This is a genomic window from Actinoplanes sp. NPDC048796 (assembly GCF_040650035.1).
In the GTDB taxonomy this organism is placed as follows: Bacteria; Actinomycetota; Actinomycetes; order Mycobacteriales; family Micromonosporaceae; genus Actinoplanes.
Map to the genome: position 1 here is coordinate 419451 of NZ_JBEZGO010000003.1, position 115343 is coordinate 534793.

Here is a 115343-nt window from a genome sequence, read left to right on the forward strand (position 1 = left end):
TCGGCGTACCAGGGGCTGCCGAAGACGAGCACGAGTATGAGCGCGGCAAGGGTGCCCGCACCAGGCACAGACTTGTATCGGTTACCGAGAGCCATGCGCGGCTAATTCCCAGCGCGGCTCCCGTTTCAAACGATGCTGATGAATGCGCTGGTCAGTGGTCCTTTTGGAGATAATCGATGAAGGCGGCGCGCAGCAAGGGCTCCTGCTCTCCGTACGCGATGTGGCCCTCGAACTCGCGCCAGAGCGCGACCGCCTCGTCGATGATCGGGCCGATCGAGTTGGGCGCGCCGTCCAGCTCGGCCGCCTCGTCGGCGTCCGGCAGGTTCCGGAAGACCGTCCAGAAGAACTTGATGTCGTGCCGCTCCCGGGCCAGGGCGAAGGCGCGCTCGCGCAGCTCCTCGGTGGGCAGGGCGTCCAGCTCGGCGAAGCTTCCAGAGGTCATGCAGGCAAGCATAAAGCGATCAACGACTGGTCCCCCACGGACCCGCGTCCCAGCGGTCGGTGCGGCCGGTCGAGGTCGTCGTCGTCGACCAGGTCTCCGGCAGGTCGGGCGACCAGTTGGCGCCGGTGGCGGCGGGCGCCGCGTTCCAGTCCGGCTCCCCGGCGGCCGGCAGGGGCTTGCCGTACGTCTCCACGAGCCGGGTGACGATCAGCCCGCCGCCGAAGACGGCGGCCGCGATCGCGAACAGCGCGATGTCGAATTTCTCGCGGGTCTGGTAGTCGAGGAACAGCGTCAGCGCGCTGACCGCGAACAGGGTCCCGAAAATCCCACCCCGGCGGCCGTACGCGCTGGTACCGGCGAGCATGGCCAGCCCGAGCGCGATGCCGGTCCACTCCAAGCCCGTGCCGGGCACGATCGGGGTGCTGGACTGGGCGGCGAACAGCACGCCGGTCACCACCGCGAAGGCCGAGGAGAGCACGAGCGTCCCGATCACCGGCACGGCGACGACCGCGCCCCGGCGGGTGGCCGGGTCACCGGCCGGTCGCAGCCGGCCCAGCCAGCGGCGCACCGGGCCGACCGTGCCGAGGGCGCCGCCGAGCACGGCCAGCAGCGCGAACCCGCCGAACAGGAAGAAGGCCTGGTCGGTCGGGTCGTAGTCGCCCTGCACCACGACCGGCGCGATCCGCAGCTGGTCGTAGACGATCACGCCGAAGCCGGCGGCGAGGGTGGCCGCCCAGCCGGGCACGTGCAGAACGAGGATCAGCAGGCCGATCACCGCGGCGCCCGCGGCGGCGATGATCAGCGCCGGCACGACCGACTTGACCAGGCCCTGGTCGCCCTGCTCGGCGTACTGAAGGGCGCCCGCCAGGGCGATCGGGCCGAGCGCCAGGTTGGGCACGCCGGCCCGCAGGGTCAGTCCGGCGCCGAGGGTGAGCAGGCCGATGGCCGCGCCGGTGACGAGAAGGTTGTCGAGGCCGGGGCGTTGCAGGGCGTCCGAGTCGGCCCGCCAGAGCATGTAGCCGATCGCCACGGCGGCGACCAGCAGCACGACCTCCCAGCCGAGGTGGATGCCGAGCCGGTCCCGCCCGTCCTCGTCGGCGTCGACCCGGCGCATGACGTCGGTCGTCGTGCTGTCGCCCGGATCGTCCAGTTGCTCGGCGCGGCGGCGCTGCTCGGCCGCGGCCAGCGTGTTCGCGCGGTACGCGGCGGGGTCGGTCGGCTGCTCCTCGGCCGGCCGGCGGTAGGTCGCCTCGTCGTACGCCATAGCCGTGCCTCCCTCCTGTGCGTCCCCGCGCGTCGGCACGCCGAGATCCGCCGGGTCGCAAGCCCCCGCGCCCAGAGCATACGGATAGAGGTCGGTCTCAGTTCAAGGCCGAAAACACCGGCTTTTCCTGCGATATCAGCGCAGGTCGGAATCTTCCTCGTCCTTGGAGTCGGGACGCTCCGGGACGCGGCACGCCCGCTCCAGCCAGAGAGCCGCGCCGATCAGTGCGAGGGCACCGACGACGCCGCCGACGGCCTTGGGAAGGTCGTCGTGCGCGGCCTGGGTCGGCTCCATCGCGAGCCAGGCCAGCAGGCCCGCCGAGAACCCGGCCGAGATCGCACCGACCAGCGAGGACGCCTTGGCAAGAGCGACATATCGCGCGACCGCCAGCGGGTCGACCGGCATGGTGCCCGGCTTACGCTGGATGCGGGCGCTCGTGTTCTGCGCGAGCAGGCCCTCGGCCACCGCGAGCACGGCCAGCACGATCACCGGCGACCAGGGCAGCTCGGGCAGGGAGGAATAGGAGAAGCTGAGCAGCAGCCAGCCCACGGCGGCCGAGGCCAGCCCGGCCACGATCAGCACCGAGATGCTGGTCGGGCGCATCGACGGGTCCGACTTGGGCGCCTGCGGGTTGCTGCTCACGCGTCCGACTCTAGTGGGAGGTCGGGCCTCGGGGTCAGCCCGGCGAGGTCGCCCGCGAGGGTGGGGTCGTTCAGCAGATCGGTGAGCCGGCCGTGCCCGGGCAGCCGCCCGTACGGTTCGATGTCGATCCACGGGCGCAGCACGAACGCCCGCAGGTGGGCCCGCGGGTGCGGCAGCGTCAGCTCGGGGTCGTCGCTGGTCACCGGCTGATCGTCGGCGTCCCAGACGGCGATGACGTCGACGTCGAGGGTGCGCGGCCCGAATCGGCGCTCCGGGTCACGGACCCGCCCGGCGGCGGCCTCGGCGGCCCGGGCGCGCTGGAGCCAGTCGTGCGGCGCGGCCTTCGGGTCGACGGCCAGGACCACCGCGTTGAGGTACGGGGGCTGGTCGGCGTCGCCCCACGGCGGCGTCTCGTAGACACCGGACATCGTCACGACGCTGGCGCCGAGGATGCGTACGGCCTGTTGAAGATGTCTTTGCCGGTCGCCGAGGTTGCTGCCCAGCGACAGGACGGCACGCGTCACGACCGGCTCCGGCGCAGGGTGACCGCGACGTCCGCGAACTCGAGGGGAATCGGCGCCTGGGGCTTGTGGACGGTGACCTCGGCCGTGGCGACCCGCCGATCCTCGAGGCAGGCGGTGACCAGCCGGTCGGCCAGCGTCTCGATCAGGTTGACCGGCTCGCCGCCGACGATCGCGGCCAGGCGCTCGGCCAGCTCGCCGTAGTGCACCGTGTCGGTCACGTCGTCGCTGGCCGCGGCCGGGCGCAGATCGAGGTCGAGCCGTACGTCGATCACGAAGTCCTGGCCCTGCTCGCGCTCGAAGTCGAACACGCCGTGCCGGCCTCGCACGCGCAGCCCACTGAGCGAGATCCGCCCCTGCTCCTCGTTCATGATCTCTAGCTTGCCGTACGCAGGCGGGGAGCACCGGTGGCGCGCCAGACCGCGAGCGCGTCGGCCGTGGATCGCACGTCGTGCACGCGGACTCCCCAGGCTCCGGCCGCGACCGCCAGCAGAGAGGTGGCGAGCGTGGCCGCCTCGCGCTCCTCGACCGGTCGCGGCGTGCCGTCCGGGCCGGCCAGCAGGCGGCCGAGATAGGTCTTGCGGCTGGCCGCGAACAGCACCGGGAAGCCGAGGCCGACGAGGACGTCGAGGTGGGCGCTGAGGGCCCAGTTGTGCTCGGCCGTCTTGGCGAAGCCGAGACCGGGGTCGAGAATGATCTGTCCGGGCGCGACTCCCGCGGCGAGCGCTTCGTCCACGCGCTGGAGCAGTTCGTCGCGTACCTCGGCCACCACGTCGGAATAGACGGCCAATTCATTCATGTGCCGCGAGTGTCCACGCCAGTGCATCAAGATCAACGGACAGCCGGCCTCGGCCGCCACCCGGGTCATCCCCGGGTCGGCGAGCCCGCCCGACACATCGTTGATCACCGTGGCGCCGGCCTCGAGCGCGGCCGCCGCCACCGCCGCCCGCGTGGTGTCGACGCTGATCAGCACCCCCGCCGCGGCCAACTGCTCGATCACCGGGACCACCCGCGCGATCTCGGTCGACGCGTCCACCCGCTCCGCGCCCGGGCGTGTCGACTCGCCGCCGATGTCCACGATGTCCGCGCCGGCTTTCCGGAGATCCAACCCGTGCGCAACTGCGAACTCCTCGTCCGTGTATTTCCCACCGTCCGAGAACGAGTCCGGCGTGACGTTGAGGACCCCCATCACGACCGGGTGATCCACATGCATCAGGCGGTGGCCCGCGACCTGCGATTCCGTCGGCTGAGTCGTCACAGGACGAGGGTACGGCGAGCACTCTTGTCGCACGTGCGTACGATGGACCGTGACTCATTTTCACGCACGCCATCACCTTGCGTAACGTTTCAGACGCTTGTAGCCAAGAAGTGCGAGCCGTACTCTTCGGATCTGGGCATCATTGAACCAACCGGAGAGAGCAGACGAGCATGGCACTGCCCGAACGGCTCACTCGACGCGCAGGGTGGGGAAGTAGCACGATATGGGCGTTGCCGTGAGGCTTCACAACTGCAGCGTGTCCGGAACCCCCTAGCCGGGCACGGGGAGGTTTACCGATGATCGCCACTGAGCTCGCCACGCAGGCCGCGGCCTTGCTCCATCAGGCCACACTCGCCGCGCCCGAACCCAAGGGCATCGACACCAATGGCGTCGTCAAGTTCTTCGCCAGCAACATCGCGCCGATCCTGCTCGCGGTGCTCGGCGTGATCTTCATTGGACGCGCCAGCCGGGGTGAGATCTCCAAGGTGCTGACGAGCTCGGCCATCGCCATCGTCGGCCTGGCCTTCATCGCCGGCGCGGCCACCCTGTTCTTCGTCGGCGACTTCCTCATCGATCTGATCTTCAGCTGAGATGCGGCTTCGCACCGACGACGACATCTACCGGGCGCGCCTGCTCTACCTCGGCCCCCCGGGATACACCCTGCCCGTCCACCTGCCCTACGCCCAGTACGGCATGTTCGTGGCGCTGGTGCCCCTGTTCATGCTCTTGCACTATCTGATGACGTTCAAGTTCGACGCCTTCCCCGCCTGGGAGATCGCGCTGGCGATGGTCACCACGTCGTACGTGTTCCGGCACGTCGACCCCGACCGTCCGGCTCGAGTCGTCATCCGCACCGCGCTCACCGACTGGCGCCGCACCCGCGAGCCGGCCGACGAGCGGCGCGATCCGCGTCTTGTCGCCACTCGCATCCGGGTTCGGGAGGAGTTGGTATGACCAGTTCCATCGCCCTCTTCCACGGAGCAGGCGCATGACCGGACCGATTCCGCCCGGGCATCCCCGCGCGGCGGCCCAGCGGCCGGGCATGCAGAGTAACGGTGTGCGTTCGGACCACTACGCTTCGCCAGATTCCCCGGACGAGGGGGCGGAAGACCTCGTCGCCGCGCCGGGGCACGGCGGGGTGGGCGTCTTCCAGCCACCTCAGCCCGTACGGCCACGGGGCTCCGCCGTCGACACCACGCTCGACATCGATTCGCCGTTCCTCGACCTGTTCGGCGGGGTGGGCGCGCCGGCTCCCGCCCAGAGCACTCCGGCGAGTGAATCCCGCACGATTCCCGACGACGGGGCCGAGTTCGACTTCGGCTTCGACTTCGACGACCGGCCGGCCAACGGCTTCGGCCCACCCCCGGTCGCCGACCCCGAGCCGCCGCAGGCCGCCGCGCCCCCCGCGCCGCCGATTCCGTCGCGCCCGATCTCCTCGCCGCCGGTCTCATCTCCGCCGATCTCCTCGCCGCCGGTCTCATCTCCGCCCTTCTCCTCGCGGCCGGTTTCATCCCCGCCCGCCTCGTCGCGGCCGGTTTCATCCCCGCCCGAATCCTCGCGGCCGGTCTCGTCCCCGCCCGTCTCGTCGCGGCCGGTCTCGTCCCCGCCCGTCTCGTCGCGGCCGGTCTCGTCCCCGCCCGTCTCGTCGCGGCCGGTCTCGTCCCCGCCCGAAACCTCGCGGCCGGTTTCATCGCCGCCCGAATCGTCGCGGCCGGTCTCGTTCCCGCCGATCTCGCGGCCTCCCGCTTCGCGGCCGGTCTCCGCGCAGCCGGTCTCGCCGCCTTCCGCTTCGCGGCCGGTCTCCGCGCAGCCGGTCCCGCCGCCTTCCGCTTCGCGGCCGGTCTCCGCGCAGCCGGTCCCGCCGCCTTCCGCTTCGCGGCCGGTCTCCGCGCAGCCCAGCTCCGCCCAGCCTGTCTCCGCCCAGCCCGTCTCGTCGCGGCCGGACTCCGCAGACCCGGCCTTCCCGCCGTCGGCCTACTCGCCGCCTGACTCCACGCCGCTTGGCTCCACGCCGCCTGACTTCTCGCCGCCTGACTTCTCGCCATCGGCCTACTCGGGCCGGGACTCCTCGCCGCCGGCCTACTCACCGGTGCCGGTCGAGCCTGGTGTCGTGCCGGTGGACGGTCCGCCCGTACCCGCCCCGTCGTCCGATTTCGATCAGGGCGCGGCCGGTGCCTGGGGTGTGCCGGAGCCGGTGTCGCCGTACAGCCGTGCGCCCATCGGGCCGCAGGCCGACTTCTTCGAGTCGACCGGGGACCTGAGCGACGACGACTGGCCCGACTTCGACAACTGGCCGGCGTCGCCGCAGGTCGGCGCGGCCACTCCGCCCGCCACCGACCCGGTGCCGGCGCCACCGGTGTCGACGCCGCCGCTCTGGCAGACCGTGGGCAGCTCCGGTCTTCCGCCGGTGCGGGATCGCCGGAGCTCGGCGAGCCCGGATGCGCCGTACGCCCAAGAGCTGGCCGACCCGTACACCCAGGAAGCGCAAGCACCGCTCCCCGTGCCCGCGCAGGAGAAAGCCCCCGCCAAGCGCAAGGAGAAGTCCCCGGCCAAGCGCAAGAAGGAGCCGAAGAACCTGCCGGTCCGGCAGGACAAGAAGGCACGGCCGGCGCCGCTGCGGCCGCACAAGCTGAAGTTCAACGACCGCGATCCGGCCATGGAGCTGGAGATCAGTGAGATCGCCGGGCACCTGACCTTCACCCAGAGCACGGTCACCGCCTGGTACTCGCTGCCCGAGGTGCGCTGGGCCTTCCGTCCCGATGCCGAGCGGGAAGCCCTGCTCAGCGCCATCTCCGAGCAGTACGCGGGCCTGGCCGGCTTCCGGCTGCACCTGCGCCGCACCAACCGGCCCTTCCCGGCCGACGAGTGGGCCCGCACGGTCGACTCGTTCACCGCGAAACCGCTGCCCGACGTGCGCGGCGGCACCAGCTGGTCCGACCATCTCGTCGCCGCCCAACGGCACCTGCTCTCGGTCAACCACGCCGAAGGGCAGACCTACCTGGGCGTCACCTTCGCGCGGCGCTCGCTGGGCGACACGTTCTCCGAGCGCATCCTGCGCATCTTCGGGCGCGGCACGTCGGACAGCGAAAGGCGCAAGCTCGGCCGTACGGTCGAGCAGTTCGACGAAGTTCTCAACGCGTTCGGCATGCGCGGGCGCCGGGTCACCCCGCAGGAGCTGGAATGGCTGCTGTTCCGCTCGGTCGCGCTGTGCATGTCGCCGCCCGGGCCGCTCTCGCCCGTCACCAACGGGCAGTGGGACACCGGTGATCTGCTGGCACTGACCGAGCAGGTGGAGCGCTACCGTACGCCGTACGGCTCCACGGTGAAGCTGGTCAACCGCATGACCGGCGAGGAAAGGCACGTGGCGGTGCTGTCCGTCGGCCGCATGGAGCCGCTGGAGATCCCCGAGAAGCACGAGCCGTGGCTGCACTTCCACGAGCGGCTGCCGTGGCCCATGGAGATCTCCTCGCGCATCGACATCCTCGGCTCCGGCAGCTCGTTCAAGAACCTCGAGCACCGGCTCCGCATGATCCGGTCGCAGCAGCTCGACTACGCCGAGCACGGCATCGACGCCCCGCCCGAACTGGAGCGCCTGGCCAAGCGCGCCCTGGTCATCGGCGACGAGATGACCACCGGCCTGCCGGTCGAGTCGGCCCGCGCGCACGGCTGGCACCGCATCGCGGTCGGCGGCGCCACCCGTGAGGAATGCCTGGAACGGGCCCGGCGGCTCATCCAGCTCTACTCGCGCGAGATGCGGATCTCGCTGCAGCACCCGAAGAACCAGGACCAGCTGGCCCGCGAGTTCATCCCGGGCGAGCCGATCGCCAACACCGGCTACGTCCGCCGGATGCCGGTGAAGCTGCTGGCGGCGGCCCTGCCGCAGGCGGCGTCCACGGTCGGCGACCGGCGAGGCGACCTGATCGGGCGTACGGCGGGCACCTGCCGGCGGCCGGTCTTCCTCGACCTGCACTTCCCGATGGAGGTGCGGGAACGTTCCGGCCTCGGCGTGTTCGTGGCCGAGCCCGGCGGTGGAAAGTCGACGCTGATGGGTGCGCTCGGCTATCTGAACGCCCGCCGCGGCGTCCAGGTGACCCTGCTCGACCCGTCCGGCCCGCTGGCCCGGCTGTGCCAGATGCCGGAGTTGCGGCCGTACTCGCGGGTGCTCAACCTGACCGGTTCTGAACAGGGCACGCTGGCGCCGTACGCGCTGATTCCGACACCGGTGCGCTCGGAGTTCGCGACCGGGCCGGGCGGCGACCGCGAGTTCGAGATCGCGGTCTCCAACGCCCGGGCCGAACGCCGCATGCTGGTCCAGGACATCTGCTCGATGCTGGTGCCGCCGCAGGTGGCCAAGGAGGCGTCGACGGCGACGCTGCTGCGGCACGCGGTACGGCAGGTGCCGGCCGAGGAGACGTCCACCCTCGACGACGTGGTCCGCACCCTGCAGAACCTGGACAACGACGAGGGCAAGGAACTGGCCAACCTGCTGCTCGACACGGCGGAGATGCCGCTGGCGCTGCTGTTCTTCGGCTCGCCGCCACAACACCTGTTGGGCGCGGACGCGGCGCTGACGGTCATCACGATGGCCGGCCTGCGCCTGCCCGACCTGAAGATCGAACGCGAGTACTGGTCGGCCGAGGAGTCGCTGGCCCTGCCGATGCTGCACACGGCGCACCGCTTGGCGGTCCGCCGCTGCTACGGCGGGTCGATGTCGTCCCGCAAGATGGTGGGCCTGGACGAGGCGCACTTCATGGAGGGTTGGCGGTCGGGCCGTTCGTTCCTCGTACGCCTGGCCCGTGACTCCCGGAAGTGGAACCTGGCGGCGCTGGTGGCCTCGCAGAACCCGCGCGACATCCTGGGCCTGGACGTGCAGAACCTGGTGTCGACGGTCTTCGTGGGCCGCATCGCGGAGGACCAGGAGATCGCCTCGGAGGCGCTGCGCCTGCTCCGGGTGCCGGTGCACGACGGCTACGAGGCGACGCTAGCCTCCTTGTCGCAAGTGGACACTTCGTCGTCGACGCGACTGGGTTTCCGCGAGTTCGTGATGCGTGACGTGGACGGGCGCGTGCAGAAGGTCCGGGTCGACGTGTCGTACGTCGAGGGCTTGCTCGAACACCTGGACACGACACCGACGGCCGCAAAGGCACCACCGACGGCCATTCCGATGTCGCCGTCCGACCTGGAGGCTTGAGATGGTGCGGCGGGGATTGGCGCTGCTGCTGACGATGTTCGTCATCGTCACAGCGTCGATCGTCTGGGCGGTGGCCCCACCGGCAGCCTCAGCCGCTCCGGCCGGCTTGCCAGCAAAGGCCCCAGGCGGCGCCTGCAGCGTCGAGGAATGGCAAAGAGACATCCCCGGCTGCGTCGACCGGCTCACCGGCGAGATCTCAGAATCGGCTGAGTGCCAGAAGCCACCGACGCCGAGCACCCCCGACTCGGGACTCGCCGGATGGTTCGCCGAGCGTCCGGCATCGTCGACCAAGCCCGGACCTCAGGGCATCTACAGCAGGTACGGCTATGCGGGTTACAGCTACACAACATACGACCTGGACAGTGGCTGTGCGTCGACACTCATCGATCCGGACTACAAGTTCGAGACGACAGTGGCCAACGGCGAGTTCATGATCGCCACTGCAATCATCGGAGCATCGAACGCTCTGCGCGAAAGGGCTTGGAACCCGGCGTCGATGTGGGGCTGGGCTGACCCGCTGGTCGACCAGGCCACCAAGGCCGTATACGAGAAGGTCTTCAGCGTCTTCGGAGTCATAACTCTTGCCGTCGTCGGTATCTACCTGATCTGGCGCTCACGCCAGGCTGAGATGGGCGCCGCGACGACCACCGCAGGCTGGGCGATACTCGTAATGGTCGCTGTAACAGCGATCGCCGCCTGGCCCGTCAAGTCCGCCAATATAGCGGACCAAAGCCTCATTTCTACTCTGAGCGTCGTCCATGACGCGGTCGGACCACGCGCCCAAGACACTCCAGCTAATCAGTGTGACGATCCGACGCCCGGTGCATGCGATGACAACCGCCCGCCCGCCGTCCGGGCCAGCGACACGGTCACCGACACGATGCTCTATCGCAACTGGTTGAGGGGCCTGCTCGGCTCCGCTGACAGCGAGACTGCGAAGAAGTACGGCATGGCGCTTTACGACGCGCGATCGCTGTCCTGGAGCGATGCTCAGCGTCTCCGCTCCAACCCGGCTGACCGGGAGCCCACGATTGCGGCGAAGAACGAGCAGTGGAAACGGGTTGCCGAGCAAATCAAAAGGGAAGACCCCGAAGCGTACGGTTATCTGCAGGGCGTCAACGGCATCGACCGCATCGGCGCCGGCTTCATCGCGATGCTGGCAGCAATCATGTTCGCGATGTTCGACCTCACGGCTTCGGTTCTGGTACTACTGGGCTTCCTTGTATTCCGTTGGGCGGTGATTGCCGCACCCATTCTCGGCACTGTCGGCCTTCTCCGACCCGCGAGCGCGGGCATCAAGCGGCTCGGTAACGCCGTCGTGGCAGCAGTGTTCAACATCCTCATCTTCGGCACGGGTGCCGCGATCTACCTTTTCGCCGTCGACATGATCATGAGCACGGTAAGTCTTCCCGGTTGGTTGCAAGTCATGCTGGTTTGGCTGTGTGGCGTCGCAGGCTGGCTGCTTCTCCGTCCTTACCGCCGCGTCACGCAACTCGGCGGTAAGGACGGGGCCCGCACGATAGCCACGGGCTCTTGGACCCGAAACTTCTTCCGTGACATGCGGGAAGCGGCGAAGACCGAAGCTGCGGATGGAGACAAAGGTCAGGTCATCACCAAGGGCGGCCGCACCGTGTACGTCGATCAAGGCAATCTACGGCCGGAGGCTCGCCTCGAGGACCCCGCTCATTCGGCGGCCAGCCGGGGTGATCTTGCTCCAGTGACCGCCGGCTCCGGAACGCGGAGTGGCGGTCCAACGCGCCCGGACGGTACCGAATCGGTCCGAGACGTCGCTGAGGCACCCCAGCCCGAGAGGAACGAAACCGGCAGGAGAGAAAAGGCCACTACCGCCTCCCGGGCCCAGTCGGCCGCCAGTTGGACGGAGCCGGACGAGCCTGAGCGTCCCGCGTCCTTCACGATCTACCGGCCGGAGACCGGCACTAGCACGCCCGAGCCGGTGCCGCCGGTCAGCCCACGGGTGCGCTCCGAGGCGAAGTGATTACATGCCCCGCTCATTTGAACTCGGCCTGAATCGGATCTTCCGGTCGCGATGGGGCGTCGCCATTGTCATCGCGGTTATTGTGCTTGCGGTTGTGGCACTCGGCCGCTTGTTCGCCGGCGAGGGCTCGTCGCAGCCGCCGTTGGACGCAGGCTCGCCCGCACCCGCGATTAGTGTCGATCCGGCCGAGGACGACAGCGTCATCGACACCGCGCCACCACCGCGCCCGTCCACCAGTCCGGGTCGGGCTCAGCCCGAGGCCGTCGCTTATGCCTTCGCGTCGGCCTGGGCCGACCATCAGAACATCACACCGAAGGCTTGGCACGATCAGTTGCTGCCGAACGCCACCAAAAAGCTCGCCAGCGAGCTCTCCGGCGTAGACCCGGTCAGTGTGCCGGCCGATCGGGTAGTGGGGCGGCCGAGCCTTGTGCCAGTGAGTGCCGCTGTGGTGAAAGCGATCGTCACCATGGACTCGGGCAAGCTCAGCCTTCGGCTGATCTCCCAGGACGGCCACTGGCTCGTAGACGGCATTGACTGGGACTCGGCGTGAGCATTCCGCGGCGACGGAAAATCGTTCTTCTCATCGCCTTGGGGGCAACGCTTGTTCTGCTGTGCTGTGGCGGCAGTATCACGGCGCTGCTGTTCGGCGGGGTCACCGACGAGGGCAGCAAGCTCAACCTCGCCATGGGCTGCGGAAAGGGTGGACCGGTCGACCCTGATTCCAAGCTTCCGCGCATACGGCCGTACGGCACCACTCAGATGCGCAACGCGGCCATTATCATCAACGTGGGGGCTGACCTGAAGATGCCTCCGCGGGCCTGGGTCATCGCCATCGCGACCGCCATGCAGGAATCGAATCTCACTAATCTCGGCAACCTCGGCGCACGGAACGACCACGACTCGCTGGGTCTTTTCCAGCAGCGGCCCAGCACCGGCTGGGGATCGCCGAAACAGGTCATGGACCCGGCCTACGCGGCGACAAAGTTCTACCAAAAGCTCAAGACCGTTCCCGACTGGGAGCAGATAGCGCTTACTGAGGCCGCACAGAAGGTGCAAATCAGCGCATACCCCGACGCTTACGCCAAGCACGAACCACTCGCGACCCAGATCGTGAACCAACTAGCTGACGGCGCAGCGAACGCGGTGGGTGGCTCGATCGCCATGGTTTGCGCCGCCTCTGGTCAGATTGCCGCGTCCGGCTGGACCATCCCGCTCAGCGCGGTCGTCGGATCTGGCTTCCGCACCGCGTCGCGCCCCAATCACCAGGGCGTGGACCTAATCATCGGGCGGTACACGCCGATTGCCGCTGTGGCGACCGGCGTCGTCTCGAAGGTGAAATGCGACGAAGACCATAGTGGACGTCAGACCTGCAACAAAGACGGCTACCCCGGTAAGGGCGGGTGTGGCTGGATGGTGGAGATCCAGCACGCGGGGAACGTCATGACAAGGTACTGCCACATGGTGCAACGGCCATTCGTGAAGGAGGGGCAAGAGGTGACGGCGGGCGAAATCATCGGTCGTGTCGGCACCAGCGGCAACTCCTCAGGCCCTCACCTGCACTTCGAAGTACACCTGAACAACGACCGGTCGAGCGCGGGCGCTATCGACCCCGTAACGTTCATGAGAACGCAGGGAGCGCCGCTGGGAGGTGCGGGATGATCGGCGGACCGATGCCCGACCCTTTTGCCATGCCCGACGGCTCGCTGGAAACGCCGCGCCCCATCGTGCCCACACCCGCGGCTATGAGCGGATCGCTTCGGGGCCGTCGCGTCCTGATCGGGCTACCCGGCCATGGGTGGCGCGGGGACCTGCGGTCGGACGAGAAGGTCGTGCAGGGCAGCCGGACGTACATCCCGGTCATGCAGGAGGGCGAGTGGTATCGCGCCGAGTCCGAGCAGACCGAGGTCTTCGCGCCCTTGGTTCCGGTCGAACGCGTGTGGGTCGAGGATTACGGTATTAGCGGGCTGGCGTCGACTGCCGGGGATGTGACGTCGAGGTTGGTCTCCCTCGACGAGCCGTCCCGACGGGAACCGATCAAGGCCTTAGATTCGGCTCGCCTCACTGGTCTGAGGGTGGTACGGATGCTCGACTCGGGCGAGGAACAGCGCGACCTCAGAGCCGTCACCGAAATGCACACCAATAATGACGGCGACGTCTGCGTCCGAGTGGCTCACGAAGTGGAGTGGTACCGCTGGGCTTGGAGCGGTCGAGCCCCACGGACCGCAGAGGTTCCCGTTCACCTTTTGTGGCTCGAGTAGATTCACCCAACCTTGGAGGCGGCGCATACCCGCCATCCATCCTCGTCAAGCAAGCTGAACGACCACGATTCGGTTCGACTGCTTACCTGCCTACCATTGGCGGAACCTTGAATAAGAAGATCAACCTCCACTTTCTTGCTGCGGCCTTCGCCCGATACGGTTAAGGACTCCCAAGTGGCGGTGACCGAGGTACCGAACTTCCGCTCGCGTTCGACCATCTCTGCCCGAAGGGCCGCAAGGACCTCAAGACGGGCGCCACTCTTGCATGTGTAGAGAGCCGCTTCGTCGTCACTACGGTCATTCAGATAGCCACGGATAAAACTCGATGTCACTTGGTCGGGGGAGGCGCGGTCGATTTCTGTTTCTTTGTCGTAGAGAAGGACGGCCACGCCTATGCCGCCCAGGCAGAGCAGGGTGACGACACCAACGGCTATTGCTAGCCACAAGCGTCGGCGGGGGTTGCGAGGGCTCTTGGGCTTCTCGGCGGGCTCGGGTATGACTCCCCCTGCTGGCGGCTCGGGTGGCGGCGTGGCTCCGGCTGAGGGCTCCTGCGACTGCACACATACGACAGTAGTGCCTCGTCACCCGTAACCGCCCTCTTGGCTACCCAGGGGCACAAGCTTCGCGACTCGGGCAGAGACGGTGTACCGGGAACGCGATGGCTGGGTTGCTCTGGGATAAGTTTTATCCGCACACACAGGAGGTGAGAGCGGTGTCTGATCCGGCTTCGCGGGTCCATCAGGCTGCCGCTTTGCACCGGCAGGCGGCTGCTGTGGCTGATGCCGCCACGGCTGTCCTCGATGGGGACGGGGGGATGACGCCCGATCCGCTCGAGCAGCATCGGCTTGTCGAGGAGCTTCGGGTTGCCGCGGCTGCCCTCGCGCCGGGGTGGCTGGGGGCGCCGCTCGAGGCTCAGTCGCTCAACACGCCGCTCGGTGGCGTCTATCCTCCTCAGTTTGTTCGGCTCGGTGCCGCTCAGCCGCTTGACGACGCTCAGTTTCCCGCCCTTGTTCCTCTTCTCGGCACCGGGCATCTCACTGTCGACGCCACCGCCACCGACTCCCGGGTTTTCGGTCTTCTGCGGTCTCTGCTCGTTCGCCTTCTCGCTGCCGCCCCGGCCGGGTCTCTTCTGGTGCGGGCCGTCGACGGGGTCGGGGCCGGCGAGGTTTTCGCGCCTTTTGCCGGGCTCCGGGATGCGGGGCTGATGTCTCCTCCGGCCACCGACCGGCAGGGGCTGCGGGATGTGCTCGCCGAGGCCGAGAAATGGCTGCGACCGGGCCGTGGGGTCGCCCCGCGCCGGAGCCGCCGGGACCGGATGATGCTTGTTGTCATCGCCAGTCTGCCTGAGCTGACCGAGGGTGAGGAGCTGCGCCGGATCGCCGCGCTCGCTCAGCAGGGGCCCGATTCAGGGCTTCATCTCATTGTGGCCGGGTGGCCGCCGCCTCCGCTGACCGCCGAGACCACTCAGGCGCCTCTACCCCGTACGACAATGGTCTCCGTCCGTAATCCCTATGCCGTCATCGGTGATCCGCCCGGCGCCACCTACGGGTCGATTCCCAGCGTCTCCTGGCTGAACGCCCCCGTGTTCCTCGACGAGGACCCGCCGCCTCATCTTGTGGAGGCCGTCTGCCGGGAGCTGGCCGCCCATTCGGCCGCCGCCTCGCATGTCACCCTCGCCGATCTGCTGCCCGAGCCGGGTGAGCGGCTGTGGGCCGGTGATGCCGCCGAGGGGCTGAGCACCGTGGTCGGCCACGACGGGGAGACGCCGCTGGTCCTACGGTTCAACGATCTCACTCCGCACTGGATGGTCGGCGGCCGTTCCGGCGCCGGCAAGACCGCCTTCCTGGTGAACGTTCTCTACGGGCTCGGCGCCCGGTACAGCCCGGCCGAGCTTTCGCTCTTCCTGCTCGACTTCAAGGAGGGCGTGACCTTCGCCGAGTTCGTGCCGACCCGCCGCGACCGCACCTGGCTGCCGCACGCCCGGGCCGTCGGTGTCGAGGCGGACCGGGAGTACGGGCTGGCCGTGCTTCGGGAGCTCGACGCCGAGCTGACCCGGCGCTCGGCGGCTTTCGAACGGGCCGGCGTGTCCAAGTTCTCGGAGCTGGAGGCGGAGAAGCTGCCGCGCGTCCTCTGCGTCATCGACGAGTTCCCGGTGCTTCTCGCGAGCGCCGACCCGGTGGCGACCGAGGCCGCCGCCCTGCTCGACGCGCTGACTCGCCGGGGCCGTTCGTGCGGTATCCATCTGATCCTGGCCAGCCAGAACGTTCAGGTGCACGGCCCGCGGGACTTCTTCGGCCAGTTCCCGGTGCGCATCGCCCTGCCCGGCGGCGGCGACGTTCTCGAGCCGGCCAACGATTCCGCGGCCGGCCTGCCGCTGGGTACCGCCGTGGTCAACACGGCCGGTGGCCTCGGCGGTCCTCGCGGCGCGACCCGCGGTCATGAGCGGGTGGTCCGCTTCCCCGACCCGCACGCCGACGAGGAACTGCTCAGCGACCTGCGGCACCGGCTGTGGGGTGCCCGTGATCCCGAGGCGCAGCCGCCGCGCGTCTTCGCCGGCTACGCGGCGCAGCATCTCGCCGACGATCCCACCTACCGGGCCGCCCTGGCCGGGCGTGCGGTGCGGCCCACCGCGCTGGTCGGCCGGGCGCTCGACGTCAATCTCTCCACCGCCGCGTTCCCGCTGGACGCCTCGCCGGGACGCCATCTGGCCATTTTCGGTACGCAGGCGGCCGGCTCGGAGGTGCTCGACGCGGCCGCCCGTAGTGTGGCGGCCTGCCACCCACCCCGTACCACCCGGTTTGTCATCGCCTCGCTGGTCGCCGAGGGTGACCGGCTCGCCGAGGCCCTCGCCGCCGAGATCGGGCATCGGCAGGAGGTCGTGATGGTGGACGCGGCCGGTCTGGCCGCCGAGCTCGACCCGAACCGGCCGGGCTACCGGGTGGTCTTCGGCATGGACGCGACGCCGCTCAACGGTTTGCCGGGCCTGCGGGACCTGCTGCGGGACGGGCCCGGCCAGGGTGCGCATCTGCTCTCCTGGTGGCGTGATCCGCGCCGGCTGGGCGACGAGGCGCAGGACGTCGCCGGCCTGCTCTTCCTGAACGTACCCGCGGCCGAGGTGGCGGCGATGGTGGGTCGGCCGCTGGAGTGGCAGCCGCGCCCCAACCGCGCTCTGCTGCACGACCGGCACGCCGACCGCACGGTGACTCTCGTGCCCTTCCTCGAGCCGGACCGGGAGGAGTCGTGACCGACCAGCAGACCAACGCGATCCCGGCCCAGGCGACCCCTCCGGCGCCGGGCCCGTGGGCCGACTACCTGGCCGCCGCGCAACGGCTCGACGCGGTTCGCCGTGCGGCCAGCTCGAGCTCGGGCGAGCATCAGGCCGCGGCCACGGCCGCGAGTCAGGAGCTTTCGGCCGTACGATCCCAGCTCGCTCACCAGGAAGCGCGTCTGGGCGCGGAGTTCGGCGTACCCGTGACCGAACTCAGACCGACCCGGGCCGACCTGGACGTGGCCGCTCAGGCCGTGGCCGGCGGTCCCGGCGCGGCCCTGGCCGCGCTGCAACAGGCCCGCCGGACCGCGGAGACCGCTGAGGCCCTGCTGACGGGTCCGGCGCCGGGCCGGCCGTGGCGGCCGTGGACGCGCAACCTGCTGGTGTACGGGCCGTTCGCGGTGGTGGTGCTGATCGTGCAGATCGCGCTGTACCTGGTGGCCTCGCCGGGTTCGGTGCCGACCTACGCCCTGTTGTGCGGCCTGAGCATGCCGTTGGTGGCGTTCGGGCTGGGCTGGGCGACGATCGGCTTCGTGTGGGGCGGCGGCCAGGAGAGCGTCGACCGCACCCCGATCGTCGGCGCGATCGCCTGCCTGACCCCGGTCCTGCTGACGTGCATGGGCGTCGGGCTGGCGTCGTTCTTCAACTGAACCAACCCGGCACGTCGACCGGGAAGGTCGGGCCGGACACGACCGTCCGCAGCGACGATTCGATCAGCTCGACCCGCTCGGCGCCCAGCTCGGTGACCCAGCGGGCCCGCAGCAGGTCGAAGATCTCGGCCGACTGGGTCAGCGAGTCGAGGCCGCGCGGGGTGAGCCGGATCAGCTTGCGCCGGGCGTCGGCCGGGTCGTCGAACCGTTCGACGTAGCCGAGCGCCGCCAGCCGGTCGACGGTCTTGCCGGCGGCCTGTTTGGAGACGCCCAGGCGGCGCCCGATGTCGCTGGCCGAGGCGCCGCGTGACCCGATCGCCTGCATGGCGAAGCCGTAGGCGGGGCGCACGTCGGGGTGGCCACGCCGGGCCAGTTCGGCGTGCAGCTCGTCGATCAGCGTGCGGAAGCCGGCGAACAGCAGCAGCGGCAGCTCGTAGCCCTCAGCCATTGGCAAACTCGACAACCTGGTTTACGGTTTGGACAACCACGTTGTCGATCCTACGGGAGTCCACGATGTTCGCTCAGCACACCCTCGAATCCGCTCCCCCCGCGTCCCGGCCCTTGATGGAATCCCTTCCAGGTCCCCTGCCGGCCGTGGTGGGACGGCTCGCCGAGTCACCGGAGATGCTCGGCGGATTCCTGCACGCCAGCCACCTCTTCGAGGCGAGCACGCTCGACCCGCTCGCCCGGGAGGTGGTGGTCATGACCATCGCAGCCCGCAACGACTGCGGGATCTGCCTCGCCATGCACACCGGCCGGCTGCGGAAGCTGAACGCCGCCTCGGAGCTCATCACGGCGCTACGGGAGCAGCGTGCCTTGGCCGACCCGCGGCTGGAGGCGCTGCGGGTCTTCACGCTGGAGGTGCTCGCTACGGCCGGGGACACTCCGGTCGACGGCTTCCTCGCGGCCGGTTACACCCGGCGCAACGCGCTCGAGGTGGTGCTGGGCATCGGGACGTACACGATGTCGACCCTGGCCAACCGGATGGTCGGCGCGCGTTGATCAGCGCGCGTTGATCAGGGCCATGGCCTCGGCCCGGATCTTGGCGTCGGTCTGGAAGGCGCCGCGGACGGCCGAGGTGACAGTGCGGGCGCCGACCTTGCGGATGCCGCGCATCTCCATGCACAGGTGCTCGCACTCGAGGACGACTATCGCGCCGCGGGATTCGAGCTTCTCCATCAGCAGATCGGCTATCTGCGACGTGAGGCGCTCCTGCACCTGCGGGCGCCGGGCGTAGACCTCGACCAGGCGGGCCAGCTTGGAGAGACCGGTGATCCGGCCGTGCGTGCCGGGGACGTAGCCGATGTGGGCCACGCCCTTGAAGGGGAGCAGGTGGTGCTCGCACATGCTCATCACTTCGATGTCGCGTACCAGCACCAGCTCTTCGTGGTCGGCCTCGAAGGTGGTCTTCAGAACCTGGGCCGGGTCGACGCGCAGGCCGGCGAAGAGCTCGGCGTAGGCGCGGGCGACCCGGGCCGGGGTGCGCTCCAGCCCGTCCCGGTCCGGGTCCTCACCGATCGCGATGAGGATTTCCCGGACCGCCTTCTCGATCCGCCCGAGGTCGACGGACTGCTCGACCGGAGCACCGGTGAGCTTTCCGTCGACCAGGCGGGCGGCGAGATAGTCGAGGGCGTCGTCGTCGCTGATCAGTTGCTGCTTTCCGGAGCGCTGCCGTTCGGGTTGGAACCGATGGCAGCCTGGCCGTCAGCCACGGCCTGGGCCTTGAGCTTCTCGCGCTCGGCGGGGGTGAGCACCGGCGGCGCCTCGGACGGCATGCGCTTGCCGAAGCCGTTGAACGGCGACATCGGCGGGCGCTTGACGACCCGGGCACAGATGCGGTCCATGTCCTCGCGGGTGATGGTCTCTTTCTCCATCAGCTCGAGGACCATGCTGTCGAGCACGTCGCGGTACTCGACCAGGATCTCCCACGCCTCGTCGTGCGCCAGCTCGATGAGCGCGCGCACCTCGGCGTCGATGTCGGCCGCGACCGAGTCGGAGTAGTCCCGCTCGTGGCCCATGTTGCGGCCCATGAACGGCTCGTCGCCGCTCGTGCCGTACTTGACCGCGCCCAGCTTGGAGCTCATGCCGTACTGCGTGACCATGGCCCGGGCCAGGCCAGACGCCTTCTCGATGTCGTTGCCGGCGCCGGTGGTGGGCTCGTGGAAGACGAGCTCCTCGGCGGCCCGGCCACCCAGCGCGTAGGCCAGGGTGTCGATCATCTCGGCGCGGGTCTGCGTGTACTTGTCCTCGGTCGGCAGCACCAGCGTGTGACCCAGCGAGCGGCCACGCGGAAGGATCGTCACCTTGTGCACGGGGGCGGAGTGCGGGAGCGCGTACGCCACCAGCGCGTGACCACCCTCGTGGTAGGCGGTGATCTTCTTCTCGTTGTCGCTCATCGCCCGGGTGCGCCGCTCGGGACCGGCGATGACCCGGTCGATCGACTCCTCGAGGAACTCGTTGGAGATCGCCCGCTTCTCGTTACGGGCGGTCAGCAGCGCGGCCTCGTTGATGACGTTGGCCAGGTCGGCGCCGGAGAAGCCGGGCGTACGACGGGCGACCGAGTCGAGGTCGACGTCGGGCGTGAACGGCTTGCCCTTGGCGTGCACGCGGAGGATCTGCTTGCGGCCCTCCATGTCCGGGTTGTCGACGGCGATCTGCCTGTCGAAACGGCCGGGACGCAGCAGCGCCGGGTCGAGGATGTCGGGCCGGTTGGTGGCCGCGATCAGGATGACCCCGCCCTTGGTGTCGAAGCCGTCCATCTCGACGAGCAGCTGGTTGAGCGTCTGCTCGCGCTCGTCGTGACCGCCGCCCATGCCGGCGCCGCGGTGACGGCCGACCGCGTCGATCTCGTCGACGAATACGATCGCCGGCGCGTTCGACTTGGCCTGCTCGAACAGGTCGCGGACACGGCTGGCGCCGACACCGACGAACATCTCGACGAAGTCCGAACCGGAGATCGAGTAGAACGGCACACCGGCCTCGCCGGCAACCGCGCGGGCCAGCAGCGTCTTACCCGTTCCGGGCGGGCCGAACAGCAGCACGCCCTTCGGGATCTTGGCGCCGAGGGCCTGGTACTTCGCCGGGTTCTGGAGGAAGTCCTTGATCTCGTGGAGCTCCTGGACCGCTTCCTCGGCGCCGGCGACGTCGGCGAAGGTGGTCTTCGGCGTGTCCTTGGTGATCATCTTCGCCTTGGACTTGCCGAAGTTGAGCACCCGCGAGCCGCCACCCTGCATCTGCGACATGAACAGCAGCAGCAGGATCACCAGGATGGCGATCGGCAGCAGGTTGATCAGCAGACTGAAGAGGATGTTGTCGCCCGAGACCGTGGCGTCGACCGTGCCGGTGATCCGGCCCGCGGTCTTGGCCTCGTTGACCTCGTTCCAGATCGTCTGGGTGACCTCGTACGGGTACTGGGTCTCGATTTTGTCAGTGGTCTTGCCATCGAATCGTTCCGGCGAGGCGAGGTCGATCTGGAGCGTCTGCTCCTTGTCCTTCTGGACGACCTTCTTGATGCCGGGCTGATTGAGGCGCTCGAGCGCCACCGAGGTATCTACGCGCTGGTAGCTCGGACCACTGGTGAAGAACGAGCTCAGCGCAATCACGCCGATGATCACCAGAATGATCCAGACCACCGGGCGGCGGAAGAAACGCGTACGTTCCATACTGTTGTCGGGCGCCAAGCGCCCGGACCCTCCTGATCGGCGTCCTGGTCACCTCAACGGTGCCGCCCACGGCGGCTGCCGGAGCGATACCCCGCCTGATGACGGTGAATCATCCCGGCCCTCCAGCGCTTGTGACACCGCGCCTTCGGTCACTCGACGGTACACCGTGGGTGCCGGTTGCGAACCCGTGAGCCCGCTGGCCGGACACCTCCCGGCCCCCGCCCGTTCAGCGAGGTTTCGGAGCAAAACCGCCCATAAGGACGGATTTCTGAGAAGAGGCTGAGAAACGGTTCAGCTACGGGCGTAGACCTCGGGCCGCAGCACACCGACGTACGGCAACTCGCGGTAGCGCTCGGCGAAGTCCAGACCGTAACCGACGACGAACTCGTTCGGGATGTCGAACCCCACGTACTTCACCGGGACCTGGACCTTGACCGCATCCGGCTTACGGAACAGGGCGACCACCTCGACGCTCGCGGCCGAGCGCGACTGGAGGTATTTCATCAGCCACGACAGCGTGAGACCGGAGTCGACGATGTCCTCGACCACGACCACGTGCCGGCCGGTGATGTCCCGGTCCAGGTCCTTGAGGATGCGCACGACCCCGGAGGTCGTGGTGCCCTGCCCGTAGGAGGAGACCGCCATGAACTCCATCTCGGTGGAGGGCCCGTGGTGGCCGAGCGCCCGCGCGAAGTCGGCCATGAACATGACCGCCCCCTTGAGCACGCAGACGAGCAGGATGCCGCCCTCCGCGTCCGCGTGGTCCGCGGAGACCTGCTTCGCCAACTCGTCGATCTTTTCCCGGATCTGCTCCTCAGAGATGATCACGTGGTCGATGTCGGCGTCGTACCAGGAGCCATCAGCCATGGCACCAGCGTGCCGCATGAAGGTTGCCGCCCGCCGCACGGGGCGGCGATCAAGTCGGACGGAACCCAAGGAAAACACCCAGTTCGGGTCGCTAGGACCGGCGAATCGGACATGCCGAGTGACCACTCTCACAGAGCGTCAGGGCACTCGAACGAGTGCTCCGCGGTCGCGAGCCACCCGAATGCCGCCGGGAAGGTGCACCGGACCCTGCCCGCGCCAGGCGGTGACGAGCGCGTCGAGCGCCTCCACATGCCGATGCGACAGCGCCCCGCCGGGCGCACCGAGCCGCAGCGCCCAGGAGTGCAGCACGCGTTTCCGGATCGCCGGCATCAGCGCCGCCAGCGCATCAACGGCCATATCGTCGGAAAAATCCGCAGCAATGGCGTCGAGCGCTTCGTTGTCCTGCCCGATTTGACCGGCGGATCGCGCGAGGTTGGCCACCACGGCCGGCCCCAGGGCCTCGACCAGCGCCGGAAGGGCGGCCCCACGCACCCGTGACCGCGCGTACGCCGGGTCCGAATTGTGCGGGTCCTCCCAAGGGGCCAGACCCAAAGCCGCGCACGCTTTCCGGGTATCGCTCCGCGCCACGTCCAGCAACGGCCGCAGGAAGATCCCCTTCACGGCCGGCATCCCCGACAACCCGCGCGGCCCGGCCCCCCGGGCCAGCGCCAGAAGAACAGTCTCAGCCTGGTCGTCCCGCGTGTGCCCCAGCAGCACCGCCACCGCGTCGTGCCGCCGAGCCGCCTCGGTCAGCGCCTCGTATCGCGCCGTCCGCGCCGCCGCCTCGGGCCCACCCGTCCGCCCCGCGACCGACACGGTAGCGATCTCGGCGGGAACAAATCCGGATTTTTCGGCCCACAACCGGACATCAGCGGCACGGGCGGCCGACCCGTCCTGCAGACCGTGATCAACAGTCACCAAGCCCACCTGGCGCCCGACGAAACGGGCCGCGGAAGCCAGAGCCAGCGAATCCGCCCCACCCGAGCAGGCCACGAGGACCAGCCCGTCGGCCGGCAGGGCCCGCCGCACGGCGAGCCGCACCGCCGCCACCGAGGGCGGAATCCGCGCCACCTACCCCCCGATCGCCGGCTGCGGGCCGTGCACACGGGTCACCCACGCGTCCGGGTCGCCCAGCTCGTCGAGCCGGGGCAGGGTCAGCGGCGAGTCGAAGATCTTGTTGAAGCCGTCCATGCCGACCCGCTCGACCACACCGTGCACGAACTTGCGGCCCTCCGCGTACTGCCGCATCTTGACCTCGATGCCGAGCAGCCGGCGGATTGCCTTCTCCAGCGGGTTGCCGCTCTCGCGGCGGCGGTTGAACTTGGCCCGGATCGACTCGACGCTCGGGATGACGTCCGGCCCGACGCCGTCCATCACGAACTCGGCGTGCCCCTCGAGCAGGGTCATCAGGGCGGTCAGCCGGTCGAGCACCGCTTTCTGCCCCGGGGTCTGCACGATGTCGAGCACCGAGGAACGCGACTCGGGGTCGCGCAGCGCGTCGGACAGGGTGGCCACGCCGCGGCGCATGCGCTCGAGGATGTGCTCGGTGCTCTGCGACGCGTCGACGAAGGCCTGCACCTCACCCAGGAAGTACCCCCGCATCCACGGCACGGCCGTGAACTGGGTGCGGTGGGTGACCTCGTGCAGGCAGACCCAGAGCCGGAAGTCGCGCGGGTCGGCGCCCAGCTTGCGCTCCACCTCGACGATGTTCGGCGCGTTCAGCAGCAGCTGGCCCGGGTTGCCGGAGAACACCTCGTACTGCCCCAGGACCCGCCCGGAGAGGTAGGCCAGGATCGTGCCGGCCTGCACGCCGGTCACCCGCGAGCCGATCGCGTCGGCCAGCCCGCCCGGCTGCTTGTCGCCGGAGAGGCGGGTGACCAGCGGAATGATCACCTGTTTGAGGCCCTCGATGTTCGTCGCCGCCCAGTCCTTGCGGTCGACGACCCGTACCGGAGGAACCTCGACCTGCGACGTCAGCCCCGTGTACGCCGCGACGTGCCCGGCCGCCTCGTCGGTGAGCGCCCGCAGCTCGGAGACCACCGCCATCGCGTCGTCGTAGGAGACCGCGGGCCCGGATTTCGACAGCGCGCCAGCGGTCGCGGCGGCCAGATCCCAATCAACGAACTGCGCCATGCACCCCACCGTACCCGCGCATTTCCAGCCTTCACCTCAGGTGAATCCCCGAGATCAGCACCCACAAGTAACTAGGCGAGCCGGCACCCGGTCCAACGCCGCCCGCGCGGTCACCGCGTTCCCCGAGCCACTGGCCATGATCGCGAAGGCCAGCAGCCGCCCCTCCCGGGTGGTGACCACTCCGGCCATCGTGTTGACCCCGCTCAGGGTGCCGGTCTTGGCCCGTACGACCCCTTGCCCGATCTGATTGGTCTTGGGCGCCACGAAGCGCTTCGTCAGCGTCCCCGACCACCCCGCGACCGGCAGCCCCCCGAAGAGGCTGCTCAGTGCCGGTTGCTGCCCGCTCGCGGCGAGCGAGAGCAACTGGGTCAGCATCGTCGGGCTGATCCCGTTGTTCCGGGAGAGCCCGCTCGCGTCGTACAGATCGGCCTCCTCCCCCGGAAGCCCCAGGTCGGTCAGCTTCTTCACGATGGCGTCGGTGGCGCCGTCGAAGGTCGCCGGCCGCCCCGCCGCGAGCGCCACCTGCCGCCCGAGCACGTCGGCCATGGTGTTGTCGCTCTGCTCCAGCATCCAGTCGGTGAGCTGCACCATCGGCGGCGACAGAACGGCTCCCAGCTGACGCCCCGCCTCGGGCGCCTTGCCCCTTTTCACGGTCGCCGCCGACACCCCGAGCTGCTTGGCGAACGCCTTCCCGGCCGCGACCGCCGGATCCGGATACCGCGGATCCCCACCGAACTCGTTGTGCACCGGCTTGATCCGCCCCGCGTTGGTCATCAGCGACTGGATCCGCGACACCTGCCCACCGGGAGAAATGTCGGAAGGATCCCACCCGACCGCTGTTTCCGGCCCACTGAACAGCGAGGTATCGATGGTCACCTTGGTCGGCTTGTCCGCGCCCAGCGCCTTCTTCACCTGCGCCGCGAGTTGGTCAAGGCGAGCCGCCCCCGGGAACTGCCCCTTCGCCCCCACCGACAGCGACGGATCCCCACCACCGACCAGCACGACCTCACCCGGCGCACTGCCCGCCACGGCCCGGGTGCTCAACCGGTAGGCCGGCCCCCGCGCGGCCAGCACAGCCGCCGCCGTCAACAGCTTGGTGGTGGAGGCCGGCGTGGTCATCGTGTCGGCGTTGCGCGCGTAGAGCACGTCCCCGGACGCCACATCCAGCACCCGAACATGCACCTTGTTCCCCAGCGCCGCCGACCCCACCAGCGGATCGAGCGCCTTCTTGACACCGGCCGCCGTCAGCGCGGTCCCCCCACCAGCGGCCGCCGCCAGCACCGGCGTAGGCGCCGCTTCAGCCGTAGGCGCCGCCGTCGTGGGCGCCGCACTCGGCTCGGCCCCCAGCCACCCCTTGACGGGCCCAGGCCGAACAATCCCGACAACGGCCGCGAGACCCACCAAAACTACAGTCAAAGACGCCAAAACCCATTTTGTACGCGTCCTCCGACCAGCCCCCGGCTTTTCCCGGCGAGGTTCGTCGTCGGTCACGGCCGTAGCGCCCGCTACGGGCCGAAGCGCGGGGTCACGCACAACAGCGCTGGAGGCCGGCACCGCCCGCCCGGCCGCCCCAGCGCCAAGCCCGCCACCTCCCGCGACCTGCGAAGCGAGATCAACAGTCTCCCCACCAGGCGCCGCGTTCGCGCTGACAACCTGCGTGTCGGCACTGCGGGGAGCCCCCTCGGCCCCGGCTTCCGGCGCACGATTCCCAGCGCTCTCCGGATAAGCCCCAGACGGCTGCCCGCCGGCCTGCGGCCCGCCGTAGACGCCGCCACCCGCAGACTGCCCCGCATCCGCCGCCGCCGACCCGCCATTGACACCAGCGCCCACCTGATGCCCAGCGTCCACTGCCGTCGACCCGCCATAGACACCACCGCTGACCTGCTGCCCAGCGTCCACTGCCGTCGACCCGCCATAGACGCCACCGCCCGCAGGCTGCCCGGCATCCGCCGATGTCGGCCCGCCGTAAACGCCGCCAGCCGGCTTGGGCCGGTCCTGGCCGACGTTCCGGCCCACCGGAGCCGCCCCGCCCCGGGAGTCGACTTCCGAAGACCGACCCGCGACCGCCGACCCGGATCCACCACGCCCGGCCGCGCCGCCCGCTTCCGAAGACCGTTGTGCGGAACTCTGACCTGACCCGCCGTAAACCCCGCCGGCCGGCGCCTCAGCAGTCGAAGCAGGCGCGGAGCTTTGACCCGACCCGCCGTAGACACCACCGGCCGCCGATTCAGATGCGGAGCTCTGGGCTGATCCGCCGTAAACACCGCCACCCGCCGGAGCAGGCGCGGAGCTCTGGGCCGACGCCCCATAAACACCACCACCCGCCGGAGCGCTCTGACCTCGCCCGCCGTAAACACCACCGGCCATCGGCTCAGCGCTCGGAGCAGGCCCGGATTCCGCTCCGGACCGGGAGGCTCCGCCGCGCTCACCGGACCCCAGCGGTGGTCCCGACGCAGCCGACGGCGCTCCGCCATCCACCCGCCCGGGCGTGCCGTAGACGCCACCAGCCGGCTGGGCATCGGAAGACGGAGCCCCACCAGCAGCGGCCGAAGAGGAAGCGTCCGGCGAGATCAGATCGCCGAGCGCCTGCGCCGCACTCCCATAGACCCCCGCACCCGCCGACGACCCACCGCCGCCCTCAGATGGTGCAGAGGAAGTCCGCGCCGCCCCGCCATAAACGCCACCGGGCCGCTGAGCTCCCTGCCCAACTGCACCGGCAGCGCCCGCCGACCCACCGACCGGCCCGCTCGCGGTAGCCCCAGAGCCACCCACAGCGGCCACGCTCGCAGTCGCCCCAGAACCACCTACGGCAGCTCCACTCGCAGTTGCCCCAGAGCCACCCGCGGCAGCGCCGCTCGCACTTGCCCCAGAGCCGCCGCCGGCAGCACCCATCGCCGTTGCCCCGGAACCACCCGCGGCAGCACCCATCGCCGTTGCCCCGGAACCACCCGCGGCAGCACCCATCGCCGTTGCCCCGGGGCCGCCCACGGCCGAGCTTCCCGTAGCACCTGCCGGCCTACTCGCACCGCCCGCTGACCCGCTCGCAGCCGCCGCTTGCCCAGGCTGCCCGGACATCGAGGACCGGCCTTCGACACCGTGACCGGCGACCGAAGACAGGTTGGGTACGCCCTGGTCCGGGCCGACCGGCTGCCCGAACGTCCCCTGCTCGGACGGGACAGACCGCCCGGCAGTAATAGCCGGTCCCGATTGCGCCGCGTTATGGAGGTTCTGAGTGGATTGTCCCGGTTGAACGTGAGTAGGACCGCCGCCCTTACCGGCAGCTTGCGCCGGCCTCCCGTAGACGGCTCCTCCGGCAGAAGTTTCCCCCGGCTGGCCCCCAGCGGCCGACCCACGCTCGCTCGCGCCCGGCACCTGCTCGAACCACCCGCGATCCGCCGAAGCCGGCGTCTGCGCGGAGCCAACCCCGGCCGCGCGGGACTGACCCGGCCCGCCGGCAAAGGACTGGCCGGCGCCGCCCGCGGAGGACTGACCCGGCCCACTCGCACCGCGCTCAGCGTCCGCGTGGGACTGATCCGGCGCGCCCGCATCGCGCGGGGTGGTCGCGTGGGACTGATCCGGCGCGCCCGCATCGCGCGGGGTGGCCGGGTGGGACTGATCCGGCGCGCCCGCATCGCGCGGGGTGGTCGCGTGGGGCTGGTCCGGTGTGGCGGTAGGCGCCGCCGGGTGTGGGCCGCCCTCGGCTATCGGGCCTGAAGGGGTGGCGGGCTGGGGCTGGGCCTGGTCATGCGGCTGCACCTGTCGATCTTCCGACTCGGCGCGGGGGCTGTGGGGTTCTTGTCGTATATCCGGCGCGGGCTCCGTCCGTACCGGTGAATCGGGAAGTGAAGACCGGGACAATTGAGGATCGAGTACGACATTGAGGTTGCCGTTATCGGCATTGTCCTTCGGAGTGGGCAAAGTAACGTTGCCGCCCTCCGCGGACGGGTTACCGTTTTTGGGGTCGTCATGCGACCCGGACACGCCGTCATCCCGGGGACCGTCGTGTGAATCTTGCCTCCCCACGAGCCCCTCCTAGTACGCGGCGTCGGACTTAGGGGAGACTAGCGACATCCGGCACACCGTTGCGCGCGGATCCTGTCCGCCCGCCGGACCGGTCTTCTCTTCAGCGGGCGAACAAGGGAGCAGATAAATGGATTTCGACGTATTGGTTGAGATCCCCAAGGGCCAGCGCAACAAGTACGAGGTCGACCACAAGACGGGTCGCATCCGGCTGGACCGGACGCTCTTCACCGCGACGCAGTACCCGGCCGACTACGGCTTCATCGAAGGCACCCTGGGCCAGGACGGTGACCCCCTGGACGCGCTCGTGCTGGTGCAGGAGCCGACCTTCCCCGGCTGCCTGATCCGGGCCCGGGCGATCGGCATGTACCGCATGACCGACGAGAAGGGCCGCGACGACAAGGTCCTCTGCGTGCCGTTCGAGGACCCGCGTCAGGAGCACCTGCGCGACATTCACCACCTGGGCGAGTTCGACCGGATGGAGATCCAGCACTTCTTCACGGTCTACAAGGACCTGGAGCCCGGCAAGTCGGTCGAGGGTGCCACCTGGACCGGCCGTGTCGAGGCCGAGGAGGAGATCCGGGCCTCGTTCAAGCGCGCCGAGGCGGCCGAGGCCGAGGGCCTCGAGCACTGAGAAGACCGACAAAAGCGGCCGCACGTGACAAGCGTGCGGCCGCTTTGTCTTACAGGCTGATGTTTCCGACCGCGTCGTACAGGCCCACCACCGCGCACGCCACCGGGATCACCGACACGACCACCAGCGTGTCCAGCAGGTCCGCGGCTCGGCCCAGGTAGGGCGACGGCGGCTTCCGGGAGTACGTCGCCCCGGCCACCACCGTGATCAGCGCCAACGCCAGCGCGGCCGCGATCACCCCGAGCAGCACCGCCGAGCTCGACCCGCGCAGCAGGTCGACGCCGAGCGCGGCCACGCCGGCCAGGCCGCCCACGACCAGCGGCACCCGCTGGCGCAGGGTCACGAACAGTCGTGAGCGCAGCAGCAGGGCCGCCGCCGACACCGTGATCAGGATGCGGGCCGAGAGGGTGCCCGCCACCGCCAGCACACCGAACGCCGCCACCGCCAGCACCGCGTGCCCGAGCAGCATGCCCGCCAGCAGCTCTTCCGTGCGGGTCACGGCCGCGAAGACGGTCGCCCGGTCGGGGCGGTCGCGGGACGCGTCGAGGGAGATGGCGCCGGTGAAGCCCTCGGACGCGTCGGTGCCGGTCGGCAGCGTGACCGGTGGTGTGGGCATCTGGCCGAAGCGGATCGCCAGCAGGGGCAGGGCGCCGATGCCGCAGACCAGCGCCGAGATCAGCACGGCGGCCGCGCCGGGGGCGTCGGTGACCATGGCGACCAGGGCGGTCAGCGCGCCGAACAGCCCGATCACCCCGCCGGCCGTGAACAGCCGCAGCGACGCCGCCACGCCGACCCCGCCGAGCGCCGCGATCAGCAGGAGCGCCACCGAGCCGGCGAGCAGTTCGGAGCCGCCGAGCCACGGCAGCGGCCCGACCACGCCGACCCGGTCGTCGGTGGCCACGAGTGCCGCGCCGCCCGCGAACGCGTACGGCATCGCGTAGGCGCCCAGGGCGGCGCCGGCCCGCGCGTCGCCGTACGCCCGGGAGGCGGTCACCCCGGCGAGCGCGAGCACCACCGCGAGCCCGAGCCCGGCGAAGGCCGCGCCCGGCCGGCCGGGACCGGCCGCCAGGACCGCGACCAGGCCGATCGCCAGCAGCACCCCGGCCGCGACCAGCGTGGCGGTGCGGGTGGAGGCGGGCGTCCAGGCGCTGCCGCGGCGGCGGGCGCCCTCGGCGATGGCCTCGACCACGTCGTCGTACTCGAGCTCGGGCCACTCGTCGTGGGCCGGCACGAGGTGAAGCACCTCGCCGTCGCGTACGCCCTGGGGGAAAAGACCTTGAGTGGTGGCCAGCGCGACCCCGTCGGTGCGCCGCAGCACCCATCCGCCGTGTTTCTCGCCGTCGTCGGCCAGTCCCTCGCCGGCGTGGCGAAGCACCTCGGGCAACAGCTCGGCCAGCGCCACGTGCTCGGGCAGGGCCACGTCGATGCGGCGCTGGGGCGCGCTGATGGTCACGCGGGCCAACCCGATGCTCATGACCGTGGACTCCTCGTGGGAAAAGACTCGCTGGAAAAAGACGCGTATGAAAAGACGTGAATGCGCCGGCTAGCCGACTTTACCTACGATGGGCCAAACGGGGGCGTACACCAATGTGGACGAAAAGGACATAAGACGGCATGAGTACGGTGGTGATCAAGCGGTCGGCACGGCGCCCGGCGCCGGAGATCCCGACCGGGGAGATCGCTGTCGAACCGCCGCCCGAAATTCCGCAGCAGACCGGCGGCCGCTGGCAGCAGGCCATGATGGCGCTGCCCATGCTGGGCGGCTCGGTCGCCATGGCGATGATGATGGGCCAGGGCCGTGGCGGCGCGTACTCCTATGTGATCGGTGGCCTGTTCGGCATCTCCTCGATCGCCATGCTCACCACCAGCTTCGGCGCCGGCGGCTCGCCCAAGAAGGCCGAGATGATGGCCGCCCGCCGCGAGTACCTGCGCCATCTGTCCGGCCTGCGCCGCCGCGTCCGCGAGACCGCCGACATGCAGCGCAAGGGCCTGCTCTACCGGCACCCCGACCCCGGCAAGCTCTGGTCGACCGCCGCCAGCCACCGAGTCTGGGAGCGGCGCAGCAGCGATCCCGACTTCGGTGTCGTACGGCTCGCCGTCGGCCCCCAGACGCTGGCCACGCCCCTGATTCCGCCGGTCACCCGCCCGCTCGACGAGCTCGAGCCGATGACCGCGGGCGCGCTGCGGCGCTTCCTCGACGCGTACTCGGTGGTCCCCGACCTGCCGGTGGCGGCCTCGCTGCGCGGCTTCGCCCGCGTCTTCATCCGCGGCGAAAAACAAGACCGCGGCGTGCACGACCTGACCCGGGCCGTGGTCTGCCAGCTCGCCACCTTCCACGCGCCCGACGACCTGATCGTCGCGGTCTGCGCCGGCCCCGAGCGGCGGGCCGAGTGGGAATGGATCAAGTGGCTGCCGCACAACCTGCACCCGGCGCGGACCGACGCGCTCGGCCACGTGCGGCTGGTCGCCAGCTCCGGGCCCGACCTGGAGAAACTGCTCGAGGACGTGATCGGCAACCGCCCGCGGTTCAACCCGATGGGCGCGAGCGTCAGCACCCCGCACGTGGTGATCGTGCTCGACGGGGCCGACCTGCGCGGCGCGACGCAGCTCGACGACGGCATCGACGGCGTGACCGTGCTCGACCTCGACGAGCAGCCGCCGCGCCTGCTCGACCGCTCTCTGCTGGTGCTCGAGGTCGCGCGCGCGGGCGGCCGGCGGGTGCTGAACACCTATTCGATGGAGCACGAGGCCGAGGTCGGCACCCCCGACCGGCTCAGCGTCGAGCAGGCCGAGGCGGTCGCCCGCCGGCTGTCGCCGCTGCGGCTGGCCGCCATGTCGAAGTCGTCGGACACGCCGCTGGCGGCCGAGATGGGCCTGACCGACCTGCTCGGCCTGGGCGATCCCGAGACGTTCAGCGTGGCCCAGGCCTGGATGCCGCGCCCGAACCGGGACAAGCTGCGGGTGCCGATCGGCGTGGGCGCCGACGGCAGCCCGATCGAGCTCGACCTCAAGGAGTCCGCTCAGGACGGCATGGGCCCGCACGGCCTGCTCATCGGCGCCACCGGATCCGGCAAAAGCGAATTGCTGCGTACGCTCGTGCTCGCGCTCGCCACCACGCACTCCTCCGAGACGCTGAACTTCGTCCTGATCGACTTCAAGGGCGGCGCGACCTTCGCCTCGCTCGACCGGCTGCCGCACACGGCCGCCGTGATCACCAACCTGGCCGACGAGTTGCCGCTGGTCGACCGCATGGTGGACGCGATCGACGGCGAGATGATCAGGCGGCAGGAGGTGCTGCGCAAGGCCGGCAACTACGCGAGCCTGCGCGACTACGAAAAGGCGCGCGCCGGCGGGGCCGCGCTTCCGCCGCTGCCGTCGCTGCTGGTCATCTGCGACGAGTTCTCCGAGCTGCTCTCGGCCAAGCCCGACTTCATCGACCTGTTCGTCCAGATCGGACGGTTGGGCCGCTCGCTCGGCGTACATCTGCTGCTGGCCAGCCAGCGGCTCGAGGAAGGCCGGCTGCGCGGGCTCGACACCCACCTGTCCTACCGGGTCGGCCTGCGGACCTTCTCGGCGCTGGAGTCGCGCGCGGTGCTCGGCGTCCCGGACGCGTACGAGCTGCCGCGCTCGCCCGGTCACGGCTATCTGAAGTTCGGCACCGAGCCTCTCCTGCGCTTCAAGGCGGCGTACGTCTCGGGACCGGTGCGCAGAGCCGGCGCCCGCGCCACCGCCGGTGGCGCCGGGGCCGACCCGCAGGTGCTGGCCTACACGACCCGCTACATTCCGGCCCCGGAACCGGTGAAGCCGGTCGAGCCGCAGCCCGAGCTGACCCCGGCCGGGGAGAGCGTGCTCGACGTGATGGTCGACCGGCTGGGCGGCCAGGGCCCGCCGGCCCACCAGGTGTGGCTGCCCCCGCTCAACCAGTCGGCGGCGCTCGACGAGCTGCTCGGCCCGGTCGTCGCCGATCCGGTCCGCGGCCTCGCGTTCGCCAACCCCGAGCTGCACGGCGCCCTGCAGGTGCCGATCGCGCTGGTCGACAAGCCGCGCGAGCAGGTACGCGACGTGATGTGGCTCCAGCTGTCGGGCGCGGCCGGTCACGTGGCGGTGGTGGGCTCGACGCTGAGCGGCAAGTCGACGGCGCTGCGCTCGATGATCTGCGGGCTGGCCCTGACCCACACCCCGGCCGAGGTGCAGGTCTACTGCCTCGACTTCGGCGGCGGCTCGCTCGGCACGCTGCGCGATCTCCCGCATGTCGGCGGCGTGGCGGGCCGTCTCGACACGGTCGGGGTCCGGCGTACGGTCGGTGAGGTGTCCACTCTGCTGGCCGAGCGCGAGGCGCGCTTCGCCGATCTGGGCATCGACTCGATGGCCTCCTACCGGCGCCGCCGGGCCAATCCGGCCAACCCGAGCGCCGACGACGACCCCTTCGGCGACGTGTTCCTGGTCGTGGACGGCTGGGCCACCGTACGCAAGGAATTCGAAGAGCTCGACCCGGTCATCACCGACATCGCCACCCGCGGCCTCTCCTACGGCATCCACGTGGTCGCGGCGAGCTCGCGGTGGATGGACTTCCGGCCCGGCATCCGTGACCTGTTCGGCTCGCGGCTCGAACTGCGCCTCGGCGACCCCAGCGACTCGGCGATCAACCGGCGGGCCGCGATGACCGTGCCGGAGAAGCCCGGACGCGGCATCAAGGAGCACCCGACCGACAAGAACAAGGCGCTGCACCTTCTCACTGTGCGGCCCGAGCTGACGATGGCCGACACGAGCGACCTGGTGAAGGAGATCGCCACCAACTGGCACGGCACGAGCGCCCCGAAGGTGCGCCTGCTGCCCGCCCTCGTTCCCTACGAGGACCTGCACGCCGAGAACGGCACCGGCCTGCGCATGCCGATCGGGCTGGCCGAGGCCGACCTGCGGGCCGTCGAGATCGACTTCGCCTCGGATCCGCACTTCCTGCTCTTCGGTGACGCCGAGTGCGGCAAGTCGACCTTCCTGCGCACCCTGGCCACGACGATCACCCAGCGCTTCGCGCCCGAACAGGCCCGGATCATCCTGGTCGACTACCGGCGCAGCCTGATGGACCTGCCCGAGTCGGAACACCGCATCGGGTACGGCATCCAGGCTCCCAAGACGCTGGAGCTGATGCAGTCGGTGGCCGGGTACATGGAGCGCCGGCTGCCCGGACCGGATGTGACCGCCCAGCAGCTGCGCGACCGTTCCTGGTGGACCGGGCCCGAGCTGTTCGTGCTGGTCGACGACTACGACCTGGTGGTGGCCGGCCCGACCAACCCGCTCACGCCGCTGCTCGACTACCTGCCGCAGGCGCGCGACATCGGCCTGCATCTGATCCTCACCCGGCGGGCCGGCGGGGCCAGCCGTTCGCTGTACGAGCCGGTGGTCCAGCGGCTGCGCGAACTGTCGGCGCCGGGCCTGGTGATGTCCGGCCCGTCCGACGAGGGCCCGCTGATCGGCCCGATCCGGCCGACGCTGATGCCGCCGGGACGGGGACGCCTGCTCACACGCCGTGAGGGGATACGCCTGATTCAGTTGGCACATCTGCCCCCGTACTGAGTTGACCAAGCTTTTGACAGACTGCCGGTGCGACTGACATCGACCGATAGCGACAAACGGGCGCGGTTTCGGAGTAATCTGCATCGACCGTCCGGACCGAGAATGGCGATGCGACCCGTGAGCGTTGCGAGCAGGAAGTCATGGCGTGCACCCACGCGTGCCCGCCGGCTGCTGGCCGCCGCCGTCGCGGGGATCTTCGCGGCGGGCCTCCCGGCCGCGCCGGCGCTCGCCCAGCCCTTGAAGGCCGAGCCGGCTCCTCTCCTCTCCGATTCGGTCCGCGACGACGAGTGGCATCTCGAGACCCTGGACGTTCCCGACGCGTGGACCTACGCCGACGGCGCCGGCGTCACGGTGGCGGTGATCGACTCCGGGGTCGACGCGACCCACCCCGACCTTCAGGGCCAGGTGCTGCCCGGCCACGACTTCGTCGACCCGAAAGGTGACGGCGACACCGACCTGGTCGGACACGGCACCACGGTCTCGGCCATCATCGCCGGCCGCGACGACGACCAGAACGGCGTCGTCGGCATAGCGCCCAAGGCCAAGATTCTTCCGGTACGGGTCCTGGACGCCGACAACCGCTACGACGACGCCCTGATCGTCGCGCGGGGTGTGCGCTGGGCGGTCGACCACGGCGCCCGGGTCATCAACCTGTCGCTGGGCGGCAACGGCAGCAGCGCCGCCCTCGCCGCGGCCCTCGACTACGCGTTCGCCAAGGACGTCGTCGTGATCGCCTGCACCGGCAACACAAGTGCCTCCTCCGGCACCGACGTGTGGTACCCGGCCCGCGAGCCCGGCGTGCTCGCCGTGGCCGGCACGGAACGCGACGGCACGTCGCTGTGGTCGGGCTCGATCACCGGCAAGGAAACGGTGGTCACCGCCCCCGCCACCCAGCTGGTGGGCGCCCGTTCCGGCGGCACGTACTGGAAGGTGCAGGGCACCAGCTTCGCCGCTCCGATGGTCTCGGCCACGGCGGCCCTGATCCGCTCCCGCTGGCCCACCATGCCGGCCGGCGAGGTCATCAACCGCATCATCCGCACGGCGAAAGACCTGGGCACCCCCGGCCGCGACGCCACCTTCGGCTATGGCATGGTCAACCCGGTGGCCGCCCTGACCGCCTCGGTCCCGGCCATCCTCGACAACCCCCTGGACACCAACCCGTCACCCGGCGTGGCCCGTTTCGGCAGCGCCCCGGTCCCCGGCCAGGCCCAGTCGGCCCCCGACGCGTTGACCCCGCTGACCCCACGCGAAGAGACCCTGGAGTCCGGCGGCGGCGCCGCACCCATCATCGCCACCCCGGTCTCCTCCCACCGCAACTGGTGGGCCGCCGCCGCCCTCTTCCTGCTCTCCGCCGTCGCCGCCCTGCTCACCATCCGCCGCTTCGCCGGCACAACCTGACCCCACCCGCCCTCTCCCCGACACGCCGCCCACCGCCTCGCACACCCGGCACGCCGCCCACCGCCTCGCACACCCGGCACGCCGCCCACCGCCTCGCACACCCGGCACGGAACAAATGCCGCCCCGACCGCATGCTCCCGGTGGCCGACGGAATCCGCGGCCCGGGCGGCGCCCAGGCCGCGGCCACCACCGTGCAAGCCGTCCACGCCCTCGACCCGGCCACCACCGTGCAAGCCGTCCACACCCTCGACCCGGCCACCGCGTCCGGCCCCGACCTGCTGACGCTCACCGCCGGACAAATGCCGCCACGTCGCAGATCGCCGACAAATGGCGCCGCATCCCAGACCGCCCGGCCGCATCCCAGACCGCCCGGCCGCATCCCAGACCGCCCGGCCGCATCCCAGACCGCCCGGCCGCATCCCAGACCGCCCGGCCGCATCCCAGACCGCCCGGCCGCATCCCAATCCGCCCGGCCGCATCCCAATCCGCCCGGGCGCGTCGCACACCGCCGCTCAAGCCGCCACATTGCAGACCGCCCGCCGATGCGACGCCTCGGGGACCGGCACAAATCAGGCGATTCCATGGCCTACCCAGCTTCCGGCCCGCGCTCGATGCAGGGATCTGGGCATGATCGACGCGGAAACCAGTTGTTCGCACAGATCAAAGCCCGGCGCCCACCGGCAAATCCCGCCGCAGGACCAGGCCCGCCGCGCACGGAGCGGACGCCGCCGCGGACGGAGCGGACGCCGCCGCGGACGTATGGGCGGGCGTCGCCTAGTGGTCGAGAAGGTTCCGGGCTTATCTACGGGTCAGGCGCAGTCGCCGGTTTTCACGCCTCGGGTCTTGGCAACGCCGGCCGTGGCGACCGGGGCCGCCTCGGCCGCGGTCAGGGCGAAGCCCGTGTTCTTGTCGTCGGCCGCGGCCGCGAAGATGACGCCGACCACCTGGCCGCTCGGGTTGATCAGGGGGCCGCCCGAGTTGCCGCTTCGGACCAGCGAGCGGATGGTGTAGATCTCGCGGGTCACGTCGCGGGACTCGTAGATGTCGGGGCCCGTGATGTCGCCGACGTCGCGGACGCGGGCCGACTGGGCGTCGTACGGGCCGTCCTGCGGGTAGCCCAGCACGATCGCGCTCGCGCCCGTCGCCGCCTGCTTCCTGACGAACGGCATCACCGGCGCGCTCAGGCCCGGCACGTAGAGCACGGCCAGGTCGCGCTCCGGGTCGTACACGACCACCGTCGCGTCCTCGCGCCGCCCGTTCACCTCGACCGTCACGTCGCGGGTGCCGGCCACCACGTGGGCGTTCGTCATCACGCGCTCGTTGGAGTAGACGAAGCCGGAGCCTTCGATGCGCCGGGAGCAGCTTGGCGCCGTACCCAGGACCTTGATGACCGATCTTTTGCTCTTCTGCACCACTGCCGAGTTCTTCAGCGCCGGGTCGGGTGCCGCCACCTGACGGGCCTCGGTGCGGGCCAGGCCGCCGAACACGTCGGGGAAGCCGTTGGTGTTGAGGGTTTCGCTCAGCGCCGACGACAGGTCCTGCACCTGTTCGGGCATCAGGTCGTTGACGCCGCGCAGGATCGCGCTGCTGCGGACCTCCCGGTTCAGGCCCTCGAACGGGGTGGTGCTCAGCGGCACCGCGATCAGCCACGCCACCACCAGCACCGACAGCAGCGAGATGACCGCGCCGCCGGCGTCGTCGACCATCTGCAGCGGCTTGTTCGTGATGGCCTGGCGCAGCCTTATGCCGACCCAGCCGGCCAGGGTGAGGCCGAGCACCGCCAGCGCGAAGATGACCACCAGGGAGACGACCAGGCGGGCCCAGTCGTCGGTGAAGCGTTGCGCGATCAGCGGGCCCAGTTGGAGGCCGATCAGCATGCCGCTGAAGAAGCCGCCGAGGGAGAGCGCGCCGATGACGAAGCCCTGGCGGTAGCCACTGATCGCGAAGACCAGCATGAGCACGATCAGGAGGACATCGACCACTGGCACTCACTCAGAGTAGAGGCGCCGGGCCAGCCCGGGTTCACGGTAGAACCTCGTCCGGTCCGCCGGCCCGGGTGGCCGGCACCGGGGCGGCCGCGTCGGGCAGTTCGAGGAGAGCTCCCGGCTCCCACGGTTTCGTCCAGCCACCCATGTCGAGCAACGTCGAGATCACCCCTGCCGTGAAGCCCCAGACCAGCATCCCCCTGACCTGGAAGGCCGGGCCGACCCAGCCGCTGGGATGCCGCACCCGAATACGGTTCGCGGGGTCGACCAGTTCACCGATCGGCAGCCGGGCCACGTGGGCGACTTCGGCCGGTTCCCGCGGGCAGACCTGGTGGGGGTGCCGCCACCAGGCCAGGACGGGGGTGACCACGAAGCCGCTTACGGGGATGTAGAGCTCGGGCAGTTCGCCCAGCACCTCGGCCGTGGACGGGTCGAGCCCGACCTCCTCGTTGGCCTCGCGCAGCGCGGTGGCCGCGGCGTCGGCGTCCTCGGGGTCGGTGCCGCCGCCGGGGAAGGCGACCTGCCCGGCGTGGTTGCGCATGGTGGCCGCCCGCTGGAGCACCAGCAGGTCGGGCCCGTCGGGGCCGTCACCGAACAGGACCAGGACCGCGCTGGGCCGGCCGACGCCGGCGGGGGCGCGCAGCGGCGTGAAGTCTTCGCTGCGGACGTGGGAGACGCGGGACAGCAGCGGATCGAACCAGGACGGGAGGTCGGCGGGGCGGTCGAAGAGGGTCACAGGGCCACCTTCACGCCGAAGAGCTTGTCGACCTGCTGGGCCAGGGTCGCCGCGTCCAGGGGAAGAATGTGCGTGGTCGACTTGCCGTCGGCGTCGAGGAAGACGGTGACCGGCAGGTTGATGCGCTCCAGCTTGTGCACCAGTTTCTGGTCGGCGTCGAACAGGGTCGGCATCGTGACGCCTTTCGCGGAGGCGAAGTCGGCCCCGTCGGTGCGGCTGTCACCGGTGTCGACGCCGATCACGGTCACTGTGCCGGTGTCGGACAGTTTCTGCATGACCGGCAGCTCGGCCCGGCACGGCCCGCACCAGGAGGCCCACATGTTGATCACCGCCGGGCCCTTGAGAGCCCTCAGCGAGACCGAGGTGTCGCCGGTGAAGCAGGGCAGGCTCAGGTCGGGCAGATCGTTCGGCGCGGCGCCGGCGGAGGACAGCGACGAGCAGTCGGCGAACGGCGAGGCCACCTCGTCGTCGCCGCAGGCGGCGACGGCGGCCAGCAGCAGCACGATCAGGGGCGCCGCCAGCAGGCGCCGGAGTCTCACGGGGCCTCCGGCGCGGTGACCGCGGCGGCCGGCACCAGGCCGGGGTCGACGCCGGCGGCGACCGCCAGCTCGCGGGCCCGTGGACCCTTGAGGAGCTTGGCCGCGGGCGCGGCCTCGGTCGGGCCGGTGCCGTAGGACGGGCACATGGCGGCCAGGGTGCAGGCGCCGCAGGCCGGTTTGCGGGAGTGGCAGACGCGGCGGCCGTGGAAGATCACCCGGTGCGACAGCATCGTCCAGTCGCGTTTCTCGATCAGGTCGGCCACCTGGAACTCGATCTTGACCGGGTCTTCCTCGCGCACCCAGCCGAAGCGGTTGGTGAGCCGCCGGAAGTGGGTGTCGACGGTGATGCCGGGGACCCCGAAGGCGTTACCCAGGATCACGTTGGCCGTCTTCCGGCCGATGCCGGGCAGCGACACCAGGTCGTCGAGCTTGTCGGGCAGCACACCGTCGTACCGCTCGACGAGCGCGTTGCCCAGCTTGATCAGCGAGTCGGTCTTGGCCCGGAAGAAGCCGGTCGGGCGCAGCGTCTCCTCGAGCCGCGCCCGGTCGGCCGACGCGTAGTCGGCCGGCGTCCGGTACTGCTTGAACAGCCCGGGCGTCACCTGGTTGACCCGGACGTCGGTGGTCTGGGCGGACAGGACGGTCGCGACCGCGAGCTCGAGCGGGTTGGTGAAGTCGAGCTCGCAGTGCGCGTCGGGGTGCGTCTCGGCGAGGACCCGGGCCATCTTGCGCGCCCGCCTCTTGCGCCCGATGGGCGTCTCCCCCGCGAACCGTTTCCCCGACCGCACCACCAGATCCACCACGGCTAAAGAGTACGTCGCCCGTCACTCGGCGGGCTTGATCGCACCGTCCGTACCGATGCGCGCACCCGTCGAGGGGAAGTCGTCCTCGCTGAGCTTGGCCATGATCTTGCGGCTCTGCTCGTTCTTGGTGTCCCTCGTGGGCAGGCCGATGTCGTTCATGTAGGTGGAGAAGAGCTTTCCGCCCGCGTACGACCCGTCCTTGCCCAGCGTGACCTGCAGGATCCCGCCGTACTTGAGCACGCCCGTACGGCTCAGCGTCTTCCCGCCGCCGGCGAAGTTGCCCAGGCTGTAGGCGATCAGCTTGCCCTTGTAGAACTCCATGCCCCGGGCCACGTGCGGCCCGTGCCCGACGACAAGGTCGGCCCCGGCGTCGATCACCGCGTGGCTGAACTTGATCGGGTCACCCCGGCTCTCGCCGAAGAAGATCTCGGTGCCCGGCTTCACGTGCTGCTTCTCGGCCCCCTCGGCACCGAGGTGCGCCTGCACGACGACCAGGTCGGCCTCGTCCTTGGCCTTCTTGACCAGGGCCGCGGCCCCCTCGACGTCGTTCAGGTTGTTCAGGCCCGTGTACGGCGCGAAGCCGACGACGGCGACCTTGACCCCCTTGACGTCGACCACGGTGATCTCCTCGGAGTTGCCGGTCGCCTTGATGCCGGCCTCGTCGAGGGTGGCCCTCGTGTTGGCCGCGCCCTTGGCGCCGAAGTCCTTGGCGTGGTTGTTCGCCGTGTTGACGAGGTCGAAGCCGGCGTCCTTGAGGTGCTTGACGTACGAGGGCGGCGAACGGAACGCGAAGCAGTTGCCCGACCCGGGCCCGCACTTGGACGTTCCGGTGTCCTCGGTCAACGGCTGCTCGAGGTTGCCCATGACGAGATCGGAGGCGAGGCTCGCCTTCACCGAGTCGAAGAAGCCGTCACCGTTGTTCGGCGGCATCTTGCTCGGCGCGTTGCTCATCATGATGTCGCCGGTCGCCGACAGCGTGATGGTGTCGGACGACACTCCCGGGTCGGCCGGGGCCGCTTCGGTGGCTTTGGAGCCGGACGTCTTGGCGGGTGCGGCGGCGCCGGGCTGTTGCCATTTCGTGTCCGCCGAACCGTCGTCACGGTTCGCGAAAGCGACGCCGGCGGCGCCTATACCGGCCAATGCCGCCAGGACAATCGTGATTGTCAGGACAGGGCGGCCGAAAAGACCCTGCCTTCGATGCGGGGGGTGGGAATTCATCGACCGCGACGATACCTTCGGGTGGCTACGCGGACGACCCGTCGAATGGCTCGTCGTCGCCCACCTGAAGCGACGAAATGCACAGCCCGTCACGGTCGGAACGGTTACCCTGCGGTATCCAGATCGAGGGGTGCCCGCCCGATTCTCGCCCGCGTGCGCCTAGACTGATCGAGCGCAGGCGTTGCGCGTGTTCGGAGGTGCGCAGATGGATGAGGTACTGGCGCGCAGCGGAATCTTCCAGGGTGTTGACCCGGAGGCGGCCGAGGCGCTCGCCAAGGAGATGGACACGGTCGAAGTCCGTAAGGGCGACGTCCTGTTCAACGAGGGCGAGGCCGGTGACAGCCTGTACATCGTGCTGTCCGGCAAGATCAAGCTAGGGCGCCGCGCCGCGGACGGCCGGCAGAACCTGGTTTCGATCATGGGCCCCTCCGACATGGTCGGCGAGCTGTCCCTGTTCGACCCCGGCCCCCGGACGGCGACCGCGACCGCGGTGACCGACGCCCGGCTGGCCCGGCTCAAGAAGACGTCGTTGCGCCCGTGGCTCAACAACCGCCCGGAGATCGCCGAGCAGCTCCTGCGGGTGCTGGCCCGTCGTCTGCGGCGCACGAACGACGCGCTGGCCGACCTGATCTTCACGGACGTGCCCGGCCGCGTGGCGAAAAACCTGCTCCAGATGGCCGGTCGTTTCGGCACCCGCGACGGCGGTGTGCTGCGGGTCACCCACGACCTCACCCAGGAGGAGCTGGCCCAGCTCGTCGGCGCGTCCCGCGAGACGGTGAACAAGGCTCTGGCCGACTTCGCCTCCCGCGCCTGGCTGCGGCTCGACGGCAAGAGCGTCATCATTCTCGACCCCGAGCGTCTCGCTCGCCGGGCTCGGGTCTAAGCACGGCGTAACGCGGAGGGGCTGCCCGGTCGGGCAGCCCCTCAAACGCGTGTATAAACCCCTGAAAAGGCTATAAAGCCGCGCCATTCGCATCCGTGTCGCACCCGCTCGACCACTCGTTGTGGAGGTGGTCGAGAGGCACCGGCGGATACGAGAGGCGCGGCTTTGAACATGGCAGGGGTTCCATCGTGACCGTGCTGGACACTGCCCTCGATCCGCGCACCCCCGGCTACCTCGAGGGCTGCGGCACCGCCATGGACCGGCTGGCCCGGCTCGAGGCCGCGCTGGAGGAGGCCCGGGCCGGCGGCGGCGAGCGGGCGGTCACCCGGCACCACGCCCGCGGCAAGCTGCTGCCCCGCGAGCGCATCGAGATGCTGCTCGACCAGGACGGCCCGTTCCTCGAGCTCTCCCCCGTGGCCGGCTGGGGCACGGAGTTCCCGGTCGGCGCCGGCGTGGTCACCGGCATCGGTGCCGTCGAGGGTGTCGAGTGCATGATCATCGCCACTGATCCCACCGTGGACGGTGGGCCCGTCAACCCGTACGCCGTGGAGAAGATCCGCCGGGCCGCCCGGATCGCCTCGTGCAATCGCCTGCCTCTGGTAAACCTGGTCGAGTCGGCCGCCGAGACCGCGCCCGGCGGGCCGCAGCCGCGCGGCGGGATCGCCCGCGATCTGAGCCGGCTGGCGGCCGACCGGGTCCCGGCGATCTGTGTGGTCTTCGGACCGGCCGAGGGGATCGCCGCCTACCTGCCCGCCCTCTCCGACTACACGATCACCGTCAAGCCGCAGCCGGCCCGGGCCACCAAGGACGTCGCCGACCAGCTGGCCGAGGACGAGCGGGACGGGCTGCGCCTGGCCCGTCAGTGCGTACGCCGCCTCAACTGGCGCAAGCGCGGCCCACGACCGCGCACCTTCCCGCCGATCGAGCCCAAGTACGACGCTGAGGACCTGCTCGCGCTGACCGCCCTCTACGAACCCCGCGAACTGCTCGCCCGCATTCTCGACGGCAGCGACTTCGACGAGTTCAAGCCGGCTGTCGGCACCGCCCTGCTGGCCGGCTGGGGCGAGCTGCACGGCTACCCGGTCGGCGTGCTGGCCGCCTCGGGCGCGCCGCACACCCCGGCCGAGACCCAGAAGGCCGTGCACTTCATCCAGCTGGCCAACGCCACCGACACGTCGCTGCTGCTGATCCAGCGCGACGAGACCGCCGAGTCGTTCGGCCCGGGCGAGATCGACGCGCTCGCGCACTCCACCGTGCCGCTGTTCGCCCTCAACAGCGGCCGTACCGGTGATCCCCGCTTCGCCTTCAGCTGGCCGGCCGACGGCCCGGTGGCCAACGGCGACGACGACGGCACCATCGACCCCCGCGACACGCGTACCGTCCTCGGACTCTGCCTCTCCGCCGCGCACAGCGCGACCGTCGAGGGCGCCGGGCACATCGGCGTGTTCCGACCCGGAAAGGTAGACCAGTGATCCGACGTCTTCTGGTGGCCGACCGTGGCGAGATCGCCCGCCGGGTGTTCGCCACCTGCCGCCTCGTCGGCATCGAGACGGTCGCCGTCTACTCCGACGCCGACTCCGACGCGCCGCACGTCGGGGAGGCGGATTACGCCGTACGCCTCGACGGCGGCACCCCCCGGTCGTCGTACCTGCGCGGCGACCTGATCATCACGGCGGCCCAGCGCTCGGGGGCGAACGCCATCCACCCCGGTAACGGCGAGCTCGCCGAGGACCCCGACTTCGCCTCGGCGGTGACCGACGCCGGCATGATCTGGGTCGGCGCGCCGGCCAAGACGCTGGGCCTGCTGCGCAGCAAGACCGAGACGAAGGCGCTGGTCGCCGAGGCCCGGGTGCCGGTGCTGCCCAGCTACACCGACCCCGCGCAGGTGCCCGGCTTCCCTGTGCTGATCAAGCCGGACACCGGCAACGGCGGCACCGGGCTGCGCGTGGTCCGGGACGCGACGACGCTGGCCGAGGCGATCGCCTCGACCCGCCGCGAGGTGGGCAGCGAGGTCTACTGCGAGCCGTACGTCGAGGACGTGCGCCACATCGAGGTGCCGATCCTGGCCGACGAGCACGGCGCGGTCGTGCCGTTCGGCGAGCGCGAGTGCTCGATCCAGCGCCGCTACCAGAAGATCGTCGAGGAGACGCCGTCCCCGGCCGTCGACCCCGGGCTGCGCGAGGAGCTGTGCCGGGCGGCGATCGTCTCCGTGCGGGCGCTCGGCTACGTCGGCGCCGGAGCGGTCGAGTTCCTGCTCGACGCGCGCGGCGACTTCTGGTTCATGGAGCTCACCCCGACGTTGCAGGCCGACCACGCGGTCACCGAGTGCGTCTCCGGATACGACCTCGTCCGCCTTCAGCTGCTGGTCTCCGAGGGCGGCAGCCTGCCGATGCCGGGACCGCCGCCGATCCGCGGGCACGCCATCGAGGTGCGGGTGTGCGCCGAGGACCCGGCGTACGCCTGGCTGCCGGCCACCGGCACCCTGCACCGCTTCGCCGTGCCCGACGTGGCGAGCCGGTTCCGCCCGCTGCCGGCGCCGGGACTGCGGCTGGACGCCGGGGTCGAGGACGGCTCGGTGATCGCCGCCCACCAGGACTCCACACTGGCCAAGCTGGTCGCCTGGGCGCCGACCCGGCAGGAGGCGGCCCGGATGCTGGCCTCCGCGCTCACCAGGTCGCAGATCCACGGCGTGGCCACCAACCGCGACCTTCTGGTACGGGCTCTGCGGCACCACGCCTTCCGCACCGGCGACGTGGACACCGGCTTCCTCGACCGGCGGCCGGAGGTGTTCGCCCCGCTCCTGTCGGCGGTCGACGCCGTACGCCTGTCGTGCCTGGCCGCGGCCCTGGCCGGAGCCGCCGCCCGCCGCGCCGAGGCCGCCGTGCTCGCGGCCGTGCCCTCGGGCTGGCGCAACGTGCCCTCGGGCTCGCAGACGGCCGTGTACGACGGCCCGGCCGGCCCGGTGGAGGTCGGCTACCGGATGAACCGGCACGGCGAGCTGGCCGGCTGGTGGGTACGGGCGGTGGACCCGGAGGAGCTGGACCTGGCCGGCCTCGGCCAGGCGCCGGTGGTCGCCGACTACCCCGAGACCGCGGTGGTACGGGCGGGGGACGAACAGGTGGTCCTCGACGTCAACGGCATCCGGCTGACCTTCAACGTGCACCGGGTGGGCGAGGTGTCGTACGTGGACAGCCCGGAGGGCTCGGTCGCACTGCGTGAGCTGTCGCGCTTCCCGCTGCCGGCGCCGGAGACGGTCGAGGGCTCGCTGATCGCCCCGCTGCCCGGCGCGGTCCGCCGGGTGCTGGTGGTGCCGGGTCAGCGGGTGCGCGCCGGGGAGCTGCTGCTCACCCTGGAGGCGATGAAGCTGGAGCACCCGGTGCACGCCCCCAGCGCCGGCGTGGTGGCCTCGCTGCCGGTGCACCCGGGGACCGAGGTGGACACCGGCGAGCTGCTAGCGGTCCTCGATCCCGAGTAGACCGAACAGCCACTTCCGTTTGGTCTGCTTCACCGTGCGTACGGTCGGCGTCTCGTCGCCGTGCGAGTACCGCGGCGGCGGGATGTGCTGTGCCGGGCCGCCGTCGAGCTGGACGGCGGTGAGCAGGTCGCGCAGTTGCCGGGCGGTCGGCCGCGAGTTGGGGTCGTTGGCCATGCCGTACCGCAGCACCTGGGTCAGTTGCGGCGGCACGCCGGGCAGGTCGGGGATGGGCTGGTTGAACAGGTCCATCAGGGTGATCAGGCTGGGGCTGCGGTCGCCGTCCCAGCGTGGGGGCCGGCCGCGCATCACCGCGTACAGGGTGGCGCACAGCGCGTAGACGTCGACCGCGTCGGACGGGTCGTCGTGCCGGAACATCTCCGGCGGCGCGTAGGCCGGGGTGAGCACTTCGAGGGTGACCGACGAGTCGCGCATCTCGCCCAGCACGGCCAGGCCGAAGTCGGCGAGCACGGCCGAGTTGAACTCCGAGTAGAGGATGTTCGCCGGTTTCACGTCCCGGTGCAGCACCCCGTTGGCGTGCGAGTGGATCAGCGCGTCGGAGATCTTGATGCCGAGGTCGCGGGCCTCCGCGGCGTCGAGCGGGGCACGGCGCATCCGGTCGAGGTACGACCCGTCGCACAGCTCCATGATCAGGTACGGGTGCTGGTCGACGGTGACGCCGACGTCGAACAGGTCGACCACGTGCGGGTGGGACGACATCTTGCCCGCGGCGCGCGCCTCGCGCAGGAAACGGGCCTGGTCACGGTCGCTCTCGAGGCGGCGATTTTCCACCTTGATGGCGACCTCACGGCCGACCGAGTCCTGCATCGCCCGGTAGACGGTCGCGTATCCGCCACGGGCCATGACCGACAGTCCGGACATGCCGGGCACGTACGGGACCGGCAGTGCTCCGCGCGGGGTCTCGGTCATGTGTCTGAAAATATCCCAGAGGACCCGGAGATCATCCGGGCACGTCGGACGCGTACGCGACAGTTTCCGGCGGAGGCGGCTCGGAGCCCGCCGACGTGAGCGCGTCCCGCAGATCCTCGGCCGCGCAGCGCTCACTCGTCTGCTCGGTCGAGGACGCCAGCCGGACCGCCTCCTCGGCCGCCTCCCGCGCCTCGTCGTAGCGCTGGGCCGCGGCCAGCACCCGGGCGTGCACCATCGCGGCCAGCACGCCGCTGCGCACGTCCTCGGCCGGCACCTCACGGGCCCGTTCGATCCAGGTCATCGCCGTCTCGACCCGGCCGTCGGCCAGCAGGGCGCCCGCGTACGAGGCCAGGGCGTGCCGCCGCGAGAAGAGCAGCGACGGCGTGCCCGTGTCGGTGGCGATCGGCGCCAGCAGCCCGATCGCGGTCGCCGCGTCACCGGCCCGCAGCCGCGCCTCGGCCAGCAGCACCCGCGGGCCGACCTGGGCCGGGGCGAGCGGGTTGTGCGGCTCCACGGCGGTCATCACCCGGCGCGCGTCGGCCTCGGCCTGCGCCAGGTCGCCCCGGTGGATGGCCACGAAGCCACGCAGCGTGCCGGCCATGCCGAGCAGGAGCGGGTGGCCGGTCTTGTCGGCGTAGCCCAGAGCGTCGGTCAGCAGGTCGAAGGCGTGGTCGAACTCGCCGAGCCCACGGGCGATGGCCCCACGGACGACGAGGGCCAGACCCCGGCCCCAGTCGTCGGCCACCGCGTTGAAGTCCCGGTACGCCCGGCGGGCCTCACCGTCGGCCTCGGCCAGCTCGCCGAGCTCGGCCGCCGCGTACGCCTCCACGGCCCGCAGCGTGCCCACCGCCCAGCCCTCGCCGACCCGGTCGCCGAACGGCAGGAAGACCCGGGCCAGCCGGCGCGACTCCTGCAGGCGGCCGGCCAGCAACCGGGCGAAGGCCGTGGTGCCGCGCAGCCAGGAGCGGCCCACCGGGTCGCCCAGCTCGGCGAAGAGCCGCGCCGCCCGGCCGAGCACGGCGTCCGTACCGGCGAAGTCGCCCCGGGTCGTGGTCACCCAGGCCAGGTTCTGCAGCGCCCAGGCCTGCCCGTGCCGGTCGCCGGCGGCCAGTGTCACCTGGTAGGCCGCGGCGAACCGGCTGCTGGCCTGGCTGAGCCGGCCGCCCAGGAAGTCGGCCATGCCGAGGCGGCGCATCGCGTTCGCCCGCTCGGGCAGCAGCTCGGCCTCGGTAGCGACCTCGAGCGCTTCCTGCCAGACCGCCACCGCCTTGTTCGTGTCGCCCAGCGCTTCGTGCGCGCGGCCGACCACGAGCAGCGCCTCGGCCTTGCTGACCGGCTCGCCGTCGGCGCTCACGGCGATCTTCTCGCCGTACTCGAGTGCTTCCTCGGCTCGGCCCAGCCGCAGCAGCGCCCGGGCGTAGACGAGCTGGTCGGGCAGGGGCAGCACACCGTCGGGAGCGAGGTGGGCGGCGCGTTCCGCGTACTCGATCGAGGCGCCGGGCTCGATGTTGGCCAGCGCCCGCCGGGCCATCCGGCCCAGTGCGGCCACACCCAGCGGCGCCACGTCCCGCACGGCGGCGTCGGGTCGCAGGCGCACGGCGTCGGCCAGGTCGACCGCGCACTCGGCGTGGGTGGCCACGAACGCGTCCCGCTCGTTCTCGCTCAGGCTCAGCCGGCTCGCGCTGTCGTAGCCGAGCCGGTCGATCGCCTCGGGCGCGGCCCAGTTGGCCAGGTAGGAGTGCCGGTCGGCCAGGTCGGCCTTGCCGATGCCGGAATACGCGGCCTCGCGCATCAGCGGCGTCGTGAAGGCGTAGCCGCCACGGACCCGGTGCAGCATGCGGCGCTGAAGCAGCTCGTCGACCGAGCGTTCCAGCTCGACCGCGGCCACCGCGCCGGGCCGGGCGTCGCTGGCCGCGCGGCGCTCGCGCAGCGCCTCGACCACGCCCGAGGGCACCGTGTCGCCGACCACGGCGGCGTCGCGCAGCACCGACCGCGGCTCCGGCGGCAGCGCGTCGATGCGGGCGGCCAGGACGGCGGCCAGGTCACGCGAGAGCAGCTGGCGGCCGAGGGAGCCGTCGGCCAGCATCCACTTGCCGGCCGCGTTGGCGCCGACGGCCGGGGTGAGCGCGCCCCGCTCCATCAGCAGCGTGACCATCTCGGCCAGGTAGAACGGGTTGCCCTGGGCGGTGGCGAGCAGCCGGTCGGTGTCCGGCTGCGGCAGCTTGCCGCCGTTCAGATAGGAGGTGAGCAGCCGGGACGCGTCCGCGCCGCGCAGCGGCGGCAGCGTGTGCACCTCGGCGTCGGCCATCCGGGTCAGCGCGCCGGCCGTGCGCACCAGCTCGGGCCGGCCGAGCAGCAGCACCACCACCGGGCCGTCGAGCAGCGAGAGGGTCCGGCCGAGAGCGTCCACGGTCGACGCCGTCGCGTCGTGCAGGTCGTCGACGATGACCACGAGCGGGGTCTCGGCGGCGAGGGCGGACAGCAGCTCGGCCACCGCGACCGAGATGGCGTCGGCGTCCAGCCGCTTGGTCGGCTGCCAGTCGGCGCTGGCCGCGGGGCCGACCGGGTTGGCCGGCGCCTCGCCGTAGCCGAGCAGGGCCAGCAGCCGGTCGATGTCGAGCTGGACCGGGCCCAGCCGGCTGGCCAGCTTGCGCAGGCGCTCCTCGACCACCGTGCGGCCGACCGTGGACACCACGTCCTTGGGCAAGCCGACCGATTTGCGCACCAGGTCGGCCAGGGGCGCGAAGCGGCGGCGCTCGCCGAACGCGCGGCAGCGCACCCGCAGCACCCGGGCCCCGGCGTGCGCGGCGTACCGCCCGTTGCCGACGTCGTAGCCGGCGGCCAGTCGCTTGACCTCGCCCGCGAACCGGGACTTGCCGATGCCGGCCTCGGCCGTCATGACCATGACCCGCGGCGTACCGGCGTCGATCGCCTCGGCCAGCCGGCCGGCCACCCGGCCCAGCTCGGTCTCGCGGCCGACGAACGGCGCCTCGTCGCCCAGGCCCGATCGGGTGCCGGGCGCGTCGTGCAGGCCGAGCAGTTCGAACGCCGGCACCGGCTCGCGCTTGCCCTTGAGCCGCAGCGGGCGCAACTGCCGCCAGGAGGCGATGTGCCGGGTACCGCCGCTGGTGCGCGAGCCGGCGTAGACGGCGCCGACGGCGGCCGCGTCGGCCAGCCGGGCCGCCGTGTTCACGGTGTCGCCGATGACTGTGTACTCGATGCCGGCCTGCATGCCGGCGACCACCTCGCCGGTGTTGAGGCCGACCCGCAGGCCGAGGGGGGCGCCACCACCGCGCTCGTCGTCCAGCACCCGCCGGACGGCACGCTGCATGCTCAGCGCGGCGCGCACGGCCCGCTCGGCGTCGTCCTCGTGCGCCACCGGGGCGCCGAAGACCGCCATGATGCCGTCGCCGGTGAGCTTGTCGACGTGCCCGCCGAACGTCTTCACCGCGCCGGCCAGGGCGGCCAGCACGCGGTCGGTCACCGCGCCCACCCGTTCCGGGTCGAGGTCCTCCGACCAGGAGGTGAAGTCGGACAGGTCGCCGAAGAGCACGGTCACGATGCGCCGCTCGGCCGCCGGCAGGGTCGCCGCGGCCGGCAGAGCGGCGCCGCAGTTGTGGCAGAAACGGGCGCCCGGGATGGCGACGGTTCCACACACAGGACAGGTCACAGCCGATCCAACCCGCCTGCGAGTGTTCCTGATTCCCGGTTTTTGTGATTCAGGTAATCCAGCTGGGCCGCGGCCGACCAGATCGCCGCGAACCGGACGGCCGGATCGATGTCGGGGTAAACGATGTCGACGACCTGTTCGGCCGTCTCGGCGCCGGCCCGCATCGCCGCCGTGACCTGGGCCAACCGCTCCTCGCGATGGGACAGGTATTCCCGGGCCACCACCGACACGTCGTCCCGGGCCGGTCCGTGGCCGGGCAACATCAGAATTTTTTCGTACGCGCTGAGGCGCCGGAGACTCGACAGGTACTTGCCGAGGTCGCCGTCGGGGTGCGCGACCACCGTCGTGCCCCGGCCCAGGATGGTGTCGCCGGTGAACAGGGCCTCGCCGTTCACCAGGAAGCTGACCGAGTCGGCGGTGTGGCCCGGCGTGGCCAGCACCTCGACCGTCAGGCCGTCGACGGGAAGGTGCCCGCTCGCCATCGGCTCGGCCGGGATCGCGTGCGCCGGATCGGCCGCCAGCACCGGGGTGCCGCCCAGAAGCTCGGACAGACGGGCCGCACCCTCGACATGGTCGTGGTGACCGTGAGTAATCAAGATGGCGTGGAACGGGCCGTGGCCGGCGATCCGGCGCAGGTGGGACTCGTCCAGCGGACCCGGGTCGATCACGACGCCGCGGGTCTCGCCGGGCGCGCGCAGCACCCACGTGTTCGTGCCGTCCAGGGTCATCGGCCCCGGGTTAGGCGCGCGGAGCAGCGTCACCCAGTCCGGTAGCCCCTCAGGCGCAGCACCCCCCATGCGCGAAATCCTACGTCGCGCATGGGGTGAACGGAGAGGACCGGATGTGCGATCTCAGTGCCTGCTCAGGTTACGGATAGCAACCAAAAAGGTTGAAAGATCAGGTTCTGTTAACCGGTACTGCTACTCGGCCAACTCGACGATGACCTCGACCTCGACCGGCGCGTTCAGCGGCAGCTCGGCCACGCCGACCGCGCTGCGGGCGTGCCGGCCCTGCTCGCCGAAGACGTCACCGAACAGATTCGAGGCTCCGTTGATGACACCGGGCTGACCAGTGAATCCGGGCGCCGACGCCACGAAGCCGGTCAGCTTCACGACCTTGCCGACCCGGCCCAGGCCGACCAGCGACTCGATCGCGGCCATCGCGTTGAGGGCGCACAGCCGGGCCAGCTCGGTGCCCTGCTCCGCCGTGACCTCGGCGCCGACCTTGCCCTCGTACGGCAGCTTGCCCTCGACCAGCGGAAGCTGCCCGGAGACGTACACGTAGTTGCCCGTTTGCACCGCCGGGACGTAGGACGCCAGCGGCGGCACGACGGTCGGCAGGGTCAAACCCAGTTCGGCGAGCTTGGCGTACGCGTCCACGCCGCCCTCGCCGGCGATCGGCAGCGTCACGATTTCGCCCGCTTCATGTAGGCCACCAGCTGGTCCGGGTTCGGGCCCGGAACGACCTGAACCAATTCCCAACCGTCCTCGCCCCAGTTGTCGAGGATCTGCTTGGTCGCGTGGACCAGCAGGGGCACGGTCACGTACTCCCACTTCTGCATCGCTGCTACTCCCCTGATCGTCGGTACCGCGCCCAGCTTAGGGCCCACGATCGGGCCGATTTGACTAGGCTGAGCAAGCCGGACATCGCACATCACGGAGGGCGACATGACGCACCCGCAGGGCGGTCAACCGGGGCACCCGGAGCCCGAGCCGGTGCCCACGCCCGAGCCGCCCCAGCCGATCCCGCCGGACGAGCCGATCCCGGCGCCCGAGCCGCCACATGTCTCCTTCATCGACGCGGCCCCCGAGCCCGCCGAGCGGGAGTGGCCGCCGCCCGGCGCCTTCGCCGACGAGACCGCCGGCCACGACCAGACCCCCCACGACCAGACCCAGGTCATTCCGGCCGGCGCCGGCTGGCAGGCCCCGCCGCCGACCTCGCCGTGGCACGCCCAGCACGAGGCGCCCGGCGAGTGGCAGACCACCCCGCCGGAACACCTGGCCTACCACCACTCCGTGCTGCCCGCCGCCCCGCCCGAGCCCATCTGGGCCGGCCCGCCGCAGCAGCCGAGATCCCGCAAGGGCGCCCTGTGGGTCTCGGTGGCGCTGGCCGGCACGCTGCTGCTCTGCGGCGGCGGCGCCGTCTCGGCGTACTTCCTGCTCCGTAACGCCGACAATCCCGGCTCGCCCGACGCGGCGACCGCCGTCGACCGCTTCCTGACCGCCGTCTACACCCAGCAGGACGCGGCGGCCGCCGACGACCTGGTCTGCCGCGAGGCCCGCGACAAGCGGAAGATCGCCGATCGGGTCGACGAGATCAAGGCGTACGCCGAGGGCTACCGCGACCCGGTGTTCCGCTGGGCCGAGCCGACGGTGGCCGGCGACGACGAGGATCGCGCCACGGTTGCGGTGCAGGTCACCATGTCGACCGCCGACGAGAAGACCGCGGCCCAGGACCTGCGGTTCACCGTGATCCGCAAGACCGGCTGGCTGGTCTGCGACGTCACCGGCTGACCGGCTCCCCGCTACCTTTGATTTCATGGGCGAGCGAGTAAGCAGGTGGCCGGCGCGGCTGCACGTGGTGACCGGCAAGGGCGGCACGGGCAAGACCAGCGTGGCCGCCGCCCTCGCCCTGGGCCTGGCCGCGGGCGGCAAGCGCACGCTGCTGGTCGAGGTGGAGAGCCGGCAGGGCATCGCCCAGCTCTTCGAGACCGAGCCGCTGCCCTACAAGGAGCTGCGGATCGCCCAGGTGGCGGGCGGCGGCGAGGTGCGCGCGCTGGCCGTCGACCCCGAGGAGGCCCTGCTCGAATACCTCGACATGTTCTACCACCTGGGCGCGGCCGGCCGGGCGCTGCGCAAGGTGGGCGCCATCGACTTCGCCACCACCATCGCGCCCGGCCTGCGTGACGTGCTGCTCACCGGCAAGGTCAAAGAGGCCACCACCCGTTCCCAGGACGGCAAGCGGGCGTACGACGCCGTGGTCCTCGACGCCCCGCCGACCGGCCGCATCGGCCGCTTCCTCAACGTCACGGCCGAGACCGCCAAGCTGGCCAAGGTCGGCCCGATCAAGACCCAGAGCGACAGCGTCGCCGCGCTGCTGCGCTCGCCGATCTCCTCGGTGCACGTGGTCACACTGCTCGAGGAGATGCCGGTGCAGGAGACGCTGGACGCGATCGCCGAGCTCAACGCGCTGCGCATCCCGGTCGGCCGGATCATCCTGAACGCCACCCGGCCCGCCCTCGTGACCGCCGGCCGGGTGACCAAAGCCGAGCTCAAGCGGGGTCTGGCCGAGGCCGGGCTGCCGACCGACGCCGGCACGGTGACCGGCCTGGCCACCGAGGTGAAGGACTACCTCACCCGGCAGGAGCTGGAGGAGACGCTGCGGGCGGAGCTCACCGAGACCGGATTGCCCCTGGTCGAGCTGCCCCTGCTGCCGCGCGGCGTCGACCAGGCGGGGCTCGACGAGCTGGCCGCGGCCCTGATGCGCGCGTGATGCGGACCGGGACACAGTCGCCGTCCGTGGGATCAAGTACGGACTACTCTGGAGTAGTGGGTGAGGTGCTGGACGTCGACGGTCTGCTCGCCGATCCGGCCATCCGGATCGTGGTCTGCTGCGGCGCCGGCGGGGTGGGCAAGACGACCACCGCGGCCGCGATCGGCCTGCGGGCGGCCGAGGTGCACGGCCGTCGCACGGTCGTGCTCACCATCGACCCGGCCCGGCGGCTGGCCCAGTCGATGGGCCTGAGCGAGCTCGACAACACGCCCCGCCAGGTCAAGGGCATCGACGGCGAGAATGGCGGCGAGCTGCACGCCATGATGCTCGACATGAAGCGCACCTTCGACGAGGTGGTGCAGCAGCACACCACGCCGCAGCGCGCCGCGGAGATCTTCGCCAACCCGTTCTACCAGGCCATGAGTTCGACCTTCGCCGGTACGCAGGAGTACATGGCGATGGAGAAGCTGGGTCAGCTGCGGTCGACCGACGAGTGGGACCTCATCGTCGTCGACACCCCGCCGTCCCGTTCGGCGCTCGACTTCCTGGACGCGCCGGCCCGGCTCTCCCGGTTCCTCGACGGCCGCATGCTGCGCATGTTGCTGGCGCCGGCGCGCTCCGGCGGCCGGAGCATGTTCAGCCTGGTCACCGCGTCTTTCGGGCTTTTCTCCCGTACGGTGCAGAAGGTCCTGGGCGCCCAGTTGCTCACCGACCTGTCGGGCTTCGTGGCCGCGCTCGACTCGATGTTCGGCGGCTTCCGGCAGCGGGCCGACGAGACGTACCGCATCCTGCAGGACCCGCAGACGGCGTTCCTGCTGGTCGCGGCGCCGGAGCGGGACGCCGTACGCGAGGCCGCGTACTTCGCCGAGCGCCTGGTGGCCGAGCGGATGCCGCTGGCCGGTCTGGTGCTCAACCGGATGCACCGCTCCGAGGTGGCCGATCTGCCGGCCGACCGGAGCGAGGAGGCCGCCGCGGAGCTGGACGCCGCCGGCGAGAACCAGCTGACCGCCGGCGCCCTGCGGATCCACGCCAACCTCGTACGGCAGACCGAGCGTGAGCAACGCGTGGCCGCCACCTTCACCGACGCTTTTCCCGCCGTGCCCTCGGTCTCCGTCACGGCGCAGCCCGCCGACGTCCATGACGTCGACGGGCTGCGGACGATCGGCGCGCTTCTCGCCTAGTGGCTCAGCGGGTCGGGACCAGCACCTTGTCGGCGCCCTTGTCCTTCATCGCGGCCTCGAACATCTTGCGCCAGCTCGCCACGTGCGGGTGGCGGCGCAGCAGCGCCCGCCTCTCCCGTTCGGTCATTCCTCCCCAGACGCCGAACTCGATCCGGTTGTCCAGGGCATCGGCGAGGCATTCGTAGCGAACCGGGCAGCTGCGGCAGATCCTCTTCGCCACGTTCTGCTCGGCGCCCTGCACGAAAAGCGCGTCAGGGTCGCCACTCTGACACGCGGCCATGCTGGGCCAGTCGCTGATCATCCCCATCTGTAAACGTCCCCCCTAGCGTTACCCCCTGACGTCCGCGGGGCGTGTGTCCCCCTGAGCCACGCGGACGTCGTGCGATTAGCTCGCCGGACCATCATGCTCTGTAGTTGGGCGATTACGCAACGTTGTCCCTCAAATACGTACAGCCCGGCTCTTCCGGGCAAAGGCCGCGAAGCCTACTTCGCAAATCCCCACGAAAAATCACCTGTTCGGGCAGACTGATTCTGGGCGAACCGTGACTCTCTTGACGTGTGGTCACGTGCGGTCCTCGCGTACCCTGCTCGGGTGACCTCCTGGATGCGCAGACGCGATCACAACATCTTCGCCAATGCGACCTCGCTGCTGATCTGCGGTTTACTCGCCGGCGTCGTCGTCGCGGCCGCGGCGTTCCCCGCCGCCGCCATGTCCGGACTGGCCGCCAAGGCCGGTGGCGAGACGTTCGCGCAACTGCCCAGTGAGCTCAAAGACTTCAGCTCCCCCCAGATCACCCGCATCTACGCCCGCGACGGCCGGACGCAGATCTCGCAGTTCTACGACGAGTTCCGCAGCGACGTCCCGATCAAGGACATCTCGAAGTTCATGCGGGACGCGATCGTGGCCGCCGAGGACCGGGAGTTCTACAACCACAACGGCGTCGACCTCAAGGGCGTCGCCCGCGCGTTCGTCAACAACAGCGGCAAGTCCGACTCCAAGCAGGGCGCGTCGACCATCACGATGCAGTACGTGCGCCTCTCGCTGGCCTACTCGGCGACCAACCCGCAGGAGGTCGTGGACGCCACCAAGGACACGCCGAAGCGCAAGGTCAACGAGATGAAGTACGCGCTTCAGGTGGAGAAGGAGCTGTCGAAGGACCAGATCCTCGAGCGCTACCTGAACATCGCGCCCTTCGGCAACCAGGCGTACGGCGTCTACGCGGCCAGCCAGGTCTACTTCAACAAGAAGCCCAAGGACCTGACGGTCGGCCAGGCGGCCATGCTGGCCGGCATGGTCAAGGCGCCGACCAGCTTCAACCCCACCACCTCGGAGGGGTACCCGCAGATCCGCGACCGCCGGAACAACTACATCATCCCCGGCATGGTCGAGGCCGGATCGATCACCCAGGCCCAGGCCGACAAGGCCGTCAAGGAAGCCATCCCGCGCAAGGTCAAGTCGATCAGCAACGGCTGCGTCTCGGTCGCCAACAACAACTGGGGCTTCTTCTGCGACTACTTCTACCGCTGGTGGATGAGCCAGGAGTCGTTCGGAGCGACGACGTACGACCGTGAGCGCCGGCTCAAGAGCGGCGGCTACCGCATCGTCACGACGATGGACGTCAAGGGCACGGCTGACGCCCGCAAGCGCATCGCCGACCACATCTCGCAGAACAACAAGAACGCGCTGCTGATCGCCGGCGTCGAGCCCGGCAACGGCAAGGTCCGCGTCCTGTCGGCCAACCGCCGGTACAAGCTCGACGATCCGTCGCACCCGCAGAACCCGCTGTCCTCGGACAAGCGGAAGGCCAAGGCGGGCGTACGGGCGACCTACCCGAACACGACCAACCCGCTGCTCTCCGGCGGCGGCGACATCAGCGGCTACCAGGCCGGCTCGGTGTTCAAGATGTTCACCATGGTCGCGGCGCTGGAGAAGGGCTACCCGCTGGCGTACCCGATCAAGGCGGAGAAGCGCTACAAGTCGGGCTACATCATCGACTCGAGCAACGACTCGGCCTGCCCCGGCACCCACTTCTGGTGCCCCAGCAACTCCGGTGGCGGCGGCGAGGGCGTCTACAACATGTGGACCGCCTTCGGTAAGTCGATCAACACGTACTTCGTGCCGCTGGAGGAGCGGGTCGGCGCCGAGAACGTGGTCGCCGTGGCCAAGCGGTTCGGCGTGCAGTTCCGCGTCAAGCAGGACGCCGACTTCGCCAACAACCCGGTATCGGCCAACCAGTGGGGCGCGTTCACCCTCGGCGTGTCGGCGTCGACGCCGCTCGACATGGCCAACGCCTTCGCCGTCCTGCCCGGCGACGGCATGCACTGCGAACCCACGCCGATCGAGCAGATCACCACGCAGTCCGGCGAGAAGCTCGACATCGGCAAGCCGCGCTGCATCCGAGCGACCAGCCCCGACGTCGCCCGGGCCACGCTCGACGCGACCCGCTGCCCGGTCGGCGACTCGGCCCAGCTGGGCAACTGCAACGGCGCCACGGCCCGTGCGGTCAAGACGACGGTGAAGCACCCGGTCTTCGGCAAGACCGGAACGACCGACAACGACAAGACGGCCGCCCTGATCACCGGCACCACGAAGCTGGTCGTGGCCGGCTACCTGGTCAACCCGGACTGGCCCCAGCACACCGACCGGATGAGCCACGACGTGGTCAACCCGGCCGTGTACGAGACGCTGGCCGACTACATGAAGGGCAAGCCGAAGGAGCAGTTCAAGGTCCCCGGCAGCAAGAAGATCGCCGAGGGTGACCAGCGCTCCATCCCGCGCGTCGCCTGCCAGTCGATCGGCAGCGCCAAGGACGAGATCGAGTCGGCCGGCTTCGACGCGGTGGTCGGCAACGACGTCGAGTCCGACTGCCCGGAGGGCACCGCGGCCGGCACCGACCCGGGCGGCCGCACCATCAAGGGCGGCGTCGTCGTCATCGAGGTGAGCAAGGGCAAGGCGGCACAGACCCCGCCGAACGGCGCCCCGCCGGCCGGCAACGCCCCCAAGCCGCCAGGCCGCCGCTGACCTTCAACCACACGGGCGGGACCTCCTTCGGGACGTCCCGCCCGTATTTTTTGCCCATGCCCCGCATCCTGATCACCGGAATGTCCGGCACCGGCAAATCAACGGCCCTGACCCTGCTGGCCGCCCGCGGCCATCACACAGTCGACACGGACACCGACGAGTGGAGCGAATGGGCCGGCGACGACTGGATCTGGCGTCCCGGCCCCATCACGGAACTGCTGACCAGCACACCGGACGTCTTCGTGGCCGGTTGCAAGTCGAACCAGGGCCGCTTCTACCCGCTCTTCGACCACATCGTCCTGCTGAGCGCCCCGGCCGCCGTCCTGCTGGCCCGCGTCGAGGCGAGAACCACCAACCCGTACGGCAAAAGCGCCGCCGACCGGGCGGAAATCCTCGCCAACCTGGCCACGGTCGAGCCCCTCCTCCGAGCCACCGCCACCACCGAGATCGACGCCACCCGACCGGCCGCCGAGGTCGCCCACCGCCTCGAAGCCCTGACCACTACTCGGTGAGCAGATCCTCGTCGAAGTACACGTCCTCGTAGCCAGGAGCGAGAACAACCGCCCAGCCCGGCGGCAGGGCCAGGTAGGGGATCAGCTCGGCAGATGGCGCACGGCGTTGAGCGGCAGAACCTCCGGCCCTCTCGACAGAGCCAGCCCGACCATCGACCCGCCGCCAGGCGCCACCCCGCGCACACCGAACCGCCGGCACACACGCCGCTGCTCCCACGAGATCCGCACGGCGCATCCTCGCACAAGGATTGACGAGCCACATCCGACCGCAGCCTCGGTCGTCGGCGGCTCAGGCAAGGGGCTCGGCCTCGAACAGCACCGTCGGTTGGTCAATTCCAACGTGGCTACACCTCGAACACCGGTAGGACGGCGACAGTGCTGGTCAGCCCGTAGAGCTCGCAGCGCAGCGGCCCAGCGCGCCGCCCGATGCCGTGCTGCGTGCCTTCGCTGCCTTGGACGTCCGATGACCTTCCCACGGGCGCAGGTCGCGGCTGCGGTGTGTGTTGGTGTGCGAAGGAGAGCCGTGGCCGGGCATCCCGCACAACACTGGTCTACCTCAGAACGAGGACAGAAAACACATCAGGCCCGGCTACCGTTTCCGGTAACCGGGCCTGACCTGCACTGCTCTTGGTCGGGGTGGCCGGATTTGAACCGACGGCCTCTTCGTCCCGAACGAAGCGCGCTACCAAGCTGCGCCACACCCCGAGCTGCCAGGAAATACTATCCGACGCCCGGCCGGACGCGAAATCGGTATCCCCTGAAGCGTAAAACCGCAGGTCAGCGCGGTATCAAAGTGAGCAGCGAGGCCTCTGGGCGGCAGGCGAAGCGGATCGGGGCGGTCGGGTGGGTGCCCAGGCCGGCCGAGACGTGGAGCCAGGAGTCGGAGCCGGGCCAGCGGTGCAGGCCCTTCGCCATCGACGTGGGCAGGTCGCAGTTGGTGGTGAGGGCGCCGTAGAACGGGACGCACACCTGCCCGCCGTGGGTGTGGCCGGCCAGCAGCAGCTCGAAGCCGTCGGCGGCCATCGCGTCGAGGACGCGCGAGGCGGGCGTGTGGGTGACGCCCAGGTGGAGGTCGGCGCCGGTGGAGACCGGGCCGGCCACGGACGGGTAGTCGTCGCGGTCGACGTGCGGGTCGTCGACGCCGGCCAGTTCGATCGAGCGGCCGCCGGCCTTCAGCGTGGTGCGGGCATTGTTCAGGTCGGCCCAGCCCGCGTCGACCAGGGCGGCGCGCAGGTCCTCGGTGGGCAGGTCGACGCCCTGCACGTACTCGCGCTCCGGCATCAGGTATTCCAGCGGGTTCTTCCACCGCGGGCCCCGGTAGTCGTTGGAGCCGAAGACGAACGCGCCGGGCACCTCGAGCAGCGGGTCGAGCGCTCGCAGCACGCCGGGAACAGCAGCGGGGTCCGCCATGTTGTCGCCGGTGACGATCACCAAGTCGGGGTCGGTGCCGCCGAGCGCGGCCACCCACGCCTGCTTGCGTCGCTGGTCGGGCATCATGTGCAGGTCCGAGAGGTGCAGGATCCGCAGCGGCTCGGCGTCCGGTTCGAGCACCGGCACGTCGAAGCGCCGCAGCGTGAACAGGTTGCGTTCGACCAGCGAGGCATAGGCGAAGGTCGCGCCGCCGGCGGCGGCCAGGCCGGCACCCAGGGCGATAAAGGAGCGCTTACGCATGACCGAAAGAGTAGTTTCTCCGTCCATGGGAACGCTGAAGGACCGCCTGAACGATGACCTGCACGCCGCGATGAAGGGCCGCGACGAGCTGACCACCTCCACGCTGCGCATGGCGCTGGCCGCCGTCCGCAACGCCGAGGTCGCCGGCACCGAGGCCCGAGCCCTCAGCGACGACGAGGTCCTCGCGGTCCTGACCCGCGAGACCAAGAAGCGCCGAGAGGCGGCCACCGCGTTCGCCGACGCGGGCCGTTCGGAGCAGGCGGCCAAGGAGCGTTCGGAGGGCGAGGTCCTGGAGCGCTACCTGCCGAAGCAGCTCACCGACGACGAGATCGCCGGCCTGGTCCGCGAGGCCCTGGCCGCGGGCGGCTTCAGCGGCAAGGCCCAGATGGGCCCCGCGATGAAGGCCGCACAGGCCGCCGTCGCGGGCCGCGCCGAGGGCGGCCGGGTCGCCGCGGAGGTTCGCCGCCAGCTGGGCTGACCCCTTTAGGTGTACGCATGGAAGGGCCCCGGGTTTCCGGGGTCCTTTTTTGTGGGAATGACATCTGCGGTAGTCGCTTGTACAGTAGCTCCATGACAAGACAGTTGATGGGCATGACGGAGATACGGCTCCGCCTGGGCGGCATCACACGCCAGCGCGTGCACCAACTGGCCCTGCGTGACGATTGGCCGGAACCCTACGACGAACTCATCCAGGGCCGGGTGTGGAGAGCCGCCGACATCGAGGCCTGGATCAGAGTGCATCGCCCGGCTCTTGGCCAGCCGCAGACCCCGCACAGAGATTGAGCGCCTGGCCGTTCGACGTGGTGGAAGGCGCCGGCCCGGAGCATGGGGGCGACATCGGGTCTACGCATTCACGACGGGGAGCTGGCGCCCGGTCAGCGGATGCCCTCCGAGAAGGACCTGCACGACGAGTTCGGGTTCGCTCGGGAGACCATTCGGCGTGCGCTCGCGCTTCTGCGGAACGAGGGCATGGTCGAGGTACGGCATGGGCACGGCACCTTCGTGCTGCAGCCGCCCGGCCAGGTGGCTCTCCGGCCCGGTGACAGCGCGACGTCGACGGCGGCCATCACGGTCACGCGGGCCGACGGGACGACCGAGGTTCATCCGACCGGCACGATCGTCACCGTCGCCGGCACATCGAGTGGCGACGGGTCTCAAGTCGGGCGGTGAGGGGCCGATCGCTTCCGGGTGAAACCGACACCCGGGAGACGAAGTCGATGACCTGCTCCAACTGTGGCTCGACGGCCATTCAGCCGAACGGCTACTGCGCCAGCTGCGGCCAACCCGCCGCCGCACCGCAGACGGGATGGGCCGCGCCTGATCCCACAGCGGGATACAACTACGGGCAGCCCGCCGGCGAGTACCCGCCGGCCGGCCAGTACGCGGCCGCCGCCGACCCACCGCCATATGGGCCGCCCTCCGGGCAACTGCCGCCGCCGACCTCAGGCCAACCGCCGTATGCGCAGCCCGCCGCGGGTTCGTCGCCGTATGGGCCGCTCGCTGGAGACCCGCCGCCCTATGCGCCTACGGCTGGGGACCTGCAGCCGCCGTACGCGCCGCCGCCGGCGCCTCACGGGACTGCCGGGCAATATCCGGCCGATGGTGGTGGCTTTTCGGCGCCACCCGCGCCCTATGGCAACGCCGCGCCGCCCCCTGGTGGGCCGCCGTATGTCAACGCCGCGCAACCGGCCTATGGGGCGCCGCAGAACGCTCCCTACGGGGCGCCGCCGCCCTACAACCCCTACCCGCCGATGGCGCCTCGGGCGGCCGGCAACAACTTCAGCATCGCCGCTTTCGTCATGGCCGGGGTCGGGTTCCTTCTCATTCCGCTTCTCGGCATTCTCGGCATCGTCTTCGGCGCGGTGGCCCTGCGCCGCGGGGAGCGGCTCGGCAAGCTCGGGCTCATCGTCGCGATCGTGGGTACCGTGCTCGGCTTCGCCGCCAGCGCCGCCCTGCGATTGTTCTGATCAGAGGGCGAGCTGGGGCCGTACCGGAACCGCGGTCACCGCCGGGCCGACGCTGCGGCCCGGCAACTGCTGCTGGGGCACCGCGTACGGGCCGAGCATCGATTCGATGGCGGGCGCGATGGCGGGGCGGTCGTTCAGCTGGATGAGCCGGGCCGCCCGGGCCAGCGAGCCGGTCTCGCCGTCGCGGAAGCCCTCGCGGTATCCCTTCTCGTAGCGCTCGCCGCGGCCGAGGGCCCGGCCGAGGGCGAAGCATGTGGAGCCGGCCAGGGCGAGCAGGAAGAGCAGCGCGAAGGGTGTCACTGTTGTTTTCCTTCCGGGGCTTATGTACCAATTAGACGAAAAGTACCCCTCAAGGATCCCGCATGCGGTAGAGCGGTGATCAAGTACGCCAACGGGTGAAGATCAACCCGGCACGGCGATCGATGTCCGTACCAGTTTGGCCGGCACCTCGGCCGGATCGGTCGGGCGGCACAGGTGGTAGCCCTGTCCATATCCGCAGCCCAGGCGCCTCAGGGCGGCGAGCTGAGCGGCGTTCTCGATGCCCTCGGCCACCACCCGGAGGCCCAGGATCTGCGCAAGTTCCACGATCGTGCGCACCAGCGCCAGGTCCTCGCCGGTGAGCTCGGCCCGGGCGATGAAGGCCCGGTCGATCTTCAGTTCGTCCACCGGGAGCTCGCGCAGGTAGGCGAGCGACGAGTAACCCGTACCGAAATCGTCTATCGACAGCTGCACCCCCAGCCCGCGCAACTGATGCAGCGCCGCCTTGCCCAGGTCGGGCTCGCTCATCAGCACCGACTCGGTCAGCTCCAGCGTCACCGCGCTCGACGGCAGCCCGGCGATGGCCAGCGCCTTCATCACGTTGTCGGCGAAGCGCGGATGGACCAGCTGATGGCCCGAGACGTTCACGTTGAGCCCCAGGTCGGGGAAGTCGCGCCGCCAGCGGGCGACCTGCACCGCGCTGGTCTCCAGGACCCACTGGCCGATGTCGACGATCAGCCCGAACTCCTCGGCGATCGGGATGAAATCGACCGGCGAGACGAAGCCGCGGGCCGGGCTGTGCCAGCGGATCAGCGCCTCGGCGCCGACCGGCTCGCCGTCCGCCAGCCGGATCAGCGGCTGGTACTGCAGGCGGAACTCGCCCTCGCGCAGTGCCCGTTGCAGGTCGCCGCGCAGGCTCAGGTGGTCGAGCGCCTCGACGTGCATGTACGGCTGGTAGGCCAGCACCCGGCCCGGCCCGTCCTTCTTGGCCCGGTACATCGCCACGTCCGCGTTGTGCAGCAGCTCCTCCGGCTTCAGCGTCGCCTCCCGGGAGACCGCCACCCCGACGCTGGCGCCGATGAAGATCTCCCGGCCGGCGACCCGGAACGGTTCCTTGATCGCGGCGACGATCCGCTCACCGATCAGCGTCGCCGTCTCCACCGGCGAGTCGTGCAGCAGCGCCGCGAACTCGTCGCCGCCGAGCCGGGCGATGGTGTCGCTCGCCCGTACGCATCCGCGCAGGCGCCGGGCGACCAACGCGAGCAGTTGGTCGCCGGCCTCGTGGCCGAGGCTGTCGTTCACCGCCTTGAACCGGTCCAGGTCGACGAAGAGCACGCTGGTCGGGTCCTCCGCGGTCGCCCGCGAGGCCAGCACCCGGTTGAGGATGGTCAGGAACAGGGCCCGGTTGGGCAGGCCGGTGACCGGGTCGTGGTGCGCCTCGCGGACCGCCTCGACCGTGCGGGCGTCGGTCAGGGCCAGACTGACCTGCTGGGCGAAGGCGGCCAGCTGGTCACGCCGCTCGGTGCTCTCGTCGGTCACCCCGCAGAGCAGCGCGACCAGGCAGCCGGCCATCTCGCCGGTGACCCGGACCGGGGCGGCGATCATCTGGCCGCGCGCGTCGACCCGTACGAGAGCCGCTCCTCCGGCCATCGCGGCCCGGGCCAGGCCCTCCGGCGGCGTCACGCCACCGCCCGAGGTCGAGGCGATCGTGAGCCGGCGCTCCGGGCCGCCCTCGGCCAGCAGCAGCGTCACCGTGGCCCCGCCCAGCAGGTCGGCCGCGCCGCCGGTCACCGCGTCCAGGATCTCCGGGAGCGGCCGCCGGGCCGAGATCCCCCGCTGGATCGTCAGCAACGTCTCCACGAGCCTCTGACGGGTCTGCGCGGAGGTTGCCTGCCGCTCCTTCTCGGCGCGCAGGTGCCGTTCGGCGGCCAGCACCCGGATGCTGCGCAGCGCCAGGCCCAGCACCTGGGCCATGCCCAGCAGCATCTGCCGTTCCTCGGGCGCGAACGGCTCGGCCAGCCGGGCCACCACGAGCGCCTCGCCGGCCTGATCGCCCAGCGGGTTCGCGACCGCGTGCAGGTCACCTACGTTCGGCACGATCAGCCGGGGCTGACCGGCGGCGACCTCCAGGACGCCCACTTCCGGGACAACCCGTCCGAAGCCGTACGCCCCGTGCACGCCACCCTCGCGCACGACCGCGCCGACCTCGGCGTCGACCATCTCGGCCGCGCGCTCGACCGCGTTCGCGATCGCCGAGGTCTCGTCCTCGGCGGCGTTGACCGCGGTGAAGTACTCGGTGAGCTGATGGGTCGACCAGGCCAGCATGGTCAGGCCAGGGCGAGGGTGACGAGGGTCAGATGGTGCATGCCGAGCGCGCCGCGCACCCGGGCGATCTCCCCCAGCGTGTAGAGGCCGGCGTACGGGGCGTCGCCGAGGGCCGCGTGCATCGCTCGCATCTCCGCGTCCAGCCCGCCCTCGATCAGGCCGGCCCGGCGGCCACCGCAGTCGAAGGCGAGCACGCCGAGCGGCGGCAGCGGCTCGAGCTGGGCGACCGCCTCGGCGCAGGACTGGGTGGTCCCGTCCAGCAGGGCCTGCCGGTCGCCCTCCATGAGCCAGACCAGCGCGCCCTGCGGCACGTCGGCGGTGCCCCAGACCGACCGCTCGGCGTCGTCCCCGGCGTGGATCACCCGGATGTCCTCGCCGCTGCGCCGGGAGAGCCCGAGCGGCTGCAGCTGCCGTCCCCGGTCGAAGAACTCCTCGGCCGAGCCGTCGAAGTCGTTGCGCCGCAGCAGCACGTCCAGCGCCGGCTGGTCGTCGAGCTGGTAGATGTGCGGGCCGTGGCTCTTGGTGACCACCATGGGCGGCTCGATACGCCGCCAGCCGTGCGCGACGCCGATGCCGATCGGGCCGTCGGAGCCGAGCCCGAGGCCGATCACCACGCCGCTGAGCACCTCGTCGCCGTAGAACTGAAAGGTCCGCTGGAAGCGCCGATCGTCGGCCGAGAATCCGCCGACCAGCGGAATCGTCGCGCCGAGGGCCGAGTAGGCGCCCCGGACGATCTCGTGCGGGCGTCCGGAAAGGCCCTCGCACAGCAGGATCAGCACCTGGTGCTCGTCGTGCAGGCCGTGCACGGCGTCGGCCGCCGCGGCGCCGGCCGCCCGCGGGTCGGACGGGTTGATCGGCGCCACCTTCACCCGCACGGTGAACCCGTCGCCGCCGAGAGCCGCGACCGATACCCCGCCGTCGGTGACTCCGGCGCTGCCCAGTTCGCCCATCGAGGTGCAGCCGACGATCTCGGCCGCCGGCCCGGCCTCGGCCCGCACGGCGGCCAGCAGGGCCGGCAGATCGTGGCTCGCGGAGGCGAAGACGAGGACCGCCTTGGCCGTACGCCCGCCCACGGCTGCGTGCGCCGCCTCGGCGCCCGCCTGGGCGGAGTCGGGGGCGCCACTCTGGCCCACGCCGAACCAACGGTGCGGGTTGATCTGCATGATCCTCTGATCGGCACGATTTGTCGGTTGCTGAGTGGTTGCTTGTGGGGTGCTGTCGTCCGTCCCCGGCGGGCCTGACAGGCTAGACCCTTGTGAGTGACTCTGACCTTGCGCGGCAGGTCCGCGCCGTGAGCCGGCTGACCGGCGAGTTCGTTCTGCGCTCGGGCCGGACCGCGACCGAGTACTTCGACAAGTACCAGTTCGAGGCCGATCCGGTGCTGCTCGACAAGCTGGCCGAGCAGATGGCCGTGCTGATCCCCGAGGGCACCGAGGTGCTGGCCGGTCTCGAGATGGGCGGCATCGCCGTGGTGACCGCTGTGGCCCGGCACGCCGGCCTGCCGACGGCCTTCGTCCGTAAAGAGGCCAAGAAGTACGGCACGGCCCGGCTGGCCGAGGGCGCCGAGGTGGCCGGCCGCCGGGTGCTGGTGGTCGAGGACGTGGTGACCTCCGGCGGCCAGGTCGTCATCTCGACCAACGAGCTGCGCAAGCTGGGCGCGCACGTCGACCACGCGCTGTGCGTCATCGACCGGCAGGAGGGTGGCACGGAGGCGCTGGCCGCCGACGGCATCACCCTGCGGGCGCTGTTGACCCGCGCCGACCTCGAAGCCGCCGCCTAGAAGACCCGGGCCGCCGGGCTACTTCGAGAGCTCGGCGGCCAGCATCTCGGCGATCTGCACGGTGTTGAGGGCCGCGCCCTTGCGCATGTTGTCGCCGGTGACGAAGAGGTCGAGCGCCCGCGGGTCGTCCATGGCCCGGCGGATGCGGCCGACCCAGGACGGGTCGGTGCCGACCGCGTCGATCGGCATCGGGAACTCGCCCGCCTCCGGGTCGTCGACCAGGATCACCCCGGGCGCGTTGCGCAGCGCCTGGCGGGCGCCCTCGGCGTCGACCTCGGAGCCGAACACGGCGTGCACCGCGATCGAGTGGCCGGTGACCACCGGGACGCGGACGCAGGTGGCCGACACCTTGAGCGCCGGTATCTGCAGGATCTTGCGGGACTCGTTGCGGAGCTTCAGCTCCTCGGACGACCAGCCGAGCGCCTCGAACGCCCCCGACCAGGGCACCACGTTCAGCGCCAGGGGCGCTGTGAACGGACCCAGATCGTCGCCGACGGCCTGGCGCACGTTGCCCGGCCGGGAGCCGAGCAGCCGGTCGCCCGCCACCTTGCTGAGCTGGTCGTGCAGGGTGTCCACGCCGAACTGACCGGCGCCCGAGGCCGCCTGGTAGGAGGCGAGCACGAGCTCGCGCAGGCCGTACTCGCGGTGCAGCGGCGCGATCGCCATGATCATGGCCATCACCGTGCAGTTGGCGTTGGCCACGATGCCGCGCGGGCGGTGCCGCAGCGCCTCGGGGTTGACCTCGGGGACCACGAGCGGCACCTCGGGATCCATCCGGAACGCGGCCGAGTTGTCCACGACTGTCACGCCGCGGGCGGCCACGATCGGCGCCCACTCGCGCGACACGTCGTCGGGCACGTCGAACATCGCGACGTCGACGCCGTCGAACGCCTCGGGTGTGAGCTCGGCGACCGTGAGCTGCTCCCCGCGACAGCCCAGCTGCTTGCCGGCCGACCGCGACGAGGCGATCAGCCGGATCTCACCCCAGACGTTGCGCCGGGAGGAGAGCAGCTCGAGCATGACCGTACCGACGGAGCCGGTGGCTCCGACGACGGCGAGCGTGGGCTGCGCCATGGCAGGCGTTCTTACCGGCCGGTGCCCGCGTAGACCACCGCCTGCTCGCCGCCGCCCAGTTCGAACTGGTCGTGCACGGCGCGGACCGCGGTGTCGAGGTCACTGTCACGGCAGACCACCGAGACCCGGATCTCCGACGTGGAGATCATCTCGATGTTGACGCCGGCCTCGCCGATGCAGGCGAAGAAGGAGGCCGCGACGCCCGGGTGCGAGCGCATGCCGGCGCCGATCAGGGACACCTTGCCCACGTGGTCGTCGAAGAGCAGGCTCTTGAACTTCACCTGCTCCTTGATCTTGTCGAGCGCGGTCATCGCGGTCGGGCCGTCGGCCTTGGGCAGGGTGAACGAGATGTCCGTACGCCCGGTGCCCTCGGTCGACACGTTCTGCACGATCATGTCGATGTTGATCTCGGCGGAGGCCACGGTCTCGAAGATGCGTCCGGCCGCGCCGGGCTCGTCCGGCACCCCGACGATCGTGATCTTGGCTTCGCTTCGCTCGTGTGCGACCCCGGTGATGAGCGCTTGTTCCACGGAAGGGTCCTCCATCGATCCGGTGACCAGGGTGCCGGGCTTGTTGGAATACGAAGAGCGTACGTGGATGGGCACCTTGAAGCGGCGCGCGTACTCCACGCATCGCAACATCAGCACCTTCGCCCCACCGGCGGCCAGCTCGAGCATCTCCTCGTACGTGATCTGCTTGATGTGCTTGGCGTCGGGGACGATGCGCGGATCGGCGGTGAAGACGCCGTCCACGTCGGTGTAGATCTCACACACGTCGGCGTGCAGGGCGGCGGCCAGCGCCACCGCCGTGGTGTCGGAGCCACCGCGGCCGAGCGTGGTGATGTCCTTGGTGTCCTGCGAGACGCCCTGGAAGCCGGCCACGATCGCGATCGCGCCCTCGTCGAGCGCGCTGCGCAGGCGGCCGGGCGTCACGTCGATGATCCGGGCCTTGCCATGGGTCGAGGTGGTCAGCACGCCGGCCTGCGAGCCCGTGTACGACCTGGCCTCGTACCCCAAGTTGTGGATGGCCATCGCCAGCAGCGCCATCGAGATGCGCTCGCCCGAGGTGAGCAGCATGTCGAGCTCGCGGCCGGGCGGCAGCGGGCTCACCTGGTTGGCGAGGTCCATGAGCTCGTCGGTGGTGTCACCCATCGCGGAGACCACGACGACGACGTCGTCACCGGCCTTGCGGGCGGCGACGATCCGCTCGGCGACCCGCTTGATCCGCTCGGCGGTCGCGACGGACGAGCCCCCGTATTTCTGCACCACCAGTGCCACGGCGATCCAATCCTTGGCGTCGAACAATCGCCACCACACTAGCCGTGACCGCCTCGGACGCCGACAGGCGATCCCAGAATCCGGCGCGCCGCGACCCGGGACACGCACGACACGCCGACGTGCGGACCGAGCGATACGGCCGTTGGAGGCGAGAATGTCTCGGTGCGCCCTCGCTTGATGCCTCTGTCCGCCGCCGTCCTCCTCGCGACGGCCGTCGGCGCGTGCGGCGACGCCGCGGGCGGCACCACCACGCCCAGCCCGTCGGCCTCGGCGCCGCCCCCGGCCACGGGCACGCAGGACGCCCGGGTGGCGCTCGCCGGCCGGGCCGCCGCGGCCCTGGACAAGGCGTACGCGGCGCTCTACACGCTGGACCAGGGCGGCGGGAAGGTCCGCAACGTGGTCGCCACGGTCGGCGCCGACGGCACGTGGAAGGTGGACGTCGGCGGCGGGGCGCTGGGCGGCACGGCCGACGTGTCGCTCGTCTCGATCTCCACCGGCGTCTATCAGTGCAGCATCTCCTCGGCGACCAACCCGATCACCCCGACCTGCGTCAAGCTCGCCGACGCCGGCAAGCGCGTGCCCAAGGATTACGACCTCGAGGTCCAGCGGCTCTTCCGGCAGTGGCTGACCGTCTTCACCGACCGGGAGGCGGCGATCGCGGTGACCGAGGTGCAGCCGCTGTCCGGCGCCAAGGGCGACTGCTTCTCGGTCGACTCGACCGCCGCGTCGCTGGCCGACCCGGTCGACGTCGGCATCTACTGCTACTCGGCCGAGGGCGTGCTGACCGCGGCCCGGGTCGGCTTCGGCGTCCTCAAGATGGTCAGCGAGTCGACCGGGCCGGCCACTGTGCAGCTGCCGGGGGCCGTGGTGGCCGGGCCGCCGATGGGCCAGGACGCACCGCCGCCGCCGCCGGCCCAGCCTTCCGTCGCGCCGTCGGCCTGACTTCCCACGATCCGGGCGTCTTGCTGGCCACGCTGTTATCGAGCGCGTAACGTCGCAACCGACATGTGGCAGGCGTTCCTTCTTCTTAGCTGCCGCGACGAGGCCCCATCCCAGGCCGGCACCTCGTCGCGGAGCTGACGCGCGCCGCCTTCCTCGCCTCGCCCTCTCTTAGGAGCAGTTCCACATGTCCAGTCCCTTCGCGTCGCAGCGCGCCAGCACCATGCCGTTCGAGCGCTACGTGCCGTACGAGAAGCAATTCGCCGTTGACCTGAAAGATCGGCAATGGCCGGCCAAGCACGTCGAGGCCGCGCCGCGCTGGTGCGCCGTCGATCTGCGCGACGGCAACCAGGCCCTGATCGACCCGATGTCGCCCGAGCGCAAGCGGCGCATGTTCATGCTGCTGGTCCAGATGGGCTACAAGGAGATCGAGGTCGGCTTCCCGGCCGCCAGCCAGACCGACTACGACTTCGTCCGCCAGCTCATCGAGCAGGACCTGATCCCCGACGACGTCACCATCCAGGTGCTGGTGCAGTGCCGGGAGCACCTGATCGACCGCACGTTCGAGTCGATCCGCGGCGCCAAGCGCGCGATCGTCCACTTCTACAACTCGACGTCCACACTCCAGCGCCGGGTCGTCTTCGGCCTGGACAAGGACGGCATCACCGACATCGCCACCACCGGCGCGCGGCTGTGCCAGAAGTACGCCGAGATCCACACCCCGGACACCGAGATCTTCTACGAGTACTCGCCGGAGTCCTACACGGGCACCGAGCTGGAGTACGCGCTGGAGATCTGCTCGGCCGTGATCGACGTGATCGACCCCACGCCGGACCGCCCGCTGATCATCAACCTGCCGGCCACCGTCGAGATGGCCACCCCGAACGTGTACGCCGACTCGATCGAGTGGATGCACCGCAACCTGCCCCGGCGCGAGTCGGTGGTGCTGTCGCTGCACCCGCACAACGACCGCGGCACCGCTGTCGCCGCGGCCGAGCTGGGCCTGCTGGCCGGCGCCGACCGCATCGAGGGCTGCCTGTTCGGCAACGGCGAGCGCACCGGCAACGTCGACCTGGTCACGCTGGGCCTCAACCTGTTCTCGCAGGGCATCGACCCGATGATCAACTTCTCGGACATCGACGAGATCAAGCGGGCCGTCGAGTACTGCAACCAGCTGCCCGTGCACGAGCGCCACCCGTACGTCGGCGACCTGGTCTACACCGCCTTCTCGGGCTCGCACCAGGACGCGATCAAGAAGGGCTTCGCGGCCCTGCAGGCCGACGCCGACGCGGCCGGTGTCGACATCGACAAGTTCACCTGGGGCGTGCCCTACCTGCCGGTCGACCCGAAAGATCTGGGCCGCAGCTACGAGGCGGTCATCCGGGTCAACTCGCAGTCCGGCAAGGGCGGCGTGGCGTACATCATGAAGGAAGAGCACAAGCTCGACATGCCGCGGCGGCTGCAGATCGAGTTCTCCGGCGTCGTGCAGCACCACACCGACGCCGAGGGCGGCGAGGTCAGCGCCCAGGAGATGTGGGACATCTTCGCCACCGAGTACCTGGTCGAGCACCAGCTCGGCTCCGCCTTCAAGGTCGTCGACTTCGGCACGTCGACGGTGGACGGCAAGGTCGAGGTCGACGTCGAGGTCTTCCACCGCGGTCAGCGGCGGCCGCTGGTCGGCGTCGGCAACGGCCCGATCGACGCCTTCGTGCAGGCGATCGAGCCGCTGGGCATCAAGGCCCGGGTGCTCGACTACCAGGAGCACGCGCTGACCTCCGGCGGCGACGCCCAGGCCGCGGCGTACGTCGAGGTCGAGGTGGGCGACCGCACACTGTGGGGGGTCGGCATCGACGAGAACATCGTCAGCGCCTCGATCAAGGCAGTGAACAGCGCGATCAACCGCGCTCGATAGGTTTTCCGCGGCGCCTACTCCCATCGGCTGATCTTGCTGAGCGGAGCGGGCGCCGCGCTCCTACGCTGGTGCACGTGTCCCCTCGCATTCCGCTGGCTCTCGCCGCTGCCCTGCTCGCTCTGACCGCCTGCGAGCCCGTCTCCGTCCCGCCCTCGTCCGATTCCGGGCCCACGGGGTCGACGTCCAAGCCGAGTTCCGCCAAGGACGCCTCGGCCCAGCTCAGCAAGCTGACCGTGGCCAAGGCCGGTTCGATGGCCGGTTACAAGCGGGAGGAGTTCCCGCACTGGCGTGACACCGGCTCCAACTGCGACGTGCGCGACTCGGTCCTGAAGCGGGACGGCAAGAACGTCAAGTTCTCCGGTTGCAACGTCGTCGCCGGCACCTGGACCAGCTTCTACGACGGCCAGGTCCTGAACTCGCCGACCAAGGTCGACATCGACCACATGGTGCCGCTGGCCAACGCCTGGCGCTCGGGCGCCTCGAAGTGGACGACCGCCAAGCGCGGCGACTTCGCCAACGACCTGGACGACCCGCAGCTGATCGCGGTCTCGGCCAGCTCGAACCGGTCCAAGGGCGACCAGGACCCGTCGACCTGGAAACCGTCGCAAACCAGCAGTTGGTGCGAATACGCGAAAGACTGGATCGCCGTGAAGTCCAAGTGGAAACTCACGGTCACCGACAAGGAGAAGTCCGCGCTCGACGACATGTTGAGGAAGTGCTGATGACCGAGCCCCAGCCCGCTGCCGCCGCACCGACCACCGACATCGTGGCCGGTCCCGGAGGGGTGATGACCGACGAGGTCGGCGTCGTGACCGGCGACCTGACGCTGCGCACCGAGCTCACCGGAACCGACGCCGTGGTCCGGGTCCAGTACAAGGACGCCGGCGAGTGGTACACGGTCACGGGCGCCAAGGCGTCCCTCAAGGACCCGGCGGACGCCGAGGCGATCCACAATGTCGTATCGGGCATCCTGAACCGGCCGGAAGGTTGATCTTCGTGGGCGGTACGGGCCAGCAGAACGGATCCGTACCGTCCTATGCTCCTCGGAACCGCGTCTTCCCCCTCCGAGGTGCACATGCGTCGTTCCCCCTGGCCGGCCCGGATCGTCATTCCCGTGGCCGCCACCCTCTCCGCCGGCGCCGTGGCCGCGCCGGCCCAAGCCGCCACGATCGGCACCGTCTCCGTCGAGCGGTCGACAGTCGTGGCCTACGTGGCCGATCGCGGCACCGCCCGGCACAACGTCGGCATCACCCGCTCCGGCCGCACGATCACGGTCGACGACTCCGTACCGGTCAAGGCCGGGAAGGGCTGCGTGGCGGTCAAGGGTGACCGCACCAGGGCCCGCTGCACCCTGAAAGCCAACCCGACCTGGCTCCGCGTGGTCCTCGGTGGCTACAACGACATCCTGGTCAACCGGACCGACGTGTCGATGACCGCGAACGGCGGGGCCGGCAACGACCGGATCACCGGCGGTTCCCGGCGCGACATCATCGACGGCAACGCCGGGTCGGACGCGATCTGGGGCCTGGCCGGCAACGACGACATCAGCGACCCGGACGGCGCCAACGCCCTGTCCGGTGGTGACGGCGACGACGTCGTCGTCGGCGGCTGGGGCAACGACCGGCTGTACGGCGGCAACGGCCACGACGAGCTCAACGGCTTCCTCGGCAACGACGTGGAGGACGGCGGCCCCGGCAACGACCACTTCTCCCAGAACGACAACCCGAACCGCGCCGACGCGGACACCTTCGTGGGCGGCGCCGGCTTCGACACGGTCTCGTACGTCTTCCGCACCAAGCCGGTGACCGCCGACGCCGACTCCGTCCGCGGTGACGACGGCGTGCCGGGCGAGCGCGACACGATCAGCACGACGGTCGAGGCCATCATGGGCGGCTACGGCAACGACCGCCTGATCGGGACGCCGCGGGCCGACTACCTGTACGGCGAGGGCGGCCACGACGTCCTCACCGGCGCCGCCGGCAACGATCTCCTGATCGGTGGCACGGGCCGCGACTCCGTCAACGGCGGGGCCGGCACCGACCAGTGCGAGCGGGCCAGTGGTGACACCGTCGTGGCTTGCGAGGCGTCATGAGGCGTCTCGCCGCGACCGTCATCGGCGGCGCCGCCGTGGCCGCGTCCGTGATGGTCGCGCCGCCGGCTGACGCGGCGGTCAAGGGCAAGGTGTACGTGGTCGGCAAGTCGATCGTGGCGCTGGTCGACACCTCGAGCCGGGCCCACAACGTGTCGATCACCCGCTCCGGGCGCACGATCGTGGTCGACGACGTCGTCGGGATCACGGCCGGCGCCGGCTGCGCCAAGGTCGACGGCACGAAGGTCCGCTGCGCGCTCAAGGTCAACCCGTCTCGCATCCGGGTCCAGTTCGGCCCGAAGAACGACACCCTGGTCAACCGGACCGACGTCGCCATCACGGTGCGGGGTGGCGCCGGCGCCGACCGGATCACCGGCGGTTCCCGGGCCGACCTCCTGGAGGGCGATGCCGGAAACGACGCGATCTGGGGCCTGGGCGGCAACGACACCGTCGAGGGCCGGGCGGGCAACGACACCGTCTCCGGTGGCGACGGCAACGACAGCGTGCGGGCCGACGAGGGCAACGACACGTTGTACGGGGGCAACGGCCACGACGTCATGGACGACGGGTTCGGCACCGACCGGGTGTACGGCGGCAACGGCAATGACATGCTCTACGCCGACCGTGGGAACGACACCTACGACGCCGGACCGGGCGACGATCAGATCCGGCAGGAGGACGAGTCCGGAGCGCCGGACGCGGACAACTTCATCGGCGGAACGGGCCACGACTACGTGAGCTACGAGATGCTGAGCAAGCCGATCGTCGCCGACGCCGACGGCGTACGCGGCGACGACGGCCGGGCCGGCGAACACGACACGATCAGCACCTCGGTCGAGGGCATCCTCGGCGGATACGGCAACGACCGGCTGACCGGCACGGCCCGGCGGGACTGGCTCGACGGCGGGCCGGGCAATGACGTGATCGGGGGCGGCGCGGGCGACGACATCCTCAGCGGCGGTCCGGGACGTGACTACGTCAGCGGCGCCACCGGCAACGACCTGCTCCACGGCGACGAATGGCTCGACATGTACCCGGTCGCCGCCGACACCCTGCTCGGCGGGCCGGGCCGCGACACCGTCGACTACAGCTCCTACACCCGGCCGCTCACCATCGACCTGGACGGTGCCGCCGGCGACGACGGCCAGGCCGGGGAACGCGACACCGTCGGAGCCGACGTCGAGGACGTGGTCGGTGGCGCCGGAAGCGACCGGATCACCGGCAACGCGGCCGCCAACACCATCGACGCCGGCGGCGGCAACAACGTCGTACGCGGTGGGGCCGGCAACGACGTCATCAGCGCCTTCGACGGCCTGAACTACATCGGCGGGGACGCCGGCGACGACCAGATCACCACGTACGACCTCGACCGGGACGACCACGTGGACGCGGGCACCGGAACGGGTGACCGCTGTACCGCCGATCTCGGCGACGCCATCAGCAAATGCGAGACGGTCGACCGCTACTAGAACAACAAGAAAGGGCCGCTCCCTCGACGGGAGCGGCCCTTCCTGCGTACGGCTGAATCAGGCGGGAGTCGCCGCCGGACGGCGACCCGCGACGGTCTCGTCCTCGACCACCGGGAAGTGGCAGGCGGTGAGGTGGCTGGCCGGGTCGTCGAGCCGCGTGACCAGCGGCGGCTCCTCCGTGGCGCAGATGTCCTGCGCCTTCCAGCAGCGGGTCCGGAACCGGCAACCCGACGGCGGGTTGATCGGGCTCGGCACGTCGCCGGTGAGCAGCACGCGGTCGCGCTGCGCCCGGTCACGCCGGACCGGGTCGGGCACCGGCACGGCCGACATCAGGGCGACGGTGTACGGGTGGCGCGGGTTCTTGTAGAGATCGTCCCGCTCCGCCACCTCGACGACCTTGCCCAGGTACATCACCGCGACGCGGTCCGAGATGTGGCGCACCACCGACAGGTCGTGCGCGATGAAGACGTACGTCAGGTCGAATTCGCGCTGAAGGTCGTCCAGCAGGTTGACGACCTGGGCCTGGATCGACACGTCGAGGGCCGAGACCGGCTCGTCCGCGATGATCAGCTTGGGCCGCAGGGCGAGCGCCCGGGCGATGCCGATGCGCTGGCGCTGACCGCCGGAGAACTCGTGCGGGTACCGGTTGTAGTGCTCCGGGTTGAGGCCGACGAGCTCCAGCAGCTCCTGCACGGCCTTCTTGAGGCCCTGCGGGGTCGGGATGTCCTGGATCTGCAGCGGCGCCGAGACGATCGCGCCGACCGTGTGCCGCGGGTTCAGCGACGAGTACGGGTCCTGGAAGATCATCTGGACGTCGCGGCGCAGCGGGCGCAGCTGGGTGACCGACTTGTGGCTGATGTCCTCACCCTCGAAGGTGATCGTGCCACTGGTCGGTTCCAGGATGCGGGTGAAGAGCCGGCCGGTGGTCGACTTGCCGCAGCCGGACTCGCCGACCAGGCCCAGCGTCTCGCCGGGCTTGACCCCGATGTCGATGCCGTCAACCGCTCGTACGGCACCGACCTGACGCTTGAACAGGCCCTTCGTGATCGGGAAGTGCTTCTCCAGCCCCTTCACCTCGAGCAGGTTCTCGCTCATCTAAATCACTCCATGCTCAGAGGTTGGGTAGCACTTCCTGCTGGAAGATCTTTGTACGATCCTCCGCCGGCAGGTGACAGGCGACCTTGTGGATGTCGCCGCGCAGCTCCGGCACCTCGGTGAAGGACCGGTTGCCGTTGCGTCCGGCGTACGGGCAGCGCGGGTTGAAGGCGCAGCCGTCGGGCAGGTTGATCAGGCTGGGCGGTGAGCCCTTGACCGGGTTGAGCCGGTCGCGCACCTCACGGTCGAGGCGCGGCATCGAGCCGAGCAGACCCCAGGTGTACGGGTGCTGGGGCTGCTGGAAGACGTCGACCGCCGGGCCCTTCTCGATCACCTTGCCGCCGTACATCACGAGGACCTCGTCGGCGAGCTCGGCCACCACGCCGAGGTCGTGGGTGATCATGATGACCGCGGAGCCGAACTCCTCCTGCAGGTCGCGGATCAGGTCGAGGATCTGCGCCTGCACGGTCACGTCGAGCGCGGTCGTCGGCTCGTCCGCGATCAGCAGCGCCGGGTCGTTGACCAGCGCCATCGCGATCATCGCGCGCTGGCGCATACCACCGGAGAACTGGTGCGCGTAGTCGTTGAAGCGGCGTTCCGGCTGCGGGATGCCGACCCGGGCGAGCATGTCGATCGCCCGCTCCCGGGCGACCTTCTTGTTCACGCCGGGGTGATGCACCCGGTACGCCTCGACGATCTGCGACCCGACCGTGAAGTACGGGTGCATCGCGCTCAGCGGGTCCTGGAAAATCATCGCCATCTTGCCGCCGCGCAGCTTGCGGACCTGCTCATCGGTGGCGGAGACGAGTTCCTGGTCGTCGAGCCAGATCTCGCCGGAGACCTTGGCGTTGCTGCGGGTGCGGTGCAGGCCGAGGACCGCCAGCGAGGTCACGCTCTTGCCGGAGCCGGACTCGCCCACGATGCCGAGGGTCTGTCCCTTCTCCAGGCTGAACGACGAGCCGGTGACGGCCTGGACGATGCCGTCATCGGTCTCGAAGCGGACGTTGAGGTCCTTGATCTCGAGGAACGGACGGGCGTTGGTGGCGCCGATGGACACGTGACTCTCCCTCAGGCCAGCCGGACGCGCGGGTCGATCCAGCCGTAGACCAGGTCCACGATCAGGTTCGCGAAGACGATGAAGAACGCGGCGATCAACGTTACACCGAGAATGATCGGCAGGTCGTTCTGCCGGATCGCGGTCAGGGCCTGGTAGCCGAGGCCGCGGAGGTTGAAGACCGTCTCGGTGAGGACGGCGCCGCCGAGCAGCGCGCCGAGGTCCAGGCCGAAGACGGTGACGATCGGGGTCAGACCCGACCGCAGGGCGTGCTTGCCGATGACGACCCGCTCGGTCAAACCCTTGGCCCGGGCGGTACGCACGTAGTCCTCACCGAGGGTTTCGAGCATGTTGGCCCGGGTGAGTCGTGCGTACGTCGCCGCGAACAGGAAGGCGAGCGTGATCCACGGCAGCAGCAGGTTGGTGAACCAGTCGGCCGGACTTTCGGTGAACGGCACGTACTGGCCCTGCGGTAGCCATTGCAGCCAGTACACGAAGATCGCCGAGGAGAGCAGACCGGTGAAGTAGACCGGTAGTGAGACGCCCGCCAATGCGGTGGTCATCGCCGCGCGGTCGATGAACGAGCCTCTTCGGAGCGCGGAGATCACACCGAAGGAGATGCCGATGATGAGCCACAGGATCGCGGCGCCCAGGGCCAGCGACAGGGTGACCGGAAGGTCCTCCAGCAGCAGCGGAGTGACTTCCTGGTCGGTCGCGAACGAGTAGCCCAGGCAGGGCGCCGGGCAGTGGGTGACGTCCGGGCCGCTGGCGTAGTCCCGGCCGGCCACGATGCCCTTGAGGAACTTGCCGTACTGCACGACGATCGGATCGTCGAAGCCCATCTTCTGCCGGATGCCCTCGATCGCGGCCGGGTCCGACTGCTTACCGATATAGAGCAGCGCCGGATCACTACCGGTGGCCTTAGGAATCGCAAAGAAGATCGCGAAGGTCACCGCGGTCACCACGAGCAGCGTGACGATCGCGTTGAACAAGCGACGAACGATGTATGCCAGCACGACATTCGGCCGAGGGACGGGCGGGCACCGGAGTCCTCGCGGAAACCGATACCCGCCCGCCGGGGGCGGCCTTCACCAACCCTTCGAATTACCCGTTGTTACTTGGGGTGGAGCAACGTTACTTGCCGTCGCTGGTGCCGAGGGCCTGGAAGTCGAGCATGCCGAAGGCCTCGTGAACGTAGGCGTTGGTCAGCCGCGGGTTGCGGTAGTTCAGCGCCTTGTCGACCACGAAGGGCAGCACGTACGCACCCTCCATGATCTTCTGGTTGATCTGGGTGTAGATGGCCGCGGCCTTCTCGGGGTCGGTCTCGGCGGCGGCGTCGTCGAACAGCTTGTCGATCGCCGGGTCCTTGATCTCGGCCCGGTTGAAGTTGCCGTTCTTCGTGATGAACCGGCTGTCGGCCAGCGGCTGCATGTAGCCGGCGCCCGTCGGGTAGTCCGCGCCCCAACCGGTGATGATGATGCCGTAACCGCGCTTCTTCACGATCTCCGGCGAACCACCGATGGCCGAGTCCTGCGCACCGTCGTACTGGTCGATCTTGGCAGTGATGCCGACCGCCTTGAGCGAGGCCTGCAGGGCCTCAGCCGTCTTGACCTCGGCGTCCCGGTTGTTACGGGCGGCGATGGTCACGTTGAAGCCGTTCGGCTGACCACAGGCGGCGAGGGCCTCCTTGGCCTTGTCGACCTGCGGCTTGCCCTGCTTGCGGTTGTACGGGTCGTAGTTCGCGTCCGAGCCGGCGATGTTCGGCGGCAGGACGCTGGTGCCGATGTCGCCACCGGCGAACTCGCCACCGCGAGCGGCCTGGAGCGACGTCGGGTCGGCCGCGTAGATGACGGCCTTGCGGCAGTCGGGGTTGTTCAGCGGCGCGACCGGGGTCATGTCGGCGAAGCGCAGGAAGCCGGTGTTCGGGGCGTCCGCGTTCTTCTTCAGGTTGGCGTCGGTCAGCAGCTTGGTACGAGCCGCCGCCTGCACACCCGTCTGGCCGACGTCGAGGTCAGCCGTGCCCGAGAGCAGACGGTTGTCCAGGTCGTTGGCGTTGGTGGTGATGGTCAGGTTGATCGCGTCCGGCAGAGCCTTGCGGATCGGGTCGGTCGCCTGGTCCCAGTTGGGGTTGCGGACCCAGGAGACGCTCTTGCCCGGCTGGATCTCCTTGAACATGTACGGACCCGAGGCCGCCGGCTTCGAGCCGTACTGCGCGCCGGTGTCCCGCTTCTGCGGCACCGGGCCGGAGCCCGGCATGGCCAGCAGGTAGAGGAAGTCCGAGTACGGCTTGGCCAGCTTGAAGATGATCGTGCTGTCGTCCGGCGTGGTGACCGACTTCAGACCCAGCTTGTTGGGGTCGGTGTCCTTGTACGGGCCGGGGTACTTCTGGCCCTGGTCGAGGACGTTCGGCAGGTAGTACGGGCCACCGTTGATCACGTCGGTCGCCCAGACGCGCTCGATGCCGTACTTGACGTCCTTCGACGTGATCGGGGCGCCGTCGTCCCACTTCAGGCCGCTGCGCAGCTTGAAGGTGTAGGTCAGCTTGTCGGCGCTGATCTGCGGCTCGGCCTCGGCCAGGTCGGGCTGGAGCTTCAGGCCGTCCTTGCCCGGCTTGCCGGAGTAGTCCACCAGCTTGCGGGTGTAGAGGCGGTTGAGGTTCCAGACGAACGCGTAGTAGCCACGCGCCGGGTCCCAGCTGTCGGCGTCCTGCGACGTCCACAGGTTCAGCGTGCCGCCCTTTTTGTCGCTGGCGTTGACCACACTGGTAGCGGCCGCGTTGAACTCCGACTTGCCGCTCGAGGTGCTGCTGCTATTGCTGTCCGAGCCGCCACCGCACGCGGCGGTGGTCAGCCCGAGCGCGAGGGCGACGCCTGACGCCGCCAGCGCCCTTGTCTTGCGTGCCACCTGATCTCCTACCTTCTCGAAAGCGAACCCGGCCGGTCCGCGGTGGTACTTCGTCCGGAAGACTCAGCGAGCCTTCGGGTCGAGTGCGTCGCGCAGGCCGTCACCGAAGAGGTTGAAGGCGAGCACGGTGATGAAGATGACGCCACCCGGGATGATCATGTACATGGGGTCGATCGAGTAGAAGTTCACCGCGTCCGACAACATGCCACCCCACGACGGGTTCGGCGGAGGGATGCCGACGCCGAGGAAGCTCAACGCGGCCTCGGTCAGGATGTTGGTCGGAATGATCAGCGTCGTGTAGACGAGGATCGGCGCGGCCAGGTTGGGCAGCAGCTCACGGAAGAGGATGCGGCCGGACCGGGCGCCCATGCTGCGGGACGCTTCCACGAACTCGCGTTCGCGCAGGGACAGCGTCTGGCCGCGGACGATACGGCCGATGTACGGCCAGCCGAAGAAGCCGATGACTCCGACGAGAACGAACACCCGCGACCAGCGGTCGCCGAGCCCCAGGAACTCGTCCGGCAGGACGGAGAGCAGGGCGATCGCGAACAGCAGCTGCGGGAAGGCCAGCAGGAAGTCCATGATCCGGCTGATCACCGAGTCGACCCAGCCACCGAGGAAGCCGGCCATCAGGCCGAAGACCGTGCCGAGGATGGTCGAGACGAAAGCCGAGAGGAACGCGACCGACAGGGTGGTCTGCGCGCCGTACACGATGCGGCTGAAGATGTCCCGGCCCGACTGCGGCTCGACGCCGAGCAGGTAGTCCCAGCTGATGCCGCCGAGCCGGCCGAGCGGCGTGCTCAGGGTCGGGTCGAGCACCTCGGTGTTGCGCTCGTCGTACGGGTGACCGAACCACTTGATCAGCAGTGGGGCCAGAATCGCGACGAAGATCAGGAGGATGACGACGCACGCGCCGGCGATCGCCACCTTGTCCTTCTTCAGGCGCCGCCAGGCGATCTGCTTCAGCGATCGTCCAGCGATCGCTTTCTCGCCAGGGCGGTCGGCCGCGTCGGCGGTAGGCGGGGTCGTCTCGTCGGTGACCGACGCCTCTGGGCCAAGCGACATCTAAGCGCCGGTCCTTCCCCGGCGGCCGGACGTGCATGAGTCCACGGCCACCCGGCACAGGATCCGGCGAGGACCCGTGAGACCGGAGGACGATGGCCCACGCAGCGAACGGCAACCGATCGGTTATCGCATGCCTCGAGTGCCTACCCTCGTCGCCTGGGTCAGATCAGACTCCGGCCACGAAGGCACTCGACGGCGGGTGTGCCGCCATCGGATAGGAACACTCACCTAATGCGGTGCTTCAGGTCAAGTTCACTGACTGCACACGAACAGTTCCGTGTCCCCGTCGTGATGTGACCGTGACCTGCGGCGCCGACCAATCGGAAACTACCGTGTAGAAGGGCAGTAAGGAGCGAATCCGGGCCAAAATGCTATCGCCCCGTGACCATACGATCACGGTATGTACCGTCACACCGTTCTGCGGCCCTCAAAAGCGCGACCCAGAGTAATCTCGTCCGCATACTCCAGGTCACCACCAACTGGCAGACCACTTGCCAGTCGTGTGACAGTGATCCCCATCGGCTTGACCATCAGTGCCAGATAAGTCGCCGTGGCCTCACCCTCGGTGTTCGGGTCTGTGGCGAGAATCAACTCCTTGACCTCGCCCGTACCCAGCCGCATGAGCAGTTCACGGATGCGCAGGTTGTCCGGCCCGATGCCCTCGAGCGGGTTGATGGCCCCGCCGAGCACGTGGTAGCGCCCGCGGAACTCGCCGGTCCGCTCGATGGCCACGACGTCTTTGGGTTCCTCGACGACGCAGAGGACCTCGTTGGTCCGGCGAGGGTCCCGGCAGACCCGGCACTGCTCGGCCTCGGCCACGTTGAAGCAGGTCGTGCAGAACCGCACCAGCTCCTTCACCTTGCGCAGCGCGGTGGAGAGCCGGTTGACGTCGGCCGGGTCGGCGGAGAGGACGTGGAAGGCGATCCGCTGGGCGCTTTTCGGGCCCACGCCCGGCAGCCGCCCCAGCTCGTCGATCAGGTCCTGGATGGCACCCTCGTACACGCGATCAGAACCCCGGAAGGCTCAGGCCGCCGGTGGCCGGGCCCATCTTTTCCTCGGTGAGCTCCCGCTGCGCCTCGGCGGCGTTGTGGATGGCCGCGAGGATCAGGTCCTCCAGCGTCTCCACGTCCTCCGGGTCGACCGCCTTGGGGTCGATCTTGACCGACTTGTACTCGCCCAGACCCGTGACGACCACAGAGACCAGCCCACCGCCGGCCGTGCCGGTCAGCTCGGCCGCGGCCAGCTCGGCCTGCGCCTTGGCGACCTGCTCCTGCATCTTCTGCGCCTGCTTCATGATCTGCTGCATGTTCGGCTGTCCACCGGGGCGCATCGCACCGCTCCTCAAAGTCCCGTCGCACTACATGTCAAAGCCCGACACCCGTCAATAACCGACGGGCTCGCCGGGTAACCGCCGCCCAGCGTAGCCGCCCCCTACCGGGGACCCCACGCGCCACAACGGTCTCAGCTCTCACCGATCTTCTCGGCCCCCAGCGCCTCCTGGAGAAGGCGGAAGGCCATCTGTTCACCACTCTCCCGAGCGGTCTTCTCGTCGAGTACGTCGTCCAGCGGTTCGTCCCCCGGATCGAAGCCCTCAAAGCTCGGCGCAGCGCCACCGACCGAACCGCCGGCCCGGGGCGGCCCGTCGAACTCCGGGTCGTACGGAGCCTCCTCGGTAGGCGACCCATCAGACCAGGCCTGCTTGGCCGCCGCCGGACGAACAGCGGCCCCCCGCACCCCACCGCCGGCCCGACCAGCCCCGGCCGCGGCGGCCCGCGCCGCCGCAAGCCCACTGCCGGCCCCCGCCGCGTTCCGAGCCGCCCGAGCCGCAGCGGTAGCCCCCGGCCCACCACTCGAGCCTGCGGCCTCAACCGCGGGCTTGCTGGGAGCGGCGGCCGCGGCCGCAGCGGCCGCTCGGGCAGCGCTGAGACCACCGCTGCTCTGCGCACCAGGAACGCCCCCACCGGCCTCCGGCACCGCTTCCCGCACCGGCGACGACGGCCATTCGGCACCCGCCGCGCCGTCATCCTCGGACGCAACCACCGGGCTCGCGCCCGACCCCGCCGCCGCCGTGGCAGCCGAGCCGCTGTCCGAGGCAGCCGCACCCACGGTCGCAGGGCCCGGGCCCTGGGTAGCGAGATCCCCCACTGGGGTAGCGGACTCCGCAACCGTCGCGGCGGAGCCACCTGCCGGGGTAGCAGAGCTCGCACCCGTCGCGGCTGGGCCAGCCACCGGGCTAGCAGATCCTGCAACCATCGCGGCTGAGCCCGCCACAGGGGTAGCTGAGCCCGCCACAGGGGCAGCTGAGCCCGCAACCATCGCGGCTGAGCCCGCCACAGGAGTAGCGGAACCCGTAACGGTCGCTGCAGGGCCGGCTACTGGGCCAGCGGAACCCGCGGCCGTCGCTGCAGGGCCGGTGACGGCGGCTGGGGAGCCGGCAGACGGGTCGGCTGAACTCGCTGTGGCGGCTCCACTCGCTGTAGCGGCCCCACTCGCTGTGGCGGCCGCCGGGCGCGGCGGCTCGGCGGGGCTGCTACTCGCCGCCAAGACGCCGATCGGGCTGACCTCCGGCCAGTCCTCGTCGTCGGGCGGAGCTGTAGCGGCCGCCGGAGCGGCCGACAAGCCACCCGGTTTGACCGGTTCCGGCCAGTCGTCGTCGGACGCCGCGGGCGCCGGCGCCTCCCGGCGCCGGTTCTGCGGTTCACGGGCGGCCGAGACCGGCTGAGCCGGTTGCGCGGCCCGAGGCGCGGCGGCCGCCGGACGCTGAGCTTCGTTACGGGCCGGCGGCCGGCCACCCCGCGACGAGCCACCCGGCGCCGAACCGGGCGAAGCCGCCCCGCCCTCACCGGCGATCTCGCAGCGAACCTCCCACCGGCTGCCGAAGACCTCGTAAAGCGCGTTAGCGATCAGCGGCGCTCCTTGCGCGATCCGCTGCTGGAGCGACCCGGCCGCCACCGTGAGAAGAACACTCTGCCCGTCGACCGACCGAACCGTGGCGTTGATCGCCGCCGCCCGGAGCACCTTGCCCCCCGGCTGCTTCTTCACCTCTTCGAGAATGTCGTGCCACGCCTGCCGAATCTCCTCGGCCGTCGGCTGCCCCGGCCCAGCCGCCACGGCCTCGACCGCCACCGCCCCCGGCTCCTCAGGCGCATCCGGCAGAACTCCGGCCGGCTCTTGACGCGCAGCCTGCCCAGCGTCATCCGAACCCGGCTGAGCCGCCCCGTGCGGACCCGCCAGAGACCCAGGCTGAGCCGAACTCGCCGTGGACTGCGGCTGAGCCGAACCCAACGCGGACTGCGGCTGAGCCGAACCAGACGCGGACTGCGGCTGTGTCACACCCGACGCGGGCTGCGGCTGAGCCGAGTCCGACGCGGGCGGGGCCTGCGGCTCGGCCATCTCGGGCTCGTCGTCCCAGGGCGGCTCGTCGTCGTAGTGCTCCGCCTGAGCGCCCGAGCCACCATCGGCCACCTCGTTCCAGTCCGGCGCGGCGGCCGCCGAGGAACCGGACGGCGCCTGACCCGAGACGGGCGCGGGCTGAGCGGAAACCGGCGCGGCCGCCGAAGCAGCAGCCGCCGCGGCGGGCGCGGCGGGCGTAGCAGGCGTCGCAGCGGCGGGCGCGGCAAGCGCTGAAGCAGCGGGCGCAGTGGATACGGGAGCGGCAGCAGGCACGGCCGACACCGGAGCGGATACCAACCCGGAATCGGACGCGGACACGGCCGCAGCCGGAGCGGGCGCGACCGGCGGAGCAACCGGGGCTGCCGCAGCCGGGCGACCGCTGGACGACGTGGAGCGGCGGGCCGCGGCGGCCTTCGCGGCGGCGCGGGCCGCTGACAAGCCGCCGCCGGCGCTGGGAGCGGGACCGGCGGGCTGGGGTGCGCCGCCGTCCAGGTCCGGCGCGGGCTCGGCGATCGGTGCCGTTGTGGGGGCGTTGTCCCCGCGTACCGGGAAAGCGATTCTCTGCTCCATGCGCTCCAGGCGCTGAAGCAGCGCGCCCGTCGAATCGTCGGCGCCGGGCAGGAGCATGCGGGCGGTGATCAGCTCGAGCAGGAGCCGGGGCGCGGTCGTGCCGCGCATCTCGACCAGGCCGTTGTGCACGATGTCGGCGCAGCGGGACAGGGTCGCCTGACCGAGCCGGGACGCCTGGGCGCTCATCGCCTCGAGCTGGTCGGCCGGGCCGTCGATCAGGCCCTTGGACACCGCGTCGGGCACCTGCTGCAGCACGATCAGGTCGCGGAAGCGCTCGAGCAGGTCGGACGCGAAGCGGCGGGGATCGTGGCCGGCCTCGGCCACCCGGTCGATCGTCGAGTAGGCCGCGGCGCCGTCGCCGGCCGCGATCGCGTCACACATCTCGTCGAGCAGGGTGACGTCGGTGACCCCGAGCAGGGAGACGGCCCGGGAGTACGAGACCCCGTCGGGCCCGGCGCCGGCGATCAGCTGGTCGAGCACCGAGAGGGTGTCTCGCGCGCTGCCGCCGCCGGCCCGCACCACCAGCGGGAACACCGCCGGCTCGACGGTGATGCCCTCGGCGTCGGTGAGCTGCTGGAGGTAGGGCCGCAGCGTCGCCGGCGGGATGAGCCGGAACGGGTAGTGGTGGGTCCGGGAGCGGATCGTGCCGAGCACCTTTTCGGGCTCGGTGGTCGCGAAGATGAACTTCACGTACTCCGGCGGCTCCTCGACGAGCTTGAGCAGCGCGTTGAAGCCGGCCGGCGAGACCATGTGGGCCTCGTCGATCACGTAGATCTTGTACCGGCTGTTGGCCGGGGCGAAGAATGCCTTTTCGCGCAGGTCGCGGGCGTCGTCGACACCACCGTGGCTGGCCGCGTCGATCTCGATGACGTCGATCGACCCGGCGCCGTCGTTGGCCAGCGAGCGGCACGACGTGCAGACCCCGCACGGCTCGGGCGTCGGTCCCTGCTCACAGTTGAGCGAGCGGGCCAGGATGCGCGCGCTGGACGTCTTGCCGCAGCCGCGAGGCCCGGAGAACAGATAGGCATGGTGCAACCGCCCGCTGCGCAGCGCCTGCGACAGCGGCTCGGTGACGTGCTCCTGCCCGATGACTTCGGCGAACGTACGCGGCCGGTACTTGCGGTATAGCGCGAGTGCCACTCCAGCCCCTCCTCAACGACCGCGCCATTGTCCGTCGGGGGTATGACAAGAACCAACTCTGTACCGCTGGGGTGGCCGGGGTCGCGCCCCGAAAACGCAAAGGGCCTCTCGTGCACCCGTCAGAGCCCGCTTATCCTTGCTGCCTTCCGGCCCTGGGGAGGTTCACGAGATGCACGCCGCACGAGAGGCTTGCCGCTAGCGTACCGAACCCCGCCGGGCGGTGCGCCGGGGACCCGTGCGACGCCCGCGACGGGCATCTGTATTCTGGCGAACGGAGGATTCGCCTAGTGGCCTAGGGCGCACGCTTGGAAAGCGTGTTGGGGGAAACCCCTCACGAGTTCGAATCTCGTATCCTCCGCCAGACAGCACGAAGGGGCTGGACCCACCCGGGTCCAGCCCCTTCGTGTTTGCTACATCTGGGCGGCGGCGATGGCGTCGTCCACCTCCGGGAAGATCGCGAAGTACCGGCTGAGACCGACGGTCTCGAGCAGCTGTACGAGGAACGGGTTGGCGCCGGCGAAGCTCAGCCATCCGCCGCGGGCGGAGATGACCTGCTTGCTGGTGATGAAGGCGCTCAACCCGACCGAGTCGCAGAACTTCAGGTCGGAGAGGTCGACGACGATCTTCGGTACGGGACGCTCCAGCAGATCCGCGAGGATCCCGTGGAGCTGGCCGGCGGTGTCCGCGTCGAGCTCGCCCTTGAGGTGGAGAACGGCGACGTCCGGGCGGTGGTCGGTGACTGTGGCCTGCATGTGGATCACTTTCTGGCGGTGGCGGGCAACCCACGCTAGAAGCGATCAACTAATTGTCGTCGGACAAGCGGTGCGGGCGGAACAAAGCATTCGAGCCGGGTCCCCGAAAAGGGGCCCGGCTCGAATTCAAAAGATCGGCTGGCCGTGTGATGTCAAGCGGGAGCGGCGCAGCCTCGGCTCCTGGCGCCTTAGAGCTTGCGCCACTGCCAGCGTGGGCCACGCCACGCGTCGGCCAGGATCATGGCTGAAGCCCGACCCGGACACTGCTGCACCTTGGACTTGCCGTCTGGGCCGCCCATCTGAGCCTCGACTTCCCAGAACTCGCCGTCGGTGCGCACGTAGACGTCTCGGCGGGCGAGCCGGACGTCACCATTCCACCAGTGATGCTCAACTCTCACGAGTCAAATCTAGGACAGTTTCCAGGTATCGGCGCTGGGCAATCTTGTGAAACTTTCTCACCAGGTGGTTAAAAGCGCATTGTCTGATCCGGTAGTTTTTGGCTTAGTGACTTGCGCTACAGGCACCGTATTTGAGCCGTTTCCCCGTCATCACGGTCTGTCATCGCCACTGGTGGTGGCGGAGGCCCCTCGGGGCCGAAACGGCGTCGTTACGCGCACGATACCTGATCTTGGAAAAGCCTCTCGCGAGGGCCCCTCACGCGCCGTACATGAAATCGATTCATCAGTACGCAGCGTGATCGGCGGCCGGGAAGCTGGGCACGCAAAAAACCCGGCGGCTCCGCAGGGAGCCGCCGGGTCAGTGGCGGTGGTGAAGGGATTTGAACCCTTGGAGGGCTTGCACCCTCACACGCTTTCGAGGCGTGCTCCTTAGGCCGCTCGGACACACCACCGGGAAGTACGTTACCCGACGCCCCACGACGTTCGAAATCGGGTTCCCCTTCGCCGGGCAGACCGGCCGCGACCTGGCAGTATCCGAGGTATGAACGAGCGAGAAGAGACGCGCCGATGAGCGTGCACATCGGCGGGCAGCCGGGCGACATCGCCGAGCGGGTCCTGCTCCCCGGCGACCCGATGCGGGCGAAGTGGATCGCCGAGACGTTCCTGCAGGACGCCAAGTGCTACACCCAGGTCCGCGGCATGCTCGGATTCACCGGCACCTACCAGGGCGTCCGGGTGTCCGTGCAGGGCTCCGGCATGGGCATGCCGTCGGCGTCGATCTACACACACGAGCTGATCAACGAGTACGGCGTGAAGTCCGTCATCCGGATCGGCTCCTGCGGCGCCCTGGCGCCGGACCTCCAGCTGGGCGACGTGATCGCGGCGATCGGCTCGGCCACCGACTCCAACATGAACAGGTCCCGCTTCGACGGCCTCATCGACTACGCGCCGGTGGCCGATTTCGGCCTGCTGCGCACCGCTGTCGACGTCGCCGAGCGCCAGGGGACCCCGATCCGCGTGGGCCCGATCCTGGCCGCCGACGCGTTCTACACCGATCGCCCGGACCTCTACGACGCGCTCGCCGACTACGGCGTACTGGCCGTGGAAATGGAATCCGCCGCGATCTACACCATCGCCGCCCGGTACGGCGCGAAGGCCCTGACCATCCTCACCGTCAGCGATCACATCAAGACGGGCGCGAAGATGGACTCGGCCCAGCGCGAGCAGGGCTTCGGCGACATGGTGAAAATCGGTCTCGAGACCGCGATCTCCGGCGTCGCCTGACCCGACTGCCGCGGCATCGTCAGCGGTGCCGCGGCTTTCCGTTGTGAGTCTCGCCGGCTTCGCGGCCGAAGAAGCCGCGGAGCAGGGCGGCGCACTCGTTCTCGAGCACGCCCGCGTAGACCTCCGGGCGGTGATTGAGCCGACGGTCACGGACCACGTCCCAGAGTGAGCCGACCGCGCCCGTCTTCGGCTCCCAGGCGCCGAAGACCAGGGTGGAAACCCGCGCCAGCACCAGCGCGCCGGCGCACATCGTGCACGGCTCCAGCGTCACCACCAAGGTGCAGCCGCTGAGCCGCCAGCTACCCGTCCGCTCGGCCGCCCGGCGCAAGGCCAGGATCTCGGCGTGCGCGGTCGGGTCACCGGTGGCCTCGCGCTGGTTGCCGCCGACGGCCAACTCCGTACCGTCGGCGGCGAAAACGACCGCTCCGACCGGAATGTCGTCGCCGGTGGCCGAGGCCACCTCGATCGCACGCCGCATCCACGACTCGTGCCGGGGCGAGATCGCCAGGCTCACGCCTCGCGCAGCTCTTCCATCTCGTCGCCGCAGCCGATCCGCTGGCAGATCTCGGCGGTCACGTCGGAGGGCAACATGCCCTCCATGCCGCAGAGCGCCAGCAGCCGATGGGCGCTGACGCCGAGGTCGTTGAGCAGGTCCGCGTCGCCCACCGGATCGGCGTCGGGATCGGCGGCCGGCTTGTCGTCCTCGTCCTCGTCCTCGCCGGCGGCCAGATCGTCGATCTCCAGGGCCGGCGGCGTCTCGATCTCGCCGAGCAGCACGGCGCCGATCCGCGACTCGTCCACGAACGCCGAGTCGGAGCCGAAGACCCGCAGGTCCTCGCCCTCGTCGAGGCGCAGCACAGCGAGATATTGGTCGTCGCTCTCGACGAAGAGCAACGTCAGGTCGGCGTCCGGCTCCACATCACGCAGCGCGTCGACCACCTCGTCGATGTCGGCCAGACCGGTCAGGTCCAGCTCGGACGCCGTCCACCCGTTCTTGCCCCGAGCTACGGCGGCAGCGAATGTCGACAAGTTTCCCCCCACGCGACTTTTGTCTTCAGCGAGTGACGGTAGCGGGAAGAACGGCAGGTGCGGCGCGCCACGCCTTGACGGCGGGCGAAGTCAGGTCAAACGTCAGTTCACCAGGCGACGACGCATGGCGATGAGCTCCCGGAGACGTGCCCGGCGCAGCCTCTGCGGCTGGGTGCTCTCCCGGGCCGATTTCGCACTCGCGAGAGCTGCCAGCAACTCGAGACGACGGCGACGCCGATCGGGGTCGAGCCGGGGCGGTGAGGGGGCCATGAAGCCGAGATTCGCCGACCACAAACCGTTCGTCAAGGCCAAGTGCGCACCGCAACCACGAAGGCACATTTGGTCGCCGACAAGCCGGTCAAGATCGGACAAAATCACCGGGACTTGATGTAGCCAAGACCACACCGCCTAGGGGTTTGTCACCACAGGGGCCAATCCTCGGTGGTGATCCAGCGGGCGCCCACGAAGGCCAGGGCTATCGACAGGCCCAGGCCCGAGGACAGGGCCACCCCGACGGCGACACCGCGGTCGCCGAGGTAGGTCAGCACGACGGCCACGCCCCACGCGCTGATCGCGGCCAGGATGGTCCACCAGGCATAGCTGGCGAGGTCGCGGCCGAGTGTGCCGAACAGCACCATCCACAGCGCGGCGGACCCGATCCCGGCCAGCAGCGGGCCGGCGTTCACCGGATGGGGCTCGCGGTAGGTGGGCCGAGACGGCCCGGGAAAGAGGCCCGACCCCCGGACCGGAAGCTGCGCACTGTGCGGCGCCGCGAACGGGGCGGAGGCATGGGGTCCGGCCGGCGAGAAGGCGGGCTGCAGCAGCTCGGACGCCGGCGCCGGCGCCGGCGAAGGGGCGGCGGAGGAAGCGGGCGCGGCTGGGTGCCAGGGGTCGTTCGGGTTGGTCACCGTCCACCTCCAGCGTCGGCGCCGGCGGCGGGGCGTGCCGTCCGGTGAGTGCCAGCCTATCCACCCCCGCCGCCGCGGAGCGGGTTATCCACAGGCGCCGCCGTCGTCCACAGGCTGGTCGGCAGGATGGGTGCTCGTCTGCCAGGATGGCCCGGTGCCTTTGTTCCGTACCCTCTCCGGTTTGACCGTCCTGGCCGTCTGCCTGGCCGGTTGCGGCAGCGTCACCGGCTCACCGTCGGCGACGGCGACTCCGCAGTTCATCGAGCCTGAGGTGACGGCGAGCGCGAGCGGGAGCGCCGACCCGGCCGCTCCTCCCGCGGCGGCCGCGCCCGGTTCGGCGACGGCGACGGCAGTGCCGTCCAGCGCGGCGCCCACCCCCACGAAGACCTCGCCGACAAAGGCCGCCACGACCACGGTCAAGTACGTCTTCCCGGTCAAGGCGTCGAATGTCGACTACCACCCGACCCACTCCAAATACCCGGCGACCGACATCTTCGCCGACTGCGGTGAGTCGGTGGTCGCCACGACCAGCGGCGTCGTCCTGGAGATCAGTCTCAAGGACGTGTACGTCAAGGGATCGCCGGACGGGCCGAACAACGGTGGCCTGTCGGTGTCGCTGCTCGGCGACGACGGGGTCCGCTACTACGGGTCGCATCTGAGCAAGGTGCAGAGCGGGATCACCAAGGGCGTCCGCGTCTCCGCCGGTCAGCCGCTCGGCAAGGTCGGTCACACCGGCAACGCCAACGGCGTCTGTCACCTGCACTACGGCATCTCGCCGCCGTGCGCCAAGGTCGGCGACTGGAAGGTTCGCCGCGGTGTCATCTGGCCGGCGACGTTCCTCGACTCCTGGCGCAAGAAGGGCCAGAAGAGCCCGGTCGCGACGGTCGCCGCCTGGAACCGATCGCACGACTGCAAGGCGTGAAAGCGCGGGGCCGCACCCTCGCCCGATGGATGCGGCCCCGCGCGGCCGGGAGAAAAGATCAGGAGAAAGAGCGGCTAACTGAACTGGGCGAAGCGCTTCTGCTGACGGCCCTCGACGGTGGTGAAGGCGCCGCCCATGGCGATGGTCTTCAAGCGCGGGTTGCTGGCCAGGGCCAGGACGCCTTCGACCCCGTTGGCGTCGGCCGTCCAGTCGAGCAGGTGGCCGTCGGCGGCCGCGAGGGCGGCCAGCTTGACGCGGTTGTCGGCGCCGTCGACGCAGGTGCCCTGGGCGCCGGTGCGGGCCGTGCTGCACGCCCGGTCGAAGTGGCCGCCGGCGTAGACCGTGTCGCCCAGGACCGTCACCGCCTGGGCGTCGCCGTCGAAGGTCGCCGACCAGCGCAGGGCGCCCGCGGGGGTGTACGAGCTGATCCGGCCGCCCTGGCCGCCGTGTGCGGAGTAGACCGTGTCGGCGGTGACCGCCAAGGCGTACGTGATCACCGGGGGTTTGGGCTTGAACGTGGTGACCAGGGCGGCTGAGGCCGGGTCGAGGGCGGCCAGTCGGTCGTACCCGGGAACGCTGTTGACCCGGTGGAACTTTCCGCCGACGTAGACCCGGCCGCCGCCGGCCGCGATGGTCTCCACCTGATCGTCGGCCGTGGGCAGCCAGCGCTTGTCCAGGGCGCCCGTGTTCAGGTTGAAGGCCGCCAGCCGGCCGCGGGCCTGACCGTCCACCGCCGTGATCGTCCCGCCCAGGTAGAGGCGGCCGTGCGCGGCGTAAGCGGCGAGGGGCCGCCCGGCGATCGTGTGTTTGAACGTGCTGTGCACGGCACCGGTCGCGAGGTCGAGCCGGGCCAGGCTGTCGCGTTTCTCGCCGTCGACGGCGGCGAAGTCACCGGCCACGTAGATCGACGTACCGCTCACCACGAGGGCTTTCACCCGGCCGTCGGCGACGGGTGACCAGGGCAGCAGCGTCCCCTTGCGCGCGTCGATGGCGGCCAGCCGGCCCCGGGCGACCGGCTTGCCGTTGACGATCGCGGCGGTGAAGTCGCCACCCACGTACACGATGTTGCCGGAGTAGGCGACGGCCAGAACGGTGCCGTTGAAGCTGGGCATGGCGTCGGAGCCCTGGGCGAAGGCCGGCGCCGCCAGGGACAGGAGGACGGCGATGAACACCGTCGTGAGCGTTTTCCCCCGGTAAGTCACGAGATAACCGTATGAGCCGAGCCCTCGCCCGACCTGGCGCAAAACGGACCAAACTCCCAGCAGAGTCGGGTGACCCCGACCTGGCCAAAAGGATGATCAAGCGGGGGTGTGTCAAGGTGCTCAGCGTGAACGTGACTGTCGTGGGACTCGGCCTCATCGGTGGCTCCGTGCTCCGGGCGCTGGACGCCTCCGGCCACCAGGTCATCGGCTACGACGCCGATCCCGATACCCGCGAGGCGGCCGACGGCGAGGGCTTCACCACCGCCACGTCGATCGCCGAGGCCGTCGAGGGGCGGGATCTCGTCGTTCTCGCCGTACCGCTGCCGGCCCTGCCGCCGGTCGTCGACGAGCTGAGGGGATTCCCCGGCCTGATCACCGACGTCACCTCGGTCAAGGGCCCGGTCCGCGCGCTGAGTGTGGATCTCCCCAGGTTCGTCGGCGGTCATCCCATGGCCGGCAAGGAGAGTTCCGGCTTCGCCGCCTCCGAGGCCGCGCTCTTCACCGGTTGTTCGTGGGTGCTCTGCCTCGAGCCCGGCGAGACCGGCCTCGACGACTGGCTCACCCTCGCCGCCCTGGTCACCGGGCTCGGCGCCCGCGTCGTCCCGATCACCGCCGGGGAGCACGATCGTGCGGTGGCCCAGGTCAGCCACGTACCGCACCTGTTCGCCACCGCCCTGGCCGGCCAGCTGGAGGGCAATCCCCTGGCCGGCGCTCTCGCCGCGGGCTCGTTCCGCGACGGCACCCGCGTCGCCGCGACCCGAGCCGAGTTGATCGCCGCCATGTGCGGCGGCAACGCGTCGGCGGTCGGCACCGAGCTCGACCGTCTGATTTCCGAGCTTCAGGAGGTACGCGGGTTGCTGGCGTCCGCCGATCCGGTCGAGGCCCTGGTTCCCGCGCTCCGCCCCGCCGTCGCCCTGCGCCGGGCCTGGCCGTCCCGGGCCGGTGACGTGATCGAGCTCCCCCTCGAGATCGGCCCGTTGCTGGAGCTCGGCCGAGCCGGCGGATGGGTCGCCGCGGTGAACGGCAGAACCGTCGAAGCAATCCGGCCGGAAAGTGACCGCAATACGCCCTAGGTTCGGACTGAACCCCGAGAGGAGCAAGTCATGCCAGGTCAGGTCGGCGCCATCGAGAACGAGCAGCAGGGCCTTCTCGCCTATCTCGCCCAGATGCGGTACGTGCTGCGGTTGACCGCGTACGGCCTCACCGACGAGCAGCTGCGCGCGGCCCCGTCCGCCAGCGCGCTCAGCATCGGCGGCCTCATCAAGCACTGCGCCGCCACCGAGGAGGGCTGGATCAGCGACGTCCGGGGCGAACGGCAAAAGCTTGACTATCAGGCGTACGCCGAGAACTTCCGCCTCCGCGACGACGAGTCGATCGAGGACGTGCTCACCCGGTACGACGGGATCGCCGCGCGCACCGAGAAGACCGTGACCGAGATCGGCGACCTCGGGCATCAGATCCCGATCGACCACTCCGTGCCGTGGAACAGCAAGGACATGACGCACTGGACGCTGCGCTGGGTGCTGCTGCACCTGATCCAGGAGACCGCGCGGCACACCGGCCACGCCGACATCATCCGGGAGTCGGTCGACGGTCGACGGCGCCACCGCTTACCCGCTGATGGCGGCCGCCGAAGGCTGGCCCGAGACCGACTGGCTCAAGCCGTGGCGGCCGGCCTGATCACCCGCTGATCGGTCACGATCGCGGTGACCAGGTCGTACGGGGTTACGTCGAACGCCGGGTTCACCGCGGTGGCCCACGGCGTGACCTCCGCCGATCCCCGGTCCTCGATCGGCACGTCGAGGCCGGTCGGCGTGTCCGGGTCGACCGTCGACTCGGGCGCGACCACCACGAACGGCAGACCGGCCCGCCGGGCGCCGAGCGCGTGCGCGTAGGTGCCCACCTTGTTGATGACGTCGCCGTTGGCGCAGATCCGGTCGGCACCGAGGATCACCGCGTCGACCTCGCCCCGGGCCATCAGGAACGGCCCGGCCGAGTCGACCGCCACCCGGTGCTCGATGCCCCACTGCGACAGCTCCCACGAGGTGAGCCGGGCGCCCTGGAGCAGCGGCCGGGTCTCGCTCGCGATCACGCCGGCCAGGTGGCCGCGCTGGTGCAGCTCGTGCACCACGCCGAGCGCCGTGCCGAGGGTGACCGCCGCCAGCCCGCCGGTGTTGCAGTGGGTCAGCAGCCGGGGCCGGTCGCCGCAGAGCTCGACGAGCAGGTCGGCGCCGCGGGCCGCCATGGCCGACGAGGCCGCGATCTCCTCGTCGCGGACGGCGCACGCCTCGGCCAGCGCCGCCTCGAAGGAGGGCAGCCGCCGCGCGGCCCGCTGGGCGCCGCGGGCCAAGTTCACCGCGGTCGGCCGGGCCGCCGACACCCGCTCGACCGCGAGTGCCAGCGCCGCCGGGTCGTCCGCGTGCACCTTGGCCGCCAGCGCCACCCCGAAGGCGCCGGCCACGCCGAGCGCCGGCGCACCCCGTACGGCCAGCGACTGGATGGCCGCGACCAGCTCACCGACCGTGTGCAGCCGGAGGATCCGCAGCTCACCCGGCAGCGCCGTCTGATCGATGATCTCGATGGCCCCGTCAACCCAGTCGATCGTCCGCATGCGGCGATGCTAGCCAGGCTGCGCTTAGGCTGGTCGGCATGTCCTCTCGTGATCCGGTCGCGGACCTGCGGCGCATCGCTTTTCTGCTGGAGCGGGCGAACGAGGCCACGTACCGGGTGAAGGCGTTCCGCTCGGCCGCCGCGACGGTGGCCGCGCTGTCCGCGGACGAGCTGGCCGAGCGGGCCGCCGCGGGCACGCTCGCGAAGCTCGCCGGCGTCGGCGACGTCACCGCCCGCTGCATCGCCGAGTCCCTGGCCGGCGAGGAGCCGGTCTATCTGCGCCGGCTTCGGACCACCGAGGGTACGGATCTTCAGGGCGCCGCCGCCACGCTGCGCGAGGCCCTGCGCGGCGACTGCCACGCGCACTCGGACTGGTCGGACGGCGGCTCACCGATCGAGGAGATGGCGCTGGCCGCCGTCGAACTGGGCCACGAATATCTCGTGCTCACCGATCACTCGCCGCGGCTGACGGTGGCCCGCGGCCTGCCGCCGGCCCGGCTGCGCCGCCAGCTCGACCATGTCGCCAAGCTCAACGACGCGCTGCCCGAGGGCTTCCGGATCCTCACCGGCATCGAGGTCGACATCCTCGACGACGGCTCGCTCGACCAGGAGGACGCGCTGCTGGCCCGGCTCGACGTGGTGGTCGGTTCGGTGCACAGCAAGCTGCGCGACGAGTCGCCCCGGATGACCAAGCGCATGGTCAACGCGCTGGCCAACCCGCACCTGGACATCCTCGGCCACATGACCGGCCGCAAGGTGGCCGCCGCGGGCGGCGGCGACCGGGGGCACCGGGCCGGGCACACCCGGCCGCCCAGCACGTTCGACCTGGACAAGGTCATCGCCGCCTGCGTCGAGCACGGCAAAGCGATCGAGATCAATTCGAGACCGGACCGGCTGGACCCGCCGAAACGGATGCTGACCGTCGCGGTCGAGGCCGGCTGCCTGTTCACCATCGACACCGACGCGCACGCTCCGGGCCAGCTCGACTGGCTGCGCTTCGGCTGCGAGCGGGCCGCCCTGTGCGGCGTACCGCCGGAGCGTGTGGTGAACACCTGGGAGATGGAACGCCTCCTCGAGTGGACGGCGAGCCACGCCTGAAGTCCCGTAGGGTCGGCCCGTGGGACGAATTGATGATCTGGCCGACCGCTACGTCGACGAGTGGGCCGAGCTCACGCCGATCGGCGCCACCTACACCGGCATCGCCGGACATGACGGTAAGACCGACGATTTCTCGCCCGAGGGCTTCGAGGCACAGACCGAGCTCGTACGGCGTACCTTGACCGACCTCGACCTGATCGAGCCGGAGCACGAGTCCGAGCAGGTCGCCAAGGACGCCATGCTGGAGCGGCTCGGTCTCGAGCTCGCCCAGGCCGACGCCGGGCAGACGGCGAGCGCGATCAGCGTGATCTCCAGCGGCATCCACGCCCTGCGCGGCGTCTTCGACGTGATGCCGGCCGAGGGCGAGGAGGCGATCGCCAACATCGCGACCCGGCTCAACGACCTTCCCACCGCCCTGGAGCAGTACAAGCGCACGCTGCTCGAGGAGGCGGACAAGGGCAACGTCAGCCCCCGGGCGCAGATGCTGGCCGTCGCCGAGCAGTGCGACGCCTGGACCGACCCGGACCGTGACGACTTCTACCACGGTCTGGCCGGCCGGCTGGAGGCCGGCGGCGCGCTCGCCGCCGAGCTCGTGCGGGGCGCCGACGCCGCCACCGCGGCCACCGCCGACTTCGCCGAGTTCCTGCGCCGCGACCTGGCGCCGCGGGGCCGCGACAAGGAAGCCGCCGGCCTGGAGCGGTATGAGCTGGCCTCGCAGTACTTCCTGGGCGCGAAGGTCGACCTCCAGGAGACGTACGAGTGGGGCTTCGCCGAGCTCTTCCGCATCGAGGAGGAGATGCGCCGCACGGCGGCCGCGATCGCCGGCTCCGGCGCCTCCATCGACGAGGCGGTGGCCGCGCTCGACGCCGACCCGGCCCGCAACATCGCCGGCAAGGAGGCGTTCCGCGACTGGATGCAGGCGCTGGCCGACAAGGCGATCACCGACCTCAACGGCACGCACTTCGACATCGAGCCGCCGGTGCGGCGCATCGAGTGCTGCCTGACCCCGACCAGCGACGGCGGCATCTACTACACCGGCCCGAGCGAGGACTTCTCCCGTCCCGGCCGCATGTGGTGGGCGGTTCCCGAGGGCGTCACCGAGTTCTCGACCTGGCGCGAGGTCACGACGGTCTACCACGAGGGCGTGCCCGGCCATCACCTTCAGGTGAGCCAGACGCTGCTGCGGGCGGACACGTTGAACCGCTGGCAGCGGCTGCTCTGCTGGTGCTCCGGGCACGGCGAGGGCTGGGCCCTGTACGCCGAGCGGCTGATGGACGACCTCGGCTACCTGGCCGACCCCGGTGACCGGCTGGGCATGCTCGACGCGCAGGCGCTGCGGGCCACCCGGGTGATCGTCGACATCGGCATGCACCTGGAGCTGGAGATCCCGCGGGACAACCCGTTCGGCTTCCACCCGGGTGAGCGGTGGACGCCGGAGCTGGGCTGGGACTTCCTGCGCGCGCACACGCGCATGGAGGAGAAGACGCTGCGCTTCGAATGGAAGCGGTACCTCGGCTGGCCGGGCCAGGCCCCCTCGTACAAGATCGGCGAGCGGATCTGGCTCCAGGCCCGTGCGGAGACCAAGCAGCGCAAGGGTGCTGATTTCGATTTGAAGACATTCCACCGGGACGCTCTCAACCTCGGTGGCCTGGGCTTGGACCCGCTCCGCAAGGCACTTGCACGGCTTTGACCTGATTTGGGCTTTTCCTCAGTCCGCGTCTGAGGAAAAGCCCGTTTCTGCCGTATCCGCACCACAACACAGCGCTACTTCTTGGCGCAGAGCACTCGATCCACTACTCACCGTTTAATAGATGCGGGTCTTATCGGGTACGCATTATGGATCTTGTGGCTTCTCGTACCGCCGGTCTGCCGTTACCATCGCCGCGGTAACTTTCCCTGCTTCCGGAACCGGTGTGGGCTGGGGCTTCATAACCCAGGTAACGGAAACTGAACGCTCGTTACAACTACAGCGACCGGGCCCTGTATCCCCCGATCAGCCGAGAGAGATCTGTCCCTTGGAAAGGCGTTTCTTGAGGTTTTCTCGGATAGATTGGCCCGGATCCGTGCGCCCAACCGGCTACGGAAAGTAGCCGTCACAACGGCTCATCGCGTGTGCATGGCGGAGGACGAAAAGCAATGAACAGCCGGCGAACCCGTTTAGGCTCCGCGCTCGCGGTGATTTTGACTGTTTTGGTGCTCGTGCCGACGGCGGTGCTCTTCGGCCGGGTCTGGACCGACAACGCGGACCATCGCGACCAGACCGAGCTGGAGAAGAAGGGCGTGGAGTACATCACCGCCCTGTCGCCGCTGGTCAGCTCGCTGGCCGAGTCCGAGTCGACAGCCATCCAGGGCGTCGCCGAGCCGCCGGACTCGCTCAAGGCCGCGGTGGCCAAGGTCTCGGACGTGGACAACCGCCTCGGCGACGAGCTGAAGACCAAGCAACGCTGGGCCGACCTCCAGCAGAAGATCGGCAAGCTCGCCACGGTCAAGGGCGGTACCGCCGTCTACGCGGCCCACGTCGAGGTCACCGACCTGATCCTCGAGCTGTACGTCACGGTCCGCCGCAACGCCGAGCTCAACCGCGACCCGGACAGCGACATCTCCAACCTCCAGGAGGCCACCGCGGTCGACATGCCGACCACGGTCATCCGGGTCAACCGGATGGGCGACCAGGCCAACCTGCTCCAGGCCGCGAAGGGCGCCGCCGCCGCCAACCTGCGGGTCCAGTTCGGCCAGGAGGTCCTGGCCGTCCAGGACTCGGTGAACAAGCTCACCAACAACCTCCAGGCCGCCGTCGACAACACCAGCAGCCCGACGCTGAGCGGCAGCCTGGTCAGCTCCCTCGACTCGTTCCGCCGCGGCGTCGAGTCGATGACCCGTGGCGCCTCGCTCACCAACGTCAACGTGGCCACCATGTCGACCGCGCAGAGCACGCTCCAGACGGCGCTGAGCACCCTCTCCGGCATCACCCTCAAGGAGATGGACCGCCTGCTCGACGACCGGCTCAGCTCGCTGAACTACCGGCGCACGGAAGCAGTGATCATGGGCGTGCTCGCCCTGCTCCTGGTCCTCGGCGCGGTCGCCTGGCCGGTGGTCAGCCGCCGTCGCGAGGCCGGCGCCGCCGAGCCCGCCCCGGCTCCGCGTCAGCCCGGCGAGTCGACCCGGGACGTCGCGCTGAGCCAGCCCGGCGGCAACCCCGCCTACGGAACCAACCCGTACGGCCAGATCCCGGCCTACGGCGAGCTCGACCCGACACAGCGGGAGCGATCCGGTGCTCTTCGGTAAATTCCGCATCCTGGGCAAACTCGCCCTGCTGGTGCTCGTCCCCCTGCTCGGCGTCGTGGCGCTGAGCGTGCCGATCATCATCAACCGTATCGACGCGGCGACCGAGGCCCAGTCCACGTCGGACACGGTCGAGCTGGCCGGCCGCGTCGGCACGGCCGTGCAGGAGCTCCAGGAGGAGCGCCTGCTCTCCGTCGGTTACCTGTTCCGGCTGGTCGACCAGCCGACGCTCGCGGTGCAGAGCGCGCGGGCCAAGGACGCGGTCGCCCGCGTCGACGACGACGTGACCGTCTCCAAGGAGCTCGCGCGGGCCCTGCGTAACGCGTCCAAGCTCGACAACACCCGGCAGAACGTGCTGAACCGGGCGATCGACCCCAACGTGATCGTCACCGAGTTCACCACCTGGATCACCCCGATCATCAACGGCGTGGCGCTCTCGTCCACCGCCGACCTGAAGACCGGTGTCGGCCGGCAGCTGTTCGCCCTCGAGCAGGCGCTGCGCACCGACGACCTGATCAGCCAGGCCTCCGGCTATCTGACCGCGGCGACCATCGTCAAACAGGAGCCCGGCCTGGTCGGCCTGTTCTCCTCCACGCTGGTGCAGATCCAGCAGGTCATCGCCAACTCGCAGGCGTTCTTCACCGACACCCAGTACAAGCTCTACCTGGGTGCGCAGGACGCGTTCACCTCCCGCGTGGGCGCCGACTTCTTCCAGCTGGCGGCGACCGACCCGGGCAACGCCGTGGCGCTGCTGAACATCGAGACGCTCTTCCCGTCGCTGCGCTCGGTGCTGGTGCTCGGTGGCTTCGTGGAGAAGCGGGTCGCGGCCGACGTGCAGGCCATCGTGACGAGCAACCGCGACGCGGCCATCCGTGACGCCTTCCTCATCGGTGGCGGCTCGTTCCTGCTGCTGCTCCTGGTGGTCGGTCTGAGCCTGTTCATGGCCCGCGCGGTGGCCCGGCCGCTGCGCCGCCTCACCGTCTCGGCCGACCGGATCGCCCGCGCGGCCGAGGCCGAGCTCGAGAAGGTCGCCGACGACGAGTCCGAGTCGGTACGCCCGATCCGGCTCGACCCGGTCGACGTCGAGTCCCAGGACGAGATCGGCGACCTGGCCCGCGCGTTCGACCGGGTGCAGACCACCGCCGTACGGCTGGTGGAGCGCCAGGTCGTCGGCCGGCGCAACGTCGCGCAGATGTTCGCGCACGTCGGCCGCCGTACGCAGAACCTGGTCGGCCGCCAGTTGGCCCTGATCGACAACCTGGAGCGCCGGGAGACCGACAGCGACCGCCTGGGCGAGCTGTACCGGCTCGACCACATGTCCAGCCGTCTGCGCCGGAACGCGTCCAGCCTCGTCGTGCTCTCCGGTGGCGCCGGCGCGAACGAGCACATGGCGCCGCTGCCGCTGGTCGACGTCGTCCGTCTCGCCCTCGGTGAGATCGAGGACTACACCCGCGTGGACGTCGACGTCCCCGAGGAGATCGTGGTCGTGCCGGCCGTCCTGGCCGACCTCACCCTGCTGCTGGCCGAGCTGATGGAGAACGCCACCGCGTTCTCCCCGCCGCACACCCGGGTCGTGGTCGGCGCGACCGAGCTCCGCGGCGGCGCCCGCCTGTCCATCGTGGACAACGGTCTCGGCATGCCGCCCGAGCGGATGGCCGAGGAGAACGCCCGGCTGACCCGCCGCGAGCGGCTCGACCTGGCTCCCTCCGAGGTGCTCGGCCTGTTCGTGGTCGGCCGGCTCGCCCGCCGGCACGGCATCGAGGTGACCCTGACCGAGACGCCCGGTGGCGGCGTCACCGCGTGGGTCGACCTCAACCCGTCCCACCTGATCGCCCGGGTGCCCAGCATGGTCGCCCCCGAGATGGCCCCGTTCCCGTCGGTCGCCGCGCCGGCGGCCCCGCAGGGTTACCACACCGCCGAGTTCGCCCAGGTCATCGCCGGATCGGCGGCCCGGGCCTCGGTGCCGGGAAGCCAGCAGCCGTTCGACGCGAACGTGCTCGAGCGGGCGACCCGGACCCTCGAGACCGGGCAGTCGTGGAACGCGTTCTCGCCGGCCCGGGTGGCGCCGGCCCTCGAGGAGCCGGTCTACGAGGCCGAGCCGGTCTACTCGCCGGGACCGGCGTACCAGCAGCCGATCGCCCAGCCGGTCGTGCCGCCGGCGGTCGACCCGGCGTACGAGCTGAACGCGCCCGTCGCCGGCCGTGTCCCGGCGGCGATGCCGGAGCTGCCGGCGGCCGGCCCGTCCGCCTGGCACCAGCAGCCCGCCCCGGCCCCCCAGCCGACGTGGAGCACCCCGCCGGCCGTGGAAGCCCCGCCGGTGTGGAACACCCCGGCCGTGGAGGCTCCGCCCGCGATGCCGGCGATCCCGGCCACTCCGGTCATCCCGGCTCAGCGCACCCCCGAGGAGGACTACCGCCACAACAGCCCCACGGCCTTCGAGGCGCCGCCGCCGCCGGCACCCGGCAACGGGTCGCCGCTGCGCCGTCGTGTGCCGGGCAGCCAGCTTCCCGAAGAGACCGCCGCGCCCACGCTGCCCTCCCGGTTGCCGTCTCCGGACGACGCGCTCGCCGCCCGCTCGGCGTTCGACGACTTCGAGGCGGGTGTGAGCCGCGCCCAGTTCGACGCGGCCGAGACCCAGATGACCGCGCCGCCGTCGGCCGGCCACGCACCGCTCGCCCGGCGGGTACCGGGCGCCACCCTGCCGCGGGACGAACCCAACTACCCGCCGCCGGCAAGTCCGAGCCTGCCGCTGGATCCGGATCAGGCCCGGGCCCTGATGGAACAGTTCGAGTACGGCGTCGCACTCGCACTGAACGAAACTCAGCCACAACCCGAGGGACAACCGCGATGACTTCCCCCTACTCGACCGAAACCGGCCACGGCTATGCCCAGCCCCAGCTGAGCGCGGAGGCCAAGACCTTCAACTGGCTGCTGGACTCGTTCACGTCCGGCACAGCGGGCGTCATCGAGGCGATCGCGGTGTCCTCCGACGGTCTGCTGATGGCCATGTCCGCGATCAAGGACCGGCCGAACGCCGAGCGCCTGGCCGCCGTGGTCTCGGGCCTGACGAGCCTGGCCGGCGGCGCCGCGAGCTGGTACCGGCTGGGCTCGCTCAACCGCGTCATCATCGACATGGCCGAGGGCTACCTGCTGGTCACCGCGATCAGCGCCGGCTCGGTGCTGGGGGTCATCGCCGACCGGTCGGCGAACCTCGGCACCCTGGCGTACGAGATGACGCTCTTCGCGACGAGGGCGGGCGGCGCGCTCAGCCCGCGCCTGATCGCCGAGCTGAAGAACGCCGTTCAGCAATGACCTATCCGGACCCCGACGACCCGGCACACCCGGCTCGGCCGAGTGTCCGGCCCTTCCTGCAGTCCGGTCACCAGTCGGCCGGTGGCTACCGACCCGCTCCGCGCGAAGAGGTGCCCCCGGCCACTGATCCGACCGCCACTCTCCGCCCGTTCGTCATCACGTCCGGGCGTACCGACGGCGCCGATCCCGAGATCGGGATGGAAACCCAGGTGACCGTCAACCCAGCCGCGAACCGCGTCCGTCTCTCACCCGAGATGCGCGCCATCGTGGGACTGTGTGTCGAGCCCGTCTCCGTGGCGGAGATCTCGGCACGGTTGCGCCTGCACCTCGGCGTCACCCGCATCCTCGTCGGCGACCTGCGCGCCGCCGGCCAGCTCGACGTGCACGTGCTGGACAACGACACCCCCGACCCTGAGACCATCATGCGAGTGATCCGTGGACTACGAGCAATCACCTAACCGCGCCTACGGCGGGGCCGCACTGGGCAACGAGGGTCGGCCGAGGAAGGCGCCGGTCCCGGTCAAGATCATCGTTGCCGGCGGCTTCGGCGTGGGCAAGACGACGACAGTCGGCGCCATCTCGGAGATCGCCCCGCTGACCACCGAGGCCGAGATGACCTCGGCGTCGGTGGGCATCGACAACCCCGGCCTGGGATCGACGAAGACGACGACGACCATCGCCATGGACTTCGGCGTGCTGACCATCGACCAGACGCTGAAGCTCTACATCTTCGGCACGCCGGGTCAGACGCGGTTCGCGTTCATGTGGGACGACCTGATCAAGGGTGCGCTGGGCGCGCTCGTCGTGGTCGACACCAACCGGATCGACGACTGCTATCCGGCTGTCGACTACTTCGAGAAGGCCGGGCTCCCGTTCGTCGTCGGCGTCAACACCTTCAACGGGCAAATGCAGTACAGCCTGGACGAAGTGCGCTGGGCCCTGGCCGTACGGGAGGACGTTCCGGTCCTCGCGTATGACGCGCGTTTCCGAGCTTCCGTACGGGACGCCCTCCTGGTCGTCCTGGATCAAGCCCTCGACAAGGCCATTCGTCAAAAGGCGACGTAGGGTGTGCGGCGGGTCGCTCAGATCGAGGTTCCCAAATCGGCCTCAGAGCGGGCACAGTGGAAGGCGACCCGCTACGGAAGGACGATCAGGTGCGAGGCGGACTGGACGACGCGCTCGACAAGCTGGCGCGCCGTGATGAGTTGCGCCGGCGGGCCGCCGGGGAGGCCACCGGCACCCCAGCCGCCGTGACGGAGCTGGTCGAGGCGGTCGCCGGGGTCATCGGGCGCCACCCCGAGCTGGGCGTCAGCGTCGGCGTCGAGGGCGCCGGCGAACCGCTGTTGCTGCATTTCTACGTCGCCGACGGCCAGGTCCAGGTGAACGCGGAGAACGCGGCCGCCCTGGCGCCGGCCGACGTGGACGCACCCCGGCACGCTGACGCCGACATCGAGGTGGGCGAGCCGGTCGAGCGGCCCTGGTCGGCCATGCCGGCCTCACCCCCTCCGGCGAGCTACGACGATCAGGAGCGGTACGGCTACACGCCGCCACCGCCGCCGCAGCAGCCCTATTACGACGAGTCCGACACGGCCGAGCGGCAGTACGGCAGCTTCGACCAGCCGCCGGCGCCCGAGCAGCGCATCCCGGCGCACGACGTCGGCGAGTCCTCCCGCGATCTCGGCGCCCGCCTGCGCGACCTCGGCATGGCCTCGTCCGCCCGCGATCAGTACCCGCCGCATCCGTTCGCCGCGACCCCGCCGCCGCCCGTGCCCGAGCAGGCGCAGGAGACGACCCGCCGGATCACCCCGACACCCCTGCCGAAACCGGTGCCGCTCCAGGTGGAACGCCCGGAGGAGACCGAGATGGCGGCCCGCCGGCTCGCCGCGATGTTGCGTGACGATCCCACTCTGCTCGAGCAACAATAACTCACCGTAATGTCGCCATCGCGACCAGCGCTCGGCCGGTAGTGCCCGATTTGAGCGCTATCGGCGACGTCTGACATGTCTGGGTTGGGCCGATCGGCCACTTTCCTCCAGCACTCAGGGTGACGGTCTTGAATCACGGTGCGTAACTGCATAGCGTTCGACGCGGCCCTCCCCCAGCCTGCCCCGGAGAAGAGTTCGATGTCGTCGCTGCCCGAAGTTCACCTGGTCGCCGGTACACCGGCCGAGGCGTTCCGGCTCGCACCGGTCGCGCTCGCCATGCGCGAGCAGGGCCGGCTCACGCCGGTACTGGTGGCCACCGGCGCCGACCCGGCGGCGGTCGACGCGACCCTGGAGCGGTTCCGGCTCACCCCGAAGATCACCCTGCCGTCCGCGGCCGGGCAGACCGAGACGGTACGCCGGTTCGACGCGCTCTGGGCCGGGCGCACGCCGGACGCGGTGGTGATCCGCGACGACCTGCCGGCGGCGCTCGCGGCGTTCTGGCGGCGGATTCCGATCATGCAGATCGACGCCGGCCGGCGCGACGGCGACCTGCTCGCGGCCTCGGCCGGGGAAAGCCGGCGGCGGCTGCTCGCCCAGGTCGCCACCGTGCACCTGGCGGCGACTCCGCTGGCCGCCATGAACCTGCTCGACGAGCGGGTCGTGGCCGGCGATCTGCTGCTGACCGGCGGCACGGCGGCCGACGCGGCCGGCAAGCTGCTGCGCCGCCGTCCGCACCAGCGGCGCGTCGTGCTGGGCGTGCCACCGGAGCGGGCCCAGGCGATCGGCCCGGCCCTGCGCTACCTGGCCGCCCGCCACCCCGATCTCGAGGTCCTCCGCCCCGACCAGGTCCGGACGCTGGCCGAGGCGTACGTCGTGGTGACCGACGACGGCGACCTGCTCGAGGAGGCGCTGGCCTTCGGAACGCCCGTGCTGGCCATCACCGAGGGCACGGAGTTCTCCGAGGCCGTGCACGCCGGCAGCGTCCGGGTCGTGGCGGCCGACCCGGCGGCGATCACCAGCGCGGTGGCCGAGCTGCTGGACAGCCGGATCCGCCGCGACGCGATGGCGGCCGGCGGCAACCCGTACGGCGACGGGCTCGCCTCGTACCGCGTGGCCCAGGCGACCGCCGCCCTGCTCGGCCACGGCCAGTTCCCCGACCCGATGCCCGCCCGTCCGGTGGCGGGAGTGGCCCGATGAGGGAGAGCGCGATGGACGTCGTCAGCTTCTGGACGAAGTCGTGGACCAGCGACGACCGGGTCGCGGCGCGGCAGTTGCTCGCGCCCGACGCGGAGATCGAGTGGAACCTCGACGCCCCGGTCGACGAGGAGGAACTGGTGCAGACGCTGCACCGCATCGCCGCCTTCGCCGACACGGTGACAGTGGTCGAGCAGACCCACGCCGACGACGGCGCGGCGCTGCTCTACGACCTGGTGGCGCCGTTCGGCACGGTCCGCATGATCGAGTTCCTGGGCATCGAGAACAACCGGATCACCGAGGTGCGGCAGGTGTACGACGTGACCGCTACCGATCGCTTCTTCCCCGGTCTCTACGAGCAGTAGGCCGCCGTTACCCTTTGCACCATGGCAGATCGACTACGAGCCGATGCGCAGCGTAACCGCGCTGCTCTGCTCGCCGCCGCCCGTGAGGTCTTCGGCGAGCAGGGCCTGGACGCCTCGCTCGACGAGATCGCCCGGCGCGCGGGCGTCGGCAATGCCACCCTGTACCGCCGTTTTCCGACCCGGCGTGATCTGATCGCCGCGGTCTTCGCCGGCCAGATGACCGGTTATGTCGAGCTGGCCGAGGCCGCGCTGGCCGATCCCGATCCGTGGCAGGGCTTCGTCGGATATGTGAGCCGGCTCTTCGAGATCCAGGCGACCGACCGGGGCCTGTCCGAGATCCTGGTGACCAGCAGCTTCGACGACGACGAGCGCCTGATCACGCTGAAGGCCACCGCGCAGCGCGGCGCCGCCGAGGTGATCCGCCGGGCGCAGGAATCGGGCCGGCTCCGTGCCGACTTCACCCGGCAGGACATCAGCCTGCTCATGCGGGCCAACGCCGGGGTGCTGCGCAGCTCGACCGATCCGGCGGTGTGGAGAAGGCACCTGTCACTAATTGTTGACGGCCTGTCATTTAAGGATGTTTAAGGCACTCAGCAAGGTCATTTAACGCGCAGCGGACGAGACTCGACTTCCGTCGTCACCCCCTGCGATCGGAGTCAACCCATGCAACGCAGCCGTCTGCGTCTGGCCATCTACGCCTCGGCGGCGGTCCTCGCCGTGGCCGGCGGCGTCGGCGCGGCGGTCGCGGCCACCACCCCGGCCGGCACCACCGCCGCGACGGGCGGCCTCACCGCCACCTTCAGCAAGGACAGCGACTGGGGCAGCGGTTACCAGGCCCGCTACACGATCACGAACGGCACGAGCGCGGCGGTGACCGGCTGGCAGCTCGCCTTCGGGCTGCCGTCCAGCGCCAAGCTGGGCAGCTTCTGGGACGCCACGGTCACCACCTCGAACGGCGTGTCGACGGCGAAGAACCCGGGCTACGCGCCGACGATCGCGGCCGGCGCGACCGCGCAGTTCGGCTTCATCGTGACCGGCAGCGGCGCCCCGACGAGCTGCACCATCAACGGCGCTTCCTGCGGCGGCGGTACGGCGACCACGGCCCCGACGACCACACCCACCAAGCCGCCCACCACCGCTCCCACCAAGCCGCCCACCACCGCTCCCACCAAGCCGCCGACCACCGCTCCCACCACCACCCCGACGAAGCCCCCGACCACCGCCCCGACCACGGCACCCACGACGCCGCCGGCCACCGCCGCGCCTCCCGTGGGAAATAATGGAAATGTCGGTTTCGCGCCGTACGTCGACATGGGACTGCTCTCCAACGGCACCACCACGCTCGCGCAGCTGGGCAAGAGCGGCAACACCAAGTCGTTCAGCCTGGCCTTCGTCACCAGCGCCGGCTGCAAGGCGAGCTGGTTCAACGCCTTCGACCCGCGGGCCAAGCAGTTCGCCGACCAGATCGCCGCGGTCCGCTCCGGCGGCGGCGACGTCAAGGTCTCGTTCGGCGGCGCCACCGGCATCGAGCTGGCCCAGGCCTGCACCAGCGTCTCGGCGCTGCAGGCCGAGTACCAGGCCGTCGTCAGCGCGTACAACCTCAAATACATCGACCTCGACATCGAGGGCGCCGCGGTGGCCGACCCGACCACCATCGCCCGCCGCTCGACCGCCCTGGCCGCGCTGCAGAAGGCCAACCCCGGCCTGAAGATCTCGCTGACCCTGCCGGTGCTGCCGGAGGGCCTGACCGCTGACGGCCTCAACGTGGTCCGCTCGGCCAAGAACGCCGGCGTCGACCTCGACCTGGTCAACATCATGGCGATGGACTACGGCCGGGCCGGTCAGGACTACGGCGACCTGGCCATCCAGGCTGTGAAGTCCACCAAGGACCAGATCAAGTCGCTCTACGGCAACAGCGACGCGGCCGCCTTCAAGATGGTCGGCGTCACCCCGATGATCGGCGTCAACGACGACAACGGCGTCTTCGGCCTGGCCGACGCCCGTGACCTGGTCGCGTTCGCCAGCACCAACCACATCGGATTCGTCTCGATGTGGGAGACGAACCGCGACAAGAACGCCTGCACCGGCGCGCTCTTCCAGTGCACCAACGTGGCTCAGTCGCCGTTCGACTTCAGCAAGATCTTCGCCGGCTTCACCGGCTGACAACCCTCTTCCCATCCCCAAGAAGAGCGTGACTCCGGGCCCCCACCCGGAGTCACGCTTCTTGGTTCAGGCGAACCCGCGTCCCGCTTCGGCCAGCGCCTCCGCGACCAGGTCCCACAGGCTCGTGCCCGGGGGCCGGTCGAGCCAGATGTGCAACGCCACCCGCAGGGCCGCGAGAAAAGCGGCTGAGGTCATCTTCACCCGTACGCCCGTCGGGTCCTCGCCCAACCGCACGGCGATCTCGGCCGAGAGTTCGCGCTCGAGCGCCGCGAAGGTCTGCACCTGCGCCCCCACGAGCGAGGCCTGGGTTCGCACGAGGCGACTGCGCGCCACCCACTGCGGGTCGACGTCACCCAGCTCCAGGTAGAACTGGTGGGCCGCCGCGGTGAGCGCCGCCCACGCCGGTTCGCCGCTCGGCCGCGCCCGCACGAGCGCGATCATCGAGTGGATGCGCTGATAGTCGCCGTACAGCAAGGCTTCTTCCTTGCTGCTGAAGTAGTTCGAGAAGGTACGGCGGGAGACGCCGGCCTCGTCGGCGATCGCCTCGACCGTGATCCGGTCGGCGCCGTGCTCTATCGCCAGCCGCATCGCCGCGTCATGCAGGGCCTGACGGGTCGCGGCCTTCTTGCGTTCGCGCAGTCCGGGCTCGGCCGTGGTGCTCATGACATGAGAGTACCGGCGTGTGACTCGCTTCTCAATGAGAAAACTTGCGCACTGGGCATGTTGAGCGGATAGTTGCATGTGGCAATCAAACGGGGAGGGCGACCGTGAACCATGACGCGCTGTCGACGCAGATGCAGGAATTGCTCCGGGCCATCCGCGTGTTCAAGAGCAGGCTGGCCCCGCACAGCGCGGCCCTGCCGCCCGGCACGCTGGGCCCCCTCGCGATGATCGCCACCGGCCGTGGCACCCACGTGAAGTCGCTGGCCGCCGAGTGCGCCCTCGACCCCTCGACGGTCAGCCGCTCGGTGGCGGCGCTGGTCAAGGCCGGACTCGTCGAGCGGGCCGCCGACCCCGCCGACGGCCGGGCCGCGGTGCTCGCCGCCACCGATCGGGGCCGGCAGGTCCTCGACGACGTCATGACTTACCACCATCGGCAGCTTGCCGATGCCCTGCGCGACTGGACACCCGAGGAGCGACGCGCCCTCTCGACGATGCTTCAGCGCTTCACCGACGATCTGATGGAGGCTGCGCGATGAGCGCCCCAAGCATCACCGGCGCCCGACCGGGCGCCATGTCACACCGCCAGATCATGGAGGCCCTCTCCGGCCTCCTGCTGGTGCTCTTCGTCGCGATGGCCAGCTCGACCATCGTCTCGACCGCGCTGCCGACGATCATCGGCGCGCTCGACGGGTCACAGACCCAGTACACGTGGGTGGTCACCGCCACCCTGCTGACCGCCACCGCCTCGACGCCCATCTGGGGCAAGCTCGCCGACCTGTACAGCAAGAAGTTGCTTGTGCAGATCAGCATCGTCGTCTTCGTGCTCGGCTCGATCATCGCCGGCTTCTCACAGACCGCCGGTCAGCTCATCGCCGCCCGCGCGTTCCAGGGCCTCGGCATGGGCGGCGTCCAGGCGCTGGTCCAGGTGGCGATCGCCGCGATGATTCCGCCGCGGGAGCGCGGCCGCTACAACGGTTACCTGGGCGGCGTCATGGCCCTGGCCACCGTCGGCGGCCCGCTGCTGGGCGGCCTGATCGTGGACAGCGACCTCGGATGGCGCTGGTGCTTCTTCATCGGCGCCCCGATCGCCGTGGTGGCGCTGGTCGTCCTCCAGAAGACCCTCAACCTCGAGGTCATCCGCCGCGCCAACGTCAAGATCGACTACCTCGGCGCGTCCCTGATCGCGGCCGGCGTCAGCGTCCTGCTCGTCTGGGTCTCGTTCGTCGACAGCTCGTTCGCCTGGATCTCGTGGCAGAGCGCCGCCATGGTCGGTGGCGCCCTGGTCCTGCTGGCCGCCGCGGTCTGGACCGAGAAGCGGGTCGCCGAGCCCGTCGTCCCGCTCGACATCGTGGCCAAGCGCAACACCGCCCTGGCCATCCTGGCCAGTCTCTCGGTCGGCATGGCGATGTTCGGCGGCGCCGTCTTCCTCGGCCAGTACTTCCAGATCGGCCGCGGCTACAGCCCGACCGAGGCCGGCCTGCTGACCATCCCGATGATGGGCGGCATCCTGATCTCGTCGACCATCTCGGGTCGCCTCATCACCAAGTACGGCAAGATCAAGCCGTACATCCTGGCCGGCACCATCGTGCTGGTCGCGGGCTTCGCCGGACTCTCCTTCCTCGACCACGACACCCCGCTCTGGTACGTCGGCGCCTCGATGTTCCTGGTCGGCGCGGGCGTCGGCATGTCGATGCAGAACCTGGTCCTGACTGTGCAGAACACCGTGTCGCTCAAGGACATCGGCGCGGCCAGCTCCACTGTCGCCTTCTTCCGCTCGCTCGGCGGCACGATCGGCGTCTCGGTCCTGGGCGCCGTCCTGGCCCGCCGGGTCACCGACACGATCACCACCGACCTGGCCAACGCCGGCGTCTCGGGCGGCAGCAGCTCCGGCGGCGGCGTCAGCACGCTGAACCTGTCGGCCCTGCCGGACGCGGTGCAGCACATCGTCCGGGCCGCGTACGGCGACGCCACCGGCCACATCTTCCTGATCTCGGCGGCGGTCGCGGTGGTCGGTGTGGTGGCGGCGGCCTTCCTCAAGCCGATCGCACTGCGCACCACGGTCGACGTCGACGCCCCCGCCGCCTCGACGCCCACCAAGGAAGAGGCGCTCGCCCGCTGATTTCCCTTCGAAGATGCGGCACCCCGCAGGGTGCCGCATCTTTCTGTATCCGGCTCGTTACAGCAGTGGCGACAATCGTCACGCCGGTAGACATGGAACTCAGGGCTAACACAGAGCTAACCTTCGGAAGCGGAGCGCTGATCATCCTCATCCCCATGCCCGCGCTGCCGATAGTCGGAAGGGAAAGGGAGGTGGCCGGTGGACGCCAAGAGTCTCTCCGCCGCGCTGCTCGAACTCGAGGACGAGATCAACTGGGACGCCGAGGCGATGCTCGACCGGGCCGTCCGGCTCGAACGGCAGGCCCGCCTGCTCGGCAACGAACTGCTGGCCACCCGGGCCCGGCTCAGCCAGGCCAACCTGCGGATGCGCGCCGGCGACGTCGCGGGCGCGGCCCAGCGCATCTGGAAGGTGCACCAGTGGGCGGTCGACAACGGCGCCCGGCAGCTCACCGCCCGTACCCACCTGGTCTGGTCCAACATCCACCGCCACCTCGGTGACCCGGCCCAGTGCCTGGAGCACGCCGTGCTCAGCGTCGAGCTGCTCGACGAGACGGCTACCGACCACATGCGCGTCTGGCACCGGGTCAAGCTGGCCGACGCGCTGGCCTTCAGCCACTCCATCGACGCCGCGCGCTACCGCTTCGAGCAGGCCGAACGGCTGGCGATCGAGTACGGGCGGCAGGACCTGCGGCTCGCGGTCCTCAACAACTTCGCGTACGCCGAGTACGCCGCCGGCAACCACGAGATGGCCGAGCGGGTCGCCCAGCGCCTCCAGCGCCACGCGGCCGAGCACGGCTTCGAGCTCGACGCCTCCCTGCTCGACACCATCGGCCTGATCGAGATCGGCCGGGGCCGGTACGCCGAGGCCGAGCGCACACTGGAAGCCTGCATCGACCGTCATCTGGCCGGCCGCGAGGACGACGCCGACGCGCTCCCGGAATACCTGCTCACCCTGACCCGGGCCCAGCGCGGCCTCGAGGCGTACGACCGGGCTCAGGCCAGCCTCGACGCCTGCCGCAGCCTGTGCGAGGAGCGTGAACTGGCCGACGTGCTGGTGCGGGTGCATCAGGAGCAGGCCGAGCTGCACGCGGCCCGCGGCGAGTTCGCCCAGGCGTACGAAACCCACAAGATCTTCTTCACGGCCTTCACCAACCTGCACTCCCGGCAGCGCGAGGCCCAGGCCCGCACCCGGCAGGCGCTGTTCGAGACGGCCGAGGCCCGCCAGGAGGCCGAGAGGTTCCGCGAGCAGGCCCGGCGCGACCCGCTGACCGGCCTGCGCAACCGCCGCTACCTCGACGAGCAGCTGCCCGGCCTGATCGACACCGACCCCGGCCTGGTCGTCGCGATCATCGACCTCGACCACTTCAAGCGGATCAACGACCAGCTCTCGCACGACGTCGGCGACCAGGTACTCGTCCAGGTCGCGAAACTCCTCGAGACGGAGCTGGCGGCGATCTGCAAGGAGGCCTTCGTGGCCCGGCTCGGCGGCGAGGAATTCGTGATGGTCCTGCCGGGCCGCTCCGTCGCCCGGGCCGCCGCCGAGATCGACGGCATCCGCCGGGCGGTACGCCGCTACGACTGGGCCTCGCTCACCCGGGGCCTGCCGGTCACGATCAGCGTCGGCGTCGCCGGGCTGGCCGAGACCGAGAGCGACAACGTCCTGTCGCTGGCCGACCGCAACCTGTACGCGGCCAAACACGCCGGCCGGGACCGCGTGGTCCACCGCGGAAGCCACGCCGCGGCGGCCTGAGCTGGCACTGAATTTGATCAATTAGGACCGCTACGCTGTACTCCGCACCGACGGAACCCCGCTCGGCGAAGAGGAGACGGTCGTGGACGACGAGGTCGCACCCCCCGGCGTGAACATCAACGTGCCGCACTCCGCCCGCATCTACGACTACTGGCTGGCCGGCAAGGACAACTTCGCGGTCGACCGCGCCGTCGGCGACGCCATGATCAAGGCGATCCCGGGCATGCGCTACATGGCCGGCGAAAACCGCAAGTTCGTCCACCGAGCGGCCCGCAACCTGGTCGAGAAGGAAGGCATCCGCCAGTTCCTCGACATCGGCACGGGCATACCGACGCGCCCCAACCTGCACGAGGTGGCCCAGCGGATCGACCCCACGGCCCGGGTGGTCTATGTGGACAACGACCCGATCGTGCTGGTACACGCCCGTGCCCTGATGATCAGCACGGAGCAGGGCCGCAGCGAGTACATCTCGGCCGACATCCGCGATCCGGCCTCACTGCTCGAAGATCCGGTCCTGCGGGAAACGCTCGACTTCCACGAGCCGATCGGCCTCACCCTGATCGCCATCCTCATGCTGATCGCCGACCGGGACGACCCGTGGTCCAGCGTGGCGGCCCTGCGCGACGCGATGCCCTCCGGCAGCTGCCTGGCCATCACTCACCCAACGGCCGACTTCGCCCCCGACGAGGTGGCCGAGGCGGTCGCCGCGGCAACCGGGGCGGGCATGACTCTGGTCGCCCGCACAAAGGAGGCCGTCGAACGCCTCTTCGGCGACTGGGAGCTGCTGGAGCCGGGCGTAGTGCCCGTCTCAAGCTGGCGCCCCGACGAGCAGATCGACAACCCCCAGGCCGCCTACTACTGGGCCGGCGTAGCCCGAAAGCCGTAAACCCACCACCGCCGCCGCAGGCCCTGGGCCCAGCACGCGCCACCCAGAACCCGCCCGTGCGGGCGGAAGCCGTGAACGCGGCGCGGAAGCCGCGTGCCCACCCGACACGGCGCAGAAGCCGTAAGCCACCCAGCGCACAGCGCCCGGCCGCCATGGCAAGGCCCGAAAGCCGTAAACCCGCGCGGCGCGGCGCGGGAAGCCCAGCCGACGCCGCCTGAAAGCCATAGAACCAGCTCGGCCAGACGCTGCCCGAAGGCACACCGGTGCCCGATGAGGGCTGAGCCGAGCCGACGAGCCCGAAGTGCGGAAAGCCTCGACGTTCCCAAGCCCCGTCTGTTTATTGGGCCTCGCCGTCTGCTGCCGACTTGGACAGAGCGCGAAGGCGGCGTCACGAAGCGGGCGCGAAGGCGGCGTCGCGAAGCCGGCGCGAAGAGGGCGCGAAGACGGCGTCACGAAACCGGCGCGAAGGCGGCGTCACGAAGCCGGCGCGAAGGCGGCGTCACGAAGCCGGCGCGAAGGCGGCATCGCGAAGCGGGCGCGAAGGCCGCATCGCGAAGCGGGTGGGAAGCCAACCGGCCGAGCGATCCGGCACGGGGGAACCGGACCGCCCGGCCGGAGCCTGGCGGCGCCCAGAGGCGCTGGAGTGGGCGTTACGGCGTCACGTCCACCAATTCAGTTGTTTACAGTGCGCCAATAACGGGTATTTAGGCAGCACATAGAAGAACTCCGCCTCACGAGGCGTAATCGAGCCGTGCCGCCGCCGACCGTGCGTGACCGCCGGGCCGCGCGTGGGACATTCGTGGCTGAGGCATGACGACAACTGGTCACTCGTGTGTGTCGGAACCATCCTCCTCAGTGGACGGCGGGCGGTCCGCCGCCGGGGTTCCGGGGCGGGTCAGGGCGTACCTGATCCCCCCGAAACGGTGGGTCACAGCGCTCGCGCGGGTGGATGCCGCGGTTACGTCGTCGGTCACTGTCTCGTCACGGTAGAGCGGTGCCGGGTTGCCCCGGCGCGAACCCTCGGCCCCTTCGGGGTCGGCCCCGAAGTGCTCCGGGCCGATGTTGGGAACGGACATTGTGGTACCTCTCGCTCGGACGCCCCCGCCAAGGAGCCTCGCGCCGAGGCCGCAGACGCCGTTTCCGCGACCGATCAGTCACTCAAAGATGTCACCCTTAGTGACCCCCAAGAGTATGCGTACGTGCGTTATCATGCTCACAATCCCGTGAGTACGCAAGGCCAAATGCACGTGCATTTGCACAACGTGTGAGGCATTGATTG

The 115343-nt window shown here is 70.3% G+C and carries 100 protein-coding genes, 3 tRNA genes, 1 other RNA gene and 1 pseudogene (1 of these 105 only partly in view); 53 read left to right on the forward strand and 52 right to left on the reverse strand.

Annotation, left to right across the window (positions count from 1 at the left end; genetic code table 11):
- From AB0C26_RS15700 to folP, 7 genes are all read right to left on the reverse strand, one after another.
- A protein-coding gene (locus AB0C26_RS15700; RefSeq protein WP_360247254.1) for a hypothetical protein crosses the window boundary here: on the reverse strand, positions 1 to 95 show its 5' end (the start). The gene continues 397 nt to the left of window position 1, outside the view; the window shows 95 of its 492 coding nt (coding positions 1-95); the start codon lies at positions 93 to 95; the stop codon falls past the left edge of the window.
- A gap of 56 nt (positions 96 to 151) precedes the next feature.
- Positions 152 to 442 carry a hypothetical protein gene (locus tag AB0C26_RS15705; RefSeq protein WP_360247256.1) on the reverse strand — a complete coding sequence of 97 codons (291 nt, stop codon included), beginning with the start codon at positions 440 to 442 and terminating at the stop codon, positions 152 to 154.
- 19 nt (positions 443 to 461) lie between these two features.
- Positions 462 to 1706: an ABC transporter permease gene (locus tag AB0C26_RS15710; RefSeq protein ID WP_360247258.1), complete on the reverse strand. Its 1245-nt coding sequence runs from the start codon at positions 1704 to 1706 to the stop codon at positions 462 to 464.
- Between the two features lie 135 nt (positions 1707 to 1841).
- Positions 1842 to 2309, reverse strand: a complete 468-nt coding sequence (locus AB0C26_RS15715; RefSeq protein ID WP_360248255.1) for a DUF3180 domain-containing protein — start codon at positions 2307 to 2309, stop codon at positions 1842 to 1844.
- Between the two features lie 35 nt (positions 2310 to 2344).
- Entirely contained in the window at positions 2345 to 2872 is a 528-nt protein-coding gene (gene folK, locus AB0C26_RS15720; RefSeq protein WP_360247260.1) for a 2-amino-4-hydroxy-6-hydroxymethyldihydropteridine diphosphokinase, read from the reverse strand.
- Entirely contained in the window at positions 2869 to 3240 is a 372-nt protein-coding gene (folB, locus tag AB0C26_RS15725; RefSeq protein WP_360247262.1) for a dihydroneopterin aldolase, read from the reverse strand. Before folB ends, folK begins: the two co-directional genes overlap by 4 nt.
- A 5-nt stretch (positions 3241 to 3245) precedes the next feature.
- Positions 3246 to 4082, reverse strand: a complete 837-nt coding sequence (gene folP / locus AB0C26_RS15730) for a dihydropteroate synthase (RefSeq protein WP_360248257.1) — start codon at positions 4080 to 4082, stop codon at positions 3246 to 3248.
- Positions 4083 to 4423: 341 nt separating this feature from the next.
- Here folP and AB0C26_RS15735 point away from each other — a divergent pair, with 341 nt between their 5' ends.
- The 7 genes from AB0C26_RS15735 to AB0C26_RS15765 all read left to right on the forward strand — a co-directional run bounded on the left by AB0C26_RS15735 (position 4424) and on the right by AB0C26_RS15765 (position 13572).
- On the forward strand, positions 4424 to 4717 hold the full coding sequence (locus AB0C26_RS15735; RefSeq protein ID WP_097317555.1) for a hypothetical protein: 294 nt from the start codon (positions 4424 to 4426) through the stop codon (positions 4715 to 4717).
- Between the two features lies 1 nt (position 4718).
- Positions 4719 to 5081 carry a hypothetical protein gene (locus AB0C26_RS15740; protein ID WP_097317554.1) on the forward strand — a complete coding sequence of 121 codons (363 nt, stop codon included), beginning with the start codon at positions 4719 to 4721 and terminating at the stop codon, positions 5079 to 5081.
- A gap of 1156 nt (positions 5082 to 6237) precedes the next feature.
- A complete protein-coding gene (locus tag AB0C26_RS15745) occupies positions 6238 to 9318 on the forward strand; it encodes an ATP-binding protein (RefSeq protein WP_360247265.1) in 3081 nt (1026 codons plus the stop codon).
- 1 nt (position 9319) lies between these two features.
- On the forward strand, positions 9320 to 11314 hold the full coding sequence (locus tag AB0C26_RS15750) for an MFS transporter (protein ID WP_360247267.1): 1995 nt from the start codon (positions 9320 to 9322) through the stop codon (positions 11312 to 11314).
- Positions 11315 to 11318: 4 nt separating this feature from the next.
- On the forward strand, positions 11319 to 11864 hold the full coding sequence (locus tag AB0C26_RS15755) for a hypothetical protein (protein ID WP_360247269.1): 546 nt from the start codon (positions 11319 to 11321) through the stop codon (positions 11862 to 11864).
- The gene (locus AB0C26_RS15760; RefSeq protein ID WP_360247271.1) at positions 11861 to 12973 is read left to right on the forward strand and encodes a M23 family metallopeptidase; all 1113 of its coding nucleotides are present in this window, start codon (positions 11861 to 11863) and stop codon (positions 12971 to 12973) included. The genes AB0C26_RS15755 and AB0C26_RS15760 overlap by 4 nt, the downstream gene beginning before the upstream one ends.
- The gene (locus AB0C26_RS15765; RefSeq protein WP_360248259.1) at positions 12973 to 13572 is read left to right on the forward strand and encodes a hypothetical protein; all 600 of its coding nucleotides are present in this window, start codon (positions 12973 to 12975) and stop codon (positions 13570 to 13572) included. Before AB0C26_RS15760 ends, AB0C26_RS15765 begins: the two co-directional genes overlap by 1 nt.
- Before the next feature lie 2 nt (positions 13573 to 13574).
- Here AB0C26_RS15765 and AB0C26_RS15770 read toward each other — a convergent pair whose 3' ends face one another.
- Complete coding sequence (locus AB0C26_RS15770) at positions 13575 to 13961, reverse strand: hypothetical protein (protein WP_360247273.1); 387 nt, start codon at positions 13959 to 13961, stop codon at positions 13575 to 13577.
- Positions 13962 to 14386: 425 nt separating this feature from the next.
- On the opposite strand from AB0C26_RS15770, the gene AB0C26_RS15775 reads away from it, so the two are divergent.
- Both AB0C26_RS15775 and AB0C26_RS15780 read left to right on the forward strand, forming a co-directional pair.
- Entirely contained in the window at positions 14387 to 16816 is a 2430-nt protein-coding gene (locus tag AB0C26_RS15775) for an FtsK/SpoIIIE domain-containing protein (RefSeq protein WP_360247275.1), read from the forward strand.
- Positions 16813 to 17490 carry a hypothetical protein gene (locus AB0C26_RS15780; protein ID WP_360247277.1) on the forward strand — a complete coding sequence of 226 codons (678 nt, stop codon included), beginning with the start codon at positions 16813 to 16815 and terminating at the stop codon, positions 17488 to 17490. Before AB0C26_RS15775 ends, AB0C26_RS15780 begins: the two co-directional genes overlap by 4 nt.
- Here AB0C26_RS15780 and AB0C26_RS15785 read toward each other — a convergent pair.
- The gene (locus AB0C26_RS15785) at positions 17483 to 17938 is read right to left on the reverse strand and encodes a MarR family transcriptional regulator (RefSeq protein WP_360247279.1); all 456 of its coding nucleotides are present in this window, start codon (positions 17936 to 17938) and stop codon (positions 17483 to 17485) included. The genes AB0C26_RS15780 and AB0C26_RS15785 overlap by 8 nt on opposite strands.
- A 146-nt stretch (positions 17939 to 18084) precedes the next feature.
- Between AB0C26_RS15785 and AB0C26_RS15790 the strand changes: the two genes are divergently transcribed.
- Positions 18085 to 18492 (forward strand): carboxymuconolactone decarboxylase family protein, encoded by a 408-nt coding sequence (locus tag AB0C26_RS15790; protein ID WP_360247281.1) that lies wholly within the window; start codon positions 18085 to 18087, stop codon positions 18490 to 18492.
- Here the strand turns inward: AB0C26_RS15790 and folE are convergent, their stop codons facing one another.
- The 6 genes from folE to dacB form a co-directional block, all read right to left on the reverse strand.
- The gene (gene folE, locus AB0C26_RS15795; protein WP_360248261.1) at positions 18493 to 19140 is read right to left on the reverse strand and encodes a GTP cyclohydrolase I FolE; all 648 of its coding nucleotides are present in this window, start codon (positions 19138 to 19140) and stop codon (positions 18493 to 18495) included.
- Positions 19137 to 21152, reverse strand: coding sequence for an ATP-dependent zinc metalloprotease FtsH (gene ftsH, locus AB0C26_RS15800; protein ID WP_360247283.1), 2016 nt, complete (start codon positions 21150 to 21152; stop codon positions 19137 to 19139). The genes folE and ftsH overlap by 4 nt, the downstream gene beginning before the upstream one ends.
- A 291-nt stretch (positions 21153 to 21443) precedes the next feature.
- Positions 21444 to 22019, reverse strand: coding sequence for a hypoxanthine phosphoribosyltransferase (hpt, locus tag AB0C26_RS15805; RefSeq protein ID WP_360247285.1), 576 nt, complete (start codon positions 22017 to 22019; stop codon positions 21444 to 21446).
- 138 nt (positions 22020 to 22157) lie between these two features.
- Entirely contained in the window at positions 22158 to 23090 is a 933-nt protein-coding gene (gene tilS / locus AB0C26_RS15810) for a tRNA lysidine(34) synthetase TilS (RefSeq protein WP_360247287.1), read from the reverse strand.
- Complete coding sequence (locus tag AB0C26_RS15815; RefSeq protein ID WP_360247289.1) at positions 23091 to 24152, reverse strand: zinc-dependent metalloprotease; 1062 nt, start codon at positions 24150 to 24152, stop codon at positions 23091 to 23093.
- A 54-nt stretch (positions 24153 to 24206) separates the two neighbouring features.
- Positions 24207 to 25433, reverse strand: a complete 1227-nt coding sequence (gene dacB / locus AB0C26_RS15820; RefSeq protein ID WP_360247291.1) for a D-alanyl-D-alanine carboxypeptidase/D-alanyl-D-alanine-endopeptidase — start codon at positions 25431 to 25433, stop codon at positions 24207 to 24209.
- Between the two features lie 2869 nt (positions 25434 to 28302).
- On the opposite strand from dacB, the gene AB0C26_RS15825 reads away from it, so the two are divergent.
- Positions 28303 to 28806 (forward strand): inorganic diphosphatase, encoded by a 504-nt coding sequence (locus tag AB0C26_RS15825; protein WP_360247293.1) that lies wholly within the window; start codon positions 28303 to 28305, stop codon positions 28804 to 28806.
- 49 nt (positions 28807 to 28855) lie between these two features.
- Here the strand turns inward: AB0C26_RS15825 and eccD are convergent, their stop codons facing one another.
- Positions 28856 to 30280, reverse strand: a complete 1425-nt coding sequence (eccD, locus tag AB0C26_RS15830; RefSeq protein ID WP_360247295.1) for a type VII secretion integral membrane protein EccD — start codon at positions 30278 to 30280, stop codon at positions 28856 to 28858.
- Positions 30281 to 30420: 140 nt separating this feature from the next.
- Between eccD and eccCa the strand changes: the two genes are divergently transcribed.
- Positions 30421 to 34380 carry a type VII secretion protein EccCa gene (gene eccCa, locus AB0C26_RS15835; RefSeq protein ID WP_360247297.1) on the forward strand — a complete coding sequence of 1320 codons (3960 nt, stop codon included), beginning with the start codon at positions 30421 to 30423 and terminating at the stop codon, positions 34378 to 34380.
- Positions 34381 to 34497: 117 nt separating this feature from the next.
- Entirely contained in the window at positions 34498 to 35778 is a 1281-nt protein-coding gene (gene mycP, locus AB0C26_RS15840; protein WP_360247299.1) for a type VII secretion-associated serine protease mycosin, read from the forward strand.
- A gap of 809 nt (positions 35779 to 36587) precedes the next feature.
- On the opposite strand, the gene AB0C26_RS15845 is transcribed toward mycP, so the two are convergent.
- From AB0C26_RS15845 to AB0C26_RS15865, 5 genes are read right to left on the reverse strand one after another with little or no spacing between them, the layout of a single operon-like run.
- Positions 36588 to 37766, reverse strand: coding sequence for a MarP family serine protease (locus AB0C26_RS15845; protein WP_360247301.1), 1179 nt, complete (start codon positions 37764 to 37766; stop codon positions 36588 to 36590).
- 34 nt (positions 37767 to 37800) lie between these two features.
- Positions 37801 to 38499 carry a CoA pyrophosphatase gene (locus AB0C26_RS15850; protein WP_360247303.1) on the reverse strand — a complete coding sequence of 233 codons (699 nt, stop codon included), beginning with the start codon at positions 38497 to 38499 and terminating at the stop codon, positions 37801 to 37803.
- The gene (locus tag AB0C26_RS15855; RefSeq protein ID WP_360247305.1) at positions 38496 to 39038 is read right to left on the reverse strand and encodes a TlpA disulfide reductase family protein; all 543 of its coding nucleotides are present in this window, start codon (positions 39036 to 39038) and stop codon (positions 38496 to 38498) included. The genes AB0C26_RS15850 and AB0C26_RS15855 overlap by 4 nt, the downstream gene beginning before the upstream one ends.
- Positions 39035 to 39832 (reverse strand): endonuclease III, encoded by a 798-nt coding sequence (gene nth, locus AB0C26_RS15860; protein ID WP_360248263.1) that lies wholly within the window; start codon positions 39830 to 39832, stop codon positions 39035 to 39037. Before nth ends, AB0C26_RS15855 begins: the two co-directional genes overlap by 4 nt.
- A 30-nt stretch (positions 39833 to 39862) precedes the next feature.
- The gene (locus AB0C26_RS15865; RefSeq protein WP_360247307.1) at positions 39863 to 40981 is read right to left on the reverse strand and encodes a CapA family protein; all 1119 of its coding nucleotides are present in this window, start codon (positions 40979 to 40981) and stop codon (positions 39863 to 39865) included.
- Between the two features lie 283 nt (positions 40982 to 41264).
- Here AB0C26_RS15865 and AB0C26_RS15870 point away from each other — a divergent pair, with 283 nt between their 5' ends.
- From AB0C26_RS15870 to AB0C26_RS15880, 3 genes are all read left to right on the forward strand, one after another.
- On the forward strand, positions 41265 to 41942 hold the full coding sequence (locus AB0C26_RS15870; RefSeq protein WP_020515203.1) for a Crp/Fnr family transcriptional regulator: 678 nt from the start codon (positions 41265 to 41267) through the stop codon (positions 41940 to 41942).
- Between the two features lie 188 nt (positions 41943 to 42130).
- Positions 42131 to 43414 (forward strand): carboxyl transferase domain-containing protein, encoded by a 1284-nt coding sequence (locus AB0C26_RS15875; protein WP_360247310.1) that lies wholly within the window; start codon positions 42131 to 42133, stop codon positions 43412 to 43414.
- Positions 43411 to 45417, forward strand: a complete 2007-nt coding sequence (locus AB0C26_RS15880) for a biotin carboxylase N-terminal domain-containing protein (RefSeq protein ID WP_360247312.1) — start codon at positions 43411 to 43413, stop codon at positions 45415 to 45417. The genes AB0C26_RS15875 and AB0C26_RS15880 overlap by 4 nt, the downstream gene beginning before the upstream one ends.
- Before the next feature lie 120 nt (positions 45418 to 45537).
- Here the strand turns inward: AB0C26_RS15880 and AB0C26_RS15885 are convergent.
- The 5 genes and pseudogenes from AB0C26_RS15885 to AB0C26_RS15905 all read right to left on the reverse strand — a co-directional run.
- A pseudogene (locus AB0C26_RS15885) lies at positions 45538 to 46344 on the reverse strand (serine/threonine-protein kinase); the annotation flags it as partial.
- A gap of 31 nt (positions 46345 to 46375) precedes the next feature.
- Positions 46376 to 50014: an adenylate/guanylate cyclase domain-containing protein gene (locus AB0C26_RS15890; RefSeq protein ID WP_360247314.1), complete on the reverse strand. Its 3639-nt coding sequence runs from the start codon at positions 50012 to 50014 to the stop codon at positions 46376 to 46378.
- Positions 50011 to 50811, reverse strand: coding sequence for an MBL fold metallo-hydrolase (locus tag AB0C26_RS15895; protein ID WP_360247316.1), 801 nt, complete (start codon positions 50809 to 50811; stop codon positions 50011 to 50013). The genes AB0C26_RS15890 and AB0C26_RS15895 overlap by 4 nt, the downstream gene beginning before the upstream one ends.
- Before the next feature lie 123 nt (positions 50812 to 50934).
- On the reverse strand, positions 50935 to 51423 hold the full coding sequence (locus AB0C26_RS15900) for a RidA family protein (RefSeq protein WP_360247318.1): 489 nt from the start codon (positions 51421 to 51423) through the stop codon (positions 50935 to 50937).
- Positions 51420 to 51575 (reverse strand): DUF4177 domain-containing protein, encoded by a 156-nt coding sequence (locus tag AB0C26_RS15905; protein ID WP_015625975.1) that lies wholly within the window; start codon positions 51573 to 51575, stop codon positions 51420 to 51422. The genes AB0C26_RS15900 and AB0C26_RS15905 overlap by 4 nt, the downstream gene beginning before the upstream one ends.
- Positions 51576 to 51681: 106 nt before the next feature.
- Between AB0C26_RS15905 and AB0C26_RS15910 the strand changes: the two genes are divergently transcribed.
- Genes AB0C26_RS15910 through AB0C26_RS15920 form a run of 3 tightly spaced genes read left to right on the forward strand, consistent with a single transcriptional unit; the run spans position 51682 to position 54687 of the window.
- Entirely contained in the window at positions 51682 to 52527 is an 846-nt protein-coding gene (locus AB0C26_RS15910) for a hypothetical protein (RefSeq protein WP_360247320.1), read from the forward strand.
- A gap of 25 nt (positions 52528 to 52552) precedes the next feature.
- Positions 52553 to 53506, forward strand: a complete 954-nt coding sequence (locus AB0C26_RS15915; protein WP_360247322.1) for an ArsA-related P-loop ATPase — start codon at positions 52553 to 52555, stop codon at positions 53504 to 53506.
- 56 nt (positions 53507 to 53562) lie between these two features.
- Complete coding sequence (locus AB0C26_RS15920) at positions 53563 to 54687, forward strand: ArsA family ATPase (protein ID WP_360247324.1); 1125 nt, start codon at positions 53563 to 53565, stop codon at positions 54685 to 54687.
- Positions 54688 to 54691: 4 nt separating this feature from the next.
- Here the strand turns inward: AB0C26_RS15920 and AB0C26_RS15925 are convergent, their stop codons facing one another.
- Complete coding sequence (locus AB0C26_RS15925; protein ID WP_097317528.1) at positions 54692 to 54994, reverse strand: WhiB family transcriptional regulator; 303 nt, start codon at positions 54992 to 54994, stop codon at positions 54692 to 54694.
- 297 nt (positions 54995 to 55291) lie between these two features.
- Here AB0C26_RS15925 and AB0C26_RS15930 point away from each other — a divergent pair, with 297 nt between their 5' ends.
- A complete protein-coding gene (locus tag AB0C26_RS15930) occupies positions 55292 to 57709 on the forward strand; it encodes a transglycosylase domain-containing protein (protein WP_360247327.1) in 2418 nt (805 codons plus the stop codon).
- 56 nt (positions 57710 to 57765) lie between these two features.
- Complete coding sequence (locus AB0C26_RS15935; RefSeq protein WP_360247328.1) at positions 57766 to 58221, forward strand: AAA family ATPase; 456 nt, start codon at positions 57766 to 57768, stop codon at positions 58219 to 58221.
- Between the two features lie 628 nt (positions 58222 to 58849).
- Here AB0C26_RS15935 and AB0C26_RS15940 read toward each other — a convergent pair.
- Positions 58850 to 58926: transfer RNA gene (locus AB0C26_RS15940), tRNA-Pro, on the reverse strand.
- 72 nt (positions 58927 to 58998) lie between these two features.
- On the reverse strand, positions 58999 to 59892 hold the full coding sequence (locus AB0C26_RS15945; RefSeq protein ID WP_360247330.1) for a metallophosphoesterase: 894 nt from the start codon (positions 59890 to 59892) through the stop codon (positions 58999 to 59001).
- 25 nt (positions 59893 to 59917) lie between these two features.
- Between AB0C26_RS15945 and AB0C26_RS15950 the strand changes: the two genes are divergently transcribed.
- The 4 genes from AB0C26_RS15950 to AB0C26_RS15965 all read left to right on the forward strand — a co-directional run bounded on the left by AB0C26_RS15950 (position 59918) and on the right by AB0C26_RS15965 (position 61859).
- Positions 59918 to 60370 (forward strand): GatB/YqeY domain-containing protein, encoded by a 453-nt coding sequence (locus AB0C26_RS15950; protein ID WP_360247332.1) that lies wholly within the window; start codon positions 59918 to 59920, stop codon positions 60368 to 60370.
- Positions 60371 to 60462: 92 nt separating this feature from the next.
- Entirely contained in the window at positions 60463 to 60675 is a 213-nt protein-coding gene (locus AB0C26_RS15955; protein ID WP_360247334.1) for a DNA-binding protein, read from the forward strand.
- Between the two features lie 42 nt (positions 60676 to 60717).
- Positions 60718 to 61062 (forward strand): GntR family transcriptional regulator, encoded by a 345-nt coding sequence (locus AB0C26_RS15960; protein WP_360247336.1) that lies wholly within the window; start codon positions 60718 to 60720, stop codon positions 61060 to 61062.
- A 581-nt stretch (positions 61063 to 61643) separates the two neighbouring features.
- On the forward strand, positions 61644 to 61859 hold the full coding sequence (locus AB0C26_RS15965) for a hypothetical protein (RefSeq protein WP_360247338.1): 216 nt from the start codon (positions 61644 to 61646) through the stop codon (positions 61857 to 61859).
- Here AB0C26_RS15965 and AB0C26_RS15970 read toward each other — a convergent pair whose 3' ends face one another.
- The 3 genes from AB0C26_RS15970 to AB0C26_RS15980 all read right to left on the reverse strand — a co-directional run bounded on the left by AB0C26_RS15970 (position 61860) and on the right by AB0C26_RS15980 (position 65605).
- Positions 61860 to 62159, reverse strand: a complete 300-nt coding sequence (locus tag AB0C26_RS15970; RefSeq protein WP_097317520.1) for a hypothetical protein — start codon at positions 62157 to 62159, stop codon at positions 61860 to 61862.
- 102 nt (positions 62160 to 62261) lie between these two features.
- On the reverse strand, positions 62262 to 64442 hold the full coding sequence (locus tag AB0C26_RS15975; protein WP_360247340.1) for an EAL domain-containing protein: 2181 nt from the start codon (positions 64440 to 64442) through the stop codon (positions 62262 to 62264).
- A 2-nt stretch (positions 64443 to 64444) separates the two neighbouring features.
- Positions 64445 to 65605, reverse strand: coding sequence for an FIST N-terminal domain-containing protein (locus tag AB0C26_RS15980; RefSeq protein ID WP_360247345.1), 1161 nt, complete (start codon positions 65603 to 65605; stop codon positions 64445 to 64447).
- A gap of 92 nt (positions 65606 to 65697) precedes the next feature.
- On the opposite strand from AB0C26_RS15980, the gene pyrE reads away from it, so the two are divergent.
- The gene (gene pyrE, locus AB0C26_RS15985; RefSeq protein WP_360247347.1) at positions 65698 to 66222 is read left to right on the forward strand and encodes an orotate phosphoribosyltransferase; all 525 of its coding nucleotides are present in this window, start codon (positions 65698 to 65700) and stop codon (positions 66220 to 66222) included.
- Between the two features lie 18 nt (positions 66223 to 66240).
- On the opposite strand, the gene AB0C26_RS15990 is transcribed toward pyrE, so the two are convergent.
- Both AB0C26_RS15990 and AB0C26_RS15995 read right to left on the reverse strand, forming a co-directional pair.
- Positions 66241 to 67296 carry an aspartate-semialdehyde dehydrogenase gene (locus AB0C26_RS15990; RefSeq protein ID WP_360247349.1) on the reverse strand — a complete coding sequence of 352 codons (1056 nt, stop codon included), beginning with the start codon at positions 67294 to 67296 and terminating at the stop codon, positions 66241 to 66243.
- A gap of 11 nt (positions 67297 to 67307) precedes the next feature.
- Positions 67308 to 68573: an aspartate kinase gene (locus AB0C26_RS15995; protein ID WP_360248265.1), complete on the reverse strand. Its 1266-nt coding sequence runs from the start codon at positions 68571 to 68573 to the stop codon at positions 67308 to 67310.
- A 177-nt stretch (positions 68574 to 68750) separates the two neighbouring features.
- On the opposite strand from AB0C26_RS15995, the gene AB0C26_RS16000 reads away from it, so the two are divergent.
- The 6 genes from AB0C26_RS16000 to AB0C26_RS16025 all read left to right on the forward strand — a co-directional run bounded on the left by AB0C26_RS16000 (position 68751) and on the right by AB0C26_RS16025 (position 74982).
- Positions 68751 to 69515, forward strand: coding sequence for a hypothetical protein (locus AB0C26_RS16000; RefSeq protein WP_360247351.1), 765 nt, complete (start codon positions 68751 to 68753; stop codon positions 69513 to 69515).
- 184 nt (positions 69516 to 69699) lie between these two features.
- Positions 69700 to 71424 carry a 2-isopropylmalate synthase gene (gene leuA / locus AB0C26_RS16005; RefSeq protein ID WP_360247353.1) on the forward strand — a complete coding sequence of 575 codons (1725 nt, stop codon included), beginning with the start codon at positions 69700 to 69702 and terminating at the stop codon, positions 71422 to 71424.
- A 74-nt stretch (positions 71425 to 71498) separates the two neighbouring features.
- The gene (locus AB0C26_RS16010; protein WP_360247355.1) at positions 71499 to 72146 is read left to right on the forward strand and encodes an HNH endonuclease family protein; all 648 of its coding nucleotides are present in this window, start codon (positions 71499 to 71501) and stop codon (positions 72144 to 72146) included.
- On the forward strand, positions 72146 to 72415 hold the full coding sequence (locus AB0C26_RS16015; RefSeq protein WP_360247357.1) for a hypothetical protein: 270 nt from the start codon (positions 72146 to 72148) through the stop codon (positions 72413 to 72415). The genes AB0C26_RS16010 and AB0C26_RS16015 overlap by 1 nt, the downstream gene beginning before the upstream one ends.
- A gap of 84 nt (positions 72416 to 72499) precedes the next feature.
- Positions 72500 to 73516: a calcium-binding protein gene (locus AB0C26_RS16020; protein ID WP_360247359.1), complete on the forward strand. Its 1017-nt coding sequence runs from the start codon at positions 72500 to 72502 to the stop codon at positions 73514 to 73516.
- Positions 73513 to 74982, forward strand: a complete 1470-nt coding sequence (locus tag AB0C26_RS16025; protein ID WP_360247361.1) for a calcium-binding protein — start codon at positions 73513 to 73515, stop codon at positions 74980 to 74982. The genes AB0C26_RS16020 and AB0C26_RS16025 overlap by 4 nt, the downstream gene beginning before the upstream one ends.
- A gap of 57 nt (positions 74983 to 75039) precedes the next feature.
- On the opposite strand, the gene AB0C26_RS16030 is transcribed toward AB0C26_RS16025, so the two are convergent.
- From AB0C26_RS16030 to ffs, 9 genes are all read right to left on the reverse strand, one after another.
- Entirely contained in the window at positions 75040 to 76077 is a 1038-nt protein-coding gene (locus AB0C26_RS16030) for a dipeptide ABC transporter ATP-binding protein (RefSeq protein WP_360247363.1), read from the reverse strand.
- Positions 76078 to 76093: 16 nt separating this feature from the next.
- Positions 76094 to 77134: an ABC transporter ATP-binding protein gene (locus tag AB0C26_RS16035; RefSeq protein ID WP_360247365.1), complete on the reverse strand. Its 1041-nt coding sequence runs from the start codon at positions 77132 to 77134 to the stop codon at positions 76094 to 76096.
- A gap of 11 nt (positions 77135 to 77145) precedes the next feature.
- Complete coding sequence (locus tag AB0C26_RS16040) at positions 77146 to 78147, reverse strand: ABC transporter permease (RefSeq protein WP_360247367.1); 1002 nt, start codon at positions 78145 to 78147, stop codon at positions 77146 to 77148.
- A gap of 118 nt (positions 78148 to 78265) precedes the next feature.
- Positions 78266 to 80035: an ABC transporter substrate-binding protein gene (locus tag AB0C26_RS16045; RefSeq protein WP_360247369.1), complete on the reverse strand. Its 1770-nt coding sequence runs from the start codon at positions 80033 to 80035 to the stop codon at positions 78266 to 78268.
- Between the two features lie 63 nt (positions 80036 to 80098).
- Positions 80099 to 81100, reverse strand: coding sequence for an ABC transporter permease (locus AB0C26_RS16050; RefSeq protein WP_360247371.1), 1002 nt, complete (start codon positions 81098 to 81100; stop codon positions 80099 to 80101).
- Positions 81101 to 81508: 408 nt separating this feature from the next.
- Positions 81509 to 82102, reverse strand: coding sequence for a recombination mediator RecR (recR, locus tag AB0C26_RS16055; RefSeq protein ID WP_097317503.1), 594 nt, complete (start codon positions 82100 to 82102; stop codon positions 81509 to 81511).
- A 4-nt stretch (positions 82103 to 82106) separates the two neighbouring features.
- Entirely contained in the window at positions 82107 to 82406 is a 300-nt protein-coding gene (locus AB0C26_RS16060) for a YbaB/EbfC family nucleoid-associated protein (RefSeq protein WP_360248267.1), read from the reverse strand.
- Positions 82407 to 82561: 155 nt separating this feature from the next.
- Complete coding sequence (locus AB0C26_RS16065) at positions 82562 to 86203, reverse strand: DNA polymerase III subunit gamma and tau (protein WP_360247373.1); 3642 nt, start codon at positions 86201 to 86203, stop codon at positions 82562 to 82564.
- A 97-nt stretch (positions 86204 to 86300) separates the two neighbouring features.
- An RNA gene (gene ffs / locus AB0C26_RS16070) (signal recognition particle sRNA small type) lies at positions 86301 to 86395 on the reverse strand.
- 81 nt (positions 86396 to 86476) lie between these two features.
- On the opposite strand from ffs, the gene AB0C26_RS16075 reads away from it, so the two are divergent.
- Positions 86477 to 86564: transfer RNA gene (locus tag AB0C26_RS16075), tRNA-Ser, on the forward strand.
- A gap of 49 nt (positions 86565 to 86613) precedes the next feature.
- Here AB0C26_RS16075 and AB0C26_RS16080 read toward each other — a convergent pair.
- From AB0C26_RS16080 to AB0C26_RS16090, 3 genes are all read right to left on the reverse strand, one after another.
- Positions 86614 to 86955, reverse strand: coding sequence for an STAS domain-containing protein (locus AB0C26_RS16080; protein WP_360247375.1), 342 nt, complete (start codon positions 86953 to 86955; stop codon positions 86614 to 86616).
- Positions 86956 to 87143: 188 nt separating this feature from the next.
- Positions 87144 to 87353, reverse strand: coding sequence for a hypothetical protein (locus tag AB0C26_RS16085; protein ID WP_097317499.1), 210 nt, complete (start codon positions 87351 to 87353; stop codon positions 87144 to 87146).
- A 362-nt stretch (positions 87354 to 87715) separates the two neighbouring features.
- A tRNA-Ser gene (locus AB0C26_RS16090) sits at positions 87716 to 87805 on the reverse strand.
- Between the two features lie 115 nt (positions 87806 to 87920).
- On the opposite strand from AB0C26_RS16090, the gene deoD reads away from it, so the two are divergent.
- Positions 87921 to 88637: a purine-nucleoside phosphorylase gene (gene deoD / locus AB0C26_RS16095; RefSeq protein ID WP_203765402.1), complete on the forward strand. Its 717-nt coding sequence runs from the start codon at positions 87921 to 87923 to the stop codon at positions 88635 to 88637.
- A gap of 19 nt (positions 88638 to 88656) precedes the next feature.
- Here deoD and AB0C26_RS16100 read toward each other — a convergent pair whose 3' ends face one another.
- From AB0C26_RS16100 to AB0C26_RS16110, 3 genes are all read right to left on the reverse strand, one after another.
- The gene (locus tag AB0C26_RS16100) at positions 88657 to 89115 is read right to left on the reverse strand and encodes a nucleoside deaminase (protein ID WP_360248269.1); all 459 of its coding nucleotides are present in this window, start codon (positions 89113 to 89115) and stop codon (positions 88657 to 88659) included.
- Positions 89116 to 89147: 32 nt separating this feature from the next.
- Positions 89148 to 89666: a tRNA adenosine deaminase-associated protein gene (locus AB0C26_RS16105; protein WP_360247378.1), complete on the reverse strand. Its 519-nt coding sequence runs from the start codon at positions 89664 to 89666 to the stop codon at positions 89148 to 89150.
- Between the two features lie 419 nt (positions 89667 to 90085).
- Complete coding sequence (locus AB0C26_RS16110) at positions 90086 to 90352, reverse strand: hypothetical protein (RefSeq protein WP_360248271.1); 267 nt, start codon at positions 90350 to 90352, stop codon at positions 90086 to 90088.
- A gap of 376 nt (positions 90353 to 90728) precedes the next feature.
- Here AB0C26_RS16110 and AB0C26_RS16115 point away from each other — a divergent pair, with 376 nt between their 5' ends.
- Positions 90729 to 91496 carry a M23 family metallopeptidase gene (locus AB0C26_RS16115; protein WP_360247380.1) on the forward strand — a complete coding sequence of 256 codons (768 nt, stop codon included), beginning with the start codon at positions 90729 to 90731 and terminating at the stop codon, positions 91494 to 91496.
- A 74-nt stretch (positions 91497 to 91570) separates the two neighbouring features.
- Here the strand turns inward: AB0C26_RS16115 and AB0C26_RS16120 are convergent, their stop codons facing one another.
- Positions 91571 to 92698 carry a PQQ-binding-like beta-propeller repeat protein gene (locus AB0C26_RS16120; protein WP_360247382.1) on the reverse strand — a complete coding sequence of 376 codons (1128 nt, stop codon included), beginning with the start codon at positions 92696 to 92698 and terminating at the stop codon, positions 91571 to 91573.
- A gap of 125 nt (positions 92699 to 92823) precedes the next feature.
- Here AB0C26_RS16120 and AB0C26_RS16125 point away from each other — a divergent pair, with 125 nt between their 5' ends.
- Entirely contained in the window at positions 92824 to 93771 is a 948-nt protein-coding gene (locus AB0C26_RS16125) for a prephenate dehydrogenase/arogenate dehydrogenase family protein (RefSeq protein ID WP_360247384.1), read from the forward strand.
- 30 nt (positions 93772 to 93801) lie between these two features.
- Positions 93802 to 94389: a DinB family protein gene (locus AB0C26_RS16130; protein WP_360247386.1), complete on the forward strand. Its 588-nt coding sequence runs from the start codon at positions 93802 to 93804 to the stop codon at positions 94387 to 94389.
- Here AB0C26_RS16130 and mtnA read toward each other — a convergent pair.
- Positions 94356 to 95309 carry an S-methyl-5-thioribose-1-phosphate isomerase gene (gene mtnA, locus AB0C26_RS16135; RefSeq protein WP_360247388.1) on the reverse strand — a complete coding sequence of 318 codons (954 nt, stop codon included), beginning with the start codon at positions 95307 to 95309 and terminating at the stop codon, positions 94356 to 94358. The genes AB0C26_RS16130 and mtnA overlap by 34 nt on opposite strands.
- Positions 95310 to 95347: 38 nt before the next feature.
- Here mtnA and AB0C26_RS16140 point away from each other — a divergent pair, with 38 nt between their 5' ends.
- The 12 genes from AB0C26_RS16140 to AB0C26_RS16195 all read left to right on the forward strand — a co-directional run bounded on the left by AB0C26_RS16140 (position 95348) and on the right by AB0C26_RS16195 (position 108647).
- Positions 95348 to 96406 (forward strand): PHP domain-containing protein, encoded by a 1059-nt coding sequence (locus AB0C26_RS16140; protein WP_360247390.1) that lies wholly within the window; start codon positions 95348 to 95350, stop codon positions 96404 to 96406.
- Positions 96407 to 96425: 19 nt separating this feature from the next.
- On the forward strand, positions 96426 to 98096 hold the full coding sequence (locus tag AB0C26_RS16145) for a DUF885 domain-containing protein (RefSeq protein WP_360247392.1): 1671 nt from the start codon (positions 96426 to 96428) through the stop codon (positions 98094 to 98096).
- A 503-nt stretch (positions 98097 to 98599) separates the two neighbouring features.
- Positions 98600 to 99691 carry a hypothetical protein gene (locus AB0C26_RS16150; protein WP_360247394.1) on the forward strand — a complete coding sequence of 364 codons (1092 nt, stop codon included), beginning with the start codon at positions 98600 to 98602 and terminating at the stop codon, positions 99689 to 99691.
- Positions 99678 to 102539, forward strand: a complete 2862-nt coding sequence (locus tag AB0C26_RS16155; protein ID WP_360247396.1) for a nitrate- and nitrite sensing domain-containing protein — start codon at positions 99678 to 99680, stop codon at positions 102537 to 102539. Before AB0C26_RS16150 ends, AB0C26_RS16155 begins: the two co-directional genes overlap by 14 nt.
- Positions 102536 to 103000 (forward strand): roadblock/LC7 domain-containing protein, encoded by a 465-nt coding sequence (locus AB0C26_RS16160; protein WP_097317486.1) that lies wholly within the window; start codon positions 102536 to 102538, stop codon positions 102998 to 103000. The genes AB0C26_RS16155 and AB0C26_RS16160 overlap by 4 nt, the downstream gene beginning before the upstream one ends.
- On the forward strand, positions 102997 to 103458 hold the full coding sequence (locus AB0C26_RS16165) for a DUF742 domain-containing protein (protein WP_360247398.1): 462 nt from the start codon (positions 102997 to 102999) through the stop codon (positions 103456 to 103458). Before AB0C26_RS16160 ends, AB0C26_RS16165 begins: the two co-directional genes overlap by 4 nt.
- Positions 103459 to 103480: 22 nt before the next feature.
- On the forward strand, positions 103481 to 104065 hold the full coding sequence (locus AB0C26_RS16170; protein ID WP_360248273.1) for an ATP/GTP-binding protein: 585 nt from the start codon (positions 103481 to 103483) through the stop codon (positions 104063 to 104065).
- An 89-nt stretch (positions 104066 to 104154) separates the two neighbouring features.
- The gene (locus AB0C26_RS16175; RefSeq protein WP_360247400.1) at positions 104155 to 104925 is read left to right on the forward strand and encodes a hypothetical protein; all 771 of its coding nucleotides are present in this window, start codon (positions 104155 to 104157) and stop codon (positions 104923 to 104925) included.
- A 198-nt stretch (positions 104926 to 105123) separates the two neighbouring features.
- On the forward strand, positions 105124 to 106122 hold the full coding sequence (locus AB0C26_RS16180; protein WP_360247402.1) for a UDP-N-acetylglucosamine 2-epimerase: 999 nt from the start codon (positions 105124 to 105126) through the stop codon (positions 106120 to 106122).
- A gap of 11 nt (positions 106123 to 106133) precedes the next feature.
- Positions 106134 to 106484: a hypothetical protein gene (locus tag AB0C26_RS16185; protein ID WP_360247404.1), complete on the forward strand. Its 351-nt coding sequence runs from the start codon at positions 106134 to 106136 to the stop codon at positions 106482 to 106484.
- A gap of 21 nt (positions 106485 to 106505) precedes the next feature.
- Positions 106506 to 107069, forward strand: coding sequence for a helix-turn-helix domain-containing protein (locus AB0C26_RS16190; protein WP_360247406.1), 564 nt, complete (start codon positions 106506 to 106508; stop codon positions 107067 to 107069).
- 78 nt (positions 107070 to 107147) lie between these two features.
- Positions 107148 to 108647, forward strand: a complete 1500-nt coding sequence (locus AB0C26_RS16195; RefSeq protein WP_360247408.1) for a cellulose binding domain-containing protein — start codon at positions 107148 to 107150, stop codon at positions 108645 to 108647.
- A 66-nt stretch (positions 108648 to 108713) separates the two neighbouring features.
- Here the strand turns inward: AB0C26_RS16195 and AB0C26_RS16200 are convergent, their stop codons facing one another.
- Positions 108714 to 109310: a TetR family transcriptional regulator gene (locus AB0C26_RS16200; RefSeq protein ID WP_360247410.1), complete on the reverse strand. Its 597-nt coding sequence runs from the start codon at positions 109308 to 109310 to the stop codon at positions 108714 to 108716.
- A gap of 104 nt (positions 109311 to 109414) precedes the next feature.
- On the opposite strand from AB0C26_RS16200, the gene AB0C26_RS16205 reads away from it, so the two are divergent.
- The 4 genes from AB0C26_RS16205 (at position 109415) to AB0C26_RS16220 (ending at position 114064) form a co-directional block, all read left to right on the forward strand.
- Complete coding sequence (locus AB0C26_RS16205; RefSeq protein ID WP_360247412.1) at positions 109415 to 109846, forward strand: MarR family transcriptional regulator; 432 nt, start codon at positions 109415 to 109417, stop codon at positions 109844 to 109846.
- Positions 109843 to 111429, forward strand: coding sequence for an MDR family MFS transporter (locus AB0C26_RS16210; protein WP_360247414.1), 1587 nt, complete (start codon positions 109843 to 109845; stop codon positions 111427 to 111429). The genes AB0C26_RS16205 and AB0C26_RS16210 overlap by 4 nt, the downstream gene beginning before the upstream one ends.
- A gap of 198 nt (positions 111430 to 111627) precedes the next feature.
- Complete coding sequence (locus AB0C26_RS16215; RefSeq protein WP_360247416.1) at positions 111628 to 113178, forward strand: GGDEF domain-containing protein; 1551 nt, start codon at positions 111628 to 111630, stop codon at positions 113176 to 113178.
- Between the two features lie 82 nt (positions 113179 to 113260).
- Entirely contained in the window at positions 113261 to 114064 is an 804-nt protein-coding gene (locus AB0C26_RS16220) for an SAM-dependent methyltransferase (protein ID WP_360247418.1), read from the forward strand.
- Positions 114065 to 115343: the final 1279 nt, after the last annotated feature.

Bases quoted from the DNA above. Each gene is read 5' to 3' on its own strand.
- AB0C26_RS16185 (WP_360247404.1), top strand. From the start codon at position 106,134: ATGGACGTCGTCAGCTTCTGGACGAAGTCGTGGACCAGCGACGACCGG.
- folB (WP_360247262.1), bottom strand. From the start codon at position 3,240: ATGAACGAGGAGCAGGGGCGGATCTCGCTCAGTGGGCTGCGCGTGCGA.
- AB0C26_RS16160 (WP_097317486.1), top strand. From the start codon at position 102,536: ATGACTTCCCCCTACTCGACCGAAACCGGCCACGGCTATGCCCAGCCC.
- AB0C26_RS15965 (WP_360247338.1), top strand. From the start codon at position 61,644: ATGGCGCCTCGGGCGGCCGGCAACAACTTCAGCATCGCCGCTTTCGTC.
- AB0C26_RS15935 (WP_360247328.1), top strand. From the start codon at position 57,766: ATGCCCCGCATCCTGATCACCGGAATGTCCGGCACCGGCAAATCAACG.
- folP (WP_360248257.1), bottom strand. From the start codon at position 4,082: ATGCATGTGGATCACCCGGTCGTGATGGGGGTCCTCAACGTCACGCCG.
- AB0C26_RS15895 (WP_360247316.1), bottom strand. From the start codon at position 50,811: ATGGGGGGTGCTGCGCCTGAGGGGCTACCGGACTGGGTGACGCTGCTC.
- AB0C26_RS15910 (WP_360247320.1), top strand. From the start codon at position 51,682: ATGACGCACCCGCAGGGCGGTCAACCGGGGCACCCGGAGCCCGAGCCG.
- AB0C26_RS15735 (WP_097317555.1), top strand. From the start codon at position 4,424: ATGATCGCCACTGAGCTCGCCACGCAGGCCGCGGCCTTGCTCCATCAG.
- eccCa (WP_360247297.1), top strand. From the start codon at position 30,421: ATGAGTACGGTGGTGATCAAGCGGTCGGCACGGCGCCCGGCGCCGGAG.
- AB0C26_RS15950 (WP_360247332.1), top strand. From the start codon at position 59,918: ATGGGAACGCTGAAGGACCGCCTGAACGATGACCTGCACGCCGCGATG.
- AB0C26_RS15925 (WP_097317528.1), bottom strand. From the start codon at position 54,994: ATGGGGATGATCAGCGACTGGCCCAGCATGGCCGCGTGTCAGAGTGGC.
- AB0C26_RS15980 (WP_360247345.1), bottom strand. From the start codon at position 65,605: ATGCAGATCAACCCGCACCGTTGGTTCGGCGTGGGCCAGAGTGGCGCC.
- AB0C26_RS15960 (WP_360247336.1), top strand. From the start codon at position 60,718: ATGGGGGCGACATCGGGTCTACGCATTCACGACGGGGAGCTGGCGCCC.
- AB0C26_RS16030 (WP_360247363.1), bottom strand. From the start codon at position 76,077: ATGAGCGAGAACCTGCTCGAGGTGAAGGGGCTGGAGAAGCACTTCCCG.
- AB0C26_RS15930 (WP_360247327.1), top strand. From the start codon at position 55,292: ATGCGCAGACGCGATCACAACATCTTCGCCAATGCGACCTCGCTGCTG.
- AB0C26_RS15755 (WP_360247269.1), top strand. From the start codon at position 11,319: ATGCCCCGCTCATTTGAACTCGGCCTGAATCGGATCTTCCGGTCGCGA.
- ftsH (WP_360247283.1), bottom strand. From the start codon at position 21,152: ATGGAACGTACGCGTTTCTTCCGCCGCCCGGTGGTCTGGATCATTCTG.
- eccD (WP_360247295.1), bottom strand. From the start codon at position 30,280: ATGAGCATCGGGTTGGCCCGCGTGACCATCAGCGCGCCCCAGCGCCGC.
- AB0C26_RS16180 (WP_360247402.1), top strand. From the start codon at position 105,124: ATGTCGTCGCTGCCCGAAGTTCACCTGGTCGCCGGTACACCGGCCGAG.
- AB0C26_RS15775 (WP_360247275.1), top strand. From the start codon at position 14,387: ATGACGCCCGATCCGCTCGAGCAGCATCGGCTTGTCGAGGAGCTTCGG.
- AB0C26_RS16195 (WP_360247408.1), top strand. From the start codon at position 107,148: ATGCAACGCAGCCGTCTGCGTCTGGCCATCTACGCCTCGGCGGCGGTC.
- AB0C26_RS16210 (WP_360247414.1), top strand. From the start codon at position 109,843: ATGAGCGCCCCAAGCATCACCGGCGCCCGACCGGGCGCCATGTCACAC.
- AB0C26_RS16130 (WP_360247386.1), top strand. From the start codon at position 93,802: ATGCCAGGTCAGGTCGGCGCCATCGAGAACGAGCAGCAGGGCCTTCTC.
- mtnA (WP_360247388.1), bottom strand. From the start codon at position 95,309: ATGCGGACGATCGACTGGGTTGACGGGGCCATCGAGATCATCGATCAG.
- AB0C26_RS16020 (WP_360247359.1), top strand. From the start codon at position 72,500: ATGCGTCGTTCCCCCTGGCCGGCCCGGATCGTCATTCCCGTGGCCGCC.
- AB0C26_RS16140 (WP_360247390.1), top strand. From the start codon at position 95,348: ATGTCCTCTCGTGATCCGGTCGCGGACCTGCGGCGCATCGCTTTTCTG.
- AB0C26_RS16165 (WP_360247398.1), top strand. From the start codon at position 102,997: ATGACCTATCCGGACCCCGACGACCCGGCACACCCGGCTCGGCCGAGT.
- leuA (WP_360247353.1), top strand. From the start codon at position 69,700: ATGTCCAGTCCCTTCGCGTCGCAGCGCGCCAGCACCATGCCGTTCGAG.
- AB0C26_RS15825 (WP_360247293.1), top strand. From the start codon at position 28,303: ATGGATTTCGACGTATTGGTTGAGATCCCCAAGGGCCAGCGCAACAAG.
- AB0C26_RS15710 (WP_360247258.1), bottom strand. From the start codon at position 1,706: ATGGCGTACGACGAGGCGACCTACCGCCGGCCGGCCGAGGAGCAGCCG.
- AB0C26_RS16015 (WP_360247357.1), top strand. From the start codon at position 72,146: ATGACCGAGCCCCAGCCCGCTGCCGCCGCACCGACCACCGACATCGTG.
- AB0C26_RS16060 (WP_360248267.1), bottom strand. From the start codon at position 82,406: ATGCAGCAGATCATGAAGCAGGCGCAGAAGATGCAGGAGCAGGTCGCC.
- AB0C26_RS15955 (WP_360247334.1), top strand. From the start codon at position 60,463: ATGACAAGACAGTTGATGGGCATGACGGAGATACGGCTCCGCCTGGGC.
- AB0C26_RS16025 (WP_360247361.1), top strand. From the start codon at position 73,513: ATGAGGCGTCTCGCCGCGACCGTCATCGGCGGCGCCGCCGTGGCCGCG.
- AB0C26_RS16080 (WP_360247375.1), bottom strand. From the start codon at position 86,955: ATGCAGGCCACAGTCACCGACCACCGCCCGGACGTCGCCGTTCTCCAC.
- AB0C26_RS15750 (WP_360247267.1), top strand. From the start codon at position 9,320: ATGGTGCGGCGGGGATTGGCGCTGCTGCTGACGATGTTCGTCATCGTC.
- hpt (WP_360247285.1), bottom strand. From the start codon at position 22,019: ATGGCTGATGGCTCCTGGTACGACGCCGACATCGACCACGTGATCATC.
- AB0C26_RS16050 (WP_360247371.1), bottom strand. From the start codon at position 81,100: ATGTCGCTTGGCCCAGAGGCGTCGGTCACCGACGAGACGACCCCGCCT.
- AB0C26_RS15740 (WP_097317554.1), top strand. From the start codon at position 4,719: ATGCGGCTTCGCACCGACGACGACATCTACCGGGCGCGCCTGCTCTAC.
- AB0C26_RS15785 (WP_360247279.1), bottom strand. From the start codon at position 17,938: ATGGCTGAGGGCTACGAGCTGCCGCTGCTGCTGTTCGCCGGCTTCCGC.
- deoD (WP_203765402.1), top strand. From the start codon at position 87,921: ATGAGCGTGCACATCGGCGGGCAGCCGGGCGACATCGCCGAGCGGGTC.
- AB0C26_RS15715 (WP_360248255.1), bottom strand. From the start codon at position 2,309: ATGCGCCCGACCAGCATCTCGGTGCTGATCGTGGCCGGGCTGGCCTCG.
- AB0C26_RS16100 (WP_360248269.1), bottom strand. From the start codon at position 89,115: ATGCGGCGTGCGATCGAGGTGGCCTCGGCCACCGGCGACGACATTCCG.
- AB0C26_RS15815 (WP_360247289.1), bottom strand. From the start codon at position 24,152: ATGGCGCAGTTCGTTGATTGGGATCTGGCCGCCGCGACCGCTGGCGCG.
- AB0C26_RS15905 (WP_015625975.1), bottom strand. From the start codon at position 51,575: ATGCAGAAGTGGGAGTACGTGACCGTGCCCCTGCTGGTCCACGCGACC.
- AB0C26_RS15975 (WP_360247340.1), bottom strand. From the start codon at position 64,442: ATGCTGGCCTGGTCGACCCATCAGCTCACCGAGTACTTCACCGCGGTC.
- AB0C26_RS15945 (WP_360247330.1), bottom strand. From the start codon at position 59,892: ATGCGTAAGCGCTCCTTTATCGCCCTGGGTGCCGGCCTGGCCGCCGCC.
- AB0C26_RS15870 (WP_020515203.1), top strand. From the start codon at position 41,265: ATGGATGAGGTACTGGCGCGCAGCGGAATCTTCCAGGGTGTTGACCCG.
- AB0C26_RS16000 (WP_360247351.1), top strand. From the start codon at position 68,751: ATGCCTCTGTCCGCCGCCGTCCTCCTCGCGACGGCCGTCGGCGCGTGC.
- AB0C26_RS16190 (WP_360247406.1), top strand. From the start codon at position 106,506: ATGGCAGATCGACTACGAGCCGATGCGCAGCGTAACCGCGCTGCTCTG.
- AB0C26_RS15990 (WP_360247349.1), bottom strand. From the start codon at position 67,296: ATGGCGCAGCCCACGCTCGCCGTCGTCGGAGCCACCGGCTCCGTCGGT.
- AB0C26_RS15915 (WP_360247322.1), top strand. From the start codon at position 52,553: ATGGGCGAGCGAGTAAGCAGGTGGCCGGCGCGGCTGCACGTGGTGACC.
- AB0C26_RS16200 (WP_360247410.1), bottom strand. From the start codon at position 109,310: ATGAGCACCACGGCCGAGCCCGGACTGCGCGAACGCAAGAAGGCCGCG.
- AB0C26_RS15705 (WP_360247256.1), bottom strand. From the start codon at position 442: ATGACCTCTGGAAGCTTCGCCGAGCTGGACGCCCTGCCCACCGAGGAG.